The sequence below is a fragment of the Falsiruegeria mediterranea M17 genome, assembly GCF_900302455.1.
Taxonomy (GTDB): domain Bacteria; phylum Pseudomonadota; class Alphaproteobacteria; order Rhodobacterales; family Rhodobacteraceae; genus Falsiruegeria; species Falsiruegeria mediterranea.
The window spans coordinates 1-115,343 of record NZ_ONZG01000012.1 but is presented as its reverse complement, the minus strand read 5'-3'; the positions used below and the strand labels follow the sequence as shown (position 1 = coordinate 115,343).

Annotated in this window: 103 protein-coding genes and 1 pseudogene; 54 read left to right on the top strand and 50 right to left on the bottom strand. The window is 57.7% G+C overall.

From position 1 onward, the window contains the following. Positions 1–7 precede the first annotated feature (7 nt). The 3 genes from TRM7615_RS20630 to TRM7615_RS20620 all read right to left on the bottom strand — a co-directional run bounded on the left by TRM7615_RS20630 (position 8) and on the right by TRM7615_RS20620 (position 3,321). Positions 8–2,071 (bottom strand): oxidoreductase, encoded by a 2,064-nt coding sequence (locus tag TRM7615_RS20630; RefSeq protein WP_108791258.1) that lies wholly within the window; start codon positions 2,069–2,071, stop codon positions 8–10. 75 nt (positions 2,072–2,146) lie between these two features. Beyond that, positions 2,147–2,938, bottom strand: coding sequence for a TetR family transcriptional regulator C-terminal domain-containing protein (locus tag TRM7615_RS20625; protein WP_235824159.1), 792 nt, complete (start codon positions 2,936–2,938; stop codon positions 2,147–2,149). A 53-nt stretch (positions 2,939–2,991) separates the two neighbouring features. Beyond that, complete coding sequence (locus tag TRM7615_RS20620) at positions 2,992–3,321, bottom strand: hypothetical protein (protein ID WP_108791254.1); 330 nt, start codon at positions 3,319–3,321, stop codon at positions 2,992–2,994. An 80-nt stretch (positions 3,322–3,401) separates the two neighbouring features. On the opposite strand from TRM7615_RS20620, the gene TRM7615_RS20615 reads away from it, so the two are divergent. Further along, entirely contained in the window at positions 3,402–4,694 is a 1,293-nt protein-coding gene (locus tag TRM7615_RS20615) for an NAD(P)/FAD-dependent oxidoreductase (protein ID WP_108791252.1), read from the top strand. Positions 4,695–4,711: 17 nt separating this feature from the next. Here TRM7615_RS20615 and TRM7615_RS20610 read toward each other — a convergent pair whose 3' ends face one another. Continuing rightward, a complete protein-coding gene (locus TRM7615_RS20610) occupies positions 4,712–6,061 on the bottom strand; it encodes an MATE family efflux transporter (RefSeq protein ID WP_235824158.1) in 1,350 nt (449 codons plus the stop codon). A gap of 27 nt (positions 6,062–6,088) precedes the next feature. After that, entirely contained in the window at positions 6,089–6,727 is a 639-nt protein-coding gene (locus TRM7615_RS20605) for a TetR family transcriptional regulator C-terminal domain-containing protein (RefSeq protein WP_108791248.1), read from the bottom strand. Between the two features lie 137 nt (positions 6,728–6,864). Between TRM7615_RS20605 and TRM7615_RS20600 the strand changes: the two genes are divergently transcribed. Genes TRM7615_RS20600 through TRM7615_RS20585 form a run of 4 tightly spaced genes read left to right on the top strand, consistent with a single transcriptional unit; the run spans position 6,865 to position 12,599 of the window. Beyond that, on the top strand, positions 6,865–8,502 hold the full coding sequence (locus TRM7615_RS20600) for a phytoene desaturase family protein (RefSeq protein WP_108791245.1): 1,638 nt from the start codon (positions 6,865–6,867) through the stop codon (positions 8,500–8,502). Then, positions 8,499–10,031, top strand: coding sequence for a phytoene desaturase family protein (locus TRM7615_RS20595; RefSeq protein ID WP_108791244.1), 1,533 nt, complete (start codon positions 8,499–8,501; stop codon positions 10,029–10,031). Before TRM7615_RS20600 ends, TRM7615_RS20595 begins: the two co-directional genes overlap by 4 nt. Next, on the top strand, positions 10,028–11,203 hold the full coding sequence (locus TRM7615_RS20590; protein WP_108791241.1) for an aminomethyl transferase family protein: 1,176 nt from the start codon (positions 10,028–10,030) through the stop codon (positions 11,201–11,203). Before TRM7615_RS20595 ends, TRM7615_RS20590 begins: the two co-directional genes overlap by 4 nt. Positions 11,204–11,216: 13 nt before the next feature. Beyond that, positions 11,217–12,599 carry an aminotransferase gene (locus tag TRM7615_RS20585; protein WP_108791239.1) on the top strand — a complete coding sequence of 461 codons (1,383 nt, stop codon included), beginning with the start codon at positions 11,217–11,219 and terminating at the stop codon, positions 12,597–12,599. Between the two features lie 14 nt (positions 12,600–12,613). Here the strand turns inward: TRM7615_RS20585 and TRM7615_RS20580 are convergent, their stop codons facing one another. Then, positions 12,614–13,393, bottom strand: a complete 780-nt coding sequence (locus TRM7615_RS20580; protein ID WP_108791237.1) for a class I SAM-dependent methyltransferase — start codon at positions 13,391–13,393, stop codon at positions 12,614–12,616. 187 nt (positions 13,394–13,580) lie between these two features. On the opposite strand from TRM7615_RS20580, the gene TRM7615_RS20575 reads away from it, so the two are divergent. Continuing rightward, positions 13,581–16,040, top strand: coding sequence for a GcvT family protein (locus tag TRM7615_RS20575; RefSeq protein ID WP_108791235.1), 2,460 nt, complete (start codon positions 13,581–13,583; stop codon positions 16,038–16,040). A gap of 13 nt (positions 16,041–16,053) precedes the next feature. On the opposite strand, the gene TRM7615_RS20570 is transcribed toward TRM7615_RS20575, so the two are convergent. The 5 genes from TRM7615_RS20570 to TRM7615_RS20550 form a co-directional block, all read right to left on the bottom strand. Beyond that, positions 16,054–16,686 (bottom strand): TetR/AcrR family transcriptional regulator, encoded by a 633-nt coding sequence (locus tag TRM7615_RS20570; RefSeq protein ID WP_108791233.1) that lies wholly within the window; start codon positions 16,684–16,686, stop codon positions 16,054–16,056. Position 16,687: 1 nt separating this feature from the next. After that, positions 16,688–17,530, bottom strand: a complete 843-nt coding sequence (locus TRM7615_RS20565; protein WP_108791231.1) for an ABC transporter permease subunit — start codon at positions 17,528–17,530, stop codon at positions 16,688–16,690. After that, positions 17,531–18,424 (bottom strand): ABC transporter permease subunit, encoded by an 894-nt coding sequence (locus TRM7615_RS20560; RefSeq protein WP_235824167.1) that lies wholly within the window; start codon positions 18,422–18,424, stop codon positions 17,531–17,533. It lies immediately after the preceding gene. Positions 18,425–18,480: 56 nt separating this feature from the next. Beyond that, on the bottom strand, positions 18,481–19,623 hold the full coding sequence (locus tag TRM7615_RS20555) for an ABC transporter ATP-binding protein (protein ID WP_108791227.1): 1,143 nt from the start codon (positions 19,621–19,623) through the stop codon (positions 18,481–18,483). Between the two features lie 87 nt (positions 19,624–19,710). After that, complete coding sequence (locus TRM7615_RS20550; protein ID WP_108791225.1) at positions 19,711–20,820, bottom strand: extracellular solute-binding protein; 1,110 nt, start codon at positions 20,818–20,820, stop codon at positions 19,711–19,713. Between the two features lie 459 nt (positions 20,821–21,279). Between TRM7615_RS20550 and TRM7615_RS20545 the strand changes: the two genes are divergently transcribed. The 3 genes from TRM7615_RS20545 to TRM7615_RS20535 all read left to right on the top strand — a co-directional run bounded on the left by TRM7615_RS20545 (position 21,280) and on the right by TRM7615_RS20535 (position 24,096). Further along, positions 21,280–22,485, top strand: a complete 1,206-nt coding sequence (locus tag TRM7615_RS20545) for an aromatic ring-hydroxylating oxygenase subunit alpha (RefSeq protein WP_108791223.1) — start codon at positions 21,280–21,282, stop codon at positions 22,483–22,485. After that, positions 22,482–22,730, top strand: coding sequence for a hypothetical protein (locus TRM7615_RS20540; RefSeq protein ID WP_235824157.1), 249 nt, complete (start codon positions 22,482–22,484; stop codon positions 22,728–22,730). The genes TRM7615_RS20545 and TRM7615_RS20540 overlap by 4 nt, the downstream gene beginning before the upstream one ends. Positions 22,731–22,803: 73 nt before the next feature. Beyond that, positions 22,804–24,096: a flavin monoamine oxidase family protein gene (locus TRM7615_RS20535; RefSeq protein WP_165821490.1), complete on the top strand. Its 1,293-nt coding sequence runs from the start codon at positions 22,804–22,806 to the stop codon at positions 24,094–24,096. Positions 24,097–24,248: 152 nt separating this feature from the next. On the opposite strand, the gene nadC is transcribed toward TRM7615_RS20535, so the two are convergent. The 4 genes from nadC to TRM7615_RS20515 all read right to left on the bottom strand — a co-directional run bounded on the left by nadC (position 24,249) and on the right by TRM7615_RS20515 (position 28,617). Further along, a complete protein-coding gene (gene nadC / locus TRM7615_RS20530) occupies positions 24,249–25,118 on the bottom strand; it encodes a carboxylating nicotinate-nucleotide diphosphorylase (RefSeq protein WP_306417736.1) in 870 nt (289 codons plus the stop codon). 3 nt (positions 25,119–25,121) lie between these two features. Further along, positions 25,122–26,663 carry an L-aspartate oxidase gene (locus TRM7615_RS20525; RefSeq protein ID WP_108791217.1) on the bottom strand — a complete coding sequence of 514 codons (1,542 nt, stop codon included), beginning with the start codon at positions 26,661–26,663 and terminating at the stop codon, positions 25,122–25,124. After that, positions 26,660–27,631 carry a quinolinate synthase NadA gene (gene nadA / locus TRM7615_RS20520; protein ID WP_108791215.1) on the bottom strand — a complete coding sequence of 324 codons (972 nt, stop codon included), beginning with the start codon at positions 27,629–27,631 and terminating at the stop codon, positions 26,660–26,662. Before nadA ends, TRM7615_RS20525 begins: the two co-directional genes overlap by 4 nt. Positions 27,632–27,732: 101 nt before the next feature. Beyond that, positions 27,733–28,617 carry an NUDIX hydrolase gene (locus TRM7615_RS20515; RefSeq protein WP_108791213.1) on the bottom strand — a complete coding sequence of 295 codons (885 nt, stop codon included), beginning with the start codon at positions 28,615–28,617 and terminating at the stop codon, positions 27,733–27,735. 444 nt (positions 28,618–29,061) lie between these two features. Between TRM7615_RS20515 and TRM7615_RS20510 the strand changes: the two genes are divergently transcribed. Beyond that, positions 29,062–29,910 (top strand): Rossmann-like and DUF2520 domain-containing protein, encoded by an 849-nt coding sequence (locus TRM7615_RS20510; protein ID WP_108791211.1) that lies wholly within the window; start codon positions 29,062–29,064, stop codon positions 29,908–29,910. Positions 29,911–30,075: 165 nt separating this feature from the next. Here TRM7615_RS20510 and TRM7615_RS20505 read toward each other — a convergent pair whose 3' ends face one another. Both TRM7615_RS20505 and TRM7615_RS20500 read right to left on the bottom strand, forming a co-directional pair. Further along, positions 30,076–31,140 carry a ParB/RepB/Spo0J family partition protein gene (locus TRM7615_RS20505; protein ID WP_108791209.1) on the bottom strand — a complete coding sequence of 355 codons (1,065 nt, stop codon included), beginning with the start codon at positions 31,138–31,140 and terminating at the stop codon, positions 30,076–30,078. Further along, a complete protein-coding gene (locus TRM7615_RS20500; protein ID WP_165821489.1) occupies positions 31,140–32,525 on the bottom strand; it encodes an AAA family ATPase in 1,386 nt (461 codons plus the stop codon). The genes TRM7615_RS20505 and TRM7615_RS20500 overlap by 1 nt, the downstream gene beginning before the upstream one ends. 547 nt (positions 32,526–33,072) lie before the next feature. On the opposite strand from TRM7615_RS20500, the gene TRM7615_RS20495 reads away from it, so the two are divergent. Both TRM7615_RS20495 and TRM7615_RS20490 read left to right on the top strand, forming a co-directional pair. Next, a complete protein-coding gene (locus tag TRM7615_RS20495) occupies positions 33,073–34,344 on the top strand; it encodes a replication initiation protein (RefSeq protein ID WP_108791207.1) in 1,272 nt (423 codons plus the stop codon). Positions 34,345–34,589: 245 nt separating this feature from the next. Further along, a complete protein-coding gene (locus TRM7615_RS20490; RefSeq protein WP_108791205.1) occupies positions 34,590–36,629 on the top strand; it encodes a hypothetical protein in 2,040 nt (679 codons plus the stop codon). A gap of 429 nt (positions 36,630–37,058) precedes the next feature. Here the strand turns inward: TRM7615_RS20490 and TRM7615_RS20485 are convergent, their stop codons facing one another. The 3 genes from TRM7615_RS20485 to TRM7615_RS20475 form a co-directional block, all read right to left on the bottom strand. Then, positions 37,059–39,392, bottom strand: coding sequence for a Tex family protein (locus tag TRM7615_RS20485; RefSeq protein WP_108791203.1), 2,334 nt, complete (start codon positions 39,390–39,392; stop codon positions 37,059–37,061). Between the two features lie 74 nt (positions 39,393–39,466). Then, a complete protein-coding gene (glpD, locus tag TRM7615_RS20480) occupies positions 39,467–41,077 on the bottom strand; it encodes a glycerol-3-phosphate dehydrogenase (protein ID WP_108791201.1) in 1,611 nt (536 codons plus the stop codon). Next, entirely contained in the window at positions 41,067–41,843 is a 777-nt protein-coding gene (locus TRM7615_RS20475) for a DeoR/GlpR family DNA-binding transcription regulator (protein WP_108791199.1), read from the bottom strand. The genes glpD and TRM7615_RS20475 overlap by 11 nt, the downstream gene beginning before the upstream one ends. Positions 41,844–42,084: 241 nt before the next feature. Between TRM7615_RS20475 and TRM7615_RS20470 the strand changes: the two genes are divergently transcribed. Beyond that, positions 42,085–45,300 carry a reductive dehalogenase gene (locus tag TRM7615_RS20470; RefSeq protein ID WP_108791197.1) on the top strand — a complete coding sequence of 1,072 codons (3,216 nt, stop codon included), beginning with the start codon at positions 42,085–42,087 and terminating at the stop codon, positions 45,298–45,300. 48 nt (positions 45,301–45,348) lie between these two features. Here the strand turns inward: TRM7615_RS20470 and TRM7615_RS20465 are convergent, their stop codons facing one another. Then, complete coding sequence (locus TRM7615_RS20465) at positions 45,349–45,765, bottom strand: group III truncated hemoglobin (RefSeq protein ID WP_108791195.1); 417 nt, start codon at positions 45,763–45,765, stop codon at positions 45,349–45,351. A gap of 231 nt (positions 45,766–45,996) precedes the next feature. Between TRM7615_RS20465 and TRM7615_RS20460 the strand changes: the two genes are divergently transcribed. Then, positions 45,997–47,304 carry an NAD(P)/FAD-dependent oxidoreductase gene (locus tag TRM7615_RS20460; protein WP_108791193.1) on the top strand — a complete coding sequence of 436 codons (1,308 nt, stop codon included), beginning with the start codon at positions 45,997–45,999 and terminating at the stop codon, positions 47,302–47,304. Between the two features lie 8 nt (positions 47,305–47,312). Then, the gene (locus TRM7615_RS20455; protein ID WP_108791191.1) at positions 47,313–48,653 is read left to right on the top strand and encodes an NAD(P)/FAD-dependent oxidoreductase; all 1,341 of its coding nucleotides are present in this window, start codon (positions 47,313–47,315) and stop codon (positions 48,651–48,653) included. A gap of 4 nt (positions 48,654–48,657) precedes the next feature. Here TRM7615_RS20455 and TRM7615_RS20450 read toward each other — a convergent pair whose 3' ends face one another. Further along, positions 48,658–48,909, bottom strand: a complete 252-nt coding sequence (locus TRM7615_RS20450) for a WGR domain-containing protein (protein WP_108791189.1) — start codon at positions 48,907–48,909, stop codon at positions 48,658–48,660. Positions 48,910–49,055: 146 nt separating this feature from the next. Between TRM7615_RS20450 and TRM7615_RS20445 the strand changes: the two genes are divergently transcribed. Continuing rightward, positions 49,056–49,487, top strand: a complete 432-nt coding sequence (locus TRM7615_RS20445) for a MerR family transcriptional regulator (protein WP_108791187.1) — start codon at positions 49,056–49,058, stop codon at positions 49,485–49,487. Positions 49,488–49,523: 36 nt separating this feature from the next. Here TRM7615_RS20445 and TRM7615_RS20440 read toward each other — a convergent pair whose 3' ends face one another. The 4 genes from TRM7615_RS20440 to TRM7615_RS20425 are packed head-to-tail and all read right to left on the bottom strand — an operon-like array spanning position 49,524 to position 53,835. Next, positions 49,524–50,495, bottom strand: coding sequence for a 2-hydroxyacid dehydrogenase (locus TRM7615_RS20440; RefSeq protein WP_108791185.1), 972 nt, complete (start codon positions 50,493–50,495; stop codon positions 49,524–49,526). Beyond that, a complete protein-coding gene (gene sucD / locus TRM7615_RS20435) occupies positions 50,495–51,385 on the bottom strand; it encodes a succinate--CoA ligase subunit alpha (protein WP_108791183.1) in 891 nt (296 codons plus the stop codon). Before sucD ends, TRM7615_RS20440 begins: the two co-directional genes overlap by 1 nt. Next, positions 51,382–52,581 (bottom strand): malate--CoA ligase subunit beta, encoded by a 1,200-nt coding sequence (locus tag TRM7615_RS20430; protein ID WP_108791181.1) that lies wholly within the window; start codon positions 52,579–52,581, stop codon positions 51,382–51,384. Before TRM7615_RS20430 ends, sucD begins: the two co-directional genes overlap by 4 nt. A 9-nt stretch (positions 52,582–52,590) precedes the next feature. Beyond that, a complete protein-coding gene (locus TRM7615_RS20425; protein ID WP_108791179.1) occupies positions 52,591–53,835 on the bottom strand; it encodes a pyridoxal-phosphate-dependent aminotransferase family protein in 1,245 nt (414 codons plus the stop codon). A 220-nt stretch (positions 53,836–54,055) separates the two neighbouring features. Here TRM7615_RS20425 and TRM7615_RS20420 point away from each other — a divergent pair, with 220 nt between their 5' ends. The 3 genes from TRM7615_RS20420 to TRM7615_RS20410 all read left to right on the top strand — a co-directional run bounded on the left by TRM7615_RS20420 (position 54,056) and on the right by TRM7615_RS20410 (position 56,891). Next, positions 54,056–54,706 (top strand): response regulator transcription factor, encoded by a 651-nt coding sequence (locus tag TRM7615_RS20420; protein ID WP_235824156.1) that lies wholly within the window; start codon positions 54,056–54,058, stop codon positions 54,704–54,706. A 122-nt stretch (positions 54,707–54,828) separates the two neighbouring features. Next, on the top strand, positions 54,829–55,806 hold the full coding sequence (locus TRM7615_RS20415) for an HpcH/HpaI aldolase/citrate lyase family protein (protein WP_108791177.1): 978 nt from the start codon (positions 54,829–54,831) through the stop codon (positions 55,804–55,806). Between the two features lie 107 nt (positions 55,807–55,913). Next, the gene (locus TRM7615_RS20410) at positions 55,914–56,891 is read left to right on the top strand and encodes an agmatinase (protein ID WP_108791175.1); all 978 of its coding nucleotides are present in this window, start codon (positions 55,914–55,916) and stop codon (positions 56,889–56,891) included. Here the strand turns inward: TRM7615_RS20410 and TRM7615_RS20405 are convergent. The 5 genes from TRM7615_RS20405 to ugpB form a co-directional block, all read right to left on the bottom strand. Next, complete coding sequence (locus tag TRM7615_RS20405; protein ID WP_108791173.1) at positions 56,867–57,838, bottom strand: glycerophosphodiester phosphodiesterase family protein; 972 nt, start codon at positions 57,836–57,838, stop codon at positions 56,867–56,869. The two genes, TRM7615_RS20410 and TRM7615_RS20405, sit on opposite strands and share 25 nt — an antisense overlap. Next, positions 57,835–58,890 carry a sn-glycerol-3-phosphate import ATP-binding protein UgpC gene (locus TRM7615_RS20400; RefSeq protein ID WP_108791171.1) on the bottom strand — a complete coding sequence of 352 codons (1,056 nt, stop codon included), beginning with the start codon at positions 58,888–58,890 and terminating at the stop codon, positions 57,835–57,837. Before TRM7615_RS20400 ends, TRM7615_RS20405 begins: the two co-directional genes overlap by 4 nt. 12 nt (positions 58,891–58,902) lie before the next feature. Beyond that, on the bottom strand, positions 58,903–59,754 hold the full coding sequence (gene ugpE / locus TRM7615_RS20395) for a sn-glycerol-3-phosphate ABC transporter permease UgpE (protein ID WP_108791169.1): 852 nt from the start codon (positions 59,752–59,754) through the stop codon (positions 58,903–58,905). After that, positions 59,754–60,635, bottom strand: coding sequence for a sn-glycerol-3-phosphate ABC transporter permease UgpA (ugpA, locus tag TRM7615_RS20390; protein WP_108791167.1), 882 nt, complete (start codon positions 60,633–60,635; stop codon positions 59,754–59,756). Before ugpA ends, ugpE begins: the two co-directional genes overlap by 1 nt. Positions 60,636–60,701: 66 nt before the next feature. Then, positions 60,702–62,003, bottom strand: coding sequence for a sn-glycerol-3-phosphate ABC transporter substrate-binding protein UgpB (gene ugpB / locus TRM7615_RS20385; RefSeq protein ID WP_108791165.1), 1,302 nt, complete (start codon positions 62,001–62,003; stop codon positions 60,702–60,704). A gap of 135 nt (positions 62,004–62,138) precedes the next feature. Here ugpB and TRM7615_RS20380 point away from each other — a divergent pair, with 135 nt between their 5' ends. From TRM7615_RS20380 to TRM7615_RS20370, 3 genes are all read left to right on the top strand, one after another. Further along, positions 62,139–63,050 (top strand): LysR substrate-binding domain-containing protein, encoded by a 912-nt coding sequence (locus TRM7615_RS20380; protein WP_108791163.1) that lies wholly within the window; start codon positions 62,139–62,141, stop codon positions 63,048–63,050. 102 nt (positions 63,051–63,152) lie between these two features. After that, a complete protein-coding gene (locus TRM7615_RS20375; protein ID WP_165821488.1) occupies positions 63,153–64,127 on the top strand; it encodes an alpha/beta fold hydrolase in 975 nt (324 codons plus the stop codon). A gap of 87 nt (positions 64,128–64,214) precedes the next feature. Then, positions 64,215–65,588, top strand: a complete 1,374-nt coding sequence (locus TRM7615_RS20370) for an FAD-dependent oxidoreductase (protein WP_108791158.1) — start codon at positions 64,215–64,217, stop codon at positions 65,586–65,588. A gap of 137 nt (positions 65,589–65,725) precedes the next feature. Here TRM7615_RS20370 and TRM7615_RS20365 read toward each other — a convergent pair whose 3' ends face one another. After that, positions 65,726–66,016 carry a DUF1330 domain-containing protein gene (locus TRM7615_RS20365; protein ID WP_108791157.1) on the bottom strand — a complete coding sequence of 97 codons (291 nt, stop codon included), beginning with the start codon at positions 66,014–66,016 and terminating at the stop codon, positions 65,726–65,728. Between the two features lie 4 nt (positions 66,017–66,020). Beyond that, positions 66,021–66,707, bottom strand: coding sequence for a GntR family transcriptional regulator (locus tag TRM7615_RS20360; protein ID WP_108791155.1), 687 nt, complete (start codon positions 66,705–66,707; stop codon positions 66,021–66,023). 108 nt (positions 66,708–66,815) lie between these two features. On the opposite strand from TRM7615_RS20360, the gene TRM7615_RS20355 reads away from it, so the two are divergent. The 6 genes from TRM7615_RS20355 (at position 66,816) to TRM7615_RS20330 (ending at position 74,100) form a co-directional block, all read left to right on the top strand. Next, positions 66,816–67,418, top strand: coding sequence for an amino acid synthesis family protein (locus TRM7615_RS20355; protein WP_108791375.1), 603 nt, complete (start codon positions 66,816–66,818; stop codon positions 67,416–67,418). Next, a complete protein-coding gene (locus tag TRM7615_RS20350) occupies positions 67,390–68,196 on the top strand; it encodes an alpha/beta fold hydrolase (RefSeq protein WP_108791153.1) in 807 nt (268 codons plus the stop codon). The genes TRM7615_RS20355 and TRM7615_RS20350 overlap by 29 nt, the downstream gene beginning before the upstream one ends. Next, positions 68,193–69,110 (top strand): flavin reductase, encoded by a 918-nt coding sequence (locus TRM7615_RS26175; RefSeq protein ID WP_108791151.1) that lies wholly within the window; start codon positions 68,193–68,195, stop codon positions 69,108–69,110. Before TRM7615_RS20350 ends, TRM7615_RS26175 begins: the two co-directional genes overlap by 4 nt. A gap of 3 nt (positions 69,111–69,113) precedes the next feature. After that, a complete protein-coding gene (locus TRM7615_RS20340; RefSeq protein ID WP_108791149.1) occupies positions 69,114–70,151 on the top strand; it encodes an LLM class flavin-dependent oxidoreductase in 1,038 nt (345 codons plus the stop codon). Between the two features lie 9 nt (positions 70,152–70,160). Beyond that, on the top strand, positions 70,161–71,624 hold the full coding sequence (locus TRM7615_RS20335) for an aldehyde dehydrogenase (protein WP_108791147.1): 1,464 nt from the start codon (positions 70,161–70,163) through the stop codon (positions 71,622–71,624). 262 nt (positions 71,625–71,886) lie between these two features. Next, positions 71,887–74,100 carry an NADP-dependent isocitrate dehydrogenase gene (locus TRM7615_RS20330; RefSeq protein ID WP_108791145.1) on the top strand — a complete coding sequence of 738 codons (2,214 nt, stop codon included), beginning with the start codon at positions 71,887–71,889 and terminating at the stop codon, positions 74,098–74,100. A gap of 73 nt (positions 74,101–74,173) precedes the next feature. Here the strand turns inward: TRM7615_RS20330 and TRM7615_RS20325 are convergent, their stop codons facing one another. Next, positions 74,174–75,025: a D-amino-acid transaminase gene (locus tag TRM7615_RS20325; RefSeq protein WP_108791143.1), complete on the bottom strand. Its 852-nt coding sequence runs from the start codon at positions 75,023–75,025 to the stop codon at positions 74,174–74,176. Positions 75,026–75,218: 193 nt separating this feature from the next. Between TRM7615_RS20325 and TRM7615_RS20320 the strand changes: the two genes are divergently transcribed. The 8 genes from TRM7615_RS20320 (at position 75,219) to TRM7615_RS20285 (ending at position 83,481) form a co-directional block, all read left to right on the top strand. Then, positions 75,219–76,013, top strand: coding sequence for a glycoside hydrolase family 25 protein (locus TRM7615_RS20320; protein WP_108791373.1), 795 nt, complete (start codon positions 75,219–75,221; stop codon positions 76,011–76,013). 112 nt (positions 76,014–76,125) lie between these two features. After that, positions 76,126–77,568 (top strand): phosphonoacetaldehyde dehydrogenase, encoded by a 1,443-nt coding sequence (gene phnY, locus TRM7615_RS20315; protein ID WP_108791141.1) that lies wholly within the window; start codon positions 76,126–76,128, stop codon positions 77,566–77,568. Between the two features lie 186 nt (positions 77,569–77,754). Next, entirely contained in the window at positions 77,755–79,023 is a 1,269-nt protein-coding gene (locus TRM7615_RS20310) for a flavin-containing monooxygenase (RefSeq protein WP_108791139.1), read from the top strand. Between the two features lie 23 nt (positions 79,024–79,046). Beyond that, positions 79,047–80,228 carry an aromatic ring-hydroxylating oxygenase subunit alpha gene (locus tag TRM7615_RS20305; RefSeq protein ID WP_108791137.1) on the top strand — a complete coding sequence of 394 codons (1,182 nt, stop codon included), beginning with the start codon at positions 79,047–79,049 and terminating at the stop codon, positions 80,226–80,228. Between the two features lie 2 nt (positions 80,229–80,230). Continuing rightward, complete coding sequence (locus TRM7615_RS20300) at positions 80,231–81,343, top strand: aromatic ring-hydroxylating oxygenase subunit alpha (protein WP_207775251.1); 1,113 nt, start codon at positions 80,231–80,233, stop codon at positions 81,341–81,343. A gap of 12 nt (positions 81,344–81,355) precedes the next feature. Next, entirely contained in the window at positions 81,356–81,772 is a 417-nt protein-coding gene (locus TRM7615_RS20295) for a RidA family protein (RefSeq protein ID WP_108791135.1), read from the top strand. Between the two features lie 60 nt (positions 81,773–81,832). Further along, positions 81,833–82,507, top strand: coding sequence for a DUF1028 domain-containing protein (locus tag TRM7615_RS20290; protein ID WP_108791133.1), 675 nt, complete (start codon positions 81,833–81,835; stop codon positions 82,505–82,507). Between the two features lie 44 nt (positions 82,508–82,551). Next, a complete protein-coding gene (locus tag TRM7615_RS20285) occupies positions 82,552–83,481 on the top strand; it encodes a LysR family transcriptional regulator (protein ID WP_235824155.1) in 930 nt (309 codons plus the stop codon). A 12-nt stretch (positions 83,482–83,493) separates the two neighbouring features. Here TRM7615_RS20285 and TRM7615_RS20280 read toward each other — a convergent pair whose 3' ends face one another. From TRM7615_RS20280 to TRM7615_RS20265, 4 genes are all read right to left on the bottom strand, one after another. Beyond that, complete coding sequence (locus TRM7615_RS20280; protein ID WP_108791131.1) at positions 83,494–84,513, bottom strand: DUF2955 domain-containing protein; 1,020 nt, start codon at positions 84,511–84,513, stop codon at positions 83,494–83,496. Beyond that, positions 84,503–85,567 carry an HlyD family secretion protein gene (locus TRM7615_RS20275; protein ID WP_108791129.1) on the bottom strand — a complete coding sequence of 355 codons (1,065 nt, stop codon included), beginning with the start codon at positions 85,565–85,567 and terminating at the stop codon, positions 84,503–84,505. The genes TRM7615_RS20280 and TRM7615_RS20275 overlap by 11 nt, the downstream gene beginning before the upstream one ends. Next, positions 85,564–86,640 carry an AI-2E family transporter gene (locus TRM7615_RS20270; RefSeq protein WP_108791127.1) on the bottom strand — a complete coding sequence of 359 codons (1,077 nt, stop codon included), beginning with the start codon at positions 86,638–86,640 and terminating at the stop codon, positions 85,564–85,566. Before TRM7615_RS20270 ends, TRM7615_RS20275 begins: the two co-directional genes overlap by 4 nt. 89 nt (positions 86,641–86,729) lie before the next feature. Next, positions 86,730–87,008, bottom strand: a complete 279-nt coding sequence (locus TRM7615_RS20265) for a potassium channel family protein (RefSeq protein WP_235824154.1) — start codon at positions 87,006–87,008, stop codon at positions 86,730–86,732. Between the two features lie 327 nt (positions 87,009–87,335). Here TRM7615_RS20265 and galE point away from each other — a divergent pair, with 327 nt between their 5' ends. The 9 genes from galE to TRM7615_RS20220 all read left to right on the top strand — a co-directional run bounded on the left by galE (position 87,336) and on the right by TRM7615_RS20220 (position 98,716). Continuing rightward, positions 87,336–88,319, top strand: a complete 984-nt coding sequence (gene galE, locus TRM7615_RS20260) for a UDP-glucose 4-epimerase GalE (RefSeq protein WP_108791123.1) — start codon at positions 87,336–87,338, stop codon at positions 88,317–88,319. A gap of 76 nt (positions 88,320–88,395) precedes the next feature. Then, positions 88,396–89,841 (top strand): mannose-1-phosphate guanylyltransferase/mannose-6-phosphate isomerase, encoded by a 1,446-nt coding sequence (locus TRM7615_RS20255; RefSeq protein WP_108791121.1) that lies wholly within the window; start codon positions 88,396–88,398, stop codon positions 89,839–89,841. Between the two features lie 96 nt (positions 89,842–89,937). Beyond that, the gene (locus TRM7615_RS20250; RefSeq protein WP_108791119.1) at positions 89,938–91,593 is read left to right on the top strand and encodes a sulfatase-like hydrolase/transferase; all 1,656 of its coding nucleotides are present in this window, start codon (positions 89,938–89,940) and stop codon (positions 91,591–91,593) included. Positions 91,594–91,731: 138 nt separating this feature from the next. Then, positions 91,732–92,574, top strand: coding sequence for a DeoR/GlpR family DNA-binding transcription regulator (locus tag TRM7615_RS20245; protein ID WP_235824153.1), 843 nt, complete (start codon positions 91,732–91,734; stop codon positions 92,572–92,574). A gap of 69 nt (positions 92,575–92,643) precedes the next feature. Beyond that, the gene (locus tag TRM7615_RS20240) at positions 92,644–94,686 is read left to right on the top strand and encodes an ABC transporter substrate-binding protein (protein WP_108791117.1); all 2,043 of its coding nucleotides are present in this window, start codon (positions 92,644–92,646) and stop codon (positions 94,684–94,686) included. Positions 94,687–94,754: 68 nt separating this feature from the next. Continuing rightward, positions 94,755–95,759 carry an ABC transporter permease gene (locus TRM7615_RS20235; protein WP_108791115.1) on the top strand — a complete coding sequence of 335 codons (1,005 nt, stop codon included), beginning with the start codon at positions 94,755–94,757 and terminating at the stop codon, positions 95,757–95,759. Positions 95,760–95,763: 4 nt separating this feature from the next. After that, entirely contained in the window at positions 95,764–96,891 is a 1,128-nt protein-coding gene (locus tag TRM7615_RS20230; RefSeq protein WP_108791113.1) for an ABC transporter permease, read from the top strand. Next, a complete protein-coding gene (locus TRM7615_RS20225) occupies positions 96,888–97,886 on the top strand; it encodes an ABC transporter ATP-binding protein (RefSeq protein ID WP_181893280.1) in 999 nt (332 codons plus the stop codon). The genes TRM7615_RS20230 and TRM7615_RS20225 overlap by 4 nt, the downstream gene beginning before the upstream one ends. Next, positions 97,883–98,716 (top strand): ATP-binding cassette domain-containing protein, encoded by an 834-nt coding sequence (locus TRM7615_RS20220; RefSeq protein WP_108791111.1) that lies wholly within the window; start codon positions 97,883–97,885, stop codon positions 98,714–98,716. Before TRM7615_RS20225 ends, TRM7615_RS20220 begins: the two co-directional genes overlap by 4 nt. A 66-nt stretch (positions 98,717–98,782) precedes the next feature. On the opposite strand, the gene TRM7615_RS20215 is transcribed toward TRM7615_RS20220, so the two are convergent. The 6 genes from TRM7615_RS20215 to TRM7615_RS20190 are packed head-to-tail and all read right to left on the bottom strand — an operon-like array spanning position 98,783 to position 103,466. Then, complete coding sequence (locus tag TRM7615_RS20215) at positions 98,783–99,073, bottom strand: CcdB family protein (RefSeq protein WP_108791109.1); 291 nt, start codon at positions 99,071–99,073, stop codon at positions 98,783–98,785. Beyond that, on the bottom strand, positions 99,061–99,315 hold the full coding sequence (locus tag TRM7615_RS20210; protein WP_108791107.1) for a type II toxin-antitoxin system CcdA family antitoxin: 255 nt from the start codon (positions 99,313–99,315) through the stop codon (positions 99,061–99,063). The genes TRM7615_RS20215 and TRM7615_RS20210 overlap by 13 nt, the downstream gene beginning before the upstream one ends. Positions 99,316–99,372: 57 nt before the next feature. Further along, a complete protein-coding gene (locus TRM7615_RS20205) occupies positions 99,373–100,212 on the bottom strand; it encodes an EamA family transporter (protein ID WP_108791105.1) in 840 nt (279 codons plus the stop codon). Between the two features lie 6 nt (positions 100,213–100,218). Next, on the bottom strand, positions 100,219–101,901 hold the full coding sequence (locus tag TRM7615_RS20200) for a Na/Pi cotransporter family protein (protein WP_108791103.1): 1,683 nt from the start codon (positions 101,899–101,901) through the stop codon (positions 100,219–100,221). A 4-nt stretch (positions 101,902–101,905) separates the two neighbouring features. Further along, positions 101,906–102,676 (bottom strand): inositol monophosphatase family protein, encoded by a 771-nt coding sequence (locus TRM7615_RS20195; protein ID WP_108791101.1) that lies wholly within the window; start codon positions 102,674–102,676, stop codon positions 101,906–101,908. Then, positions 102,663–103,466, bottom strand: a complete 804-nt coding sequence (locus TRM7615_RS20190; protein ID WP_108791099.1) for a DeoR/GlpR family DNA-binding transcription regulator — start codon at positions 103,464–103,466, stop codon at positions 102,663–102,665. The genes TRM7615_RS20195 and TRM7615_RS20190 overlap by 14 nt, the downstream gene beginning before the upstream one ends. Before the next feature lie 163 nt (positions 103,467–103,629). Here TRM7615_RS20190 and TRM7615_RS20185 point away from each other — a divergent pair, with 163 nt between their 5' ends. Continuing rightward, on the top strand, positions 103,630–105,159 hold the full coding sequence (locus tag TRM7615_RS20185) for an alkaline phosphatase family protein (protein WP_108791363.1): 1,530 nt from the start codon (positions 103,630–103,632) through the stop codon (positions 105,157–105,159). Here the strand turns inward: TRM7615_RS20185 and TRM7615_RS20180 are convergent. Further along, positions 105,156–105,542 (bottom strand): cupin domain-containing protein, encoded by a 387-nt coding sequence (locus TRM7615_RS20180; RefSeq protein WP_108791097.1) that lies wholly within the window; start codon positions 105,540–105,542, stop codon positions 105,156–105,158. The two genes, TRM7615_RS20185 and TRM7615_RS20180, sit on opposite strands and share 4 nt — an antisense overlap. Before the next feature lie 15 nt (positions 105,543–105,557). Further along, positions 105,558–106,328: an alpha/beta fold hydrolase gene (locus TRM7615_RS20175; RefSeq protein ID WP_108791095.1), complete on the bottom strand. Its 771-nt coding sequence runs from the start codon at positions 106,326–106,328 to the stop codon at positions 105,558–105,560. A gap of 130 nt (positions 106,329–106,458) precedes the next feature. On the opposite strand from TRM7615_RS20175, the gene TRM7615_RS20170 reads away from it, so the two are divergent. After that, positions 106,459–106,854: a metallopeptidase family protein gene (locus TRM7615_RS20170; protein WP_108791093.1), complete on the top strand. Its 396-nt coding sequence runs from the start codon at positions 106,459–106,461 to the stop codon at positions 106,852–106,854. A 34-nt stretch (positions 106,855–106,888) separates the two neighbouring features. Here the strand turns inward: TRM7615_RS20170 and TRM7615_RS20165 are convergent, their stop codons facing one another. Continuing rightward, positions 106,889–107,410, bottom strand: a complete 522-nt coding sequence (locus TRM7615_RS20165; RefSeq protein ID WP_108791091.1) for a CBS domain-containing protein — start codon at positions 107,408–107,410, stop codon at positions 106,889–106,891. 82 nt (positions 107,411–107,492) lie between these two features. Between TRM7615_RS20165 and TRM7615_RS20160 the strand changes: the two genes are divergently transcribed. Continuing rightward, entirely contained in the window at positions 107,493–107,672 is a 180-nt protein-coding gene (locus TRM7615_RS20160) for a hypothetical protein (RefSeq protein WP_108791361.1), read from the top strand. Positions 107,673–107,675: 3 nt separating this feature from the next. Here the strand turns inward: TRM7615_RS20160 and nqrM are convergent, their stop codons facing one another. Further along, on the bottom strand, positions 107,676–107,921 hold the full coding sequence (gene nqrM, locus TRM7615_RS20155; RefSeq protein ID WP_108791089.1) for a (Na+)-NQR maturation NqrM: 246 nt from the start codon (positions 107,919–107,921) through the stop codon (positions 107,676–107,678). Between the two features lie 26 nt (positions 107,922–107,947). Beyond that, entirely contained in the window at positions 107,948–108,979 is a 1,032-nt protein-coding gene (locus TRM7615_RS20150; RefSeq protein ID WP_306417735.1) for an FAD:protein FMN transferase, read from the bottom strand. A 197-nt stretch (positions 108,980–109,176) separates the two neighbouring features. On the opposite strand from TRM7615_RS20150, the gene TRM7615_RS20145 reads away from it, so the two are divergent. From TRM7615_RS20145 to nqrF, 6 genes are read left to right on the top strand one after another with little or no spacing between them, the layout of a single operon-like run. After that, the gene (locus TRM7615_RS20145) at positions 109,177–110,517 is read left to right on the top strand and encodes a Na(+)-translocating NADH-quinone reductase subunit A (protein ID WP_108791087.1); all 1,341 of its coding nucleotides are present in this window, start codon (positions 109,177–109,179) and stop codon (positions 110,515–110,517) included. 3 nt (positions 110,518–110,520) lie between these two features. Beyond that, entirely contained in the window at positions 110,521–111,720 is a 1,200-nt protein-coding gene (locus tag TRM7615_RS20140; protein ID WP_108791085.1) for an NADH:ubiquinone reductase (Na(+)-transporting) subunit B, read from the top strand. Then, a complete protein-coding gene (locus TRM7615_RS20135; RefSeq protein WP_108791083.1) occupies positions 111,713–112,531 on the top strand; it encodes a Na(+)-translocating NADH-quinone reductase subunit C in 819 nt (272 codons plus the stop codon). The genes TRM7615_RS20140 and TRM7615_RS20135 overlap by 8 nt, the downstream gene beginning before the upstream one ends. Continuing rightward, positions 112,531–113,184, top strand: coding sequence for an NADH:ubiquinone reductase (Na(+)-transporting) subunit D (locus TRM7615_RS20130; RefSeq protein ID WP_108791081.1), 654 nt, complete (start codon positions 112,531–112,533; stop codon positions 113,182–113,184). The genes TRM7615_RS20135 and TRM7615_RS20130 overlap by 1 nt, the downstream gene beginning before the upstream one ends. Then, entirely contained in the window at positions 113,184–113,792 is a 609-nt protein-coding gene (gene nqrE / locus TRM7615_RS20125; protein WP_108791079.1) for an NADH:ubiquinone reductase (Na(+)-transporting) subunit E, read from the top strand. Before TRM7615_RS20130 ends, nqrE begins: the two co-directional genes overlap by 1 nt. Positions 113,793–113,806: 14 nt before the next feature. Further along, positions 113,807–115,030, top strand: a complete 1,224-nt coding sequence (gene nqrF / locus TRM7615_RS20120; protein WP_108791077.1) for an NADH:ubiquinone reductase (Na(+)-transporting) subunit F — start codon at positions 113,807–113,809, stop codon at positions 115,028–115,030. A gap of 186 nt (positions 115,031–115,216) precedes the next feature. On the opposite strand, the pseudogene TRM7615_RS20115 reads toward nqrF, so the two are convergent. Beyond that, positions 115,217–115,343: pseudogene (locus TRM7615_RS20115) on the bottom strand (amino acid ABC transporter ATP-binding protein); the annotation flags it as partial.

The following is a 115,343-nucleotide window of genomic DNA, read 5'->3' as shown; positions in this document are numbered from 1 at the left end:
AAACCGGCTATCCCTTGGAACCGACATCGATACGATCGTGCACAAGTGGAATGTCCAGATCCACTTCGCATTCCAACTCTTGGGCGTATCGGTGGCCAGCATAGACAGCCGCTGCGATGATCCCAGGCGCCTCACAATCCCCAATCCGTGTCAGGCTGAAGGGTCGTTTCTCGTTTTCTAAGCGAAGACAGAGCGCCTTGTACAAACCCTCATTTGGCTTTCGGGCTGTGACCATCACAATGTTCTGGACTGGCAGCTTTGTTTCGCGACCACTGTAGATGCAGTTCAAAGAGGCCTCATCGCCCAAAAAATGTGTCAAACTGTGTGAGGGAAGAATGTCGATGCCGAGTCGGTGCAATTGCGTTCGAATACGCCACCTTTCGGATGTCTTTCCGGCCCAATCCGACACGCTATCGGATGGTGTAACCAAGGTGACGGCATGCCCATCAGCACGTATCCGTTCTGCGATGACACTTGCCATGTAGTAGCCATCACCATCGAAAATCAAGGTGGGCCCGTTTGGCAGGTTTCCATCCATGATGTCGTCAGGCGTGAACACGCGGGTCAGAGCCTCGCCACGCGCGATCGGGCGAAAGCATTCGTCATCGTAGTATTCTTTTCGCCACCTCGCGCCCGTTGCAATTGCAACATGGTCTGCCTCGACCGAGATCACGTCATCAACGGTTAGGCGACTTTCGCGGAAGATTTCAACGTTGGGCATTTCGAGCAGTTGCTGCTCGCGGTAATCCTTGACCCGGATGTATTCGCTCATCCCAGGCAAAGATGCTTCGCGTGCAATACGTCCACCGATCTCACGAGAGGCTTCGGCCAACATAACTTCATACCCGCGTTCACCAAGGGCGCGGGCAGCTTCCAAACCGGCTGCACCTGCGCCAACAATCAAAACACGGGCTTCCGAAGTTTTTTTCTTGATGATCTCGGGGTGCCAATCCTTGCGCCACTCCTCTCCCATCGTTGGGTTCTGCGTACAGCGCAGTGGCACACCGATGGAGTCACTGGCGTAGCACAAATTGCAACCAATGCACTCACGTATGGCGGACAGTCGACCCTGTTCGATTTTCTTTGGCAAGTAAGGATCAGCAATCGAGGGCCGCGCCGCGCCGATGAAGTCGGTGATGCCTCGGCGAACCTGGCTGACCATCGTATCGGGCGAGGTAAAGCGACCCACAGTGACCACCGGCTTGTCCGTCACCGATTTGACCCACTGCATATAGGGCTCCAGCGCGCCTTCTTTGACGAAGCGCGACACACCCATTTCAAGCGAATAATCAGCAATGTTGACGTCCCAGAGGTCCGGGAGGTCCGCGAGCCTTTCAAACATCTCGCGGCGTTCACCGAAAATCGGCTGGCCGTCCTCGCCAATCTCTTCATCCGCCGAAAACCGCACTGCAACCGCGCAGCGATCGCCCACTGCTTCCTTGGTCTCTTCGATCAATTCGCGCGTCAGACGCACCCGGTTTTCCAGGCTGCCGCCGTATTCGTCGCTACGTGTGTTCACGCGCGGGTTCAGAAAATTCGAAATCAGGTAGCCGTGTGTTGCGTAGACATAAACCACATCAAAACCCGCCTCTCGCGCCCTGAGCGCCGCTTTGCGATGCCACCGGCGCAGGTCCTTGATGTCCTGCTTGTCCATCGCGCGGGTTTGATAAGGGTGCCCCTTAGCGTTTGGAAAGCTGTCGACGTCCATACCCGGCAATCGCGAAAACAAGTTGTTCGCGTTCGCACCGCCATACCAAAGCTCAGCCCCTGCCAGGCTTCCGTATTCGTGCACGGCGTCCGTCATGAGAGTATGGGCGCGGACATCGCTGTCATCCCAAAGGGACGCATAAGGGTGTGGCAGGTCATCCGAAGACGGATGGATCGAGTTGTATTCCGTGCAGACCACTCCCCAGCCGCCTTGCGCCTTGACCTTGCGCATCGCCGCAAGCGTTCGTGGATATTGCCACCCCATACCGGTGCAATGAGGTACTTGGAAAAAACGGTTCGGTGCTGTGACCGGACCAATCTGGATCGGTTCAAAGAGAATGTCGTAACGGGGATCTCGACCCATTGTGTCTGGTCCTTGCTTGTCTTCGTTCAGGGCAATGAACGGCCCAGAAGGCTGGAAACACAGTGCCTGCCTGGGTTACACGTCTTGCTTGAACTCCGGCATTTTAAAGTGATTGGGATAGACTTTGGACAAGAAGGCCGTGATGTGATCGCGGGCTTCTAAGCGTCCGTAGTTTTCTGGATACGCCAACAACTCAAGCCAAATCCCGTCGTAAAGCGCCTCGAGAATGTTGGCGACCTGTCGTGGTGGGAGACCGCGATATGCGCCTTCCTCCTCAATCTCCTGACATAGGTCCAGGGCGATGGTGTAGCGTTCGCGATCGATATCTTCGATCAGCTTGCGATAGACTTTGCGCCGTCCTGCTTCCCCGAAGAACGCATACCAGACCGCCAGTTTTTTGGGCGTGCAAATCCGCGGGTGAAAATGCGCATCCACGATGGCCAACAGTTTGTCGGATGCGGACAAGCCTGCGCTTTCAAACGCGGCCATCCACTGTTCGTGATGCTCTTTGGCCAGATACAAAAGCGTTTCTTCCAGCAGGTTTTGCTTGGACTTGAAGTGGAAATTGACGATCCCCATCGAAAGGCCCGCGCTTTCGGTCACCGTAGACATGGTGGTGCCACCAATTCCGTTCCTGGAAATTGAATCGATGGTTGCATTGATCAACTGCTGCCGCCGCACCTCTTTCGACGCGGTGCGGCGACGCGTGTTGGTCTTTGGATTGGCTTCAACAGATTGGCTCATACTGGCCCCTCTCAACTTTCCTGCACGCAGCTCATTCACCGCTTGGAACAATTCTCTCAGCGATCTGACGCCGCCGAAACGAACTCGCTTCAAGTATATTGCATTGATTGAATACTCATTCAATAATGAGAGGAAAAACTTTTCATCACAAGACCAAAGCCACCATGACTTGAGTTTTAAAGCTCTGCCCAGAAGGTGAAAACGGGATCATGCACCAACGAGATGACTTTCCGATGAGACCGACCCAGAGGTTCAACTCGGTCCTCGATGGCCGCCCAAGCAAGATTCGCCTGGGCCTGATCCCGAAACTCGATCACTGCCATCAGAGTATGCTGGCGTTCTTCGTCCGTATCATATCCGCTGTTCGATATGCGTTGACACAACGGCGCACCCTTTTCGGCCAATCCGCTGTTGATCAAGACATCGACAAAGCTGTTCCAGGCTTGCTCAAACACTTCCAGTTCGACGGACGGCTTCAAATCAAACTGGTTCAAAAGCCTGGGCATGGTGTGGTGTCCGCCTTGGTGATTTCACGAAACCCAAGCTATGCCTATCCTGTGTCAAAGCAAGCGCCAGAGGTTCATAAATGATCCGAAACGAGAACCCCGTCATTGCCAACAGCCTGTGGTCGGCCACAGCCAAGTATACTGACACCTACCCCGCACTATCTGGGGAACAACAGGCTGACGTCGCCATCATAGGCGCCGGATTTACCGGGTTGTCCGCGGCCTTGCACCTGGCCGAAGCAGGTGCCAGCGTCACCCTGATTGACAGCCAACATCCCGGTTGGGGCGCTTCTGGTCGCAACGGCGGTCAGATCAATGTCGGACTCAAGGATGGGCCAACGGGGATAAGGGCAAAGTTCGGGGACCATTGGGGTGAACGGATGATCCGAATGGCAGGCGACGCGGGCGATCTGGTGTTTGATCTGATCGAGCGCCACCAGATCAATTGCGACGCCAAACGTCCTGGCTGGCTGCGGGCCGCGCATACGCCCAAGACGCTGCAACAGCTACATGAGCTGGCCGAAGATTGGGACCGACATGGCGGCGGCATGAAGAAGCTCGACCAAGCCGAAATGCAACGCCTGACAGGAACAGAAGCTTACAACGGGGGCGTATTGGACCGCCGTGGCGGCGTGTTGCATCCGCTGAACTATGCCCTTGGCCTGGCAGATGCTGCGCATCGCAATGGTGTCGCGATTTATGGTGGCACTCCGGCCAATCACATCCAGACAGAAGGCGGTCGATATCGGGTAAAAACGCCAAACGGTGCCATCATGACGGACAAGGTCTTGATGTGCACCAACGCCTATTCAGGCGATCTGGATCCCAAGGTCGCCAAATCTGTCTTGCCCGTGAGATCGGTGCAGGTGGCGACGCCTCCGCTTTCGGACAACATTCGCCGATCAATCCTGCCCGAAGGAAACGCGCTATCTGACGCCCGTCGTCTGTTGCTGTATTTCCGACAAGACGCTGAAGGTAGATTTCTGATGGGAGGGCGCGGAACCTACAACGACGGATCAACACGCCGACAGATTGAACGCCTCAAGCGCGTCTCGGTCGAGCTGTATCCGCAACTATCCGACGTTAAATGGGACTACGCGTGGGGCGGTTTCGTCGCGCTGACTAGGGACCATTATCCGCACCTGCATGAGCTGGCCCCAGGCATCTACGCGGGGCTTGGGTACAACGGGCGCGGCGTTGCCATTGCCACGGCGATGGGGCGCGTGCTGGCGCGTTGGGCTGCCGGAGAACCTACCGAAGATCTCGACTTTCCCGTCACGCCACTCAAACCTCTGCTGCTTTCATTTGCTCGTGAAACGCTGGTCGAGGCCGAGATCCTGCGCCTTAAGCTGTTGGACAAACTGGGCCTGTAGCGAGGTAAGCGCACCGCTTACACCCGAGAGAAAAAGCGATAGCTCAGAGCAACAGCCGCCAATCCCAAGCCAGAGCCATATCCGATCCACACGCCATTCGGCCCCCAGTCCAAAACAAACCCCAGGACATAGCCAACTGGCAAGGCGATGATCCAATAGGAAACCAAGGTGATGACAACCGGGACATGATTGTCTGTCATCCCCCGGAACACGCCCAACATCGTTCCCTGCACCCCATCTGCGATCTGCATTGCCGCAATCACCAGGAACATCGAAATCGCAAGCGCCACAACCTCGGGGTCATCCGACAAGCCCTGCGCCAAGGGTGCGCGCCCCAAAAGAATGCCGATGATGACCAGGCTCATCCAACTGACGACCACAAACAACGACGCCAGCACAATTGGCCTAAGTCGTTCTCTCTCATTCGCGCCAATCGCCTGCGCCACCCGGATCGAGATCGCAATCGAAATGCCCAATGGCACCATGTAGATGACGTCACTCACGGCAGACACGATCTGATGCGCTGCCAGCGCTGCGGCACCGAACCATCCGAGCATCAGCCCCGCGACCGCATATGCTGCGCCCTCCCCCAGGTAACCAAGCGAGAACACGGACCCCTCTTTGAGCTGGAGCTGCAATTCGCGCCAGTCAAAGCCAGAGTATGGAGGCGCGTTCCACCGTGTTTTCCATCTGCTCAGGATCACAAACGCCAAGACAAGTGACGCGCTCTGAGAGACCAAGCTCGCGATACCTGCCCCGACCAGCCCCAGGCCAGGCCACCCCCATATCCCATGTATCAGTACATAGTTTGCCGGGACGTTGCAGGCGACGGCAAAGAACGCCAGGCCGACCCCGATCCAGGGACGGTCAATCGCGTCGAACAGGGCCTTCAGAGCATAGAAGATCGTGAAGGGAACCAGCAAAAGGCTCATCGAAACCCAGTAGCCGCCGAGCAATTCAAGAACCTCGATCGGTTGTCCGAGCCAAGCCAGAGCAGGCCGTACAGCGAGCATCATCAAAGTGCCCAGAGTTCCAACGCCCAATGCCACGACAAGCGCGATCCATGTGGTTGTGATGAGCTCTTGGTCATTAGACTTGCCAAATGCCTCGGCCATGCGAACGCCTATGGCGGATACGAACCCAAACAATGCGGAATAGAAGATGATCAGCGCAGATGTGGTGATCGACACAGCCGCCAATGGAAGCGTTCCCAAAGGGGCCACCATCACGGTGTCCACAACCCCGATCAACGCCGCCGCCGCAAGGGAGACGACGATCGGAAAGGCGAGGCGCGCGATATGCTGCGCTTCGCGCATAAGACGGCCAGTGGGCGACCGCGTTGGCCGGGGTGTCTGCTCTGCGGTCATGATATTCTACTTTCCAGTCAGGCGGCCTTAGGCATCGTGATCAAGTAGATCCGGCGCCAACCGCACAAGACAGGCCCAGGCCGCCCGCTCTGCTTCCTCAGGGCTCAGACTGTCCGGGGCCAAATGCAGGCGCTGCCAGTAGCCGTCGGTAAGTGTTTCCATCCATTCAGCCATTTGAACAGCGGACAAGGTGCCCTGCCCTGCCAGCAAGTCCTGCCAGATCGCGCACAGCGTCTCACGACGCCGCGCCTCGAAATGACCGGCTACCTCGTCGTATTCCTGCTGGGACCGGAGCTCTCCCCAGAACGCGTACCAAAGTGGAAGCACCATCGCACCACAGGCGTCAGGATGAAAATCAGCCCGTATCAGGGCACGCAAACGTTCTGCAGGTTCTACGCCGGCTTGGTCCAGCGCCTTGGTCCAGTGATCTTCGTAGCGCTGATACAAATCGCGCAGTGCTTCTGTCAGCAGCCCCGCCTTTGATTTGAAGTAAAACGCGGCGACCCCCTGCGAAAGATCCGCCTCGGACGCAACCGTCGCCAGTGTGGTTTTCGCCAATCCATGCACCAGGATCGAGCGGCACGCGGCATCCAACAGCTGCCGACGCCGACGGTCTGCGTTTTCCTTCCGCTCTTTGCGGGGGCGCTTTTGTTCTGCTTGGGCCAACTGCCAATCCTCCTGCACGTGCGGACATCTACAGCGCCTGAAAAACAGGCGTCAATGATCTAAAGTTTATTTGATCGCTCAAATAAACTTTACGGAATCGAACTGCCTCTGTAAACAAAGTGCAAGGGGAGAGAATTTTGGCACTTGAGAGCAGATATGACGCGATCGTGGCCGGTGCAGGTCACAACGGCCTGACAGCCGCGGCCTATATGGCACGCGCGGGGATGAATGTTCTGGTGGTTGAAAAGAACGGCTGGATCGGCGGGGCAGCTGTCAGCAGATCGCTGCACGAAGGCTGGACCTATTCGAACTGCTCGTATGTCTGCTCGCTGCTACGGCGCGAGATCGCGCGGGACCTGGACCTGCCGAAATATGGCCTTCAGGTCATCCCCTACGAAGGTGGTGCAAGCTTTACCCGCGATGGCGACCACTTTGCTTACTATTCGGACCACAATGCGTTAAGGCGTGAAATGGCGCGCCACTCTGCACGCGATGCAGATGCGTATCGCGCCTATTCCCAAGCGATCATGCGGCAGTGCCGGTTCATTCGCCCATTTCTGCTGCGCGATGCGCCAGATCCGGCCTCTCTGCGTCCGCGCGATCTGGGAGAACTGGCGTATCTAGTCAAGAAGGCGCATGGTTTGGGCAGCCGTGAACTCGGCGAAACGCTCAAGTTCTGGACCATGTCGATTGGCGACTTTCTGGACGAGCATTTTGAAAACGGCCTGATCAAGGCCCATTTGGCGGGGTCCGGGATTATCGGTACTGGCCTTGGAGTTTATTCGCCCGGCACCGCCTATGTTCTGTTGCATCATTATATGGGCGACATCGACGGCGGCATCGGCGCCTGGGGGTTTGCGCGCGGGGGAATGGGGGCCATTTCCAATGCGATTGCGGCCAGCTTCAAAGATCATGGCGGGACGATCCACACCGGTGCCGGGGTCGAGAAAATCCTGAGCAAAGACGGCCGGGTGCAAGGCGTGGCATTGGAAGACGGCAAGGTTTTCTACGCCCCTGTGGTTGCGTCCAATATGGACATCAAACGTACCATCCAGCACCACGTGGATACGACCGACCTTCCCCACGACTTCACCAAAGCGGTGAACAACTTCAAAATTCGCGGATCGTCAGCCAAGCTGAACATCTCGCTTGATCAGTTCCCCGATTTTCCCGCCGCGCCGGAACACACCAGCTTTTTGCGCGGCGACATGCATGTTTCTGAAAGCCTGTTCGAACTGGAAAGGGCTTATGACGATTGGAAAGACGGTCGCTGGTCCGAAAAACCATATATCGACATGCTGATCCCCAGCCAGATCGACCCGACCATGGCCCCGACAGGCGCTCACATGATGACGGTCTTTGTGCAATATGCCCCTTATGACCTGAACGTTGACGGCACCAGGTCAGCTGACAATTGGACCGACGCGCAGCGCAACGCGATGGCCGACACCGTGCTGAACCAGATTTCAGTTGCCTGCCCGGATATTCGCGATCGCGTGGTTCATATGGAGGTCCGCTCGCCGCTGGAAATCGAGCGCGAAGTTGGCCTGACCGAAGGCAACATCTTTCAGGGCGAGCTGACGTTTGATCAGCTGTTCTTTAATCGGCCTGTTCCCGGCTGGTCGCAATACAGCCTGCCGATCAAAGGCCTCTATCTGTGTGGATCGTCCGCCCACCCCGGTGGCGGTGTCATGGGTGCGCCCGGCGCAAACGCAGCCCGCGCCATCCTGCGACACGAAACCCGGCACGGACGCATGAAGGGGTACGCGGCATGAGCAATTTCGATGCGATTGTCGTGGGCGGCGGCATAAACGGCCTGGTTGCTGGTGCTGTGCTTGGACGCAAAGGCAAGAAGGTTTGCATTATTGAAAGAGCCGACCGTTTCGGAGGTATGGCCTCCTACGCCGTTGACGGGGGGCCGTCGCTGGCGCATGCGCTCTACAATCTCAGCCCACGCGCCCTGAAGGACGCGGGCATCGATGTCGATCGCGCGACGTTTACTGGACAGCAGATCGACACCGTTTCGCTTGCCGATGACGGAAACCACATCGTCTTCAAGGCAAACGGTGTTTATTGGAATGATGGTTCACAGCACCCTCAGTCAAAGGCTTGGTGTGAACTGATCCAAAGATTCAAGACCTATGGCGGGCTGTTGCGGCAATTGGCGGAAGCCCCGCCTCCGGGTGGTCACAGCGCGTCCCTGTCACGGGCCAGATTGGCCGAGATGCTGCGTCTGGCAAAGGTGGGGATCGGGCTGAAAATGCTCGGCAAATCAGAAATGCGGCGTTTCTTGCAGGTTGTCCTGTCCAATGTCTACGACATCGTACTGGATGACCTGCCAGACGGACCGGTGGCCGGCATGCTTGCGGCAGATGCAATCAGGGGGGCGGCCACCGGTCCAAGGTCACCGGGTACAGTGTTCAATCTGATCTATCGGTTGGGGCACGGTGGCACCATCACCCAGCCCACAGGCGGCATGACAGCTGTGGTGGACACATTGGTTGACGGGGCGAAAGCGGCCGACTGCACGCTGCTACCCGGAACCGAAGTATCTCGCATTCTTGTCGATCTGGATGCGGTAACCGGCGTGCAAACCGCTGATGGCCAAACCCTGCGCGCGCCCTTGGTTCTGAGCAACCTGGCGTCGCCGCTGACATCCCAACTGACTGGTCCAAGCCTGTTCGACATCGAGGCCACACGCCGAATAAGAAACATCCGTGCACGCGGCACCGCAGCCAAAGTGAACCTGCGACTAAAGGATGCCTCTCCACTCCCTGGATTGAAGAGCGAACAAAAAGACGCGCGCCTGATTTATGCGCCTTCTGCAGACTATGTCGAAGCCGCCTTCAATCCCGCCAAGTATCGCGAGATGTCCAAGGCGCCTGTCATCGAGGCACTCAGGACTGAGCAGCCGGACGGATCACATTGGGTGTCTGCCATTGTCCAATACGCCCCGTCCGACCTTGACGGCGGATGGACCCAAGAGGCGCAAGATCGGCTGGCCCAGATTACCGTCGACACGTTGGACTGCGCCCTTCCCGGACTGCGCGAGCAGATCACAGACACTCAGGTCATCACGCCGGATCAGATTGCAACCGCAACCGGAGCGCCTGGCGGGCATTGGCACCACGCGGAAATGTCGCTCGATCAACTGCTGACCCTACGCCCTGCGAATGGGATAAGCCGCTATGCCTTTGGCCCCAAAGGACTGTTCCTGTGTGGAGCCGCCACGCACCCTGGCGGTGATGTCATGGGCCTTGCCGGACGCAACGCAGCGCTTATGGCATTGGAGGTGCAAAAATGAGCATCTTTGTTGATCCCAAACTGGGTCTGATCCCGAGCCCGTTCCACGCCAGTCTTGCAGAACAGAACCGCGCACACAGTTGGTACGACTGGGCCGGATACGCAGCCCCGAGCGTTTTGGACAGCATGGAGTTCGAGTATTTCGCCCTGCGCAACCAGTCGTCGCTGTTCGACATCTCACCGATGCACAAGTATCGGATCGCTGGCCCTGACGCCGCGCAAATGCTCAATCGGCTGGTCACCCGTGACATCCGCAAGATCAAAACAGGCCGCGTTGGATATGCGGTCTGGTGTGATGAAGAAGGGATGGTCATCGACGACGGCACCTTGTTTCATCTGGGCGACGACGATTGGCGGCTGTGCTGCCAAGAACCCATGCTGACCTGGCTTCTGGATGCGGCGTGGGGTTTTGACGTCGTCGTCAAAGACGAGACGCACGATGTCGCCGGGCTGTCCCTGCAAGGCCCGACCTCATTTGCTGTGCTAGAGGCCGCCGGGCTGGACGTTGCGCACCTAAAGCCGTTCGACCTGGTCAAAATTGAGCCTGACCTCATGATCTCTCGTACCGGGTTCACGGGCGATCTGGGCTATGAGCTCTGGTGTGCTTGGGATAAGGCCGAGGCACTGTGGGACCGAATCTGGCAAGCGGGCACACACCAAGGGTTGCGCGCCATCGGCTACGACGCCTTGAACATCGCCCGGATCGAGGCTGGGTTTCTGACTGCCGGTGTCGACTTTCAACCGGTTCATGCCACCGAACGCCTGCATCGCGGCCAAACGCCGTTCGAGCTTGGCCTCGGGTGGTTGGTCGACTTTGAAAAGGGTCACTTCAATGGCCGACGAGCGTTGTTGAGCAAGCAACACGCCCAAAGGAGCCTTCTGCTGCGCTGTGATGTCGAAGGGTTCAAACCCGCTCAAGGCGCGCTGATCTACAATGGGCGCAAACGCGAGGTTGGCCACATCACCTCGGGCATCTGGTCGCCGACGGCCAAAAAGAACGTAGCCCTTGCACATGTTCGCATGCCCGATGCGCAGCGCGCGTCCAGGCTGATGGCAGAGATCTACACATTGGAAGAAGGCAAGTGGGACACCAGAATGGCACGTCTTACACCCGTTCAGGGCGCCTTCTTTGCACCACCGCGCGCCCGCGCAACCCCCCCGGCCCGCACCTGACGGAGGAGCAGACGTGAATACACTAGGAAATACACCAACCGATGGCGATCTTGTTGATTGGGATCGCGATCACAACCTGCACCCCTGGGCGGACACCGCTGGTTTCGGGGCCACGGAATACATGCGTGTGAACACCGCAGACGGCATCTATTTGTGGGATGCGTCCGGAAAGCGGTACATCGATGGACCCGGTGGAATGTGGTGCACCCAAATCGGTTATGGCCGTCAGGATATGGCCGACGCGATTTCCGCTCAGGTCATGCAGATGCCTTATGCGTCCCCATGGTCATTCACCACTGAACCTGCGGCCGTTTTGGCCCGCATGATTGCCGAACGCACACCCGGCGACCTGAATACGGTGCATTTCACCACTGGGGGATCGACAGCCGTTGATACAGCGCTGCGCACCGCCTTGTTTATGAACAAGCGGCTTGGGCGCCCGAACAAGAAAATCATCATTGGGCGCGAAAAAGGGTACCACGGTTCGACCTTTCTGGCCGCCACGGTCACAGGCAAAGAACGGTTTGAAACCAGCTTTGACAAGGCACAGGATCTTGTACGCTTTCTGCCGGACGTGAACCCCTATCACCGGCCGAACGACATGAGCCTGGAGGACTGGTGCAACGCCAAAATCGCTGATCTGGAAAACCTGATTGCCGAGGTTGGCGCCGACAAGATCGCGGCTTTTATCGCCGAGCCGATCTTGTGCTCGGGTGGCGTCATCGTTCCCCCGCCCGGCTACCACAAACGCACGCTCGAGATCTGCCGCGCACATGACATCCTGTACATCTCGGACGAGGTGGTCACCGGCTTTGGGCGGTTGGGGCACTGGTTTGCGTCAGAAGACGTCTTTGGCATCGTTCCCGACATCATCACATGTGCAAAGGGTCTGACCTCGGGCTACCTGCCGCTAGGGGCGTGCATCATATCGGATGCCGTGATCAAACGTATTTCTGACGCGCCGGGCGATGACGTTTTCTACAACGGCTACACCTACACAGGGCACCCCGTCAGTTGCGCGGCGGCGATCAAGAACATCGAGATCATGGAAAGCGAAGACATTCTTGGACATGTGCAGCGCGTCACGCCGCATTTCCGGGCCAGACTGCAGCAGATCAAGGATCGGTTTCCGATCGTCGGAGACGTACGCGGCGATGGCTTGCTGGGCTGTATCGAGTGCCGCCCAGACCTGAACGACCAAAGCTATGAGGCCGATGTGAAGTTTGGACAAAAGCTGGATGATGCCTGCGAAGAACTGGGGCTATTGCTCCGCCCCTTCGGGAACATGGCCGTTTTTTCGCCACCGTTGATCATCACGCCTGATCAGATCGACGACATGTTCGACATCATGGAGGCCGGAATGACGCGGGTCAGCGAAGGCTACGAGAAGTCGTAGCCCTCGCAGCTTGATCACTCGGGCTTTCGTCCGCGGATATGGTGAGGGCAGTGTTCCCCCGACTTCAGCACCGGCTGCATCGCATCCCAGATTTCGATCTGATGTTTGATGAAGTCCGCACCGTGCCGCGCTTCCCATTTGGCACGGTTCGGGCCGGTCAACTCGGCAAGCTCTGCTGCCGACACCTGGGCGTACCAAGGGTTGCGGTTGACCAGCTCGACAGCCTCAAACCCGGCCTCTTCCATCGCGACGCGGTACTTTGCGGGTGAGGCCATCTGGAACTCCAGGTCCTCCATCTTCACATAGTGGGCCATCTCAGGCGACATATCGCCATCGTGATTGGTCAACCAGTCAGACGCAGCAAACACCCCACCTGGTTTCAGCACCCGAAGCACCTCTGCGGCCAGGGTTGCCTTATCCGGGATATGGATAATGGAATCCTTTGAGAACACGACATCAAACATTTCAGCATCAAATGGCATTGGCCCAGGAGAGACTTCGATGATCTCAACCCTTCCCTCCAGGCCAGCGTCCCTGACCCTTTGCCGCGCCGCTTCGCAAACTGGTGCCTCGACGTCTATACCTGTGACCTTTCCGGCCTCCATCTCACCTGCCAAAAGCACAGCGATGGCGCCCGAGCCGCACCCGATATCAAGGATATGCTTGCCTTTCAGGTCCACCCCTTCGACCACTCGAGCCACTTCTTCCACACCACCGGGGGACAAGAACCCCTCACCCCAAAGCTCTTCCAAAAAGTCGATGACCTGACGGTCATAAAGGATTTCGTCCGACATGCTTCTCCCCTATCGAGCCAACGCTTTGCAAACTTCACTCACCACACCAAAGATAGAACCCCAGCAGGCAACAAAGCATCCATTGTACACTTACTGAGTACCTCATTCTGAATGGCCATTCAATCAGTAGACTTTCACATGCTTGATTGGTATCGAGAAACAACCGTTACAGCGGAGCCCGATCAAAATGGCCGACATGCTTCCAACACATGCGCAAACCGTCATCATCGGAGGTGGCTCAATTGGGACAAACACGACCTACCACCTGACGAAGCTTGGCCATACGGATGTGGTCGTTCTGGAACAGGGGCAATTGACCTCTGGAACGACATGGCACGCAGCCGGGCTTATTGTGGCGGGCCTTCTGAAATCAGAGGCGGAATGCGCAATCTACACGCATGGCCGGGACCTTTACGCCAACCTTGAGCAAGAAACTGGTATTCCAACCGGATTTCGCGATGTCGGCTATTTGCAGATCGCAACCAATCAAGAACGCCTTCACGAAATGCGCCGTGTCGCAGCCTTTATGCGCAGGTTCGGAATCAACAATCACGAAATCTCAGTCACCGAAGCGCAGCAGATGTTCCCCATCGGTGACTTGTCAGATGTTGTCGGTGCCTTTCTGATCCCCGAAGACGGGCGCGCCAACCCAGTGGACGTCACCATGTCGCTAGCCAAAGGCGCCCGAAACCGGGGCGCGCGGATTTTCGAAGGAGTACGTGTCGACGAAATCCTGGAAAAGAATGGAACCGCGACGGGAGTGCGCACTGCAAGCGGGCAGACCATCACCGCCGAAAATGTCGTGATCTGTGGTGGAATGTGGTCGCGCCAGTTGGGTGCGAAACACGGCGTGAACCTGCCCCTTCAAGCGGCTGAACACTACTACCTCATAACCGAGAGCATTCCGGGCCTGCCCCGCGATCTGCCCGTGCTGGAAGACCCCTCAACCTATACCTATTACCGCGAGGAAGTTGGCGGGTTGATGCTGGGCCTGTTCGAACCCGGCGCCGCAGCCTGGAAACTGGATGGCGTTCCGGACGAATGGCAATTTGGCGAGATCGAACCGGATTGGGAACGCGTCGGTCCTGATCTTGAAAAGGCATATTCTCGGGTGCCCGACACCCTGAAATACGGAGTAAAGAAACTGTTCTGCGGCCCCGAAAGCTTTACGCCTGATCTGGCCCCTCTGGTCGGTCCTACATCGGAACTACGCAACTTGTGGGTGGCCTGCGGCATGAATTCACTGGGCATCCTGAATGGCGCGGGCACAGGTATGGTGCTGGCGCATTGGATGGTCGACGGCGTACCCCCGATCGATGTCACTGAAATCAACGTGAACCGCTTCTCACGCGAAATGGCGACACCTGCCTTCAGGCGCGACCGAACGCCCGAGCTGTTGGGGAAACTCTTTGGCCAGCATTTCCACAACGAAGGCTTCAATACCGCCCGCAACGTAAAGCGGTCCGTTCTATTTGACCGGCTCAAGGACGCGGGCGCCTACTTCACCGAAGGCAACGCCTGGGAACAGCCGGATTGGTTTGCACCAACGCCCGAACAGGCCAAGATCGAAACATATAGCTGGTATCGCCAGAACTGGTTTGATTGGCACGCAGAAGAGCATCGCGCCGCCCGCGAGGATGTGGTCGTTATGGACATGACCTCCATGGCCTGTTTCAGCGTCGAAGGGCCGGACGCCTGCGCCCTCCTCTCTCGTCTGTCCTGTAACGAGGTCGACGTCGATCCCGGTCGCGTAGTCTATACGCCGTGGGTCAATGAACACGGCGGGTTCGAGGCCGATTTGACCGTGACCCGATTGTCAGATCACAAGTTTTGGGTGGTCGTTGGAGAGAACTCTGCCGGCCACACGGAAATGCGTATGCGACGCCACATCCAAGTCGGCGAAAACGTGGTCATCACGGATGTCACTGCAGGGCGCTGCCAGATCAATGTGCATGGCCCAAAATCCCGAGAGCTGCTGAGCAGGATCTCGGGCGCGGATCTATCGGATGATGGGTTCCCATTCATGATCGCACGCGAGGTCGATGTCGGCTATGCCGTTGTTATGGCCTATCGCGTGACTTTCATTGGTGAATTGGGGTGGGAGCTTCATGTCCCGGCCACCCAAGCGGTTCAAACCTATGATCTGATCATGGAGGCTGGCCGCGACCTGGGCGTCCGCAATGCCGGGATGCAAACTCTGAACTCGCTGCGCCTTGAAAAGGCTTATCGTGATTTTGGGATCGACGTGGACAACACCGACAACCCTATCGAAGCCGGGCTAGGGTTTGCCGTCAAGCTGGACAAGCCGGGCGGTTTCATTGGTCGGGAGTCCTTGGCACAGATCAAGGCCAAGGGTGTACCGCACACCCGGATGCTGCAATTCCTGCTGAAAGACCCCGAGCCACTGCTGTACGGCAACGAGATGATTTATCTCAACGGTCAGGAAGTCGGCTATGTTCAGGTCGGCGGATACGGGCATTCATTGGGCGGCGCTGTCGGCATCGGGTTTGCGGAAACCAATGCGCCACTGACGGCGGACGTCGTCGCATCTGGACATTGGCAGATCGAGATTGCGGATGAGAAGTTCGAGGCCATTGCCTCTCTCAAGCCGCTCTATGATCCCGAAATGAAAAAGATCAAATGCTGATCTGGTGCAGCTCTTACAGCGGGAAGTGCTTGGGAAAGAACCGCGACAGTGATAGCTGGCAGACATCTCTGAATTCCCGCCGATCTGCCACTTTGGGGTACAGCACCAAACTCAGCCAGGCACCGTCCGACATCGCCTCGACTGCGCGGGCCGTCTTGTCTGCATCAAGGTCGTCATAACCGCCCTCGGCAATCAGCTCGCCGCACAATTGCAGGATACGATCATACCGTTCGTTGTCGTACTTGTTGTGAATCTTCAGGTAGTTCGGGCGATACTTGGCCTGTCCCCAGAATGCGAACCACACGGCCAGCCGCTTGTGCGTGCAGATGCTTTTGTCAAAGTCCGCGTTGACGATCGCCACCAGACGATGCGCTGGTGTTGGCTCAGCCTCGTCGTAGTACTTTAACCAGTTTTCATAGTGCTCCTGTGCGAGAAACCCCAAGGCCGCATCATAAAGCGCCTCTTTGCTGGCAAAGTGATAGTTGACCACACCGTGCGAAAGGTTGGCAGCCTCTGTCACATGTTTAAGCGTCGTGTCCGAAAACCCGCGTTTCGCGATTGAATCAATCGCAGCCATGATCAGTTGCAACCGGCGGACTTCGGGGGGCTCGGTTCGACGTTTCTTCTGAAGCTCTTTGGCCTCCACTTTACCCCTCCTCTCGCTCGGCCATCTGCCGATCCAACATATCTGCTCTTTGCTGCCGGAACATCACGATAGCAGCGATTGCGACACAGATGGCGATCACCAGGATCATGATGGTCGCAAGCGCATTGATGTCCGGCCTGAGGCCTAGTCGAATGCGTGAAAAGATCAGAATTGGCAAGGTGTTTGCGCCGGGGCCGGTCACGAAACTGGCAATCACCAGGTCATCCAACGACAATGTGAAAGCAAGAAGCCAGCCCGAGATCAACGCGGGCGTCAATTGCGGGATGGTGATCGCGGTCAGAACCTTGAATGGCTTCGCCCCCAGATCGGCGGCCGCCTCTTCCAAGGTTTGCCCCATACCGGTCAAACGCGCCTGTATGGTGACAGCCACATAAGCCATGGAAAAGGTGATGTGCGCGATGGTGATCGTGGCAAACCCGCGTTCCGCAGGCCAGCCGATCAGTTGATTGAGTGAGATGAAGAAGACGAGCAGTGAAAGCCCAGTGATCACCTCAGGCATCACCAAGGGCGCAACCAACATCCCGCCAAACAATGTCCGCCCCCTGAACCTGCCAAACCGAACCATCGCCAATCCAGCCAGTGTCCCAAGGGCCGTTGCAAAGGTCGCGTTAACCACAGCAATCTGAAGGCTCAGGGACACGGCCTGCCAAACCTCAGGCGACTGAAACAGCTCGGAATACCACCGCAGAGACCAACCACCCCACACCGGCACAAGCTTGGAGTGGTTGAACGAATAGATCACCAGCAGGATCATAGGGATATAGAAGAACGCCAATCCCAGGGTCAGCATGATCGTCAAAAAGCGTGAGCGATTACCGTACATCTAACGCTCCTCCGACGCTTTGCCCTGGAAGTACTGAAACACCATGATGGGCAAGACCAGAATGAACAGCAGGACGATGGCGACGGCCGCAGCCACAGGCCAATCGCTGTTTCTCGAGAACTCGTTGAACAGCACGCGCCCGATCATCTGCACGTTTCCACCGCCCAACAAATCGGGAATGACGTACTCCCCCGTCGCCGGAATGAAGACCAGCAGAGAGCCAGCAATGATCCCTGGCATCGTCAAGGGCAGCGTAATCCTGAAGAACGTGTTTGTGGGACGCGACCCAAGGTCTGCCGCGGCTTCGTTCAAGCTGTTGTCCAGCTTTTCCATGGTCGCGTAAAGCGGCAGGATCATGAACGGCATATAGGTATAGACAATCCCGATGTAGACCGCGAATTCGGTATATAGCATCCGGATCGGTTCATCTATTATTCCAAGCGCGATCAACAGGTTGTTGATCGTCCCCTGGTCGGCCAGCAGACCCATCCACGAATAGACACGCAGCAGGAATGAGGTCCAGAACGGCAAGATGATCGCAAACAGCAAAAGCGGTTTCGCCACCGGCCCCGAGCGTACAATCGCATAAGCAATCGGGTAGCCAAACAAGAGGCACAGAATGGTCGACGTCACCGAGATCTTGAGCGAGTTGACGTAGGTGTCAAAGTAAAGGCTGTCCTCCCAGATGTAGACGAAGTTATCAAAAACCAGCCGGATCGTGACGATCCCGCTGTCGGTCCATTCGACCAGTTTTGTGAACGGAGGGCTGGCAATGGCAAGTTCCGCCAAACTGATCTTGGCCACGATAAAGAACGGAGCCAGAAAGAAGAACAGCAACCAGAAGAACGGGATTACAGTGATGATCTGGCGCCAGTGGCTCTGGATGCGTCGCATCATCTGGGACCCAAATGATCCCTGACTGACCGACGGGGGTTTGTTGGAAACATCCGTCATTTGTTCAGCAACATGGCGCTGGACGAATCCCAGCTGATGCTCACCTTGTCCTCCCAGGTGATCTGCTGCATGGCATGCGTGGGACGCGTCTGATTAGGCCGTGTCACATCGAAGATGTCCCCGTTGGGTAGCGCGACCTTGTAAATCGACGTTTCTCCGAGATACCCGATATCATCAATTACGGCCGAGACCTGATTGGGACCTGTGACCGCCTCTTCGGATTTGGTGATGCGGATCTTCTCGGGCCGCAATGCGACCCAGATCTTACTTCCGACCTTCACCGAATGGCCGTGATCTATGTAGACCTCGCAAAACTCGGTTTGCACCCGCACGTGATCGGCGCCGTCTTCGGTCACGCGCCCCTCGAATATATTGGCGGACCCAATGAAATCCGCAACAAAGCGGGACTCGGGAAATTCATAAATCTCGGTCGGAGTTCCGATCTGCTGAAACCGCCCTGCATCCATGACCGCCATGCGTGACGACAGGGTCATCGCCTCTTCCTGATCATGGGTCACAACGATGAAGGTGACGCCCACTTTCTCTTGAATATTGGCCAGCTCGAACTGCGTTTGTTTGCGCAGCTTCTTGTCCAAGGCGGCCAAAGGCTCGTCCAGCAGCAACAGCTTTGGGCGTTTGACCAGGGCCCGCGCCAAGGCGACTCGCTGCCGCTGCCCCCCCGACAATTGCTTGGGCTTTCGTTTTTTGAAGTCTTCCAGCTCCACAAGCTTGAGAATGTCATGTACCCGGTCTGCAATGTCGAACTTGGGAACCTCGTCTTGTTCCAGACCAAAGGCCACGTTCTTTTCCACGGTCATATGTGGGAACAACGCATAGCTTTGAAACATCATGTTTGTCGGTCGCTCATAGGCGGGAACATTCGCCATATCGACACCGTCGATAGTGATCGAACCTGAGTTCAAATCCTCGAACCCAGCAAGCATTCGCAACAAGGTGGATTTGCCGCAGCCCGATCCCCCCAATAGGCAAAACAGTTCGCCCTGATAGATGTCCAGATCGACATTATCCACGGCTGTAACCTCGCCGTACTTCTTGGTGACGCCTTTGATTTGAACCAGAGGCTGTTGTTCATTCTGGTCAAGCCAGGGCGCTGCACCGGAAGGTGAAGAAACGGTCAATGTGGGCCTCGCAGTCTGCCTGAAAATGGTCGGGCCGGCAGCGGCACCCCGAATTTGAGCGCTGCTGCCAGCTTTACTGTGAGTGAGTTAGTTTCCGGCTTTGAAGTCCGTCCAGGTCCGGGTCTGCAAACGCTCGACCTTTGGGGGCAGAACTGCGGTGGTGTACATCTTGGCCACCTGATCCGACGTAGGGAACGCCGCAGGGCTGGATGTCACCGCCTCGTCAACCATTGGCTTGGCCGTCAGATTGGCCGTTGCATACCAGGTAAAGTTGCTGTCGTTGGCCGCCACTTCGGGGCGCATCATGTAGTTCAGGAACAAATGCGCATCTTCCTTGTTGGCCGCATCCGCCGGGATCAGCCAGCCATCGATCCAAAGCTGCGCGCGTCGCTCACCTTCTGGCAGGAAGAAGTCCAGAACCACGCCTGTATCAGCTTCCTCTGCGCCGGACATGGCCAGCAAGCCGTCGGGGCCCCAAGTGGTGGATACGCAAAACTCTTTCTGTGGCATCCGCTGGTACGCGTAGTTGTCAAAGGTTTTGATGTACGGACGCACCTCGGCCAGCATCGCGCCGACCTTCTCGTAATCTTCCTTGTTGGTGGAGTTCGGATCCAGCCCCATATGCGCCAAGGCCATTGGAATGATGTCACCGGGCGAATCCAAGAAGGACACGCCGCATTTCGCCAGCTCTTTCATGTGCGCAGGATCGAACACCATATCCATCGTTCCGATCGGCGCATCCGGGTAAGTCGCCTTCACCAGTTCTTCATTATAGGTGACACCGTGCGTCCCCCACATATACGGGATGAAATGCTTGTTGCCGGGGTCCCACTCGCTCGCCAACTGCCCCATGATCGCGGGATCAATATTCGCCAGGTTGTCCAGTTTGGACACGTCCAGCGGCGCAACGATACCCGCCTTGATCAGCCGTGCGGTGTCGCTGCCGGCGTGGCTTACAACGTCATAGCCGCTGTTGCCTGCAAGCAGCTTTGCATCAATCGCTTCGGCCGAGTCATATGGGTCATAGATGACCTTGATCCCGTACTCCTTTTCAAAATTCGCGATTGTATCTTCTGCGATGTATTCCCCCCAATTCGTAACCTTCAACACGCGTTCTTGTGCAATTGCTGCACCCGAAATTGCCGTGGACGTTACGGCCAACATGGAAATCCCAATGGCTTTTTTGACTGAGTTCATGGCTTCGCTTCCTCTCCCTGAGCGATGACTACGGTAAGTGCATTTGTTCTGATCGTTGAACGACCTGAGAGCTCCCCTTCGAGTGGTCTTGCGTCGAGCGCTCCGTCTTTCATTTTTATCTGACTGACCATTCAGAACGGTAGTCGCATGAATTTGCACGTGTCAATGAAAGGTGTGATCAAATCAACCATTCTGGTAAATACAGTTAGTTTTGACGGTGGGTTTGGGGAATATCGCCTGATTCCTAGCGCTTCAGTCGCCGACCGATTGGCCGCTAGAATCACCTGTTCTGAATAGGCGTTCAGTCAGAATAGGTTGACTGAGCCGAAAAATTGAGAGACATCTAGACCCAACTGAAGGGCAGCGAGTCTCGTCAAAAAGCTCTTGGCACACCAGGCCAATTTCACTCGCTCCTTCAAGCCAGACCGATCGAAAACCAAACCAAAACGGACTCTGTAAATGCGTGATCATACACGAAACATCGAAATCCCCGCGGATTGGGATCGACGCGGATTGCCGGGCTGGTGCTATCACAGCCCGGCCCTTTTGGATCTAGAGCAGAGCGAGTTGTTCAAGACACATTGGCAAATCGCATGCCATGTCTCGGACGTACCCGAGGTTGGCAGCTTTTTGTGCTTCGACATGTGTGGTGAGCGTGCAATCATTCTTCGAGACAACACATCCGAAGTGCGCGCATACCTCAACATTTGTCGCCATCGCGGCTCGCGCCTTGTCGCAAAGGAACAGGGAAAATGCACTAACGCTCTGGTCTGTCCGTTTCATGGCTGGGTCTACAACCTTGATGGCACTCTTCGAGGTGCAGCACGCCCAGAGTCTTTCCCGCAACTGGACAAGCACGAGTTCGGCCTGAAATCCCTTGAAATGGAGGTCTGGCACGGGTTCGTCTTTGTTCGTTTCAAGCCAGGCCTTCAACCGTCAGTCGCAGAGCTGTTGGCCCCAATGGAGCAAGAGCTATCCGCCTACAGGATGGCCGAACACGTACCAACGGACGGCATTTGGACCGAAGAAACGCCCGTGAACTGGAAATCTATCAGAGATGTGGACAACGAAGGATACCATGTTCCACTGGCGCACCCCGCACTTCAGGACCTTTATGGCTCTACCTACGCCGATGAACCCTATGTTGACGGCGTTTCGCGCTCAGACGGGCGCTTTACCCCCACCAAGGGCCGAAGATGGGCTGTTCGCAACTACAAAAAATTCACCAAACCCCAACCGCATTTACCCGAGCACCTGCACAAAACCTGGCTGTACTATGGGATTTTCCCGAACGCTGTGATTGCCGTAACGCCAGAGACGTCGTTGTTTTATCAGGAATTTCCAGTTTCTACCGGCAAGTCTATCCTACGCAGCGCGACGTATCGCAATCCCGTAGAAGATCGCCAACAAAGAGCAGCGCGATACCTCGCTTCACGCATTGACCGGGAAACCGTGGAAGAGGATATCCAACTGACAATCTGGTCAAATGAATCCATGCAATCAGAGGCGTTCGAGGGGTTCTACCTTTCCGATCTGGAATATGGCGTGCGCTCTCATCACGATCACCTGCGGCGGATCCTACCGATATACAATGTTGAAACCGCACCGGATGAGGATGGGCTGGCCGCACTGAACGCTTCCATGACGGATGCGCCTGATACGTGACCAAAGCCTCGATGCAAAACTCGGAACAGGAACACCAAAGAAAACTCCTATTGGCGAAAGACGGCGAACCCGGGTCCGGGTCAACGCGCTATGCTGCTGCAATGTTCTTCTATCAGGCCAACATGATGTCGGCCGAACTGCTGGAGATCTATCGCAGATGCAGCAAGTTCGACGCCGAAGATCCAATTGACGTTGCCAAATATGAAGGCATCGATGTTTCAGAGTTTGCACTTGGCTTTATCTGACGCGCAAACAATCGACCCGGATCAAACCGCCGCAACAAAGCCAACACAATCAAGAACACCGGAGAGCCATCGGATGACCACGGACTATGACGTTATCGTCGTCGGCGCAGGCGCAGCAGGTCTGGCAGCCACGCAAACGCTTGTATCCGCCGGGCTTTCGGTCATCTGCATCGAAGCATCGGACCGCATTGGTGGTCGTACTCATACAGACACCAACATCTTTGGCGTCCCCTTTGACATGGGCGCGCACTGGCTGCACGCAGAACACGCCAATGCCCTCAAAGCGCCCGGAATTGCCCTTGGTCTTGATCTGTACCCTGCCCCCGACAACGGCATGACATACGGGCTGGATGATGACGCCGTTCTCTGGGACGAGGTGGATGAAATCCAAGCTTCAGTCACAAAACAGGCTCAAGTCGATCGTGAAACCGAGAAGAACTCCGGCACTCCTACGGACCGATCTCTGGCAGACATCTTTGTAAACAAGGGCCCATGGTCCTTCACCGCCGCAATGACCTTTGCGCTGTCGCTTGCGCGAGATCTGCCTGATACGTCTTTGCGTGACATGGCTGCGTGGGAAGGCGGGGATGACTGGTTTTGCCGCGAGGGGTTCGGCCATCTGGTCGCCCGAACCGCCACAGGATTGCCCATAAAGCTCTCCACCCCCGTAACAGACATCGAAGCCAAGGCAGACGGCATTCAGGTCACGACCACCGCAGGAAAAACCTATGCTCAGGCGGTGATCGTAACCGCCTCAGTTGGCGTCCTGGCCGAAGATGTGATCCGCTTTGATCCCCCGCTCGACGCCGAGCGGCGCTCTGCGTTCGAACTGATCACTATGGGGGACTACAACCACGCGGGCCTGCTTTTCCAGCCTGGAACACTGCCGGTGCCCTCGGACACCTGGCTGACCTATCACCTTGAACCCGACGGACATGGCGTGGCGCGCGGAGGTGGCTTTCTGTGCAACGTCTCGGGAACTGGTTTGACCAGCTTTGAAAGCTCGGGCAGTTTTTCCCGAGATCTGCAGGAGTTGGGCGCAGACAGTGCAATAGAACACGCGCTCGAAACACTGACCGGCTTCTTCGGCACTTCCGTCAAACGGAACTTCATCAAAGGACACGCGACGGCTTGGCGTAAAGAACCATACGTGCGCGGCTCATATGCGGGCGCCAATCCGGGGGGCTACTCGGCGCGTACGGCGCTGCGCCGCCCACATACCGAGCGGGTGTTTTTTGCAGGCGAAGCATCCCACGAAAGCCAACAATGCTCCGTAAGCGGAGCTCATCTTGAAGGCATCCGCGCTGCAAGCGATGTGCTTGCAGCACACTTCCAATTCCCGGGGATCAGGATTCATAACAAGTAGAAGACGGGTGCCGCGAAAACGGTTTCTGGGAGAAAGGCCAATGGGCAAAGATCATAGCGGGATGTTACGCGCGAACATGATCTCGATCCGGTCGTTTCGCTGACTGCTGCGTCCGTCGCACTTGAACGGTGTCGTTCAGGTTGACGGATAACTCAGCTTCCAAACGGCACAAAATCCAGGCCTATGTCCAGGCACGACGCGCTGTGTGTGATCCAGCCAGACGAGATTAGATCGACACCAGCTTCGGCGACCGCTCGAACACTGCTTGGTGTAATGCCACCCGAAGCCTCGGCGATGGCGCGCCCGTCAATCATTGCAACGGCCTCACGCAGAGTTGCCGGGCTCATATTGTCCAGCAGAACCGCATCCGCGCCAATCTCGAGCACCTCGGCCAGCTGCTCCAACGTATCGACCTCAATCTCGATCTTGACCATGTGACCGACGTTTGCCCTGGCGCTTGTCAAAGCCGGGGTCACGCCACCCGCAATGGCGATATGATTGTCCTTGATCAGCACTGCATCCGCCAACGAGTAGCGATGGTTGACACCGCCCCCCGCGCGAACCGCATATTTTTCTAGCGCGCGCAGGCCCGGGGTTGTTTTGCGAGTACAGGCAATCGCCGCCCTTGTGCCATCAATGGCCCGCACCAGTCCAGCGGTGGCCGTTGCGATACCGGACAAGTGACCGAGAAAGTTCAGGGCCGTCCGTTCGGCCACCATCAGACTGCGCGACGGTCCGTGAAACGTGGCAACACGCGCGCCGGGGGTGACGGCATTCCCATCCTCAACATGGCGGGTCATGGTAATGGCGGGGTCCACCAAAGCGCAGGCCAACTCGGCGCAATCCAGCCCGGCAATGATTCCGGGCTGACGTGCACTGGCCACAACCTGGGCGGTGTGACCGGGCGGGATGACAGCGTTCGAGGTGATGTCGCCAACCTCGCCCAGGTCTTCGGCAAGGGTGCGGCGAACTGCGGGTTCGATGATCGTTTTTGGCAGTGGGGTAAGGGGCATAAGGTGCATTGGTCAGGCTTGTCTCTTCAACTGGGGGTGCGCGTTTGCGCTTTGGGCATGGGCCAGAATTTCGGTCAGAGTCATCGTGTTCGACCGGGGATTAGGCGCGGGATCCGGGTGGTCGCTTCGATAGTGACCGCCACGGGATTCGCGGCGCAGGTCGGCAAAGACCGCGACAGACAGGGCCACCAGAGCGGGGTCGGCGGCGGCATCACCCGTTTGGACATAAGGTTCAAGCCAAGACATGGCCCGGCCCAAACCCGCGCCGTCACGGGTCACGCCCAGTTCTTGTGAAATAACGGGATGGAGTGTTGAGGGGTTCGCCTTTTGCAACACAGGTGGGTCTGTTTCCACAAGAGGAGTGAAACCCTCTTGCCTGGCGACATCACGAGCTGCGCGGCGTCCCATCACCACGGCCTCGAGCAGTGAATTACTGGCCAGCCGATTGCCACCATGCAGGCCGGTGGCCGCACATTCCCCAATGGCCCAAAGGCCGGGCACAGTGCTGCGCCCCTGTCTGTCCACAGCGACCCCGCCCATGTGATAATGCGCGACTGGACGCACCGGGATCGGGTCCACCGCCGGGTCGATGCCATCTGATTGGCACAAGGCATGGATGCCTGGAAACCGCGTCTTGAACCGCGCACCCAAGGGTTTACGGGCGTCCAGGTATGCACGCCCGCCGTCAGTAATCACCTCATGCACCGCCCGCGCGACCACATCTCGCGGGGCCAGTTCGGCACCTGGCGTCTGCAACATGAAGCGGCGGCCACTCTGGTCGATCAATATCGCGCCCTCGCCCCTGACCGCTTCGCTGATCAACGCCAGAGGCGCGCGCGTGGTGGCAAGAGCGGTGGGATGGAACTGCATGAATTCCATGTCCCGCACAGCTGCACCGGCAACAAGCGCCATGGCCAGCCCGGCGCCAAAATTGCCCGATGGGTTGGTGCTGGCATCAAACAAACCGGCACAGCCCCCGGTTGCCAAAATGACCAGCCCCGTGCGCAGAATCGCGGCACCATCATCGTCTTGCAGATGCACCCCAACGATACGGCCGTTGCGCACCATCAGGCGGCGTGCATCAGCTCCAGTCAGACAGGTGACAGACGAACAGTTCTGCACCGCCCGAACCAGGGTCGAGGTTATCCCGGCCCCTGTGCCGTCACCATCGATGTGCAAAATGCGGCGGCGCGAATGAGCCGCCTCACGTCCGAAATCAAATGCACCGCTTGGGGTTCGATCAAAGGCAACGCCATGGTGCTCAAGGGTCGCGATCGCCTCGCTCGTTTCCGACAAGATCTCGGCAGCTATGGCGTCGTCGCACAGCCCATCACCCGCCGCCAGCGTATCCGCCAGATGCAGGGCCACATCATCATCCGCACCCAATGCCGCCGCTATGCCCCCCTGCGCCCAGGCGCTCGAGCTTTCCTGCCCCAACCCTGAGCGGGTGATCAGCACAACCGGACGCGGCGCCAACTCCAGCGCTGCCATCAACCCGGCGATGCCGCTGCCGATGATGGCAACCTGGCCGTGAAGCCCGTCGAGTCTGGTCATTTTACGGCCAACATCCGTTCCACAGACCGGCGCGCGTCATCAGCAATGGCCGGGTCTACGGTGACTTCATGATGACCCAGCTCCAACGCCTCGCGGATGTTGCGCAGGCTGATGCGTTTCATATGCGGGCAAAGGTTGCAGGGGCGGACGAATTCCACTTCGGGGTGGTTCAGAGCCACATTGTCGCTCATCGAGCATTCGGTCAGCAGACACACCCGCGCTGGTTTCCGATCGCCCACAAAGTCCGACATCACGGCCGTCGAGCCCGAAAAATCGGCCTCGGCCACAACTTCGGGTGGGCATTCGGGGTGCGCCAACACGGTTACCCCCGGCCAGGCCTCGCGCATGGCGCGCACGTCTTCTGGCGTGAACAGCTCGTGCACTTCGCAATGCCCATGCCATGCGATCAGTTCCACATCCGTTTCCTTGGCAACATTGCGGGCCAGGTATTCGTCCGGGATCATCAGAACCTTGGGCACGCCCAAAGACTCGACCACTTTGACAGCATTCCCCGAAGTACAGCAGATGTCGGACGCTGCCTTCACCGCAGCTGATGTGTTGACGTAGGTGATCACTGGCACGTCGGGATGGGCCTCACGCAGCAGAGCTATGTCATCGGGTGTGATAGAATCCGCAAGCGAGCACCCTGCCCCCAAATCCGGGATCAACACCGTTTTTCCCGGGTTCAACAGCTTTGCCGTTTCAGCCATGAAATGCACACCAGCCAACACGATGACATCGGCGTCGACCTCGACTGCCTCACGGGCCAACGCCAGACTGTCGCCCACGATGTCCGCGACACCATGAAAAATCTCTGGCGTCTGGTAATTGTGCGCAAGTATGACCGCGTTCTTCTCACGCTTGAGCTTCAAGATGGCCTCTACATCCTCTTCGTACTGCATCCATTCGGGCGCAGGAATGATTTGGCTGACCCGGTCATACAGGTCGGGAAGACGAAGATCTTTCATGGCTTCTCCAGTTTATACTCGGAATGAGTACATCGGAGATGTTAGTTATTCTCGATTCGAGATTATGTCAAGCGCAGGCGATCCGAAATCGAAGTTTTGAACTAAGAGCGGGAAAGCGGCAGCCGAGCACCCGACAGCATTCGAGCTTCGAGAATTGCGGTGCGGAACCGAAACAAGCGAGCCGGGCGACCGCCTGTTCCACTCGACATTTCGCCCGTATCCTCAATCAGGTTTTGCTGGTCGATCTGACGGCGGAAGTTGGGCTTGTGCAAACGTAATCCTGACAACGCCTCAACCGTGCGCTGCAATTGCAGCAACGTAAAGCTCTCGGGCATGAGTTCGAACACAACCGGCGAGTACTTTATCTTGGCGCGCAGGCGGGAAATGCCGGTGGCCAGAATACGGCGGTTGTCGCCCTGCATCGGGCGACCGAACTGTGGCGCGTCAACCAAGCCCGCCTCATACATCAGCTCATACCGTTGCAGAACCAGTTCTTCGTTCCAAGCCTTGTCCCCTACCCCGAACAAGTAATCAACCCGCTGGTGCCGCACCGGATCATCTTGGGCCCAAACCCCCAGTCGATCCGTGATTTCGACCAATTCATCGGGCACGCGATCGCGGTGGTCTTCCCAAGGGAAAAAACTGTACCAACTGTACCACGCAGGGCGTCCGATCCCGGCTGCATCCTGTTCCCGCACAAGACCAAGATAGCTGATCGAGATCCGACCGGCCTCTTCGGTCAATTCCCCTGACCTTGGATCTCGATCCTTGTCGGCAAAGGTATAAAGCTGCTCAAGGTACCCCACAGGATGACCTGTCTGACGTTCGATCCAAGCCCGCAGGCTCTGTTGCAAACTGCGGTGCGATGTTTCAAAGGGGCCGGATGGCAAAGCTTCGCCGCCACGCAAAGTCATGACGCGAGGCTGATCGTCAGTCACAGCAGCAAGAACGGCGATCAATTCCGCAGGGGCTAATCCAGTAGGCACGTAAACTCCTGTATCGTGAACGGTCCGTGCTCTGTGATCTGGATGTCTGCGATACAGCCCGCCGTACTCCGGCGCGCAACGACCGGCAAAACAACTCTACTACATTGCCACAGAAGGAACAATCTGCGCTGACTGTGGAGACTTTTGGCACTTGGCTACATCAATTCATCAGAATTTTCGCGCGGATAGCTCAGCCCGGCACCCGACGTTGAACACGTCGGCATCCCAAGCAGAAGCTAACGCAAGAGTATGCGTGACATGCTTGCGGGGCTAAAGGCGCGTGACGACATTCTTTGACCACTGTCCAGGCTACTGCTTTCAGTCATCACGCTCGCAGCAACTGTCATCTAATGGTACTGAAACCTGCCCCATATGTTTCACGGCCTTGGACCAACAAGATATAACCTGTGCAGTTACAACGGATGAAAATCGGAGGTCACGAACATGCCCAAAGCAAGAGTGAATGTCATTGGCGCTGGCCAAGTTGGCAGGACTTTGATGCACCTTTTGAAAGAGACCTCTGAGTATTCAATCCAAGACGTCTTGAGCTCACAATTTCGAACGGCGCAAGAGGCAACACAATTAGTCGGAGCTGGTCGCGCGGTTCAAGATTACGCGCAACTGAAACCTGCAGATCTGTGGCTGCTGACCGTCCCGGACACGCAGATTTCTTCTGTGGCTCAAAAACTGTCCGAAACCTTCGACGTTGATGCCCTCAGTGAGAATTCACCCGTTGCCGTGCACTGCAGTGGTTTTTTTCCCGCAGACGAAATGGCCCCCCTCAAAAAGCTGCATTGGCACCTGGCAAGTATGCACCCTGTTTTGTCATTTGCAGATCCCGTCGCCGCCCAGCAACAATTCAAAGGGGCTCTATGTGGGCTGGAGGGGGATGAGGATGCAGTCATAACTGTCCGTCCATTGATCGAACGATTGGGGGCCGATTGTTTCCCAATCAACTCGGACACAAAGAGCCTCTATCACGCAGCAGCTGTCTTTTCGAATAATTTCACGGTCGTGCTGCAGGCAATAGCCAACGAGGCCTGGGCCCAAGCTGGTGTACCCGCCGAGATCGCACGCCATCTGAACAAGACGCTGCTGCAAGGAACAGTCGAGAACGTGATCGCCGAAGGCCCGCGCAATTCGCTGACTGGCCCGGCAGCACGGGGTGATACATTTGTCGTAACCAAACAGGGTGAGGATGTTTCAAAATGGCATCCAGCTGCAGGGCAAATTTATTTGGCTATGAGCGAACTGGCGAAGGAACTCAAAGCAAGCGGAACGACGGGTTCATAACCCTGCACTATTTGTCAGCTTGGTCGTCCTCAACAGAACTGTTGACGAAGCCCAGCAAGGGTTCAGCGAGGTCTTGAGCATTTTCTTTTTAGCTTATGATCTTTTGATTTTAGCGATCAAAATTTTATTATTTTGATCGCTACTTCGTGTTTGCCGATACGGCTCTTAATCCTTGTCTTCAAGAATACGCCGAATTTCTCGCAAAATGATCTCTCCTGTTGTTGGATCTACCTTGCGGCCAAACAATTCGATCCGGAAACCATTCGCTGAAAGCTCGCCACGCAGCTCGGCGCCATCTTCCACCTGAACCAGGGGCAACCGCACATTGCTGCTTGGACGACCACCTTTGCTGGGGTCCTTTTCCGCCCTGCCCCGGTTCGCCAGAACCTTGCTCAAAACGGTCCATTCTTCTGCGGACGATGTACAATCAGAACTGTCCAATGCCACTCTTAGATCCGCTTGTGCGCCCTCTCGCAAAGCAGCGGCCAGTTGTAACCCCGCCTTTTCGGTGAGCGTTGAGGGATAGCGCAGCAGATCACCCAAGCATTCATGCACCAGTGCAAAACTGCGAACCTTTGAACGTTTGGCTTTTGAAACAGACGCAAACAATACATCCACCGCATCCGACACCGTCGAAAATACACCCTGCCCTGTCGACAGAACCGCGATCCGTCCCCGTTCGTACGGCGTCAGGTTCGCGCGCACCTCGTTCTCTTCAACCATGGACACATAGGCGTCCTGCCCCGCATCTGCGTCGCGTACATAAGCCGGAATCATCCCGAATTTGGGATCTTCGGTCGCAAGTACCTGAAACGCCTTGAGGCGACGATACCCCGAGATCAAACCAAACCCGTCAGGAAGTGCGGCAACCTCGATTGGGCTCCGCAGTCCCGACGATCGGATCGAGGTCAAAAGCTCTTCCATTGCTTCCGGGTCTTCGTTCAGACGATCCCGGCGGATAAAGTCTGCTTCGATCAGATCCAGTGCAATAGGTTGCGCCACAAGCCCTGCAGATTTGGCTTGCCGGAACTGCTGTGCATCTGCTGCGTCTCGCGCCTGCTCCGCTCGATCCGTGACCGAAGTCATGCCGGCAAGCGCCGCAGCCTCTCCTGCGACCTGGGCAATTGGCGGCGTCAACGAAAGTGCGTCCACCGGTTTCGCCGCGAAACCTTCGTCCAACTCTCGCAGGGTGTCAGCGTCTGGGGCCGTCAAACGTCTACGTTTTGCCATCAGTCATTGCCCTCCAGGTTCACGTCTCTCCACCAACACCCAATCAACAGTTCTTTGAATTCGGCGTAAGTCCGATCAAATGTCTCGCGTCCTCGGACATAGGTTTCGCGATTGAACTCACGATAGTCCGCTTCATAAATCCCGTTGACCTGCTCACCTGCCTGACCAACCAATGCGGTATAGTCTTGGCGGTAAGCATTCATGAAATCTCCGAAATAGGCTTGGATCACGTTTGCCATGTCCGTCTGTTGTGAGGCGTCAAACCTGGTGACAATGGCACGCACCACATCCCACTCAAATTTCATCTCTGGCAAACTGGCTGCACGTCTGGACGCGTTTTCACCATCTTCGATGGATGCAAATGTCGAATAGAGCATGTCAAAAAAACGCCCCGTTGAATCGAACTCCAGGAACGAAGCGCCAAGTGGAACCAACAAGATATCAGCAGCGGCCAACGCGTTGATCGTCAGATAGCCAAGGGCAGGGGGCGTATCCAGAAAGATGATGTCATAGTCATCCAACACTCCCTCATCCTCAAGAAAGTTGGTCAGTCCATCCCACAAAGGCCAGGACCGCAACCCCATTCGCCAGACCGGTATCTGAAACTCGGCCCAGTACAAATTCAACTGAGCCCCGATCAGATCAATGTTTGGCCAATGGGTTTTCTGAATAACGTTTCGCGACGAAACCTGCAGGGCTTCCTGCAAAGTTTCGTCCAACGGAATCTCGGCCTGACCTCCAGCGCGTCGGACTTCGTTCTCTGCTGTCACCGATTTGGCAAAATCCTTGGCAATCAACGGAAATACAGTGGACCACTCGTCAGGGACGGAACCGCCAAGAATTGACGTCATCGACCCCTGACTATCCAGGTCAATGACCAACACTTTGTAGCCATCCAAGGCGGCTGACATTGCCAAATGAGCTGCAGTACTGGTCTTACCGACACCGCCCTTGAAGTTCGCAACTGAAACAACCTTGGCCTGGGCCTCCTTCGGGCGATAGGGCAGGTATTCCTTGGTGCTCACACCCTCACTTGCAAAGTGTTGGCGTAGGGTTAAGACCTCTTCAAGAGTGAACCATTTTGACCCTCCATCACCTTCGCCCTGAGGCAACTCGGGGTTAGCCTTTAGAACCCGACGAAGATGAGCTGGGGCGACTGGAATAAGGTATTTTGTAATTTCCCAGGTCGAGAACTTGCGCAGTCGCTTTTGACCATCTGGTGCATACCCTCGGCGAGCCAAATCTTCGCGGCCTTTGGCACAGAAAGCTGCGGCTTTGGCGAATCTTGTTGTATCTATAGGATCAGGAAGACGGGCTGCAGCAGCTTCGGGGTTGAGGTTCAAATATGGGGGCACTGTTTGTGTTGGTTGTTTGCTCAATTTCATTGCCTCACGGTATGTTCGCCTTTTCGGCGTATGTAGAGGACAATAGCGAACATCATGTAGTTAGACTACCCAGAATTGGTTCTGCATGAGCTGAATTAATGATCTTAGCTGGGTTTCGTGACGAAACCCCCAAAATTATCAAGTTATCCACACAACAAACTGTTTAATTTCTTTTAGTACTTTAGAATCTTTCGAACGGGAAAATTTCGTTATTTCAACATAGTACAACGACCCAGGTACCAATAAACAGGCTGACGGGTACCTTTCTTCGGTTCAATAGGTACCCATCTACAGGCGGAAGGGTACCGGAATGCGTGAGCTGAGGTACCGATTCTCGGTATCATCAAAAACCGCTAAATAGAGCCTGTTTTGGTCCAATTCTTTGTTTTTTAGCGAGTTGCGAGAGGGTTCATTGGCGGAAATTCACCACGTCTTCACGGCATCCAACCCGGATGGTACCCGGATACGGGACGACTGTTAAGAACCCATGGATACTTGATCTAAGGTACCTTTTGTGCGACGACTCATCCAGAGCAGAAAGAAAAAAATGACCAGCGCACAGATAGATATGGATCAGTTAACCGGCGCATTGCGCCGCGAAACTGTCAAAAAGAATGTGGCAGCCATACACATCAGCGGCAAGCTCAGCTTGTTACAGAGAAAGCTGTCCAACGTTCTATTGCTAAATGCTTATGACGCGTTGACCACGGCCCAAACCCACACCATTGATGCGCGCACCTTGGCGACCATGGTCGGTTACAATTCCAACGACATGGACACGCTGAGGGCAAGCCTTCGAGCTTTGGCCGAGACAGTCGCGGAATGGGACATGTTGGACGAGGAAGGTCGACAGGAATGGGGTGTCTCTTCGCTGCTATCTTTTGCCAAACTCAAGAGTGGTGTTTGTGAATACGCTTACTCTCCCGCCTTGGCACAAAAGCTGCACGACCCCAAAATCTATGCGTTGATCAATGTCCACATTCAAAGGAATTTTACCTCAGGCCACGGTCTAGCCTTGTATGAAAACTGCTATCGGTTCGTGCGCACCGGATCGACGGGGTGGTGGTCGCTTGAGATCTTTCGCAAGTTGATGGGGGTGGATGGATCGAACTACTACGAGAGCTTCAAACATCTTAACGCCAAGATCATCAAACCGGCGGTGGCGGAAGTGAACCGGAACTCAGACATAGAAATCACGCCCGAGTTCAAGAAGAAGGGCAGGGCAGTTGCGGACATTCGGTTCCTGATCAAGGAGAACCCTCAGCTAGCCATGTTTCAAATCGGTGATGATGAGGGGATACGTAACCTTGATGTTTACAAAAAGCTGATCGACCAAGGTGTGTCAGATCGTTTGGCGCGTCAGTGGATTTCCGAACATGGCGAAGACTACGTTGCGCAGAAACTGGACTATGTTCGGCGCCAGCCGGACGTCAAGTCAGCTGCGGGATACCTCAATGCTGCATTAAAGGACGACTTTTCGATGAAAGAGGTCAAAGTCAAACCTCCGAGTCCAGAAGCAATGCAACGCGCCCAAGAACGTCTTGATCAAGAACGCAAGGCAGATGCGGAGTTGGACATGCGGCTGGCCGAACGCGCAAGAAGAGCCCGCAAGTTTGAAATCGTTTCCAACTTGGTTTCGCGACGAAACCCCACGCAGCGAGATGCGGACAAACGGTTGTTCTTGGCTGGTCTGGAAGATGATCTTGAGCGGATGGAGTTCCGCACCCATGGATGGCAATCAGCGTTGAACGCCAATGCCATCTTTGCGTTCTGGGCGGAAATGAACCCTGGCGCTTTTGACGAACTCGAAGACAGCTAGCAGCCTATGTTCGACGTAAGAACATCTACGACCTGCCTAGGCTCTAATAGATTAGATGATAGGGGCACGCCCTTTGAAATCTTCCGTTTTCTCGCAGCTCTTTAAGGAAAGAGAGAGCAAAAGCCCAAGCTCGGAGAAAATGAGAATAATCTCGGTAAATCGCAAAAAAACCGTGAATCCCACTCGCTGAACTGTACTTGACCAACAGTTATGTCACCTTGCCACGGCAAGTGGGAGGTCAGTAGATGAACATCACCTGGGATGAGCCGAAGACGGTGGTATCCGGTCACAAACCGGCACATTTCGTCGAGCCCTATGAAGACTGGGAACAGGCAACGCGATCACCGAAACTTGCTGATGATGCACAGATCTGGAAGCCGGTATTTGTTGATCTGTGCAGGGGTGAGCAGGGCGATTTCACGTCTTCGATCAAATCGCTGGTAAAGTTCATGATCAAGACAGATCAGGGGAGATCAATCCAGCATGATGCCGATTTCCTACCTGTCGTTGTGAACATCATTGTTGGTGAAATGGTTGGCGAGAACGTTGAACGTTTCACGCGGTTCTTCCTCTACCGCCCCGAGGCAAAAGCCTATGACGCGGTGCCTGAATGTGAAACCCTGCAGATCGGCGTCGGGTTTCCGCTTTCCAAATCCATTGCTGCTACAAAACTGTGCGCATTGGACAGGGTTTTTCGGGCCGCAAAGAGCTACGCACGCAATTCGATGACCGGAACAATGCCTCCGGAGGTTTGGCATCACTTTGTATTCGACCGCCCTTTGGGTGAAAAGATCGTGTCGGGTTTCATCGGCAAACAGGACACAGTCGGGAACAACCATGTCTTTCGTCAGGGTGACGATCACACGGCACACCTTTCGTCCAGGTTTGCACGTTGTTGGACGCAAGCAAAAGTGGCCTCCCGCAATGGATCTGAATTGGAATTTGGTCGCAGCCTGAACAGTACAGACGTCAGCGCAGACTATAATGACGTCGTTTACGATGGCACCGTGGATGAGATCCAGTTGTACCGTTGTTTGAGGTCGAACGGGCGCCGGATTTTTCAGGCAGACAGCAAACCGAATGCCGTTACGACCGCGCGTGCTGTGCAGGTCAACGACTACAATGTAACTCAGTTGGATGGTCTCATTGACCATCTACCCAGCGAACGGGCTGATGTCGCAGAGCCAGCCATGCTTGTGCAGTTGCCGCCATTGACCAAAGCCGAAACTTGGGGTGGGCGGGTGGAGTTCTTCATTCTCAGCGGCTTGATCCGGGCGTTTCAATGGTCTGACAACTGGAGGGGTTTAGATGGGAAAGTAACTCGTGTCCCGGTTGTTGTTTGCATCAATCACGAGGTTTTTGCCGACGCGCCAAACGGTGTCGGTTTTCTGCGGTCTGAGATTGAACGCCTGGCCCGTCAACGAAGCGCTGAAGGCGTGGCGACTGCCGTTGTCCTGCCTGACAGCAACAAGTCGCGACAGCACAGCCAGGTCTTGATGAGGTTACCCCGGGGCGAACAAGATCACATCGACTGGAAGATAGCATCAGATGATCAGTCCATTTCTTTTGTCGAAGTTTGGCTGGACCAGTTGAACCGAGCCACATTGACCCTGAAGGGGCCTGTCGGGGATGCGGTTGAATTGAAACTGAGCCGCAGTGAATTCCTTGATGAAAAAGGTGACGTTGTCCTTCCGTCCTACACCAGGGATGCAAAGCGTCGGATCACCGGGCGATGGGACTTTCTGGTTGCGCGCGCCTATGTGCGTCGGTTTGAAAACACGTCCAGGACTCGCATAGTTCTGGCATTCGCTCCGGGTCTGAACAAGAAGAACCGTGGGCAGTCAGTGCAAAACGGAGACTACAGTTTACACCTGACGAACGCGGCTGGCGCGACCCTGTGTGCATCGATCAACGTCCAAAGAGATGACGAGCCGCTTGCATTCCCGCGGGATGTTCAAGGGGCTCGCCAGAGCACACATCAGGATGAAGCGACTTACGTGGAAACCGACGTTCGAGCACGGCCATTGTGGACAGTTGGCCCGGTGACCCGCCTGGGTACGTTGTCCCTTCGAGCGGGCGGCAATTCGACAGACGTCCATTTGGCGGATTGCTCTGATGTTCTCGACACGAGTTCGACGTCCTTGTCGAATGCCACGTTGCAGGCGCCTGAAGAGGGTCAGACAGCTGATGTGTCAACGGTGGCCGAAGAGAAAAGTGCGACGGATGCGCAGTCAGGAATATACGCTCTACCGCTAAAGGCCGGGGGTGGTCACAAAACGCGATGATGCTTTTGTGGTTCAATTCCTGTCGCACAAAGTGACGATTTCCAGATTGGAGACCAAAGAAATGAGCGAGGACCTGACGGGAATCTGGTCAGGCCCTCGCTTTTGCCCGAGTTGGGGACCCGGGACTTGAACAGGCACAACGGCCACTCAACGCGTACCTGTTTTCACAAACGCCTAAAGGCGCTGATTTCTGCTGATGTGACGATTTCGCAGGTTGGCCAACCGTTCGTATTTGGGCCAACAACGTCAACTTGATGTTAGACCCGAAAGAGATTTTGACGTTTTTTTCACGAAACAACGGACTGCACCGCGTAAGCGGTGCAGTACATATATCCGGCGGTGCTATGGCAAAGCCGGGTATGTCAGTAAAGCTTGACGGCTTTCAGATAGGATTCAGTAACACGACGCCATTTGGATGTCCCGCAAACGTCAACGTTTCTTGAATGCATCCATCAAGGCGGCACCCAATGCGCCGGTGTCAGTTCCTTTCGATTTGGGCTTCGACGAATGGTTGACGTTCTGCGTCCGTGGCCCCTTGGCCTGAGGTTTGCCGCGCGGTGCGGATCCATGCTTGCCTCGGTCGTCACGGGATGACGCGCCGCCATCCTTGCGCATGCTTAAGCCGATGCGTTTGCGGGCAACATCCACTTCGGTGACACGCACTTTGACGACCTGACCGGTTTTGACCACCTCATGCGGGTCCTTGACGAAACGGTCGGCCAGTTGGCTGACATGCACCAAACCATCCTGATGCACCCCGATGTCGACAAAGGCGCCAAAGGCGGCAACATTGGTCACCGTTCCTTCCAATGACATGCCGGGTTTGAGGTCCTTGATGTCCTCAATCCCATCCACAAAAGAAGCTGTAACAAAGCTGGGGCGGGGGTCACGGCCTGGTTTTTCAAGCTCTTCAAAGATGTCGCGCACGGTTGGAAGGCCAAAACTATCATCGACAAACTGTTCGGCGCGCAGGGATTTCAACGCCCCGTCACTGCCCATGATCTGGCGAATGTCACGCTCGCAGGCCTGCACGATTTTCCGAGCGATTCCATAGGCTTCTGGGTGAACTGAAGAGGCATCAAGCGGTTCTGCCCCGTCCCGAATACGCAAGAAGCCAGCACATTGCTCAAATGCGCGCGGACCCAGGCGGGCCACCTTCAACAGATCCTTGCGGGACCCGAAGGCGCCATTCAAATCCCGATGCGCCACAATCGCTTCGGCCAGTCCCGGACCCAAGCCGGACACATGCGCCAGCAGCGGGGCAGAGGCCATGTTCAGGTCCACACCAACGGCGTTCACCACATCCTCGATCACCGCTTCCAACGATTTGCTCAGACGGTACTGGTCCACATCGTGCTGGTACTGGCCAACGCCGATGGACTTGGGTTCGATTTTGACCAACTCCGCCAACGGGTCCTGCAGGCGGCGTGCAATCGAAACAGCACCACGCAGCGACACATCCAGATCCGGAAACTCACGTGCAGCCAGTTCCGATGCGGAATAAACCGAAGCGCCTGCCTCGGAAACCACAACCTTGGTTGGGGCTTTGATCCCCTTGGGCAACAGGTTCAGCGTGTCTGCCACCAACCGTTCCGTTTCCCGGCTTGCGGTGCCATTTCCGATTGCGATCAACTCGATGCCATGTGTTGAAATCAGTTTCAGGATCGCGGCCTCGGCCCCGCGCAGATCGTTCTTCGGCTGGAAGGGATAGAGCGTATCCGTCGCCACCAGTTTGCCAGTCGCATCCACAACGGCGGCTTTCACTCCCGTCCGAATGCCCGGATCCAACCCCAACGTGGGTCGCGCGCCGGCCGGCGCGGCGAAAAGCAGGTCCTTGAGGTTGCGTGCAAAGACAGTGATCGCATCCTCTTGTGCGCGGCTGCGCAGATCGGCCATCAACTCGACCATCATCGACAGCGACAGTTTCACCCGCCAGGTCCAACCGGCCACCTTTCGCAGCCATTTGTCACCAGGTGCGTCGCTGCGGGTCTGCAACTGCGCGGCGACGATCCCCTCGGCGCGCTCAGCTCCGGTTTCGGGGTCGGGGGCGACGTCCAGTGTCACGACCCCTTCTTTTGAGGCGCGCAACATCGCCAGAGCCCGGTGGGATGGCACATCGGCCCATCGTTCACGGTGATCGAAATAATCTGAAAACTTGGCCCCGTTGGCCTCTTGCCCGTCGATGAGCCTGGAGGTCAGGAATGCGTCGGCCTGCATGAACTTGCGCAACTCTCGCAGAAGGCCCGCGTTTTCGGTCAACTCTTCGGCGATGATGTCGCGCGCACCGTTCAGGGCGTCCCGCACCGTTGGAACAGCCTCGGACACATAACCTTCTGCAACAGTCTCGGGCACTTGGCTGCGATCCGCAAGGATTGCCTCGGCCAGCGGTTCCAACCCGTTTTCGCGCGCGATCATCGCTTTGGTGCGGCGCTTGGGTTTGTAGGGCAGATAGATGTCTTCCAGCTCGGCTTTGGTACCGGCCAGGGTGATCGATTTTGTCAGATCGTCGGTCAGTTTGCCCTGATCCTTGATCGAGGCCAAGATGGTGTCCCGTCGCGCATCCAGCTCGCGCAGATAGGTCAGCCGATCGGACAGCTGTCGCAGTTGCGTGTCGTCCAGACCCCCGGTCGCCTCTTTGCGGTAGCGTGCGATGAACGGCACGGTTGAGCCTTCGTCCAGCAGGGCAACAGCGGAGCGCACCTGTTCGGGGCGGGCACTGATTTCGGTTGCGATAGTCTGGGCGATGCGGTGTCCGGTGTCCAATGCGGCCTCCCTCGGGTTTGGTCGGACATCCTTCTTACTCAGACGACTTGGGCGCGCCAAGGGGGAATGAAACCTCAGCTGGCTTTCGCTGATCCCGATTGCAGGGCGGCTGTGATGTAAGCATCAACTGCGCTGGCCTGATCCGCGGTCAAACGCAGCCCCAGCTTGGACCGGCGCCACAGAAAGTCATCCCCGCTGCGCACCCATTCTTTGCGGATACACCAGTCCAGTTCGGGTTCTGTGATGGTCGCGCCGAAATCGGTTCCCAAGGCGTCGATCGTGGCCGCATTGCCCAAAACGTCGGCCACTTCGGTTCCATAGGCGCGTACCAATCGCGTCGCCCAATCCTGATCCAGAAACGGATATTGCGCGCGGGTCGAGGCGATCAGGCTCTCTAACCCATCAACCGGGAAATCCCCGCCGGGCAAGGGGACGCCTGCGGTCCAATCGGGTTTGGTGCCGGGAAAGACCTCAGCCACCTTTTCCAACGCCGCTTCGGCCAGCTTGCGATAGGTGGTGATCTTGCCACCAAACACGTTCAGCAGCGCCGCGCCTTCCGAATGCTCCAGCTTCAGCACATATTCACGGGTCGCGGCGGTGGCGGATTTGGCCCCGTCGTCGAACAATGGCCGAACACCGGAGTACGTCCAAACCACATCGTCGGTGGTCAAAGGCGTGGCGAAGTACTGCGACGCAAAGTTGAGCAGATAATCACGCTCGGCCTCTGTGCATTCGGGTTTGGTGTCGGCGTCGGTGTGATCTGCGTCCGTTGTGCCGATTAGTGTAAAGTCACCTTCGTAGGGGATGGCAAAGATGATCCGCCCATCGGTGCCTTGAAAGAAGTACGCCTTGTCGTGGTCAAACAGTTTGCGGGTTACGATATGGCTGCCGCGCACCAGGCGCACACCGTCGGATGAATTGCTGCGCAGTGTGTTCTGGATGATGTCGCCGACCCAGGGCCCACCTGCGTTGATCAGCATCTTGGCCTGCACCGATTGGCGTTGACCGGATGCGGTGTCCTCGGTCGTTATGGTCCACAGACCCCCGCCGCGTTCAGCACTCACAACCTTGGTACGGGTCATGATCTGCGCGCCTCGGGCCTGCGCATCACGCGCGTTCAGAATCACCAGTCGCGCGTCCTGAATCCAACAATCAGAGTATTCAAAGGCTTTGCGAAACTTGTCCTGCAAGGGTCGTCCCGCAGGGTCCGTTTCCAGATCCAGCGTACGCGTTGCAGGCAGGATCTCGCGCCCGCCCATTGTGTCATACATAAACAGTCCAAGCCGCACCAACCAACTGGGACGGCGACCTTTCATCCAGGGCATCACGGTACCCAACATGCGCGACACCGGCGTATCACTTTCGAACCGCATGTCCGGGTGATAGGGCAGGACAAAACGCATGGGCCAGCTGATGTGCGGCATCGCCTTGAGCAGAACCTCACGCTCAATCAGGGCTTCGCGTACAAGTCGGAATTCCAGAAATTCCAAATACCGCAGACCACCATGAAACAGCTTGGTCGAGGCGGATGAGGTCGCCGAGGCCAGATCGTTCATCTCGGCCAGGGCAACCGAAAACCCGCGACCAGCAGCGTCACGTGCAATACCACAGCCGTTGATGCCGCCACCGATGATAAAGATGTCCAGCGGGTCGTTGCCCGTTTGGGTCAAGGCGTCAGCTTGCATTTAATTCGTCCAATACCAAAATTTCGGTTTGCCCGGCGCGGGCGGCTTCAATGAATTCGATCGGGGGGACCTGATCGGTCACGACATAGTCCAGGTCCTGCAGTGCGCAGATGCGGATCGGGGCAGAGCGTTCGAATTTCGAACTGTCACATACCAGGATCTTGATGCGCGAATTGCGCAGGATGGCGCGGGCGACCGACACCTCACGCGCATCATAATCCAAAACCGAGCCATCCGCGTCCAAAGCAGAGGCCCCTATGACCGCGTAATCAACCTTGTAGCGCTCGATGAACTCGACAGCGTCTTCGCCGACAATTGCTCCGTCACTTTGGCGCACTGCGCCGCCCACCAGGATCAACTCTTTGGACTGCGTTCCGATCAGGATGTTGATGATGTTTATGTTGTTGGACAGAACCGTCAGGTCCTTGTGGTGGCTGAGCGCCTTGGCCACTTGTTCGGTCGACGTACCGATGTTCAGGCTGACCGAGCAGCTGTCAGGGATCAGGGACGCGGTCAGCCCTCCCATTGCCTCTTTTTCTTGGCCCTTCAGCTTGCGTCGTTCCGCATATTCCCGGTTCGACACCTGATCGACCCGCACCGCGCCACCATGGGTGCGCGTGGCCAGGCCGCGATTGCTCAGGTCTCGCAGGTCGGTGCGGATGGTTTGGTTCGATACTCCAAATCGCGTCGACAGATCGTCGACTGTGACGCGTTCGTGCTCGCGCAGAAGGTTCAGGATTTCGCTTTGGCGCTCTTCGGCATCCATGGTCGGCAGCCTTTGATGTGTCACTGACCGCTATTTATGCGTCCGTTGACTGAATGTCATTACCGGGTTTTCGAATTACTTTCGAAATTTTTCGAATACGGTGATTTGGCTTGCGATTTTGAACCGTATTCCTGGTGTGTTGTGGCCTATTCAAGTCACTGGAGTTGACATGGCAACAAAACTGCGGCTTGTTCGGCCCGAAGCCAGAGGCTTTTGTCATCAAGCGAGGAGGGTATGACGCATGGGGATTCGATTCTTTTCGGACCGGAACAGACCGGTTCATATGGGATCATATCCGCTTGAGCGTCTGTCTCGGTTGACGCCCGCGCCAAACCTGTCAGGCGTCCCGGCGATGCCGACGCTCAGTTTTCATCGCCCCGAGCATCCCGAAAGCATCGTCAATGCGATGGGAGAGTTCCAAGCGATGATGGACGCGATCCGGGATGGGTTCGTCAACTCTGCGCAGTCCGACATTCCTGATGACCCGCAAGAGAGGTCGAACCACCTCAAAGCGTTTGGCTATTACAATGACGCCTCCATGGTTGGGGTAGGGCGGTTGACCTCCGATGCGATCCTTGAGGTTCCGCGCCGAAACCCTGACGTGGACCGATTGGCTCATGCGCTCAAGACGCGCCAGACCAAAACTTTCGCCTCGGGCATCGACATGATCATGGCCGATCTCAAGGAAAGCATCGAGGCGCCGGTGACGCCCGTGGATGGGCACAAAAACGCGATCGTTTTCCTGTATGAGCACACCCGCGACCCGCGTCCGGACGAGCCCGGCAGCGATTGGATTTTGGATGCGCAGGATCATCGCGCCTGTCTGCGTGGAACCGAAACAGCGGTTGTGATTGCAAACTACATCCGACTGCTGGGGTATGATGCCCGGGCCCACACCCTGACGACAAGCGAGGTCGATCTGGGTCGGCTTGCGGTTGCCGCCGGTTTGGTGAGCGCCGAGCAGGGGGCCTTGGTGGCGCCCTGGCTGGGCACTCGATTTGGTTTGGCCGCGATCACGACCGAGATGGAACTGGCCCCGGACCAGCCCTTGGCGCCGATGTCGCAGCAACCCTGGTTCAAGACCCAAGGCCCAGCCTGGTGGCTGGGTAAAGGGTTTGCAAAATCCGCGTTCAACCGAGACCCATTTGCGCGGCGAAACTATGTTGATGGAGGGCATCCGTTCGAACGGCTCAAGCGGGTGGACAAGCCCACGACCTATATTGATGAGGCCAACGTCGCGCGTGTTCCCAAACGCGCCGACATGTTCGCGCGATCGCTGTTCGGCGACATGGGCAAAGGCAATCAGGAAGCTGCGCGCGGGGGTCACTACGTTCGTAAATCCGCGCCCAGCTTTGCCCAACGCCGCGCCCTAGGTGCCTTTGTCCTGTTGCAGGATGGCGATGCCAACCCGCACGGCACACGCCCCACGCAGGAACAGCGCAATGCAGACAACCTCAAGGCGGCGAGCTATTTTCTAGGTGTCGATGCGGTCGGCACCAGCCGATGCCCGACATGGAGCTGGTACAGCCACGACGCTGCAGGCCAGCCGATCGAGCCTACGCATGACAATGCGGTGAGCATGATCATCGACCAGGGGTTTGAGACGATGGAAGGCGCAAGCGGCGACGACTGGATCGCCGTGAGCCAATCAATGCGCGCCTACTTGCGGTTCTCTCTGTTGGGCGGAGTGATCGCTCAACAAATCCGCAACCTGGGCTACAAGGCCAAGGCGCATACTGTGATGGATGGCGAGGTGTTGCAGCCACCACTCTTGTTGCTGGCTGGTTTGGGAGAGGTCAGCCGGATCGGTGAGGTCATTTTGAACCCCTATTTGGGTCCGCGCCTGAAATCCGGGGCGGTGACCACCGATATGCCGATGGCGCATGACAAACCGATCGACTTTGGCCTGCAGAACTTTTGCAATTCGTGCAACAAATGCGCTCGGGAATGCCCGTCTGGGGCGATCACCGCAGGTCCCAAGCTGATGTTCAACGGCTATGAGATCTGGAAATCCGACAGCCAGAAATGCACCACTTATCGCATCACCCAGCAAGGCGGTGCGATGTGCGGGCGCTGCATGAAGACCTGCCCGTGGAACCTGGAAGGGCTGTTTTCACAGGCGCCGTTCCGGTGGGCGGCAACAAACATTCCAACCTCGGCACCGATTCTGGCCAAGCTGGACGATGCGGTCGGCAATGGCGGTCTCAATGAGGTCAAGAAATGGTGGTGGGACGTAGAGCTTGACGAAAGCGGTGGATACCGCCAGGCCAAGCATCCGGTGAACCGCCGCGACCTGCAACTTGATCTGGACCTGAAGTATGAGGATCAGACACTTGCGGTATATCCCGCGCCGCTGGCTCCGCCGCCGTATCCGTATCCCTTCCCAATGGACCGAGAGGCGGGGATCGCGGCCTATGAGGCGATGATCTCAGCCAAGGAGTATCAGGATCGGCTGTCGCGCGGGGACGGGTCGATGGTGCATCGCTATACCAATGACGGTGATGCACCGGTGATACAGGTGTCGATCAGCAAGGTTGATCAGATGACCGCCGATGTGACCAAGTATGAGTTTTCGACGCTGGACGGATCGCCGCTGCCCGATTGGAAAGCCGGTGCGCATTTGGACATCGTCGTGGCACCTGAGTTCCTGCGCCAGTATTCTATGTCCGGCAACCCGGCCGAGACGGGGACCTATCAAATCGGCGTCCTGCGCGAAGATGAAGGGCGGGGTGGTTCGTCGTTGTTGCATCGGATCTTTACCGAAGGGCGCAAGGTTTTCATCTCGAAGCCGATCAACCATTTCGAATTGGATGAGGCCGCCAGCAAGACCTTTCTGATGGGCGGTGGCATTGGCATCACGCCCATGATTGCCTTTGCCCACAGGCTGCATGCCTTGGGCGCAGATTTTGAGTTGCATTATTCAGCCAGCCGCAAGGACGGGGCAGGGTATCTGGATGATTTGGCCACCATGCCCTGGGCGGATCGGGTGTCTTTGCACTTCTCCGATCAGGGAACGCGCGCGGATCTGGATCAGGTGCTGTCTGGGTATCAGCCCGGCTGGCATGTCTACACCTGTGGCCCCGATCGCTATATGGATGGCGTGATGCAGGCCGCGGAACGGCAGGGTTTTCCGGAAGAGGCGCGACATCTGGAGTATTTCAGTGTTCCAGAACAGCCCGACTATGAAAACCATCCCTTCAAACTGAAACTTGCGCGATCTGGTCGGGTGCTGGATGTGCCCGCAGAAAAGACGGCGGCGGATGTCATGGTCGAACATGGGTTGTCGGTGGACATCAAATGCTCGGACGGGATTTGCGGCGTGTGCAAATGCGGGCTGATCTCGGGCGAGGTGGAGCACCGCGATTTTGTCTTGTCGAACAAACAGCGCGAAACCGCGATCATCACCTGTCAGTCACGCGCGGCGGAACCCGATGGGATCATCGAAATCGACGCGTGAAATGAAAGATCACGTTTTGCCGGCGGCTGGCCGCAATTTTCGACGCATCTAACCCAGGTTGGGAACCTGATTGGAATGCGCCCGTTGCATTCCCATCATCAGGCTTTGGCCAATACGCCGCGCCATCAAGTCAAAAAGGTCGGCTTTGTCGGGCGACAAAACTTCGTGGGCTGTCGTTTTGAACAGGTTCAGCCAGATGTCGAAATGGCTCGGCGTGATCTCGGGCATGGCCAGATGAGTTTGCATCGGGTTGCCCTTATAGGCCCGGTCGCGCAGCATGACATTGGCCCAGAAATCTTCGATCTTGGCGAGGTGAATGGCCCAAACGGCATCATCCTCTCCGATGTGATGATGAAAGATCGGGCCAATAGCTTCGTTAGCACGGACACGCGTGTAAAACTCGACCAATAAAGCCTGAATATCTGCCCGAGTGATGTCAGCCTTGGGGGATCTGTCTATGTTCATATGGCGTGCCCTTGTTCTTATTGAGCTCTGACTTGCATTCTTTCACGGCGCAATGCGGGATTTTGACCCGTGCTTCGTGTGATTGATTGGTTAAAAGTGATCAAAAATATCGAAACGTAAGAAAAACAGTATACGACAGGAAAAATTATTTTGATCATATCTGGATTCAGGGGGTGTAGAGGCGTAGGCTGACCAGGAAACACACCCGCCCAGATATGGAACAGAGTGCAAATGGATCTGTTGACGATCAATGACCAACCCGGGCGTTATCCCGGTTCTTACTATGCGGCCAATGCGCAAGCAAACGAGGCGGAGGCACGCCCGGCGGCCAAGGGAGATCTGCGGTGTGATGTTTGCGTTGTGGGCGGCGGTTTCACCGGGTTGAGCAGCGCGCTGCATCTGGCGCAACGCGGGTACGACGTGATCTTGCTCGAAGCACAGCGAGTGGGCTTTGGCGCCTCGGGGCGCAATGGCGGCCAGGTGGGGCAGGGGCAGCGGGTCGAACAGGACGAGCTTGAGGATATGGTTGGGCACGACCGCGCTCAGGCTTTGTGGCAGATCGCGCGGCAATCGGTGGATCTGGTGCGTGATCTGTCCAAATCCGATCTGGTGCACGCCGATTTCCACCCCGGCATCATCCATGCGGATCACCGGGCGCGATATGTCAAACACAGCCACGACTATGTCAAACACCTGCAGGACAAGTACGGATACACCAACATCCGAGCGCTCGACCGCGAAGAGTTGCGGTCGCTGGTGAACTCACCTGCGTATCACGGGGGCCTCATCTATGAGGACGCAGGTCACATCGATCCGCTGCAATATGTTCTGGGCCTCGGGCGGATGGCCGAGGCGGCAGGTGTGCGTATATTTGAACAGTCGCGCGTGACATCGCTGCAAGAGACCTCTCCTGCCGTGGTCAGCACCGATGCGGCGCGCGTCACGGCTGATCATGTTGTGTTGGGCTGCAACGGCTATCTTGGCAAGCTGAACGGGCACGTTGCCGCGCGTGTCATGCCGATCAACAATTACGTGGTGGCAACGGAACCTTTGGGGCCGGACCGGCAGGAAGAGCTCATTCGCAACAACCACGCTGTGGCGGACAGCAAGTTCGTGGTGAATTATTTCCGCTTCTCGGACGATCACCGTTTGCTGTTTGGGGGCACCGAGAGCTATCGCTACAAGTTCCCCGATGACATTGCGGGCGCGGTCCGGATTCCGATGCTCGAAATCTTTCCGCAGCTGAGCGATGTACGCATTGACCACGCCTGGGGCGGAACGCTGGGGATCACCATGAACCGTATGCCGCATTTCGAGCGTCTGCGCGGCAATATCCTGAGCCTTTCGGGGTTCTCAGGCCACGGTGTGGCCATGGCTTCGCTTGCCGGGCAAATCGCGGCCGAGGCGATTGCGGGTCAGGCCGAGCGGTTCGATCTGATGGCCTCGGTTCCCACGCCCCGTTTCCCGGGTGGGGCGGCATTGCGATCTCCGCTGCTGGTTCTTGCGATGCTCTGGTACAGTTTCCGCGACAAGCTGTAAGGGGTGTGATGAAACGCATCTACGAAGACATGGCCTATGGTGACCGTCCTATTCAGGAACGGTACTGGCCGTCGACCATCGATACGCCGCCGCCTGAATATCCCGAACTCGACGGCGAGCGGCGATGTGATTTTGCCATTATCGGTGGCGGTTACACTGGCTTGTCGGCGGCGCTGACTTTGGCCGCTGAAGGGGCGGATGTTGTCCTTTTGGATGCTAATGTTCCGGGCTGGGGCGCATCGGGTCGCAATGGTGGCCTTGTGTCCGTCGGTAGCGCCAAGAAGGATGACGAGGACGTCGTTCGCAAATATGGCCCGTCGGATGCTCAGGTGTTCTTTGACGCCGAACGCGCCTCGGTCGATTTGGTTGAAGAGTATCTGACCGAGTTTGGCCTGAACGTGGATCGCCACTCCAAAGGCTACACTTTTGTGGCACACAAACCCGGTGCGGTGCCTGCCGTCAAAGAGTATGGCGAGGAATACACCAAGCGCTATGGACTGCCGTTTGAGTTCGTCCCGAAAGAGGAGATGGCGGCGCATGGACTAAACAGCCCGGACTTTCACGGCGCGGTGCATTTGCCCATTGGTTTTGCGCTCAATCCGATGAAATTTGTCTTTGGCTTGTACGGGGCTGCTCATCAACGCGGGGTGCGGATTTTCAGCAAAACGCCAGTGACAAAGATCGAGCAATCGGGCGGGTATGTTTTGCATACGCCCAAGGGCCGCGTCCGGGCCAAGAAACTGCTGGTTGGGACAAACGGATATTCCAGCGATGATTTGCCAGGCGCCTTGTCGGCGCGGTATCTGCCGGTGCAGTCCAACATCTTGGTGTCGCGTCCGCTGAACGAGGATGAGATACAGGCGCAGGGGTGGTGGAGCCGCCAGATGCTGGTCGATTCCCGCACTTTGCTGCATTATTTCCGCCTGTTACCGGACAACCGGATGTTGCTGGGGTTACGTGGTTCGGTACGTGTGACCGAGCAGAACATGGCCGCAACCCGCGCCATCGCACGCGCTGATTTCGATCGCATGTTCCCTGAATGGCGCCATGTAGAAACACCCTATTTCTGGTCGGGCCTCATTTGCATGACCCGGAACCTGGTGCCCTTTGCTGGCGAACTGCCGGGGATGGAAGGCGCCTTTGCCGCCTTTGGCTACCACGGCGGCGGGGTAACGATGGCGAATTATGCCGGGGCACTGATCGCTGATATGGCCTTGGGTAAATCTAAATCCCGCAGACCGCATCCAGATCTGATGAAACGCGCGCCTCGCCGGTTTGAATTGGGACCGTTTCGTCGCGCGTCCCTGCCGCCCGCCTTTGCGTGGTACAGGTTCCGCGACGCGATGTAACGCCTTACAACAGCGGCAACTGCACCGGAATAGGTGCGTAACCGGATCGCGTTTTGGCGTCTTTCATCGTCAATAGAGCTTGAACAGCATCCGCGCGGGATGGCATGTAGTCTGTCCGCTTGATGCCCGCATTTGCCCCGATGGAGCCGGATTCCTGGGTCAGGCACCACTCACCAAACAGCGTCTCGGATACGCTCAAGACGTAATACCGGCTCTGCCGTTTGACATGATTGATTCTTTCCAGCCGAATCTGCACACGCGTTCCCCGTAGTTGGACAGTCTGTTTACGAAGGTAAACGCGAGTCGCAAATAAATTGCTTATCGAAAATCAACAGGTGTGGCTTGCAGGCCAATGGGTTAAGGCTTAGCTCTGAGAAAAGCTACATAAACTATAGGTATGTCATGCTGTCGATCGGTGCATTGTCTCGCCAGACCGGGACCAAGGTTCAAACTATTCGGTATTATGAGCAGATCGGACTGATGAATGAACCCGGCCGGACAGAAGGGGGGCAGCGGCGGTATCATGTGTCGGATCTGGATCGTTTGGCCTTTATCCGGCATGGGCGACAGCTGGGGTTTTCGCTCGATGCGATCTGCGAGTTTCTGGATCTGTCCGACAATCCGGATCAATCCTGCAGCCATGTGGATTCCATAGCACAGCGGCAGTTGGTGCAGGTGCGTCAACGCATGCTGCGCCTCCGGGCGTTAGAGGCCGAATTGGAGCGGATGATCGCCAATTGCGACGGCGGCTCCGGGCAGGATTGCAACGTGTTGAAGGTGCTCAGCGATCATTCCGAATGCCTGACGGATCACGACAGCATCGGCGAAGGGTAGGGGCCTGCCGATCGGGAAACTGGCAGGCCCAAAGGCTTAAATGACCCGATCGCGGGGCGTGCGCCCGGCAAAGAAGTCATCCAGATTGTCCAGCACCCGGAACCCCATGGCCTCACGTGCTTCGCGGGTGGCGCTGCCCAGATGGGGCAACATCACCAGATTGTCACAACCCGCCAGGTCCGGGTTGATCCGGGGTTCGCCGTCATAAACATCCAAACCTGCGCCAGCGATGACATCGAACCACAGCGCTTGGCCCAGTGCATGCTCGTCCACAACCTCACCACGGGCGGTGTTGATCAGAAACGCGTCTTGTTTCATCAGGTCCAACCGCCGCCCGTTGATCAGATGCCGGTTGGCTGGTCCGCCGGGGCAATGCAGCGAGACGAAGTCGCACTGCGGCAGCAACGCGTCGACGCTTTCGACCTGGGTGGCGTTGAACTGTGCCAACACTTTCGGATCAACGGCTGAGCGGTTCTGAACCAGGATCTTCATACCGAACCCGTGATGCGCGCGTTTCGCCATTTCCTGACCGATACGACCAAAGCCGATGATTCCCAACGTCTTGCCACTGACCTTGGTGCCGATCAGATGGGTTGGGCGCCAACCGCTCCATTGACCATTGCGCAGCTCGCGTTCCCCTTCGGAGGCACGGCGCGCTGCCATCAGCATCAGCGTCATGGCAATATCGGCGGTGCATTCGCTCAGCACGTCCGGAGTGTTGGTCACGGTCAGACCCAGATCGCGCGCGCAACCCTCGTCGATATGGCTATAGCCGACACCATAGTTCGCCAAGATGCGTGCCCGCGCCTGTGGCACATCCAGCGCCTCAGCCCCCAGTTTGTCGGTCACCGTGGGCAGCACTGCATCATAAGTTTTGAGCGCGTCGCGCAGTTCGGGGGCCGCCAGCGGCTTGTCCCCGGTGTTGAGCACAACGTCATAATCTTCGGCCAAGCGCGCTTCGACAGCGGCAGGCCAGCGGCGGGTTACAAAAACGCTGGGCTTCACCATCACGCGGCCTTTCTTATGACGTTTGCGATTGTTTCACCGATGACGGCAGGGTTCTCGGCGACTGTCACACCGGCGGCGGACAGGATTTCCACCTTCTCGCTGGCACTTTCGCCAAAGGCCGAGATGATCGCACCCGCATGACCCATGGTTCGACCCTTGGGCGCAGTCATGCCCGCAACATAAGCAATGACCGGTTTGGTGATGTGGTCACGGATGTACTCCGCTGCCTCCGCCTCTTGCGGGCCGCCGATCTCGCCGATGAGGGCGATTACGTGGGTTTCATCGTCCTTCTCGAAGCGTTCCAGAATATCTTTGAACGACGAGCCGTTGATCGGATCACCACCGATGCCAACAGAGGTTGAAACACCAATGCCAAGCTCTTTGAGCTGCGCGGCAGCTTCGTACCCCAAGGTACCCGAGCGGCCCACGATGCCGACGTTGCCCGGCAGATAGATGTGACCCGGCATGATCCCCAGCAACGCCTTGCCCGGGCTGATGGTGCCAGCACAGTTGGGGCCGGTCAGGACCATACGCTTGTTCTTGGGATAGCGGTACATGTAGCGCTTGACCCGGATCATGTCCTGCGCCGGGATGCCGTCAGTGATGCAAACGCAATAGCGGATGCCCGCATCCGCAGCCTCCATGATCGAATCCGCAGCAAATGGGGGCGGCACGAACACCAGGCTTGCTTCGGCCCCGGTGGCGGCGATCGCCTCTTTCACAGTGTTGAAAACCGGCACGCCTTCGACCGTTTCGCCACCTTTGCCGGGGACCACGCCGCCGACAACATTGGTGCCGTAGTTCATCATGTCCCGCGTGTGGAACTGCGCCATGCGTCCGGTAATGCCCTGAACGATGACCTTGGTATCGCGATCAAGAAGAATGCTCATTTGACAGCCCTTACTCTGGTGGCCTGAGACAGGTCGTTTTTCCATGCGCCAACAGAACGTTCGGCAGCTTCCATCAGTGTTGTGGCGCGGATGATGGGCAGGCCGGACTTGGCCAGGATCTTTTGCCCTTCTTCCACATTGGTTCCGGCAAGGCGGACGATAACGGGCACGTCGACCTGCACCTCTTTCAGTGCTTGAACCACCCCTTCGGCGACCCAGTCGCAGCGGTTGATCCCAGCAAAGATGTTAACCAGAACGGCCTGCACATTGTCGTCCGACATCACCAGCCGGAAAGCCTTGGCCACACGTTCAGGCGTGGCGCCGCCACCAATGTCGAGGAAGTTCGCAGGCTCGCCCCCGGCCAGCTTGATGGTGTCCATCGTCGCCATCGCCAGGCCGGCACCGTTGACGATGCAGCCGATGTTGCCGTCCAGACCCACATAAGACAGGCCCCGATCCGCCGCGCGGCTTTCCCGGGGATCTTCCTGGCTTTTGTCCCGAAACTCTGAGATTTGCGGATGACGGAACAGGGCGTTGTCGTCGAACGTCATCTTGGCATCCAGCGCCAGAATGCGGTTGTCGCCTGTGATCACCAGCGGATTGATTTCCACCATCGTCGCATCCAGCTCTGTGAACGCGCGATAGCAGCCCTGAAGCGTGCGCACCATTTGCGCGGTCAGCGCAGGGTCGATGCCAAGGGCGAACGCAATCTCTCGTGCCTGAAACTCTTGCAGACCCACGGCGGGTTCAACGGTCGAGCGCACGATGCTGTCGGGTTTCTCAGCCGAGATGTCCTCGATCTCCATCCCGCCTTCGCCGGATGCTACGATCATCACCCGCTGGCTGGAGCGGTCCAGCACAAAACCCAGATAAATCTCGCGATCTATCGGCACGCCGGCCTCGACATAGACACGGTAGATGCCTTTGCCTTCGGGGCCCGTCTGATGCGTCACCAGCTTGCGGCCAAACATCTCTTCGCAGGCAGCTTGGATCTCGGTGTCGGACGAGCACAGCTTGACGCCGCCCGCCTTGCCGCGACCACCGGCATGAACCTGCGCCTTGACGACCCATTTCTCGCCACCCAATTCGCGGGCACGGTATGCGGCCTGTTCGGGGCTATAGGCGATGGCACCGGGCGGTACCTCGACGCCGAAACCGGACAAGATGTCCTTGGCTTGATATTCGTGAATGTCCATTGTCTCACCTCACGCTGCGAGTGCTTCGGAGTAGCGATTGCGAAGAAGGGTTTCGATTTCGGTTAAATCAACATGCGCACCCAAATCGTTCAGGGCCTGACCAAACCGCAGAGCAATATCTGTGATCGCCTTTTCGGACAGCAGGTTCAGAATGCCGATACGAACCTGAACCGGTTCCGACAGGGTGGGCCAGATACCGAACCTTTGCGCGCGGCAGGCTTGCACCAGCTCCATTTCACGCCCCTTGAAGGCAGGTGGCAGGTCCAGAACCAAAAGGCTCGTCATGTCCGATGTCACGTCACAACCCATCACGGTGACGGCTTCGCGCAGGATCGCCTCGTGCCGGGTGTATTCAGCGGCGCGATTGGCAACACCGTCCTCTAGCGCGATCCGCAAGGCTTCGTGGAATGCTGCGACGGCATAGCCCGAGTGTGTACGGTGGTAGGTGCCTTTTTCCGCATCCCGACCGTCAATGATCGCCCAATGACGTGCTTCCAGGATCGGATGGTGCGCATAGGTACGCGCGCCGGTTGCTTTTAACACGTCGATGTAGCGATCTGAAAAGCTCACCGGAGCATAAGTCAGCGGCAGACAGGCCACGCCTTTTTGCGGGCATGACGCCCAGCCGACGATGCCGGGGAAGTCGTCGATGGCAAAGTCCGAGACACCCAACGACGACACCGCGTCGACCAACCCCATGGCACCAGTTGCTTCGCAAACATCCGACAGCGCACGGATGTCATTGATCCGGCCTGATCCTGTTTCCCAATGCGCCATAAAGGCCCATTTCGGTTTGTGTTGGGTCAGCGCAGCCTCGATCACGTCGCGGGTCACGGATGTCCCGTGTGGCACGTCGATGGTCACGACCGATGCAGCCTGCGGGTTCAGCGGATCGGCGGCCAGTTCTTCGGCGGATGCAGCTTTCATCCGCAGGGTTTGGCCATCGATGCCCGAGAAGGTGCCGTTGACGAAGACCACAACCGTATCACCTGGCTGAACAGCGCTGAACATCGCGTCCAGCCCGCTCCATCCGGTGCCGGCAACGCCGAAGGTGTAGGTGTTTGTAGTGCCCCAAAGGGAGCGCAGCATATGCTTGCATTCGATCATACCCCGCAGCACGTCGGCCTGCATGTGGTCGGCCAGACCGACACCGGCAAACCGGGCAAGGACACGGGTGTCTGTCTGGCCGGGGCCGGGACCTGCGGCAATCGTCTCGGGGATGTCGAGAGGGGGAAAGGCGGTTAGCGCGTTCATCAACTGACCTCAGGTTGCGATTTGAGTTTGGGCCCCAGATCAGGGCTGTTTGATCGTTCAACAGAGAAAAAACCCGATTGAGATTTCTCACAACGCCCGTTACTCCTGCTTTTGGGTAGCTAAATGGATAGGGAATTACCTATACTTTAGTGTAAGGATACGAAGGTATACTAAATCACAGCCTACCCGAGTGGGTAGTTTTTGGGAAAATGAGCTGAAAATGCAAGATCTTGCTGCACCTGCAAAGCCAATCGACGTCATGCTCGCCAACAGCAATCCTCTGGTTCTGTCGGCCATGTCCGAGATTTTTGACCGTGATCCGCGATTCTCGCTGGTGGCGACATCTGCGACGGCCGAAGGGTTCCTGGGCACGGTGATGCGGGTGCCGGTTCAGGTTGGCATCATCGACTGGGATCTACCGGTTTTGGGGGCCGCCAAGCTGATCGAAGTGCTGCGCGATCAGGTCAACGCGCCCCGGCTGGTGGTTTACGGCGATGGCAACGGCGATCTACCCCGTTTGGCAATGACAGCGGGGGCGGCGGGGTTTGCCGACAAGGCCGGCGATGTCGAGAGGCTTTTGGCCACTTGCGCCGACGTTGCCGCAGGCAAGATGGTGTTCCCCTACATCGACGTCCGCGAGCTGCAAAAAGACCCGATTCACAGCCTGTCACGACGCGAGCGCGCAATGCTCGAGGCGCTGTCCAAAGGCCTGACAAATCGCGAGCTGTCCAAGGAGCTGGGGATCACCATCAACACGGTCAAATTTCACCTCTCCAACCTCTTCGAAAAGCTCTCGGTCAAGAACCGGGCACAAGCCATCGCATTCTACTATTCCTCGCGCCTTCCGGGGGAGAGTTCCGACCCCGAATGACAGGGTGAATCATGTTTCAAATGTATGCAATTGTGCGCAATAAAATTTCTTGACAGCGCGCGATTCTCGCTCCTTTTGTGGCCGTCACGTCCACTGACCAGATTGAAAAGGAGCGGTCACAGATGAGTTTTCTCCCCATCGAACAAGCCCCGGCACGGCTTAATCGCAGCGAATTGGCCATTCCTGGCTCGCAGCCGCAAATGTTTGAAAAAGCAGCAAAAACCGACGTCGATGTGATCTTCCTCGACCTCGAAGATGCGGTTGCACCGGATGAAAAGGAACAGGCGCGCAAGAACATCATTGCGGCCCTCAACGACATTGATTGGGGCACCAAGACGATGTCGGTGCGCATCAACGGATTGGACACGCATTACATGTACCGCGATGTGGTGGACTTGGTTGAACAGGCCGGCGAACGGCTCGATCTGATCATGATCCCCAAGGTCGGAACCGCGGCAGATGTCTATGCCGTGGACATGCTGGTGACCCAGATCGAGGACGCCAAGGGCCTCAAGAAACGGATCGGTTTCGAGCACATCATAGAGACGGCTTTGGGCATGCAAAATGTCAGCGAAATTGCGGCCGCATCCAAGCGGAATGAGAGCCTGCATTTCGGGGTTGCTGACTATGCCGCCAGCACCCGCGCGCGGACCACGATCATCGGCGGTGTGAACCCTGATTATTCGGTCCTGACGGACCCGATGGATGACGGCGCGCGCATGACCCACTGGGGTGACATGTGGCACTATGCGTTGGCGCGTATGGTGGTTGCGGCACGGGCAAACGGGCTGCGCCCGATCGACGGTCCGTTCGGTGATTTCCAGGATCCCGAAGGGTACAAGGCGGCTGCCAAACGCGCCGCCGTTCTGGGATGCGAAGGTAAATGGGCCATCCACCCCAGCCAGATCGAGCTAGCCAACCAGGTCATGTCACCGAGCGACGCCGAAGTCACCAAAGCGCAGCGCATTCTCGAGGCGATGGCCGATGCCGAGGCTGCGGGCAAAGGTGCGGTATCTCTGGACGGTCGTTTGATCGATTACGCCTCAATCCGGCAGGCCGAAGTTCTGGTCGAAAAAGCACGCCAGATTTCAGGCGCTTAACCGACACATGCCGGTGCCCGAAACTCAATCGGGCACCGGTGTTTTACGCTTTGAAACGCGCCAGCCACTCTGCATAGTGACCCAAAGCGAAGCCTAGGAGGTGCTACATGGTCGGCAGCGGTGATCCTTTCTTTCAACCTGTGTCCGCTATGGATTTGCCAAGGTTTGCGGGGGTGCCCACGTTCATGCGCTTGCCGCATCTGATGCCGGGTCACGAAAGATACGCGGATGTTCAGATGGGATTGGTGGGCGTCCCTTGGGATGGGGGCACGACCAATAGGGCCGGTGCGCGGCATGGTCCGCGACAGCTGCGCGACTATTCCTCGATGATCCGGGCGATGAATGCAGCGACTGGGGTAAACCCCTTTGCGTCGGTGAATTGTGCCGATCTGGGCGATGTGCCGCCGAACCCGATCGACATTCACGACAGTCTGAACAGGATTACAGAATTCTATACCGGCCTGAAAAACAACGGCATTGTCCCGATGACGGCGGGTGGAGATCACTTGTCGACTCTGCCGATCTTGCGGGCCTTGGCGTCTGACGGCCCCCTTGGATTGATCCAATTCGACAGCCACACGGATCTGTTCGACAGCTACTTCGGTGGCAACAAATTCACACACGGCACCCCGTTCCGCCGCGCGATCGAAGAGGGGCTGGTAGACCCGAAACGCTTTGTCCAGATCGGCATCAGGGGCACGGCCTATAACACCGAAGACGTGGAATGGGGCATGGATCAGGGGGTACGGATCATTCGGATCGAGGAACTGTTTGACCGCGGCATCCCGGATGTGATGCACGAGGCACGCCAGATCCTGGGCGATCAGCCCGCTTATTGCACTTATGACATCGATTTTGTCGACCCGACCTATGCGCCGGGGACCGGCACGCCCGAGATTGGCGGTCCGAACAGTTTTCAGGCGCAGCAGGTTATTCGCGAGCTTGCAGGCGTAAATCTGATCGGCGCGGATCTGGTCGAGGTGTCGCCCCCTTTTGATCAGGGCGGGGGCACGGCCTGGCTTGGCATTTCGTTGATGTTCGAGCTGATGTGTGTCCTGTCTCAGGCGATCTTGGCGCGAGGCTGATCCCGGTCCAGCCAATCCAGCCCGCGATCCAACAGCTTGCGCTGCACCCGGCCCGGATAGTCGGTGACGATTGCATCCACGCCCAGGTCGATCATCTGGTCGATCTCGTCCGCTTCGTTCACTGTCCAAACGGCCACGATCAGCCCCAGTTCTTGGGCACGGGCAACTGTTTCGGTGGTGACATCCAGATAATAGGGGCACCACAGGCGCCCGCCAGCCTCGGATACAAGTCCCGGTAGGGTGTGATAGGTGTCACGGCTGATGTCCGGTCCGGCTTGCGTCGCCTCGTCCTCGCCAACATCTGCGTCATTCTCGGGCAGTTGCGTCAGGTATGAGGTGGGCATTTCTGGCGCTTGACGCGCACATTCGCCCAGCAAGTTCCAGTCAAAGCTGTGCATCAACGTCCGCTGGGTCAGACCGGCGCTGCGCACGTCCGCAACGACGGCGGTGACGATCTCGGCGCGGGCTAGGGCATCTTGCAGGCGCTCGGGATCTGATTTGATTTCCAGCATCAGTTGCACGTCTTTGTGTTGCGGCTGCGCCACCAGATCACACAGGTCACGCAGACGCGGGATGCGCACGCCGTTCAGGTAGGCCTGATCGGGAAACCGCTGGCCATAGGCGCTCTGCCCGTCCAGCCCGCCGACATCGTATTGGGCCAATTCGTCCCAAGTCAGAGCTGATAGTTTCGGCTCGTCTCCCCGCAACCAGGCGCCTGACGCATCCCGCGCGACTGAGCGTGTCAGGTGGTGGTTGTGGGTGATGACCGGCACGCCATCGCGTGTGATGGCGACGTCGAATTCCAACAACGTGACATCGCAGGCCAGCGTAAACTTGAACCCCTCCATGGTGTTCTCGGGCATGACCCCGCGTGCGCCGCGATGCCCCACCAATCGGATCAGGCCCGGGCTGCGCCGAAAGGCGTCAAGCTGGGGAAAGGTGGTCATGGGTTCAGCCGTTTCTCGGTCTGCGGATCAAACAGGTGGACCAGGTCAGGCGAGATCGAGAAACGACGCTGAGTCCCGCTGGCCGCTGCGTCATGACCGGCGACCGAGGCCACCATTTCATGGTTGGTCCCACTGAGGGTACCGTGAAGCAACGTGTTGGCACCCAATTGCTCAACCATCTCGACGTCGATGGACACCGGTCCGTTTTCGTCCGGTGTCAAATGCTCGGGGCGCAGGCCCAACAGAACATCGCCATTCGCATCCGTTGCGCTGTTCACCTGCGCACCACCGGGCAGGGAGATGGCGCCACCCGATGCTTGCGACGGGATAAGATTCATCGCAGGGCTGCCAATGAAACCGGCCACAAAGACCGACGCAGGACGGTCGTAAAGCTCAATTGGCGTACCAAATTGTTCGACATAACCGCCGTTCAACACCATCAGCCGGTCGCCGAGTGTCATCGCCTCGACCTGGTCGTGGGTCACATAGATCGACGTCACGCCAAGGCGTTGCTGCAACTTGCGGATCTCTAGCCGCATCTGCACCCGCAGCTTGGCATCGAGGTTGGACAGGGGTTCATCAAACAGGAACACCTGGGGGTCACGCACGATGGCACGGCCCATGGCAACACGCTGACGCTGCCCGCCTGACAGTTGCCGGGGTTTGCGGTCCAGATACTGGCGGATTTCCAGAATGTCCGCGGCCTCTTCAACACGCCGGTTGATCTCGTCTTTGGATAGTTTGCGGATCTTCAGGCCGTAGGCCATGTTTTCTCGAACGCTCATATGCGGGTACAGAGCGTAGTTCTGGAACACCATCGCGATGTCGCGGGCCGAAGGTTCCAGCTCGTTCACCCGCTTTCCGCCGATCTGGATTTCGCCAGAAGTCACGGTTTCCAGCCCTGCCACCATGCGCAGCAGGGTCGACTTGCCACAGCCCGAGGGGCCGACGATGACGATGAACTCGCCATCATTTATGTCGCCCTCGATGTGGTGCAGGACTTCGGTCGGGCCATAAGATTTGGTCAGATCGGTCAGTGTGATGTCAGCCATGTCTTGGGCGTCCTATTTGTCGGTTTCGGTCAAGCCCTGCACAAAGAGCTTTTGCATCGAGATCACGACGAAGATCGGGGGGATCATCGCCAGTAGAGCGGTCATCATGATGATGTTCCACTGCGGGCTTTGTTCTGCCGCCTCCAGCATCTGCTTGATCGACATCACGATGGTGGTCATCGACGTGTCGGTGGTGATCAAGAGCGGCCAGAGGTATTGGTTCCAGCCAAAGATGAAGAGGATCACAAAGAGCGCTGCAATATTTGTCCGGCTCAGCGGCAGCAGGATATCCCAGAAGAAGCGCATCGGGCCTGCACCGTCGATCCGCGCGCTTTCCAGCATCTCATCGGGCACGGTCAGGAACACCTGACGGAACATGAAGGTTGCGGTGGCAGATGCGATCAGCGGGATGGAAAGGCCCCAGTAACTGTTGAGCATGCCAAGGTTCGCGACCACTTCAAACGTGGGCAGAATGCGCACCTCGACCGGCAGCATCAGGGTGATGAAGATCATCCAGAAACACGCCATGCGGAACGGGAACTTGAAATAGACGATGGCAAAGGCCGACAGCAGCGAAATGCCGATTTTGCCAAGCGAGATCATCAGCGCCATGAACAGGCTGTTGAACAGCATCAGCCATACGGGCGCCGTTTCGGTGCCGCTCAGCCCCTCTCCAAACAAGGTCTGTTTCAGGTTGACCCACAGCTGATCGCCGGGCCAGAGCGGCAGCGGGGCCTGGGCCATGCGGATCTCGTCATGAGATGCCGCAACAAAAGTGATCCAGATCGGCAGCGCGATGGCGACAACGCCAAGCACCAGCACGAGGTGGGTGATGAAGTCGGCAAGGGGGCGGTTCTCAACCATCAGTATTCCACCTTTCGTTCGACATAGCGGAATTGAACAACGGTCATCGCGATGACCAGCACCATCAGGATTACGGATTGGGCGGCTGACCCACCTAGATCGAGGCCGACAAAACCGTCATTGAACACCTTGTAGACCAGGATCGTGGTCGAGGAGCCGGGCCCACCCTGGGTCACCGCATGGATGATCCCGAAGGTTTCAAAAAAGGCATAGACCATGTTGATCACCAGCAAGAAGAACGTGGTGGGCGAGATCAGCGGAAAGATGATCGTCCAGAACCGGCGACCCGGTCCGGCCCCGTCGATGGCGGCGGCCTCGATCACTGAATTCGGGATCGACTGCATCGCGGCCAGATAGAACAGGAAATTATAAGCCACCTGCTTCCACGCGGCGGCCAGAATGACCAATGCCATCGCCTGACCACCATTCAAATAGTGGTTCCAGGTGACGCCCACGAATTCAAGGAAATAGGGCAAGATGCCAAGCGTTGGGTTGAACATGAAAACCCAGAGCGCGCCGGCCAGAACCGGGGCAATCGCATAAGGCCAGATCAGCAGCGTGCGATAGAACATCGCCCCGCGCACAACTCGCTGTGCAAATCCGGCAAGGATCAGTGCAAACCCCATCGACAGGGCCGCGACGAGCACGGAAAACACAGCCGTGCGCCAGAACGCGGCGTGATAGTGGCTGTCCTCCCAAAGGATCTGGAAGTTCTCGAACCAGACAAATTCGGACCCCAGGCCAAAGGCGTCTTCGATCAGGAAAGACTGATACATCGCTTGGCTTGCGGGCCAGATAAAAAAGATCAGCGTGATGGCCAACTGGGGCGCCACCAGCAGATAAGGCAGGGGGGACGAAGGAAAGTGAACGCGTTTCAGCATGCTTTTGCCTGTTCAAATGCAAAAACCGTGCCGCCCAGGTCAGGGCGGCACGGTCGTGTCTTAGTCTTAATTGGCCGAGCGCTCGAACTTGCGCAGCAAGGTGTTGCCACGCTCGACGGCTGCGTTCAGGGCGTCGGTTGCGTTCTTTTCACCGCTCCAGACCGCTTCCATCTCTTCGTTGATCACGTCGCGGACCTGAACAAAGTTGCCGAACCGCAGACCGCGAGAGTTGGCGGTTGGGGTGTTCAGGCTCAGCTGTTTGATCGCGGTGTCGGTGCCCGGGTTGCTGTCATAGAAACCTTGCTCTTTCGACAGCTCATAAGCGGCGGTGGTGATCGGAACATAGCCGGTCTCCTGGTGCCACCACGCCTGAACTTCGGGCGAGGACAGGTAGGTCATGAACTTGGCCGTGCCTTTGTATTCCTCGGCATCGTGACCGCCCAGAACCCACAAGGTCGCGCCCCCGATGATCGAGTTCTGCGGCGCGTCAGCGACCGAGGTGTCCAGTGGCAGCATGGTTTGGCCAAAGTTGAACTTCGCCTGGCTTACCATCGAACCGTAGTAGGCCGAAGAGTTCAGCCACATGCCGCATTCGCCGTTGGTGAACATTGGCAGGCTGTCACCACGACGACCACCGTATTTGAACAGGTTGCCTTCGGACATGGACGCGATGTCATCCAGACGGGCCGCGACCTGTTCGTTGTTGAACGTGAACTCGGTGTCAAAGCCAGAGAAACCGTTTTCCTTGGTGCCCAGTTCCAGATTGTGCCACGCCGAGAAGTTTTCGATCATGACCCAGGACTGCCAGCCAAACGAAACGCCGCATTCCATGCCGTTGTCGACCAGTTTCTGGGCTGTTTCTTTTACATCAGCCCAAGTTTCCGGAACCTTGGCACCAGCCGCGTCCAGCGCGTCTTTGTTGTACCACAGAACCGGGGTCGAGCTGTTGAAGGGCATCGACAGCAGTTCACCTTCGGGCGTCTGATAGTACGACACAACCGCTGGCAGGAACGCATCTCCATCAAACGGCTCGCCTGCGTCCTTCATCATCTGCTCAACCGGAACGATTGCGCCCTTGGCGGCCATCATGGTCGCGGTGCCGACCTCGAACACCTGAACGATCTGCGGGTGCTCTTTGGCACGGAATGCAGCAATCGCGGCGGTCATGGTTTCGGTATAGTTGCCTTTGTAGACTGGAACGACCTTGTACTCGTCCTGCGTGGCATTGAAATCTTCGGCGATCTTGTTGACGCGCTCGCCGTTGGTGCCGCCCATGGCGTGCCACCACTGAACTTCGGTTTCGGCGAATGTTGTTGTTGCAAACGAGGCCAGAACAGCCGTCGAGCAGAGAATGGATTTAACAGACATTTTTTGTCTCCCCGTACGTTGGATGCGCAAAGAGTGTGCAAGCCTGCCCATAATGCAAGCAAAAGTTTTTTGACAAGAACCATAACACAATATTATATCGTTGAAAGTTGAAACGGTGCTACAGGCGGTAAGTCATTGAAATTCAAGCTCAGACAACTCGAGGCTTTTCAAGCCGTAGCCAAGACAGGGTCGGTGACACGGGCTGCAAAATCGTTGGGGATATCTCAACCGGCAACGAGTCGACTGTTGTCGGATTTCTCTAAAACCGTTGCGATTGATCTGTTCCGGCGCGAAGGGGGCGTTCTGATTCCAACCAGCGAGGCGCGCTATCTGCTGTCCGAGGTCGGGCGTGTGTTCGACAGCCTGCAACACCTTGAAGAGCTGAACCGCGACCTGACAGACCGTACCGCCGGGCATCTGCGCATCGCCTGTTTGCCGGGGTTTGCGACAACCCTGTTGCCCGAACTGCTGGCCGAATTTCTCAAAGAGCGACCCGGCGTCAGCCTGACATTGGAACCGGATCGACCCGAGCGTATTCTGGAATGGATGATCGGCGAGCAATACGATTGTGGGATCACGGATGAATTCACTGGTCATCCTGCGGTTGAGCACACAAATGTCCCGATCAAGACCGCCTGCGTTTTGCCCAAAGGGCACCCACTGACTGAATTGGGCTGCCTTTCGCCGCTGGATCTGAAGAACGAACGTTTAATCCACGCCCGCCGCGACAGCCCGTTTTACACCCGCCTGTCCAACACATTTGCGGATTACGGCGTGCTGATGAACACTTGGGTCGAAGTGCGACAGTTCTCAACCGCTTGTATTATGGTGGGGCAGGGGCAAGGCGTTACCATCGTCAGCGCGCTGGATGCCGAACAATACCGCAACAGCAACATCGAAATCCGCCGGTTTGAGCCGGAAATCCATCACTGGCTCTCGATCCTGAAGCCCGCATCGGGCAGCCGGTCACTGTTGTCCTTGGATTTTGTTGACACCTTCATGGACAGCCTTGGCCCCTACATCAGCGACACCAAAGACCGTCTGTGAATGTGACGATACGGCAGGCAGCTTTGATTGCGCTTGTCTTGGTCGGGTTTCAAAACCAAATGTTATGCCAACCGTTCTGGCGCTCGCCCATATGAGGTTGAATTGACCGAGACCACTGACATCCAAGGATTCGTTCCACCCGTCTGGCTGCGTTCACCCGTCGTCCAGTCCGCGCTCGCCAGCGCAAAGTTCCGCAAACGCGGGGCAACAGATCTGGAAGGTGCCGCCCAGTACCACCTGCTGACCGGCGGATCAGGAGCGCGAACATCCTGCCTGTTGTCCTGTCACCCGCAGTCACGCGGGCTGGTTGTGATCCTGCATGGATGGCTGGGGTCAGTGCAATCGGCCTATGTTGTCTCGACCGCCAAGTTTCTGTTTCGACAAGGATTCAGTGTCTGCCGCGTGAACTTGTTGGAACATGGGGATTCCGTCACGCTGAACCCGGGTTTTCATCACGCAGCCGAAGACGCAGATCTGTTCGACGCCATTGCAGCGGCCACAGGCCTGACCGACGATGAAACGGTGTCACTGATCGGTTATTCGCTTGGGGGCAACTTTGCCCTGCGCGTTGCGCGTCGTTTGCGAACACAACCTATTCCCAAGTTGCGTCATGTCTTTGCGATCAGTCCAGTGATCGATCCCGTCACGTCGAGCCCGATGATCGACGCGCACCCACTTATGCGGGCATATTTCACGCGCAAACTGCGGCGGTGGCTGCGCGAAAAGACCGAAGCCTTTCCAGATCTTTATCAGGCCGGGGCCATCGCGAAGAAGAACAGTGTTCTTGGCATGTCACACGATATCATTTGTGGGTGGACCGAGTTTGAGACGTTGGACGATTACTTTCGTGCTTATCGTCTGATGCCAGAGGAATTTGAAGGTTGCCCTGCGAAACTGACTTTGTTTGGCGCTTTCGATGATCCGGTGGTGAGCGGCTCAGATATCGCGGCAATGGCAGGCCGGGACATGGAGGTCATCATGTCCCCTTTCGGCGGCCACAACGGGTTTTTTGATGCTGTCCGTGGGCCTACATTCTATGAACGGGCGATCTTGAACAGCCTGTCCTCTGCGATCTGACGCTTTCGGACAATTTCGGTTCGCTGATGACTTGCTGAATCCGAAAGGTTCGGGAAAGGTGCCCGCAAATTCTGGCGCGAGGGTCACATGAAACACACCATCACAGAACCGGCCCGCGAGGTCGAAGTCATTCACGAAACCGACGTTCTGGTCGTGGGGTCCGGCCCCGGCGGGCTTCCTGCTGCTCTGGCTGCCGCGCGCGCCGGGGTCGAGGTCTGCCTGGTCGAGCGTTTTGGGTGTTTCGGCGGCAACTTGACCGTTGTGGGTGTCGAGGGGATGCATTGGTACCGTCATGAAGATACCGTGGAATCCAACGGCATCGCGCGCGAGTTTGAAGAGCGCGCCAAAGAGATGGGTGCCGCCGTCCCCGAAAGCCAATCGCTTAGCTATGAAATCGACAGCGAAGGGTTCAAGCTGGTGGCCGACAAGATGGTGCAGGACGAACCCAACATTCGCCCCATGCTGCACCGCCAATTCGTGGCTCCGATCATGGATGGCAATGCGATTGTTGGCATCATCACCGAATCCAAAGCCGGGCGTGAGGCGATCCTGGCCAAACGCGTGATCGACGCCACGGGCGATGCGGATGTTATCGAACGGGCAGGGGCGCCGACCTACAAAACGCCCCCGGAACAGATGATGGCGGCTTCGGTCATGTTCCACGTCGCAGGCGTCGACAAGCAAAAGTTCATGGATGGTATCAAATCCGATCCACAGACCTATGCCGATTGGGGCGGCGGCGGCGAATGGAACATCGAGACGTCGGGCAAAGAGGACGAGATGTTCTCTCCGTTTCTGAAAAAGCCGTTTGAGCAGGCGATCAAGGACGGCCTCATCCCACCGCACCTGAACACGATCGCCGGCACTTGGGGCGCGGTGCATGACACAGGCGAGCTGACTTATATGAACCTCATCCACATGGATGATTGCGACGGTACCGATCCCGACAGCTTGACCAAATTTGAGATCGAAGGCCGCCGTCAGGCCATGCTCGCGATTGAGGCTCTGCGCCGCTACACACCCGGTTGCGAAGGCATCCGCCTACGCAATTTCGGCATGTCCCTGGGCGTTCGCGATACACGCAAGGTCGACTGCGCCTACAACATGACCAGTTTGGACGTACGTGAACAGGGCCGGTTCGAAGATTCGGTAGGGATTTTCCCCGAATTCATTGACGGTTACGGCATACTGATCCTGCCCACCACGGGGCGTTATTTCCAGATCCCATATCGCAATCTCTTACCCAAAAAAGTCGAAAACCTGCTCGTGGCGGGTCGTGCCACTGGCGGCGATCGCGACAGCCATGCCGCAACGCGCAACATGGCATGTTGCGCTGTGACCGGTCAGGCGGCGGGGATTGCGGCCGCAATCTCGATCAAACAACAGAACCAGCCCCTGGCACAGGTGGACCCGTTGCTGATCCAGAAGGAGCTGGAACGTCAGGGCGGACGTCACCACTGATTTCGGTATCAGGCCTGTCAGAACGTTTTCGGCCCGCGTCTGGTGAGTGTCGGGCCGCAGATCTTTGGAACGGTGATCCTGGTGCTTTTGCCGGCGACGTAGCCAAGGGTGCCGTAGGCTGGGGTGTCGGATGGGGATTAATCCGTCCCCTCGGTGATGAAAATCTGAGCCTCGCAGGCACCGTCGCGCCGTTCCCGCGCGGCGGTGTAGTCGTCTGAGTGGTAGCAGGCCAGCGCTTGTTCCATGCTGTCAAACTCGATCACCACATGCCGCGCCCATTGCAGGCCTTCGACTGTTTCAGTTCGGCCGCCTCGAGCCAGAAATCGCGCCCCGTGCTTTTGAAATGCGGCTGGCGCCACCGCCTGATACCCGGCGTAACGGTCCGGGTCGGTTACAGTCACTTGGGCGATCCAATAGGCTTTGGGCATCAGATTATTCCTCTTCCTGGTCCAACAGGCGTTTGGCGACTGCAGACGCATCGTCAATATGGGCATGAACCGCGTCGCGAGCAGTTTTTGGGTTACCATCGGCTATGGCAGAGTAGATCGCCGTCATGTGCCCCAAACCGGGCTTCTTACGGTCTGCGGTTGACAATGTCATGACCCGCAACCGGCTGATGCGCCCGTTCAAGCGGTTGACCACCTCCCATGCAATGGCATGTCCGGCGCCGACAAAGATGACCTCGTAGAACTGCGCCGTGGCCTTGAACAATGCCCGGGGGGAGCCGTCATCAAAGGCCTTCTCCAGGTCAGCCAATGCCGCTTTCAATGCCTTGCGGGTTTTCTTGTCTCCCAGTTCTGCGCAGGCCATGGCCGCCGCAGATTCCAGCATCCGGCGAATGTCATAGATCTGGCGCGCGTCGTCCCAATCAAGATTGGCCACGATGGGGCCCTTGTTGGGCAGGATCTCAACCAACCCTTCGGCTTCGAGATAGCGAATGGTTTCCCGAACCACCGTCCGGCTGACACCCAACTGATCGCACAACGGTCGCTCGACCAAGCGTTGGCCTGGCTCGAAGTGCCCTTCGATGATTGCTTCGCGCATCTTCTCCTGCACGATTTCGCGCAAGGTGACTGGGGTGTGTTCGATCTTGAGGTCGGGAAAGCCGGTCTGGGTCATGGCGAATGTCTAACAATCTGCAGGACGTGGAACAAGGTCATCTTGACGTATGGTATAATGGTATACCATATTCTTGCCAACGACTCACTCTTTGATTCAGGTGACCCAATGCCCGCAGAAATCCGCAAGACACAGCTGTTCGTCGAAAACACCCTGATCGAGGGCGGCAAGGCGGCCGCAACGCCGCTCAAGATGATCGCGGCCATTGCGGTTTTGCGGAACCCTTGGGGAGGGCAGGGCTTTGTCGAGGATTTGAAGCCCGGCATCCTGGATTGCGCGCCAGGACTGGGCGAATTGCTCACCGAAATGGTGATTGATGCGGCTGGCGGTGGCGACAAAATCGAAGGCTACGGAAAATCCGGCATTGTCGGTGTGAACGGCGAGGTCGAGCATGTCTCGGGCTTGATCCACACGCTGCGGTTCGGCAATCACTTCCGTGAGGCTGTGGGGGCGAAAAGCTATCTGTCCTTCTGTAACACGCGCGGCCCAGCCAACGCACCGCTGCTCATCCCGCTGATGGACAAGAACGATGCGGGTCGCCGCTCGCACTACCTGACCATCCAAACCTCGGTCGCGGATGCGCCAGGGCCGGATGAGATCGTTATCGCGCTTGGGGCCAGCATCGGGGGCCGCCCGCATCACCGTATCGGCGACCGCTATCAGGATCTCAAGGATTTGGGCCATGACGTTGACAATCCTGCAGCTGTCTGAGCCATACGGCCAGGTCGCCTTTCGCGAGGCGGGGCAGGGCGAGCCGGTGGTGCTGATCCATGGGGTCGGCATGCAATCAGCAGCTTGGGGACCGCAGATCGACGCGCTGTCGGCGACCCATCACGTGATTGCCGTGGATATGCCTGGGCATGGGGGCAGCGACCCTTTGCCCGAGGCGGCGGAACTGCCGGACTTTGTGGCCTGGGCGAGTGAGGTTCTGACGGCTATGGGTGTCGGACCGGTCAATCTGGCGGGTCATTCGATGGGGGCTTTGATCGCTGGCGGTATGGCCATCGAGCATCCAGAGCAGATCAGAAGGGTGGCCGTGGTGAATGGAGTCCACCGTCGATCTGCAGGGGCCCGACAAGCGGTCGAAGCGCGCGCGCAGGAAATCCGCAAAGGCGCGATCGACCTTGAAACGCCTTTGAACCGTTGGTTCACACCGAACGACTGTGCAGCGCGTGATCAAGTTGCGCGGTGGCTGGGGGCGGTGGACCCAAGCGGTTACGCCACAGCGTACGGCGCTTTTGCACGTGGTGATGACACCTATGCTGATGGGTGGCAAAAAGTGGCTTGTCCGATGCTGGCGCTGACCGGCGACGGCGATCCGAATTCCACGCCTGAGATGTCGCAGGCGATGGCGGATGCCGCACAGGACGGCGAGGCGGTGATCATTGAAGATCACCGGCACATGGTAAATCTAACCGCGCCTGATGTTGTTACTGATATCCTGCAAGCATGGCTGGCCCGTCCAGCCACGGAAAGGAGCCCGGAATGACCACGATTGACCCGCGCGCCTTGCGCAACGCCTTTGGCACCTTCATGACCGGTGTGACGGTGGTGACCTCGCATGACGCCGACGGAAACCCGCTGGGTTTCACGGCCAATTCATTCACCTCGGTCTCGCTTGACCCGCCGCTGGTGCTGGTGTGTCTGGCCAACTCCTCGACCAACTATGACGCGCTGACGCAGGCCAACGGGTTTGCGGTCAACGTGCTGTCCGAGGGGCAGAAGGACGTGTCCAACACATTCGCCCGCCCGGTTGAGGACCGCTTTGAGGCCGTGGCTTGGGCCAATGGCCCGCACGGCTCACCCGTGTTTGACGATGTGTCGGCCTGGTTCGATTGCTCGATGCATCAGACAGTGCCTGCAGGCGACCATGTCATCCTGATCGGCAAGGTCGAAGCGTTCGAGACCAGTACCGCGCCGGGTTTGGGTTACTCTCGTGGCGCCTATGTCACCCCGGCGGCCGAGGCCGAAGCGCTGCGCCGTGGGGCCAAGTTGATTGTGAGTGCCCTGATTTCTCGCGGTGAAGAGGTCTTGATGATGGACGACGGGTTGGGCGGCGTCACGCTGCCCCAGATGCAAGTCGGATCCGAAGGAGCTACGGCTGCCCTGAATCGGTTGATTGCGGAAACGGGCGTTCCCGCCGATCCCGGCTTTATCTATTCTGTTTTCGAAGATGGTGGGCGCGAACACCAGCATATCTCGTTTCTATGTCAGGCGGGGGAAGGCAAGCCCAAGACGGGCAGCTTTACCAACTTGAGTAAATCGACCCTGATGGATGTGGCAGACCCTGCTCTGAACACCATGCTTGAGCGGTTTGTCGATGAAAACCGCATTGGCGTCTACGGGATCTATTTTGGCGATCAAAAGAGCGGCAAGGTCCGCCCGATCATGTCAGGGAGTTGAGGCATGAAGTTTTCACTGTTTGCGCATATGGAGCGGATCTCTCCGGAGGAGGACCAAAAGCAGCTCTATGACGAGTTCATCGAACTGTGCAAAATCGCCGATCAGGGCGGGATGCATGCGGTTTGGACGGGTGAACATCATGGGATGAATTTCACCATCTCACCCAATCCGTTCCTGAACCTGATCGACGTAGCGCGGCATACCGAAAACGTGCGTCTTGGCACCGGCACCGTGATTGCCCCGTTCTGGCATCCGATCCGGTTGGCGGGTGAGGCGGCGATGACAGATATCATCACCAACGGTCGCCTGGATCTGGGCATCGCACGCGGCGCTTATTCCTATGAATACGAACGCATGATGCCGGGTATGGACGCCTGGGAAGCGGGTCAACGCATGCGCGAGCTGATCCCGGCCGTGCAAAAGCTGTGGGAGGGCGACTATACCCAAGAGGGCGAGTTTCATTCCTTCCCCTCCACCACGTCCTCGCCGCTGCCGGTGCAGGAAAACGGACCGCCGATCTGGGTTGCCGCGCGCGATCCGAACAGCCACGAGTTTGCGGTGTCCAACGGTTGCAATGTGCAAGTGACGCCGCTGTGGCAGGGCGATGGCGAGATCGAAAGCCTAATGGTCAAATTCAACGACGCCTGTGCCAAATTTCCCGAACGCCCGCGCCCCAAGATCATGCTGCTCTTGCACACCTATGTCGCTGACAGCCCCGAAGATGTGAAGCTGGGCGCTGAAGAACTGAACCGTTTCTACAACTACTTTGGCGCGTGGTTCAAAAACGAACGCCCTGTGGATCAGGGCTTGATCAAGACGTTGAGCGACGAGGAAATGGCGGATCATCCGTTTTATTCGCCCGAAGCCATGGAACGTGATCTGGTGATCGGCGAGCCTGCGGCGGTGATTGAGCGGCTGAAAAAGTATGAAGCCTTGGGTTACGATGAATATTCGTTCTGGATCGACTCAAGCATGAGTTTCGAGCGCAAGAAAGCCTCGCTCGAGCGGTTCATCTCGGACGTGATGCCTGCGTTTCAATAAGGACAGATGATGCAACAGTTTCAGCAGTATATTGACGGCAGGTTTGACGATGGGGCCACGCAGTTTGACAGCCTTGATCCGGCGACCGGCGCACCCTGGGCGCGGATGCCCGAGGCGAGTGTTGCCGATGTGAACCGCGCGGTTGAGGCGGCGGAGCGGGCATTCTTGTCGTCTGGCTGGGCGCTGATGACCGCGACGCAGCGGGGCAAGCTACTGCTGAAACTGGCGGATCTGGTGGCTGAGAATGCGCCGCGATTGGCCGAGCTGGAGACCCGGGACACCGGCAAGATCATCCGCGAGACCAGCGCGCAGATCGCTTATGTCGCGGAATACTATCGCTATTATGCCGGGTTGGCGGATAAGATCGAGGGCGCACATCTGCCCATCGACAAACCGGACATGGAGGTCTGGTTGCGCCGCGAACCGGTCGGTGTTGTGGCAGCTGTTGTGCCGTGGAACTCGCAGCTGTTTTTGTCGGCGGTCAAGATCGGGCCTGCTTTGGCGGCCGGCTGCACTGTGGTGCTGAAAGCCAGCGAAGATGGCCCCGCGCCGATGCTGGAATTTGCCCGCATCTTTGATCAGGCGGGTTTTCCCAAAGGTGTGCTGAACGTCATCACCGGCGGGGCCGAGGCGGGTGCTGCGCTTACCAGCCACGCAAAGGTCGATCATGTCGCCTTTACCGGCGGACCGGAAACGGCCCGCCATATCGTGCGCAACTCGGCCGAGAACCTGGCCTCGACCTCTCTGGAACTTGGCGGCAAGTCGCCGTTCATCGTCTTTGAGGACGCTGACATCGAAAGCGCAGTGAATGCGCAGGTGTCGGGGATTTTTGCGGCTACAGGGCAAAGCTGTGTAGCGGGATCGCGTCTGGTGATTTCAAACAAGATCAAAGACGTGTTCCTTGAGCGCCTCAAGGTCAAAGCCCAAGAGGTGGTGATCGGTGCGCCGGATGACATGGCGACCGAGGTCGGCCCGCTCTGCACCCTGCGCCAACGTGAGCGGGCGATTGCCTTGATCAAAGCCTCGGAACAGCAAGGGGCCAAAGTGATCACAGGTGGCGCGGCGTTGGAAGGTGATGGCTACTTCTTCCCACCCACGATCATCGACTGTTCGAACGCACCCGAAGCCGACTGCATCACCAACGAGTTCTTTGGCCCGGTCCTGTCGGTTCTGTCCTTTGACACCGAAGAAGAGGCGCTGAAGATCGCAAACAACACCGCCTTTGGTCTAGCTTCGGGCGTGTTCACTAACAGCCTGACCCGCGCGCATCGGATGATCCGGGGCATTCGGGCCGGGATCGTTTGGGTCAACACCTATCGCGCGGTGTCCCCCATCGCGCCCTTTGGGGGGCACGGCCTGAGCGGACATGGGCGTGAAGGCGGAATTCAGGCCGCGTTGGACTACACCAAGGTCAAAGCGGTTTGGCTCAGAACCTCGGATGACCCGATTCCCGATCCCTTTGTGATGCGCTGAAACCTGTTCGAAAATAGGGCGATCCATGCTGCAAGACAGAAAAACTTGCAAACTGGGTCAAATTGCGCGCCTTTGTCCCCCCTTTGGTCGATTGATTGCCGCAAGGAAGTCCTCTAAATGGGTGGCATTCGCACGCCCTTGAGAGGGTCGTGCGCGCCCCGGGTTTCGGGGCCGGGGCGACCGCCCCACACCAGCCGCAGCAGCCCGCTGCATGAGTTTCATCTTAGTCGCGCGCCCCAGGAAGGGCGAGAAGGTAAGAAAAATGGTCGAAAACTCAACCCAAGATCTATTGTATACCATTGTAGACGAAGCGCCCGAACTGGCCAGCGCCTCGTTCCTGCCGATCATCCGCAAGTTCGTTTCCTCGGCTGGAATCACCGTTGGCACGCCGGATATTTCGCTCGCTGCGCGCATCATTTCGGCCTTTCCCGAAAGCTTGACCGACGAGCAGCGCCAGTCGAACGATCTGGCCGCCCTGGGTGAGCTGGTGAAGATACCCGCCGCCAACGTCATCAAGCTGCCCAACGTCTCAGCCTCGGTGCCGCAGCTGGTTGCTGCCGTCGAAGAGCTGCAACGCCAAGGCTATGCGCTGCCCGACTACCCCGAAGAGCCGCAGACCGATGCGGAGAAAGATGTCCGCACGCGGTATGACGCCATCAAGGGCTCGGCCGTGAACCCGGTTCTGCGCGAAGGCAACTCGGACCGCCGCTCTGCCCGCGCCGTCAAGAACTACGCTCAGAAGAACCCGCATTCGATGGGTGCCTGGGACGCGTCGAGCCAAACCAAAGTGTCGTCGATGCCCGGCAACGATTTCTACGCCAACGAAGTTTCGGCCACCATCACCGCCGCGCAGGCCGGTGTTGCCAAGATCGAATTCGTTGGCAAAGACGGCGCCTTGACCGTTCTGAAAGACGCCTGGCCGCTTGACGAGGGCACCGTCGCCGACGCGACCTTCATGTCTGCGAAAGCCCTGAGCGCCTTCCTGGCTGAAGCCATCGAAGACACCAAAAAAGACGGCACCATGTTTTCGCTTCACATGAAAGCGACCATGATGAAAGTGTCCGACCCGATCATCTTTGGCCACGCGGTCAAGGCATGGCTGGCCCCGGTGTTCGAACAGTTTGGCGACAAGCTGGACGCTTTGGGTGTGAACCCGAACTCTGGCATGGGTGATCTGCTGGACCGCGTCAAAGACGACGCCGAGATCATGGCTGCCATCGAAGCCGTAACCGCAGACCGTCCGGCGATGTACATGGTCGACAGCGACAAAGGCATCACCAACCTGCACGTTCCGTCGGATGTGATCATCGACGCCTCGATGCCGGCCGTGATCCGCGCTGGCGGCAAGGGCTGGGATGGCGAAGGCAAGAAAGGTGACACCAACTGTGTCATTCCCGACCGCTGCTATTCGACCGTCTATGACGAGACCATCAACTTCTTCAAAGCCAACGGTGCGCTGGATGTGACCACCGCCGGTGCTGTGGCCAACGTTGGCCTGATGGCGCAGAAAGCCGAAGAATACGGCTCGCACCCGACCACGTTTGAGGCCCCCGCTGACGGCACCATCCGCATCGTTCTGGCCAACGGTGAGACGCTGCACAGCCACGAGGTTGAAGGTGGCGACATTTGGCGCTCGTGCACCGTCAAGAAGGCGCCGATCGAGAACTGGATCCAACTGGCGATGGACCGTCAGCGCCTGACCGGATCCGAGGCGATTTTCTGGCTGGACGAAAACCGTGCCCACGACGCGCAGCTGATCGAATACGTGAAACCTGCGCTTGAGACTGCTGGCGTTGCCGACAAGTTCCAGATCATGGCGCCGCGTGAAGCAACCGCTCAGTCGCTGAAAACCATCACGGCTGGCAACGACAGCATCGCGATTACCGGCAACGTGCTGCGTGACTATCTGACGGACCTGTTCCCGATCCTTGAACTGGGCACCTCGGCCAAGATGCTGTCGATCGTCAAGCTGATGCAGGGCGGCGGTCTTTTTGAGACCGGTGCTGGTGGTTCGGCCCCCAAGCACGTGCAACAGCTGGTCGAAGAAAACCACCTACGGTGGGATTCGATGGGAGAGTTCTGTGCTCTGGGTGAATCGCTGAACTTCCTGGCCGATGCACAGGGTAACGCCAAAGCAGGTGTTCTGGGCAACGCGGCCGAGGTTGCGACCCAAGGCATCCTGGACCACAACCGCAGCCCCAGCCGCAAGGTGGGTGAGCCTGACAACCGCGACAGCCACTACTGGTTTGCGCGTTACTGGGCCGAAGCTCTGGCGGCACAATCGGACGACGCCGATCTGGCAGCGGAGTTCGCTGGTGTTGCCAAGGCTTTGGCCGATGGCGAAGCGACGATCCTGGCCGAGCTGGCCGCCGTTCAAGGCCAGCCTGTAGATCTAGGTGGTTACTACCACACCGACCCGGCGAAAACGGCCAAGGTTATGCGCCCAAGCGCGACCTTGAACGCGATCATCGACTGATCCGGTTTCGGTTCTGAAATTTGAAACGCCCGGGGATGTCCCCGGGCGTTTTCTTTGGCAAACAGAAAGCGGCTCAGAGTCCGTCTTTTAGGCTTTCCCGAATGTGAGCTTCGCGCAATTGCATCGTCATTGGGCCGGGTTTGCCAGATCCGATTGTAACCCCGTCCAGCTCGACCACCCCGGTTGCAAAGAGGGGGGAGGCGGTGACAAAGGCCTCGTCGGCCTGCTGCGCCTCCTCGACAGAGAAACCGCGTACCTCGACTTCCAGTCCTTGCTCTTTGGCGAACTTCAGGATGACCGCGCGGGTGACGCCGTGCAGGATGTCGTGGGACAGGGCGCGGGTGATGATCCGGTTGTTCTTGATGATGAAGGCGTTGCAGGATGACCCTTCGGTCACCAGCCCATCCTCGACAAACCAGACGTCATCGGCGCCCTTGCGCTGTGCGTCGACCTTGCTCATGCAGGTCCACAGGATCTGTACCGTCTTGATGTCGCGGCGACCCCAGCGTTTGTCGGGGCAGGATACGACCTTGAACCCGGTCTCGATGAAGGGCATCGACAGCCACGGGATCGACTGGGTGAACGCGATCCGCGTGGGTTTCGGATCCGCAGGATAGACAAAATCGCGATCTGCCGGGCCGCGGCTGACCTGCATGTAGATCATGCCCTGGTCCAGATCATTGCGCGCGATCAACTCGTGGTGCATCGCCAGCAGCGCGTCTTCGTCGACCTCAAACGGCATTTCGATTTCGGCCAGCGATCGGGCGAGCCGGGCCATATGAGCCGGAAACTCGATCAGCTTGCCGTCGATGACGGTCGTAACCTCATAAATCGCATCCCCCATCAGGAAGCCGCGATCAAAGATCGAAACGGTGGCCTGATCCTCGGGCACAAAGCTGCCATTGACGAAAACGGTGCGGGTCATGGGACTGTCCTGAAGCTGAGTTCGAAAGTTCCAAAGGGTTATGCGGGCATGTGGCCCCGAAGGCAAACACATGACAGCACCGGCAGGAACCAACCAAAAGTTAGCGGTGCGCGAAAAAGAGGTGGTCAATCCCGCGACACACGTCATCTTATGTGGTCAGGCGGGCCGATTTGCCCAAGGGCCGGAGGGATTGATGTTCAAGTATCTTGGTTTGTGTCTGTTGGCGATTTCACTGATGTCCTGCGGGTCTCGACAGCGTGCGCCGGAACCTCAAACCGCCCGGGTGACCCCAGTTGGCGGGCCTGTGGTGACATATCCCAAGTTCGGCGACAGCGACCCGCATGAATGGGAGGGCCGGTCGCCGCGCGCCTATCCTGTCCATGGCATCGACATTTCCCGTTGGCAGGGCGCGATCGACTGGCGCACCGCGCGCAATTCCGGCGTGAGCTTTGCCTTTATCAAGGCGACCGAAGGCGGCGACGTTGCTGATCCCAAGTTCGAACTGCACAGAGATGGGGCCAAACGGGCCGGCGTGCGGTATGGCGCCTATCATTATTACTATTTCTGCCGCACTGCCGAGGAGCAGGCGCGCTGGTTCATTCGCAATGTGCCCAAAGACCCAAATGCCCTGCCACATGTGCTGGATATGGAGTGGACCCCACATTCACGCACCTGCACCAAGCGCCCTGATGGGGCGACCGTCCGGTCCGAGGCGTTGAAGTTTCTGAGCATCCTTGAGCGTCACTATGGGAAGCGTCCCATCGTGTACACGACCGTCGATTTCTACCGCGACACTGGCATTGGCAAGTTGCGTGCAACGCAGTTCTGGCTGCGTTCGGTGGCGGGGCACCCGCGCGAGGTCTATCCCCGTCAGAACTGGACGTTCTGGCAATACACCGGCACAGGCGTTGTTCCGGGGATCGAAGGCAATGTGGACATCAACGTCTTTCGCAGCTCGCCCGAGCACTGGTTGGAGTGGGCGGGTTAAACAAAACCGTTACAAGTTTGGCGCTATAGGCGGCTCTGCCTTGGCTCTTATGTGTGCGTGACGTCACAGCTAGTGTCATGATGGGCCAACAAGAAAAGACGGAGCGGACAGCATGGCGGACCTGCGACACGAGGGGATGCGGATCGGTGGCGAGGTGGTGTTTACCCAAGACACGATACCGGTGCATTTCCCCTACACGGATGAAGTCGTGGGCACCGTTCCGGCAGGGCAGGCGGATCATGCTGCACGGGCCTTTGAAATTGCGGCAAATTACAAGCCCGGGCTGACCCGCCACGAGCGCAGCCAGATCCTGCGTCGTACGGCCGAGTTGATCGGGGAAAAGCGGGACGATCTGGCGAAATGGCTGACACTGGAACTGGGCATTTGCCACCAGCATTCGATCTATGAAACCAAGCGCGCGCAGGATGTGTTTCAATTCGCGGCTGCCCAGGCGCTGAACGACGATGGCGAGGTGTTCTCTTGCGATCTGACCCACAACGGCAAGGCGCGCAAGATTTACACGATGCGTGAACCGGTTCGGGCGATCTCGGCGATCACGCCATTCAACCATCCGCTCAATATGGTCAGTCATAAGATCGCGCCGTCCATTGCCACCAACAATTGCATGGTGTGCAAACCGACCGAGTTGACGCCGCTGACGGCAATTGCACTTGCCGACATCCTGTATGAGGCCGGGCTGCCGCCCGAGATGTTTCAGGTGGTCACTGGGTGGCCCGGTGATATCGGGGACGAGATGGTGACGAACGACCACATCGACGTAATTACCTTTACCGGCGGTGTGCCAGTTGGAAAGCTGATCGCGCAGAAGGCGGGTTATAAACGTCAGGCGCTGGAGCTGGGCGGTAATGATCCCCTGATCGTCTGCAATGACCTGGACGAGGATGATCTGCGCAAGGCGGCCATACTGGCCGTCGCGGGGGCGACCGGCAACTCGGGTCAACGCTGCACCGCGATCAAACGTATTCTGGTGCAGGAAAGCGTCGCGGATCGATTTGTGTCCCTTGTTGTGGAACAGGCCAAAGCCATTCGCTTTGGTGACCCGCGAGACCCCGAAACGCAGCTGGGCTGTGTGATCCATGCGGACGCCGCAAAACTGTTCGAAGATCGGGTGTTGGCCGCAGCCGAGATGGGCGCGAACATCCTTTACCACCCCAAGCGTGCAGGGGCGCTGCTGCCGCCCATCGTGGTCGACCATGTGCCACACAAGAGCGAGCTGGTGATGGAAGAGACCTTTGGTCCCGTCATCCCCATCGTACGCGTGCCGGATGACGATGCAGAGGTGATGCACATTTCGAATGGCACGGCTTTTGGCCTGTCATCCGGCGTTTGCACCAACGATCTGAACCGCGCAATTGCCTACATCAACGGTTTGGACGTGGGCACCTGCAACATCTGGGAGCAACCCGGCTATCGCATCGAAATGTCCCCCTTTGGGGGCATCAAGGACAGTGGAAATGGCGTCAAAGAGGGCGTTATCGAAGCAATGAAGTTCTTCACCAACGTCAAGACTTACTCTCTGCCTTGGCCGGGTTGAACGCCTGCGCCATTGGTCAATTGCTGTGTCACGCTCTGGTGAAATGGACGCACAAATTTCCAGCCATTAGCAATAGGCGATGTTCAAATTAGGCAACGCCTAATTCCCACCAAGAGAGACTATTCTTTTGAGCTTCTTCATGACGTGGCAGGGTCGCCTCTGTCATAGCTAGAGGAGCCAAGCGAGATGGTGGAATTTGTCGATACCCTGGTCGTAGGTGCCGGTCAGGCCGGGATCGCAATGAGCGAACACCTGAGCCGCAACTCGATCTCTCATCTGGTGCTAGAGAAACATCGTGTGGCCGAAGCCTGGCGGTCGCGCCGTTGGGACTCGCTGGTGGCCAATGGTCCCGCATGGCATGACCGTTTTCCGAACCTGTATTTCACCACCTCGGGCGCAGACGCCTTTCCACCCAAAGAAGAGGTGGCGGATTACCTGAATTCCTATGCCGAAATGATCAAGGCACCGATCCGCACCGGGGTCGAGGTCACGTCACTGAAACGGAACGAGGGGCGGGCGGGTTTCACTGTCGAAACGTCGGACGGTGTGATCGAGGCGAACTCGGTCATCGCGGCCACTGGCGCCTTCCAGCACGCAGTCATCCCCCCTCTGGTGCCGGAAAGCGCGGACCTGACCCAGATGCATTCCTCGACCTATCGCAACCCGAATGACCTGCCTGATGGCGCGGTGCTGGTTGTGGGGGCGGGGTCCTCTGGCGGTCAGATCGCGGACGAGCTGCAGCGCGCCGGGCGCAAGACATACCTGTGCGTTGGTCCGCATGACCGCCCGCCGCGCGCCTACCGCGATCGCGATTATTGCTGGTGGCTGGGCGTTTTGGGCCTGTGGGACATTCCGGCCAAAGAGCCGGGAACCGAGCACGTGACCATTTCTGTCAGCGGCGCGCAGGGAGGCAAGACTGTGGACTTCCGTCGCTTGGCGCATGACGGCATGACGCTGCTGGGACGAGCAAGCGGCTATGCGGACGGCAAGCTGACGATCGACAGCGATCTTTGCGAGAATATTGCGGCAGGCGATGCCAATTACATCGACATGCTGGATCAGGCGGACGCCTATGCCGAAAAGATGGGTCTGGATCTGCCTCTGGAGCCCGAGGCGCGTACCATGCTGTCGGACCCGGACAGCATGACAAACCCGATCCGCGAGCTGGATCTCGAGGCTGAGGGAATCACCACGATCATCTGGGCCACGGGGTTCCGTCAGGACTTCGGCTGGATGCAGGTCGATGCGTTTGACGGCTCCGGCGCGCCGCTGCATCAGCGCGGCGTCTCGCCCGAGCCGGGTATCTATTTTCTTGGGCTTCCGTGGCAATCGCGTCGCGGTTCAACCTTTATCTGGGGGGTCTGGCACGACGCCGCCTATGTCGCAGATCAGATAGCCATCCAGAAAAACTATCGCGATTATTCCCCTGACACCATCCCAGCAGCCGCCGAATAACGCGCCAAGAGAGGAGAATTGAGATGACCGTCTTTGACCCCATCGAAAACCCCGTTGATGCGCTGCGCAAGAATGTGTCGGCGCCCTTTGATCAAGCCCGCGCCATGCCGCCGTCGGTTTACTATACTGACGAATTCCTGGCCGAAGAGATCGAGCACATCTTCAAGAAAGACTGGTTTTGCGTTGGTCGCGCCAGTTCTCTGGCCGAAGTTGGCGATTATGTGACCTGTGAACTGGCGGATCAGCCCATCATCGTCCTGCGGGACAAAGATGGCGAATTGCGGGCCTATTCCAACGTCTGCCGCCACCGGATGTCGACGCTGCTGCATGGGCGCGGCAAGACCAAGTCAATCGTCTGCCCCTATCACGCCTGGACCTACAACCTCGACGGCTCTTTGCGCGGTGCGCCTGCAATGAACGGGAACAAAGGGTTCTGCAAGGATGACTATGCCCTGCCTTCGATCGCATGTCAGGAGTGGCTGGGTTGGGTGTTCATCACCTTGAACCCGGATGCTGAGCCCGTGGCAGAGCAACTGAGCGAGGTTGAGGAGCTGGTCAAAGGCTACGACATGACCAACTACACCGAGACCTTTTTCGAAGAGCATCTTTGGGACACCAACTGGAAGGTGCTGGCCGAGAACTTCATGGAAAGCTATCACCTGCCGGTCTGTCACGCTGGTACCATCGGCGGGCTGTCGCGGCTGGACGAGATGATCTGCCCACCGGGTCGCAAAGCGTTCAACTATCACACCATCCTAAAGGATGAGACGCTGCGGATTGCCATGGCGCACCCCAGCAATGACCGCTTGCAGGGGGATGAGCGGCGCACGACATTCCTGCTGGCGATCTATCCCAGCCTGCTGATCACGCTGACGCCGGGCTATTTCTGGTACCTCAGCCTGCACCCCAAAGGCCCGTCGCAGGTTCAGATCCGCTTTGGCGGCGGCATGTCCGACGATTATGCCGACGATGCCGAGGCGCAGCAGAACCTGACCGAGCTGAAGACGCTGTTGGACGAAGTGAACGTCGAGGATCGCGGCTGCACCGAAAAGGTCTATCGCGGCTTGTGTGCAGATGGGGCCGAGCCCGGCCACCTGTCGCATCTGGAGCGGCCGAACTTCGACTTTGCGCAATACCTGATGAGCCGGGTCGATCCCAGCTTTGAACCCAAGATCGCAAATTCTGACGCCAAGGAGGGGGCCTGAAGATGTACAGCGAACTAAGCAAGCAGTTGCAGGAGCTAGCCGCCCTGCCAGCCGACCGCCCGATGTGCATGCCTGGCGCGTTCTACAGCGACTCGTCCCAGTTTCAGCATGAAGCCGCAACGGTCTTGCGTCGCGGGTGGCACTGCCTGGGCCGGGTGGATGAGGTGCCGGAACCTGGCGATTACTTTGCCACACAGCTTTTGAACGAGCCGCTGATTGTTGTGCGTGAATCCAATGGCGAGGTCGCGGTGCTGGCCAACGTCTGCCGCCATCGTGGCATGCCCCTGGCTGAGGGGCGCGGTCAGACAAAACGCTTTGTCTGTTCTTATCACGCCTGGGCCTATGATCTGGATGGGGCTCTGATGCGTGCGGCGCGGATGAAAAACGCAGGCTTTGACGCCAAGAAATGCGGCCTGCACCGGCACAATGTTCATATCTGGAACGGCTTCATCTACGTCAATCTGGACGCTGATGCGGCTCCCTTTGAATATCCGGAACTCGACGCCCTGTTGGCGAACTATGAAAGCGAGTCGTTCCGTTTGGTGCACGTCGCCGAAGAGATATGGAACACCAATTGGAAGTGTCTCGTTGAGAACTTCATGGAAGGGTACCACCTGTCAGTCGTGCATCCTGAAACCCTGCATGGCTATACGCCAACCGGTCTGGCACGCAAGCTGCTGGGGGGCGATGGGTTCACCTCTTACGCGGCAAACTATCCCAAAAATATTCCGTCCCGAGGCTATGGTGCGCCGGGCCTTACCGACGACGAACGTCTGCGCTCGACCCTGTTTTCGGTGTTCCCGACCCAGGTGGCCAGCCAGGCTGCCAGCCTGCTGGTGTCGATCAGTATCTTCCCCCTCAATGCGGGTCAGATACGGGTGAAATGGACGATGTCGGCTTATGGGGATGATCTGGATGATGAAACCATCGCCAGCCGCATCGCGCTTTGGGAAAACGTGAACCGCGAGGACCGGGAGAAGCTGGAGCGGATGCAGGTCGCCCTGAATTCTGCGCACGCTTTGTCCGGGCCACTGGCCGAAGACAACTACGAAGGCACGATCCGCGACTTTCAGTTGTGGCTGGCCAAACAAGATCGCGCGCAATGCGTCGCCTAACAAGGAAAAAAGATGGCCCATACACGCATCCGCAAGTTCAATACCTCGGACACCTACCCCGAGCAGAACCTGGACAACGACCTGTGTCAGGCCGTTGTCACCCAGGGTGGCAAGACCGTCTATCTGCGTGGCCAGTGCCCGCAAAACCTGGATGATGCCGTCAATATCGACAGCCACGACCCGGTCGAGCAGACACACAAGGTGATGCAGAACATCAAGCAATTGATCGAAGAGTGCGGCGGCGACATGAGCCATCTGGTCAAGGTCGTCGTCTACATCACAGATGTGCGACACCGCGAGGCGGTGTACCGCACCATGGGCGAATACATCAAAGGCGTGCACCCGGTATCGACCGGCCTGGTGGTGCAGGCGCTTGCGCGGCCTGACTGGCTGGTCGAGATTGACGGGACCGCCGTGATCCCGGACTGATCGGAACATGGGGCAATTTGTTCCCGGTCGTAAAGACAATTGAAGAAGGATGAGGCGAGTATGACGTTTTCTCTGGTGGCGCGATGTGCCGAAACAGGCATGTTTGGCATGGCGATCTCGTCTTCGTCTCCGGCGGTTGCCGCACGCTGTGCCTTTGCGCGCGCCGGGGTTGGGGCGGTTGCGTCACAGAATGTCACCGACCCGGCGCTTGGCCCATTGGCCTTGGACCTGATGGAGGCGGGTGCGACCGCGGAAGAGGCCATCGCAAGCGTTCAAGAGCAGGGGCGCTTCATCGAATACCGGCAAGTGTTGGCCGTCGACAAACAGGGAAACACCGCGATCCATTCGGGCCCGAATTCTTTGGGTATCTGGACGCAAGCCCAGGGGCGCGATGTGGCGTCGGGCGGCAACCTCTTGGCCAATGACGGCATCTGTCAAGCCATCGTTGACGGATTCGAAGGCGCCGCAGGTCATCTGGGTGACCGTTTGATTGCCGCCATGCGGGCCGGACTTGCGGCAGGCGGCGAGGCTGGGCCGGTGCATTCGGCAGGGATGAAAATTGTGGATCGCGTGGATTGGCCGATCGTTGATTTGCGTTGCGACTGGTCCGAAGACTGTCCAATCGAGAATATTGCAACAGCCTGGGAGGTCTACAAACCCCAGATCGACGCCTATGTGCAACGTGCCCTGGACCCGCGCGAAGCCCCGTCTTACGGCGTGCCTGGAGACGATTGATTCCATGCGATGTGGTCTGGACGGCGCAGGATGCTTGCGCCACCATGACCGGGCCTTTTGAAAGCTCGATCATGCCAATCCGATTCACCTTGCGCCAGCTGGAGTATTTTGTCGCTGCCGGAGAATGCGGCAGCATTGCCGCGGCAAGCCAGAAGATGAACGTCTCGCCGCCGTCGATTTCAACCGCGATATCTCAGCTCGAGTCTGAGCTTGGCTTGCCGCTTTTTGTTCGAAATCGCGCGCAGGGGCTGAAGATGACAGAAGCAGGGCGCACGTTGGCCGCGCAGGCCCTCAAGGTGCTGACCGAAGCGACAGAAATGACACGTCTGGCGGGGTCTGTGTCCAGCACCGTGCAGGGGCCTTTGCGATTGGGCTGTCTGGTATCTTTTGCCCAGATCGTGTTGTCAGGGTTGCGCCGCAGTTTCGAAGAGCAGTTTCCGGCGGTTCAAACCTCGCAGATCGAGATGACCCAAACCGAAATCTTTGCGGCGTTGCGCCGGGGCGAGATCGACATGGCCGTCACCTATGATCTGAACCTGCCACCTGATCTGGAGTTTCACGCCATCAAGGAATTGCCTCCATATGTCCTTTTGGCGCCCGAGCACCCTTTGGCTGACAGTGAGAGCCTGACGATACATGATCTGGCGCCCCATCCGATGGTGCTGCTGGATCTGCCGATCAGTTCCGAATACTTCCAATCCTTTTTTTCGCGCGAGGGGTTGCGCCCGGTGATCAGTGAACGGACGCGGGACATGGCGGTGATGCGCAGCCTTGTTGCCAATGGGTACGGGTTTTCGATCGTCAATTCTCGTCCGCTGAACGACACGTCGCCGGATGGAAAACCGCTCAGATTCATCCCGCTGGTCGGCGAGTTGAGGTACATCGTCATGGGCGTGCTGGGGGTGCCCGGCGCCACCAGCAGCAGCACTCATGCCGCTTTTGTGGACCATTGTCGCAAGCGATTGGTGGACTAAGCTGGGGTTTTCTCAGGTCGCTTGGGCTTTTTTCTGCTTCTGCTCAGGCCAAAATTCGTCAACAACCACATAGGCTAGGATCACGAATATGGCTGCCGTGGCAACTTGGGCGACCCGGACAATGCTTTTGACATCGGCGTCATCGGAATAGGGGGCGATCGTTCCGCCATAGACGACAAGTGCCGTTGTGATGGCAGACCCGGCGGCCGCAGCCAGAGGAGTGCCGGTTTTTCCCAGTGTGCCCAAGGTAAGGCAGAAAAACAGGCATAGAAGGATGGGGGTCACAAGCACCGGGGCGATCACATTGATCTCGTAGCAGATGATGGCCACAGCAGCGCCCAACAGGTTGGCCGTCAACATCGCCTTGGCCACCGCTTTGCCCGCCGAGGGCATCGCGGCCAACTGCTGGCTGAGCAGGGCCACAAAGAACAGTACCAACAGCGCTGATGAGCCGGACAGGAAGAACACCATGGCAAAGGGCACGGTAACCATCGACATCCTGAAGATGCGCCGTGCCGAGTCAAAGTCCGCCGCGGCCTGAGCCTGTTTTCGGGCGGCCTCTGAAGGGGGCGTGGCGGGGATGAGCGTGAACATCAATGTGGCCACGCAGCCCGCAAAAAACAGGTTCAGGGGGATCCAGATCACCAGGACAAATGCCAGATCTTGAGACTGTAAAATCAGGTTCGGGATCATCAACGCACCCATCAAGGCGATGACGCCGGGCAATACCCCCGCCCCGGAAACGGACCAAACAAAGGACAATATGATTCCGATGGCGACCAGGATCAGAAAGACCACCGAATAGGGGGCAAAGATCGCAGACAGCACGAAGGAAATGAACATCAAGCCGATCGAGAAAACGAAGAGCTTGCCAAAGGCCGCAAGCGGCAACCCAACCGGGGCCTGCAGGAACAGGGCAGCAAACACCGCCCCGATGTAGGCCAGCGGCCAGTCCAGCAACAAGCCAAGCCCAAAGGCCAGCGTCACGCCATAGGACAGACGCAGGATCGAACTTCGGTCGTCAGTACGCATAGGTCATGATCGAAACCAAGCGGATATAGGCGCGTCCGACCATGTTCAGTAGGCCATTGTCGCCCAGGTACATGATCACGTCAGCTTGGCCATTCAGTTGAAATCTCAAATCATCCTCGGCATTTCCGGCTTCATAGCCGGGTAGAACGATGCGCACAGGGAAACGCTCGGGTTCGCGCAGGAAACCCTTGGTGCTTGGGGCAGATGCCAGATCGCCAGCGACGTCACCCCCGCTGACAGAGACTGCAGCGCTAAAGCTTTCGATGACGCCAGGAAGGACCCGACCTGGGTGCATATCCAGCACCACTTCGACCGTCGAACCGATTTTGGTTCGACCCAGATTGTTTTCGGTGAAGTAGGCCTCGATCCAGATGTCGGTGGCGTCCAAAAAGGTCAGCAGGTCCTGGCCGGATCGCGCATAGGTGCCCGGAGCGATCAGAAGGTTGGAAACCACCCCGGTTGCGGGTGCTCGCAGTTCAGTCCATTCCAAGTCCAGTTCAGCTTCGGCCAAGGCGGCAAGGGCGCGCTGGATCTTGGGGTTTTCGGATCCTTCACTGCCCAGACGTTGCTTGGCCTTTTCCAGATCGGCTTGGGCGTTTTCGAAATTAGCCACCGATTCAGCCAGTTGCCCGCGCGCATTGTCAGCCTGCGAAATCGGCACCAGGCCTTTCTTCTCAAGTGCAAACACCCGCTCGCTTTGAATGCGGATCGTGTCCAGATCGCTTTGCGCGCGTGCAAGTTTTGCTTGCGCGGCGCTGACTTCGGCGGACGAGGCACCAACGTCTTGCGTCGCGGATTCCAGATCGGCCTCGGCCTTTGATTTGGCGATTTCATAAGGTCTGCGGTCAATGCGGACCAAGACATCGCCAGCTTCGACGATTTGACCGTTCTCGACCAGAACCTCGGTCACGGTGCCGGTGACTTGCGGCACGATTTGGGTTGCGATTGCCTTGACCCGTGCGTTGCCGGTGAACGGTGTTTGGCGATCAGCGGCCAGGTACCAGATCAGAAAGATCAAAATGACCGCAAGGGTGCTCCAGATCGTCTTTCTCATTCTGTGACACCTTCTTCGGCATCCTCAGGTGCTGGTGCTTCAATCCAGACTTTGAACAACTCATAGAAAACTGCAAACAACACCGGCCCCATGAAGACGCCAACCAGGCCATATGCCATCATACCGCCGAGAACACCGATCAGGATGACCAGCATCGGGGTTTCCAAACCCTTTGAGATAAAGACAGGCCGCAGGAAGCTGTCCATGATCATTGCGGGAATGGCCAGGACGGTAAAGATCAGGGCGGACCCACCTGACATCGAGCTCCACGCGTAAATGATCAGTGGCAACAGGACGAGGCCGGGCCCGATCTGGATGATCGACAAGATCAAGCAGATAAAGGCCAGCGTTGCGGCGGAAGAGATCCCGAATACTGTCAAGAGAACCCAAATGACAAAGGCCTGAATGGCCGCAACCCCGATCACCCCTTTGGTCACATTGCGGATGGTCGCACCGGCCAGGGTCACAAACTCTCCGCCGCGGGGGGCAAAAACGCGATTGGCAAAACGCTGCAAACCTTGCACCACCTGCGGGCCGGGCCCAAACAGTGCACCCATTATGATCACGGACAGGGCCAAGGCCAAAAGCCCGATGCCGATACCCAGAACCTTGCTGAACAGGGTTTTGGTGACATCCAGGATTTGGGGTCCGTATTTCGCCATCGCCGCATCAAGGTTGCGTTCGAACAATGACCAGACGTCTGCCAGCTTGCTCCCAACCACAGGCAGATCCTTTAGCCCCTCAGGTGCGGGGGGGATCTTAAGTTGACCGCTGGCGGCTTGCTCGGAAAACTCGGAACCAAGTTCGGCCGCGCCGGACACGGCGGTTGCCACTGGCCCCAGCGTCAGCCCCAAGCCGACCAGAACCAGAACTGTCGATGCCAACCCCTTGCGACCGCCCAGTTTGGATTGCAACCAATCAAAGGCCGGATAGAGCGCCACACACAAAATGGCGGCCCAGATGACCACACTGGCCAATGGCGCGATCATGACAAGGGCGCTGTAGAGGAATAACCCAAGAAACAATAAGCGTATTGCGAGATCGATGATCTTTGCGTCCTGAGTCTTTTCCATTCCATCACTCCACGAAGTTTGTTTTTTAGATGTTACACTCAAAAATCATCATATGAACATTTGTTTGGGTATTTGGGCGTCAACTTTCGTCAAACGTCCCCGTTGCCATCGCTGTCACCAGATTGGGTAAGAATCGTGTTTGCGATGGTCGTTGCAGCGGCAACAAAGATCCCCAAGCCGATCAGGATGTAGAACATCGTGAAGATCTTTCCCGCTGCCGTTTCCGGCGAGAAATCTCCGAACCCGACGGTCGATATGGTCACGACAGAGAAATAGATGGAATCAAGCCAGCTCCAGCCTTCGACAAGGCGATAAAAAACAGAGGCCCATAGGATCATGCCGAAGGTCACCACCAGAATGGCTTTCACGCGCCCATCTCTGAACGCCAAATTGATCCCGCGAAAAATACTTTTGAGCGCACCCATGAATATTCCGTCCCCGTTTGACACAGTTGTTTTAGCCTCGGTGCGGCGTGTTCGACACGCGAAAGCCGAGGTAAGTCCTTGCATTGGGAAGAGTTTCGCCAGTTAAGCGTGGGTAAGGTGCGTTGTCAAACTCTAGGTTGATTGGGCGATCTTGACAGTGCCAAAGGCCAGGACTGACGAGGAACATTTGATCAGTTTGAATTTGGCATTGGCGACATTGCAATCGCAATGTTAACAGACCGGTGTTAGTCAATTTCGGAGATTGTTCGCGTGGCCCATATTTTGGTGACTGGAGGCGCAGGTTATATTGGTTCACATGCCTGCAAAGCGCTTGAACGTGCAGGCTACATTCCTGTTACGTATGACAATTTGGTCACCGGTTGGCAGGATGCGGTCAAGTTCGGTCCGTTCGAGCAAGGCGATTTGAACGATCGCTCGCGGCTGGATGAGGTGTTTGCCAAATACCAACCCGCCGCAGTGATGCATTTCGCGGCTCTCAGTCAGGTCGGCGAAGCGATGAGCCAGCCCGGCCGCTATTGGGCGAACAACGTTGGCGGGTCTCTGACGTTGATCGAGGCGGCCGTGGCAGCGGGATGTCTGGACTTTGTCTTCTCGTCAACATGCGCGACCTACGGCGAACACGACAACGTCGTGCTGGACGAAAACACGACCCAATTGCCGCTGAACGCCTATGGGGCTTCGAAGCGCGGCGTTGAAAACATCCTGCGCGATTTCGAGATGGCGTATGGGTTGCGCTCTGTCATTTTCCGCTACTTCAACGTTGCCGGCGCCGACCCCGAAGCAGAAGTGGGCGAGTTTCATCAACCCGAAACACATCTGGTGCCGCTGATGCTGGATGCAATCGATGGCAAGCGTGACGCGCTGACCGTTTTTGGAACGGACTACGATACGCCGGACGGGACATGCATCCGCGACTATGTTCACGTTTGTGATCTGGTGGATGCTCACGTTCTGGGTCTGAAGTGGCTGGAAGAGGGCAAAGGAAGCGAAGTGTTCAATCTGGGCACGGGCACCGGGTTTTCCGTGATGGAGGTGATTGAACAAAGCCGTACGGTCACCAATCGTGAGGTGCCTTATTCGATTGGCCCACGTCGGGCTGGCGACTGTACCAAGCTGGTCTCGGGGAGCAACCGCGCCACGACCGAGCTGGGCTGGACGCCGACACGTTCGACCATGCAGCAAATGATTGCAGATGCCTGGCGTTGGCACCAGACCGGACACTATGATCGGTAAGGGTAGGTCACGTGTTGTGAAGCCAAGGTCCGACCGATAAGAATATGTGTAGAACAATCAGAGGTCATAGATCCGCATGAGTGCCATTGATTTCAGTGACAAAATCACTCCGGTCATTCTGTGCGGGGGGTCTGGAACACGACTGTGGCCTTTGTCGCGCAAAAGCTATCCCAAGCAATTTGCCAACCTGATCGGCGACCGGTCGCTGTTTCAGGGCACGGCGGAGCGGATGAGCGGCCAGAATTTCAATGCCCCCATCGTTCTGACAAATTCGGATTTCCGGTTCATTGTCACCGAACAGTTGATGGAGATCGGGATCGATCCTGGTGCCATCCTGCTAGAGCCGGAAGGGCGCAACACCGCGCCTGCGATCCTGGCGGCAGCGCTTTGGATGCAGAAGCAGGATCAGGGTGGATTGATGCTTGTCGCGCCATCGGATCATGCCATCCCGGACAACGAGGCGTTTCGTGCCATGGTGGCGCGCGGGGCCGAGGCGGCGCGCAACGGACAGTTGATCACCTTTGGCGTGGTGCCGGACCGGGCCGAGACGGGCTATGGCTATCTGGAGCTCTCGCGCAAGCCGGATGAAGGCGAGGGTGGGTTCATCCCGCTCAGCAAGTTTGTGGAAAAGCCGGATGCAGACAACGCGGCGCGCATGTTGGCCTCGGGCCAGCATCTTTGGAACGCGGGCCTGTTCCTGTTTGCGCCTGAAACCATCATTGCGGCCTTTGAACAGCACATGCCCGACATGGTGGACCATGTCCGCCAGTCGCTTGTCGAGGGCAAGACCGACTTGGGCTTTTTCCGATTGGCGGGGGAGCCTTGGAAGAACCTCGAGGATATCTCGATCGATTATGCGGTGATGGAAAAGGCCGACAATATCGGGGCCGTACCATTCAACCATGGTTGGTCCGACTTGGGCGGCTGGGATGCGGTTTGGCGCGAGATGGAGCAAGCCGAAGGTGGCGTGGCCTTATCGGGGGCCGCAACAGCGATCGACTGCGAAAACACCATGCTCAGATCCGAAGACAGCAGCATCGAGGTTGTGGGCATCGGGCTCAAGGATATTGTGACCGTTGCCATGGCCGATGCGGTTCTGGTGGCGGATGCCAACCGCGCACAAGACGTGAAAAAGGCGGTAACCGCGCTCAAGAAAAAAGAGGCCAAACAGGCCGAGCTGTTCCGCAAGGATCATCGCCCCTGGGGCTGGTTTGAAAGTCTGGTGATTGGCGAGCGGTTTCAGGTCAAGCGCATCATGGTGCACCCCGGTGCCGCGCTCAGCCTGCAAAGCCATCACCACCGTTCGGAACACTGGATCGTGGTCGAAGGCACGGCCAAGGTGACTGTCGATGACACTGTGACGTTGGTTTCTGAAAATCAGTCGATCTATGTGCCCCTGGGGGCCGTGCACCGGATGGAAAACCCGGGCAAGGTGCCAATGGTGTTGATCGAGATCCAAACCGGGTCCTATCTGGGTGAGGATGACATTATCCGGTACGAGGACGTCTATGCCCGCGACTAGTTAGCAAGTTAAGCTTGACGGTTGCAAAATTGGTGACGACCTTGCCTTATCTGTGCGTGCCCTGTGGCGCGTGCTTGGCATCGTGGAGACACCATCATGAGCCGAAAGGCCAAGAACATCCTGTTCATCATGTTCGACCAGCTGCGGTATGATTACCTCGGTTGCGCCGGACACCCGACCCTTGAAACCCCGCATCTGGATGCACTGGCCGCCAAGGGCGTGCGGTTTTCGCATTGCTACGTGCAATCGCCCATCTGCGGCGCTTCGCGGATGAGCTTTTACACCGGGCGCTATGTGCACAGCCACGGCGCAGCCTGGAACAACTTTCCGCTCAAGGTTGGCGAGGTCACGTTGGGCGACCATCTGCGCGCGCGCGGCATGGACAGCTGGCTGATCGGAAAAACCCACATGAGTGTGGACCACGAGGGCATGGACCGCCTTGGTATCTCGCGTGATGGGATTATCGGTGCGCGGGTGGCTGAATGCGGGTTCGACGTGTTCCTGCGCGATGACGGGCTGTGGGGCGAGGGGCCCAAGGGATTCTATGACAAGAAGCGCTCGCCATATAACGAATACCTCAAGGGGCAGGGATACGAGGCCGAAAACCCGTGGCAACACAATGCCAATGCGGGCGTCGATGAGGATGGCAATGTCGCCTCGGGCTGGTTCATGCGCCATGCAGACAAGGCAGCCAACATCTGCGAGGAAGACAGTGAAACGCCTTGGCTGACTTCGCAGGCAATGGAGTTCATCAAAACACAGGATGCAAAGGGCGCAGGCCCTTGGATGTGCCACCTCTCCTACATCAAACCGCATTGGCCCTATATCGTGCCCGCGCCCTACCACGACATGTACGGCGCCAATCAGGTCTTGCCGGTCGTACGGTCTGAGGCCGAATTGCAAGACACGCACCCGGTTTACGAGCAGTTCATGCAGAACGAGATCGGGCAGACATTCAGCAAACCCGGTGTGAGGGAAAAGGTGATCCCAGCTTACATGGGGCTGATCAAGCAAGCCGACGATCAGATGGGACGCCTGTTCCAATGGCTGGAAGAGACCGGGCATATTAACGACACCATGATCGTCGTGACCTCGGACCATGGCGATTATCTGGGCGACCATTGGTTGGGAGAAAAGGACCTGTTCCACGATCCTTCTGTTCGGGTGCCGTTGATCGTCTATGACCCTTCCGAGCAGGCGGAAGCGACCCGTGGCACGGTTTGCGATGCGCTTGTTGAAAGCATCGATCTGGCGGCGACATTTGTTGATCTGGCGGGCGGGGACGTGCCTGACCATGTGCTCGAAGGACGTTCTCTGCTGCCATACTTGTATGGTCAGACCCCGGACAAATGGCGCGAATTTGCGGTAAGCGAATACGACTACTCGGCCACGCCCGAAGCAGCAGCCTTGGATCTTGATCCGAAAAAGGCTCGCTTGTTCATGCTGGCGAACAAGGATTGGAAGTTCGTCTTTGCCGACGGTGGCTTCCGACCGCTTCTATTCGATCTGAAAAACGACCCGGACGAGCTGAACGATCTGGGGGCTGACCCGGATTACGCTGAAATCGTTGGGATGTTCATGGACCGCCTGTCCGAATGGGCCCGCCGCCCGTCGCAGCGAACGACCGTCAGTTCGGAGTACCTGGAAGGCAAGCGTACGGGATCGTCATCATCGGTGGGGATCTTCATTGGCGTCTATGACGAGCGGGAATTGCCGCCCGAAGTCGTCGAGAAGACGATCACCTACAAATAGTCTGCACCCGTCCGTGTGCAAATGAAAGCCCGCCGTCTAACGGCGGGTTTTTTCGTGCTTTTGATTCGCCGAATGTGGGGGAAATCCACACGAAAGCGCCGGGATTTCCCTTGAAAACCGGCGTCATAAAAAATTCATATGGATTTTTATGGCTTTTCGAATGGTTTTGTGTGTTTCATTGCTGCCATGGAAAGTGATGCCGACAAAATCCCACATAGGGGGCACGAACTGTTGAATGTTCTGGCTCGTCTTGGCGGGTCCGCACGCAACGCCCAGATCGCCCAGGTGATGGGCGTGTCCGAGGAAACCGTGCGTCGTCTGGTCAAGGGATTGGCCCAGGCCGGGCGGGTCGAGCGGGTTCATGGTGGCACCTATCTGCGCGGTTCTCCGGACACGCCGATGTACTCTGGCGCGCTGGAACAGAACTCCTCTGAAAAGACCGAAATCGCACGTGCGGCGCTTGATCTGGTTGAGGATGGGATGACCGTTTTCATCAATGTCGGGTCGACCACGACCTATGTCGCCGAACAGCTACGCGAGCGTAAATCTCTGATTGTGGTGACAAATTCCATTGCCGCGGTCGCGGCGCTCGCAGATCACAATAACAACCGCGTGTTCATGGCCGGGGGTGAAATCCTGCCATCCGAGCGCGGCACCTTTGGCAGTGCGACGGAAGAGTTCGCGCGCCAGTTCAACTATGATTTGGTGATCTTCGGATCGGATGCGATCTCGGCCAAGCACGGGTTTCTGGCGTCCAATCCGGACGAGGCGTCGTTGACTCGCGTGTTGACCAACCAAAGCGAAAAGGCCGTGGTCACGGCCGACAGCCGGAAGTTCAGCACACGGGCCCCGATGGTGGCCTGTGATCCCAAAAACGTCACTCACCTAGTGACGGACCAATCCCCCGACGTCGGGCTGCTTGAGGCGCTTGATGGTTGGGGGATCGAGGTTCGGATCGCTCAGAGCCTGTCAAAAAAGTGAAACATAACGCCAATAACCGGGGCAAGTCGCGGGTCAACCGCTCCCCCTCAACTCTCAACAGGAGGTAACATGAAAAAGCTTCTTCTATCCGGCGTCGCCGCCTTTGCCCTGCCGGGCATGGCCGCGGCTGCAAGCTGCCCGGCCGTCACCGTGGCGGACATGCAGGGGGTCGCCTCAGGCGCGTTCCCGCAGCAATTCGAACTGGCCGAATTCCAGGGCGCTGCGTCGTGCGAGCTGGCCTTTGCGGCCAACCCGGCGATTGGTGATCTGAACACCCGCATCCGTGGCAACGGCGAATTGCCCGCGCTGGCGGACCGTCTGCCGTCCGAGCCGCTGGTTGTCGCACCTTACGACGCAATCGGCTCTTATGGCGGCCAGTTGGACGCGCTGTCGAACGCCACGGAATCCGGCACTTCGGACTTCCTGTCGGTGCGCCACGTGAACCTGTTTCGCTATTCCGACGACCTGCAGACTGTTGTGCCCAACGTCGCCAAATCCTGGGCGTGGAACGATGATTTCACCCAGCTTACCGTGACATTGCGCGCGGGTCACAAATGGTCGGACGGTGCTCCGTTCACCGCAGCAGATGTCGCGTTCTGGTATAACAACCTGATGATGGACACCAATGTCATTGCCGAGGCGAAGGATTATGCCCTGGCCGGCGGCAAGCCGATGAAGGTCGAAGCCGTCGATGACGTTACCGTCACCTTCACCCTCGAAGCGCCCAAGCCTGGTTTGATCGAGACCTTCTCGTTCACCTATGTGCAGCCGTTCCAGCCCAAGCACTTCTTTGAGCAGTTCCACCCGGCCCTGAATGATCAGGCGGATGCAAATGCCAAGGCGCTTGGGTATGAAGGCGGCTATGACCTGATCAAAGCCTACTACGGCAACTCGGACTGGATGGACACGCCGTCGCCGATGCTGACCGCCGGTGACAAGCTGGCCGGCCTGCCGCGTGACACCATGCCGACCCTGGAAAGCCACATCCTGGTGAAAGAGACGACCGAAGGCCGTCACTATGTCGCCAACCCCTACTTCTTCCAGGTCGACACCGCAGGCAACCAGCTGCCCTATATCTCGGAAATGGACGAGATCTATGTGGGCGACGAAGAGGTTCGCACGCTGAAACTGTTGAACGGCGAAGTCGATTATAAATCGCAGGCGATCAACCTGACCTCGGCTCCGGTGCTGCTGGAAGGCCAGGAAAAGGGCAACTACACCGTTGACGTCAAGCCGGGCATTGCAAGCCCGACAATTGCGTTCAACGTGACTGCCGAGGATGAAGCACGCCGCGCGATCTTCAACGACATCCGTTTCCGCACCGCCATGTCGGTTGCGATGAACCGCGACGAGTTGAACGAGGTCACGGCCTTTGGTCTGGGTACGCCGACGCAATACATCGGCTTCTCGCCGCGTCCCGGTTTCATCGACGCCAAGTGGTCGGATCACGAGGCCGGTTTTGATCCGGATCGCGCCAACGCCCTGCTGGATGAGATGGGTCTGGTCGACAAGGACGGCGATGGCGCACGTGATCTGCCCGATGGCTCGCCCTTTGTGGTGGATTGGCAGTTCTCGACCCAGGCCAGCTCGGCCCAGTTCGTCGAATTGATCGCGCAGAACTGGACCGATGTTGGTGTCAAAACCACTATCAAAGAAGTGACCTCGGACGAGTTCCGCTCGGCGCAGTCGTCGAACCAGCTGGACATCACCATGTGGGGCAAAGGCCAGCCGGCCGGTTCCATCCTGGGCGATGGTGAAATCTGGGTGCCGCCGTTTGATGGCTACTTTGACGTGCGCACAGCGATGTTGTGGGCTGAATACATCAGCTCGAACGGTGAAAACGGTGTCGAGCCGCCCGCATGGGTTGCCGACCTGAAGGGCGCCCTGGATACGTACCAGTCATCTCAACCGGGCACAGACGCCTCGGTCGCGGCTGCACAGCAGATGGTCGAGATCATGACCAGCCAGATCCTGTTCATCGGTACCGTCAACGCACCTGCGCCGATCTATCACTCGAACAACTTGCAGAACTTCGAAGAGTTCAAGACGCAGTCTTATGAATTCTACCGGACTTATCCGTACCGTCCGGCGCAGTGGTTCCTGACCGAGTAACCGGGTTCTGACAACAAGCTACGAAAGCGGGCGTTCGCGCCCGTTTTCCAATACCCCGAGGGATAAAGATGTTCCAATTCGCCCGATTTGCGGCAACCCGTGCGGTGATGGCATTGATCACGTTGATGATCGTGTCACTCGTGGTGTTTTCGCTGATGGAGCTGGTGCCCGGCGACTGTGCCGAACGGTATCTGGCCTACAAAAACACCCAAGGTTCGGCGATCACGCTTGCCGACATCGAAGCCGAGCGCGTCCGATTGGGATTGGATCGTCCATTCCTGACCCGGTGGGCCAGTTGGCTAAGCGGTGCTTTCCGCGGTGAGTTCGGTGACAGCTGTATCCTGCGGGTGAACATCGCGCAGCTGTTGGGTGACAAGTTCTGGATCTCGCTCTGGATTTGTCTGGGTTCGCTGATTTTGGCTTATGCGATTGCCATTCCCGTGGGCATCATCTCGGCTGCGTCGCGCAATGCGCTGCTGAACAACTCGCTGCGGATCGTCAGCTATCTGGGTCTGGCGATGCCGAACTTTCTGCTGGCTCTGATGATCATGCTGGTTTCAACCGTCTACTTTGGTGAGACGCTGACCGGGCTGTTTTCACCCGAATACAAGGACGCGCCGTGGTCGTGGGACAAGTTCGTTGACTTGCTCAGCCACGCCTGGTTGCCGATTTTCATTTTGGGTTGGTCTGCCACTGCCTTTGCCCTGCAAACCGTGCGCGCCCTGATGTCTGATGAGATTGGCAAGCTCTATGTCACCGCCGCCGAGGCGCGCGGCATTCACGGTGTCCGGTTGCTGTGGCGTTATCCGGCGCGCCATTCCCTGGGGCCGATTGTGAACTCGCTGGGGTTCGACCTGAACCGGATCTTCAACGAGCTGCCCATCGTCGCGCTGATCCTGACGCTGACCGAAGCTGGTTCGTTGCTGTTGGAATCCCTGGCGCGGTCAAACGATCAACAGCTTGCCGGCGCGATCATCTTCCTGCTCACGGCATCGATTGTGACGCTGAACTTTCTCACGGACATGCTGCTTGCGGTCATCGACCCGCGCGTCCGCAAAAGCATCCTGAGGTAGGCCGATGACCACAGCCACAAATCAAAAAGCAAAAGAAGCCTATTTCACCGCCTCGCAAGGGCAGCTGATCTGGGCCCGCTTCAAAAAGCAGAAGGCGGCGATGATTGCCGCATGTGTTTTGCTGGCGCTGATCCTGTCGGGCATGTTTGCGCCCTTCCTGTCGCCCTATGACCCGACCGTTGCGGGCCGCGATAAGGATTACCTGAATGGCGCCCCGCAGATCCCAAAGTTCTGCGATGAAAACGGCTGTTCCATGCGCCCGTTCCTATACACCGTCACGCGCGAACGGTCCTTGGCGACGAACTTTCGCTGGGTTGAAAAGATCAACAAAGACGAACGCCGATACATGCAGTTCTTTGTGAAGGGCGACGACTACAAGCTCTTTGGCTTCATTCCGGGCAACATCCATCTTTTTGGAATGGATGAGGGGTATGTCCATCTGTTCGGCACAGACAGCGCAGGCAAAGATATCTTCAGTCGCACCCTTCATGCGATCTGGACCTCGTTGCAGGTGGGGACGATGGGGGTTGTCATCTCATTCGTGCTGGCGCTCGTGATCGGCGGTATTTCTGGCTACTACGGTGGCTGGCTCGATAGCGTGATACAGATGGTGACCGATGCCATCCGAACAGTGCCTGCGATCCCGCTGTTCATGGCGATTGCGGCCTTTATCCCGCCGGAATGGTCGGCAGAAACGCGGTTCTTCTTCATCTCGATGATCCTTGGCCTCATCGGTTGGCCGACGCTGGCGCGCCGTGTGCGGACCCATCTGCTGACAGAGCGCAATCAGGAGTATGTGCTTGCGGCCCGGTTGTGCGGAGCCTCACCCAGCCACATTATCCGCCGTCATCTGCTGCCCAGTTTCACCAGTTACATCATTGTCGATCTGGTGATCTCTTTCCCTTACATGGTGCTGAGCGAGACGGCCTTGTCGTTCATCGGTTTGGGCCTCAAGGATCCCGTGAACTCCCTTGGCGTGATGCTGCAGAACGTGACCAAGGCGGACGTGCTGTTGAACTATCAATGGTACTTCATTCCGGTCATCTTCTTCATCGCGCTGGTCATGGCGTTTGTATTCGTGGGTGACGGCCTGCGCGACGCCGCCGATCCCTATTCGGAGACCCGCAAATGAGCCTGATCGACGTTAAAAACCTGACGGTTCAGTTCAAGACCGACGAGGGGCTGGTGACTGCGGTCGATGACGTCTCGTTCTCGCTGAAACCGGGTGAGGTGATGGGGCTGGTGGGCGAAAGCGGTTCGGGCAAGTCGGTGACGGCCAAGTCATTGATGAAGCTGAACGCGCGCAACACTGTCTATGGATCCGACAGTCGGATCACTCTGCATCTGGACGATGGACCCGTTGATGTGATGGGGCTGAAGCGGCCTCGTGATATGCAGGTCGTGCGCGGCGGAGCGGTCAGCATGATCTTTCAGGAACCCATGGCCAGCTTTGCGCCGGCCATGACCATCGGCAGCCAGATGGTCGAGCAGCTGTTGATCCATACCAACATGAACAAGAAGCAGGCCAAGGACCTGTCGATCGAGATGCTGGATCGGGTCGGCATTCTCGACCCTGCGATCCGGTTCGGCCAATACGCGTTTGAACTGTCGGGTGGTATGCGCCAACGGGCGATGATCGCCATGGCGCTGTCGACAAAACCCAAGCTGCTGATCGCGGACGAGCCAACTACGGCGCTTGATGTTACCATCCAGGCGCAGGTGCTGGACCTGATGCGCGATCTGGTGTCCGAATTTGGTATGGGCATCATTTTCATCACTCATGATCTGAGCGTGGTGGCCCAGACCGCCGACAAGGTGGCGGTGATGTATCTTGGCCGTATCCTGGAAAGTGGCCCTGTGCGCGATGTGATCCGCACTCCGGCTCATGCTTATACGCGCGGGTTGCTAAACGCGTTGCCCAGGCTTGATGATCTGGACGCGCCATTGACGCCCATCCCTGGTGACATCCCCTCGCCGTTGGAACGTCCCAACGGCTGCGTGTTCCACCCCCGCAACCCGGAACTACAACCGGGATCCCGCTATGAAACCGAACGCCCGCCCTTGACCGAGGTCAGCCCCGGTCATTTCGCGGCTCTGTTCCCCGAAGACGTACCGAGCCTGCCATGACCAAACCCCTGATCAGAACCAAGGATCTGTCGGTCGAGTTCTCCATCGGCGGCAAGATCTTCAACAAAAAAACGCTCAAGGCGGTCAACGATGTGTCGTTCGAAATCCCGCGCGGGGCCTTTGTGGGCGTTGTGGGGGAAAGTGGATCGGGCAAGACGACCCTCGGTCGCGCGCTGCTCAACGCGGTCGATATCACCGGGGGTGAGGCCGAATATGACGATGGCGAGGTGCAGTTTGATCTGACCAACATGTCGCCCGGCGATCTGAAAGAATACCGCCGCCGGGCGCAGCTGATCTTTCAAGACCCTTACGCCGCGCTTAGCCCGCGCATGACGGTACGTGACATCATCGCCGAACCGCTCGAGGTGATGGGCCTGACCAAATCGCGCGAGGAAACCGATGCGCGGGTGCGCGAGATTGCCGGAAAGTGCCGTCTGAACCTGGAGCATCTGCGGCGCTATCCGCATGCGTTTTCGGGTGGTCAGCGGCAGCGGATATCCATTGCGCGGGCACTGGCCAGCAACCCTCGGTTCGTGATCGCGGATGAATGTGTGGCGGCCTTGGACGTTTCGATTCAGGCGGACATTCTGAACCTGCTCAAGTCGCTGCAAAAGGACCTAGGGCTGACCTTCATGTTCATCAGCCACGACCTGTCGGTGGTGGCTCATACCTGCGACCACGTGGTGGTCATGTACCACGGCAAGATCGTTGAAAGCGCCCCCACGCGCGAGCTTTTTGCCAATCCGCAACAGGAATACACACGAAACTTGCTGGCGGCGATCCCATCGCTGGACCCGGATCAAAAGTCGCGCGCACCCGCGGTGGGGTGACGCGCGCAAAGGTCCAATGCCGTCAGTTGGCGCCCGTTTCCCCATGGACGGGCGCCCATTTTTTGCTCAAACCCCAGCCATCAGCACATCGACCGCACGCGTGATGCGGTCGGCTTGATCCGACACGTTTCCGACATGGCGCAGGCTGGATCGCCGGACAGCGGTGATCAGACGTGTTGCCAGGATCAGAGACGTCTCAGCATGCTGTATTTCTGGGTTCAGGTATCGGACGGCCGGGTAGTTCGACAAAAGCGGGATCACAACTACCGAAGGGTCAGGCGGCAAGAGGTCGCTTTCGACCACAACCATGAATACGCCACCATATTCGGCCACGTCATGGCGTGTCAGCGTTTCCACGTGGCGCCTGCCGGAGAGGTCATGATGTCAGCCAACGGGTGGCCGTTTGCTTCATGCCATTCGGATTGGGCCTGAAAAGCATCCGCGTTATCCTCCAGCCATTGTTTCTGCCGGGCTTCGGAAACCGCCTGTTGAAGCGCCGTCTCAGCAACGGCGGAAACGTTGATTCCCAGTTCCTTGGCGTGATCCAAGGCCTCTGCGTCCAGAGTCAGAGAGGTTTTACGCTTTGCGATGGCTCCCATCTGGGCGTCTCCTATGATATACCGTAAAGATATACCGCAAGGCCGTACGGATCAAGATTACCCACTCATCCCGATCAAAGCCACACCAACCGCCATCAGCACGGCCGCGCCCAGACGGCGTTTCCAATTGCCTTCGCCGAGCAGGAGAAACCCGATGAGAGCGGCGAAGATGACAGAGGTTTCACGCAAGGCGGATACTGCGCCCAAATGGGCAAAGTTCTTGGCGTAGAGCACAAGTCCATAAGCGGTCATCGACACCAATCCCCCGGCAAGGCCAAGCGCCCACACCCGTGGGGGCAGGGCAGCCAGAGTGGATCGTTTGCGGAAGCCGACAAAGCCCGCGATGAAGATGTGCAAAAACGCGCCCCAGGCCCAATAGGACAGTGTATTTCCGGACAGCCGGACGCCGATCCCGTCTACCACGGAATAGATCGAGATGCAGAACCCGGTGCCAACTGCAAACCCAAGGGCCGCGCGGCCGACGCCCGATCGCAATGCCCGCCAACTGCTGAGCTGAATGCCAAGGGCGATCACCGCGATGCCGACCCAAGCTTGCAAAGGCAGGACCTCGCCCACCAGGATCATAGCCCACAGAGAGACCAGGGCAGGGACGATACCGCGCGCGATGGGATAGACGACGCTGAGATCCCCATGCTGATAGGCGCGTGCCAGCATGTAGTAATAGCCGAAATGCACCACGGTCGAGAGCAAGATGTAAACAAAGCTTTCAGTGGTTGGGAGGGGCAGGAAAATGACCATCACCCCACCCACCAGCACATGACCAAAAGCCACTAGACCCAGCGTGGTCGTGCGGTCTGCAGCCGTTTTCACGATCGCATTCCAGATGGCATGCAGCAACGCGGCAGACAGGATGATAACAACGACAGAGGCGGACATCGGCGATCAGCTCTCGGTGACAGAATTGGGCATGTCTTCGATCAGGCGCGTTTCCAGCAATTGCCCGCTTTGATACAGGATTGGGGTCGCAACGGCGGCGATATGGCTGTTGAAATCGCGAAATGCGCGCAGGGTCTCCAGGTGGATATCGCTTGTCTCGAAGCTCTGCACCTTGCCGATCTGCAACCGTCGAAAGTGCCGCTTGCGGCTGTTTCGCTCAGCACGTTTTACCTCGGTCTTTTCAGCATTCAACAAACGCGCGCTTTCCAGATCGTCCGATATCAGGACGTTCGACGCCAATTGCATGTTCACCAGAATGGTCTCGTGCATCTGCTGCAGCTCGCTCCACCCCTCTTTCGAGAACTGTTTGCCTGTCTTGCGCAGATCACCAGCCAATACGGTCAGGCGCTTGGCAACCACATCGCCCGCGGTCTCGAGGCGAACGGCGTATTCCAGCATATCGCGTGCGATGCCTGCATCTTGGTTGCTCATGGTGTCTGCGGGCAAAGCGGCAACAAAGGCGCGGATGCCGGATAGGCACTCGTTGACCTCGGCGTCGACCGCTTGAACCGCGCGGATTTGGTCCTTTTCACCGGATTTATACAGGCGCAGGGTGGGACGAAACATCGCCTCGACCAGATCGGCCATGCGCAGCAGTTCGCGCTTGAGGCTCGAGATCGCCTGTGCAGATGAACCCACGTTGCCAGGGTCCAGTGCGCTTGATGGTTTTGCGACTGGTTCGCTATCGCGCTCAGCTGAAGTGTCCGGCATCAACTGCTCCATCGGTCCTTGCAGCATCCGGCAGAAAGGCAGCGCCAACACCAGAAGCGATGCGTTAAAGGCCAGATGCGCGTTGACCAGCATTTGTCCGCCATGACCCGCCCCAAGCAGGTCGGCAGGAAGTGCGAGGTTGATGGCAAATAGGCTGATCACGGCCCAAGCCCCGCGCAAGCCGAGATTTGCAAAGGGGATGCGCCTGGCCGCGGTGTCCATGCCACGCGTCAACCACACCGGAATGAACGCGCTGCCCAGGTTCGCCCCCAGCACCAGCGACAAGCCTGCGGTAAAGGGGATGGCGCCAATTTGCACCAACGTCACACACATCAGGATCGCCGCAACCGAGCTGTGCATGACAAAGGCAAGTGCTGCGCCCACAAGGAAGGCGGTGATATAGTCGCGGGCCAGATAGTCAGCGATGGCGGGCAAAAAGGCGCTGTCGCGGATCGGGTCCATCGCCTCGCGCAGGAACCTGAGCGAAATGAGAATGAAGGCGATCCCCATCAGGATGCGGCCCATCTGGCGCAGTTTCTTCTGCTCGGTTTTGACGAACAGCCAGCCACCGATGGCAAGCAGCAGGGGCACCAGCCAATCCAGTTTGAACGACAGGATCTGAATGATGAGTGCCGATCCCAGATCGCCGCCCAAAACAATCGCAAGGCCCGATCCGAAGCTCAACAACCCGCTGGCCGCAAAGCCTGACGTGAGCAGCGCAACTGCGGCCGAGCTTTGTAGCACCAAGGCCATCGTGAGGCCCACAATACTGGCTTGGATCATTGAGTTTTGTCGGGTCATCACCCGCTGAAACGACGCGCCATAGCTGCGTTCGATGCCGGTACGGACCATGCGCACAGCAAAAAGCAGCAACATGGTTGCTCCGGCAAGGCTTATGAGAAAACTGACGATCGCCATGTGCCTATCCGTTCACCAGATCAAGCAACTCGGCATGCAGCTGAGGCGTGGCGGCGGAAATCACGCGGCCGTCCGAGCCCAGAGACAATGCGTTGCCTTGCCAATCTGTCATGAGGCCACCCGCCGCCTCGACCAGGGCCGATACGGGCAGGTAGTCGTAAGGTTGCAGATCATAATCCACGACCGCGTCCACATGCCCCGCGGCCAACAGCGCGTGGGGGTAGCAGTCATAGGACATGCGTCGCGTTTGCCCCGATTGCATCAATCGCGCAAAGACATTCGGGTGGTCGCGGTAAATCTTGTCACCTTCGTTTACATAGAGGATCGCGCGATTCAGGTCTTGCACGTCCGAGGCTTGGATGGCTTCACCGTTCATCTTGGCGCCTTTGTCTTTGACGCCGACAAAGATCTCTCCCAACACGGGCATGCCGACGACACCGATCTGCGGCGTTCCGTGCTGAAGATGGGCCAGCAGAAAGCCAAAGAGTGGATTGCCTGACAGAAACGAGCGGGTGCCGTCGATGGGATCGACGATCCACAGGTTGTCCTTGTCGACGCCGTTGGCCCCATGTTCTTCGCCAAAAATCCCATGATCGGGAAAATGTTCGCTCAGATAAGCGCGCACCTCGGCCTCGATCCCCTTATCGGCTTGGGTTACGGGGCTGCTGTCGGCCTTGAATTCAACCCCTAGCTTGCCGCGGAAGAATCCGCGCGCGGATTCGCAGGCCAATTCGGCCACTGTCTGGGCGTGCTCTACGCACTCATTCATCGTCATTTGTGTCTTCCGTTTGTCCCGCGACATGTACCGCCACGCCCCATTCCTTGAACGCCGCTCGTAGCCGCTTGTTGGGTGCGGCGTCGGTGAACACCATGTCGACCTGGCGCATGTCAGGTCCGCAATGGGGGGCGGTTCCGTCAAATTTGTGATGATCGATCGCAAAGGCCACCTGATCGGCGCTCTCAGAGGCGACTATTGCCAGGTTTGCTTCGATCGCATTGGTGAACAGCACGCCCTGCTTGGGCGACAGGGCGTCCGCGCTAAGGACAGCCATGTCGAAAACAAAGCGCCGGATCTGGTTTTCGGTGACAAAGCCAAAGGTTCCGCGCTCGTTGCCCTGCATCTCGCCGCCCAGGAAATGCACCCGATTGTTGTTGTGATTGACGAGCGTCTGCGCCACCCCGATAGAGTTCGTCACCACGGTCAGATTGTGGCGCGCCCGCAGTTCTTCGCTGACAAAGGCGGTGGTTGATCCCACATCCAGAAACAGGGTCATCCCGTCGTCGATGTGCCTCGCTGCGCATCTGGCAATTGCTCGCTTTTCGTCGGGATATTGCGTCATCCGACTAAAAAAGCTGAGCCCGGCCTGTGTGTCCGGCAAATAAGCTCCGCCATGCACACGTTCCAATGCGTCTGCCTTGGCCAGAGCCTTGATCGTGCGGCGAACGGTCTCTTCGGATACATCCAGCACGCGGGCCAGTTCGGCGCTACGGGCCGAACCGCCAAGTTGGCGCAAGGCCTCTAACAGCTCAAGCTCGCGGTGGGAATGGGTTTGTGTTTTTGTCATGGCGCCCACAATAATCCACAAAAACCCACGCTTTTTCAAGTGATATGGTCAAATGGCATCATGAAATTGCTGTGAATCTTGCATTCTCGCGAATTCCCCCTCTTTCCATGGGCCGGATTAGGCGGTTATGTGAGGCAACTCTGGTATGACGCACGAGATCGAGATGCAGAACCGAAAGAATGTCCTATTCATTGTCATTGACCAGCTACGCGCAGACTGTGTGTTTGGTCCTTTGGCTCAGTATGTCGATCTGCCGAATCTGCGCGGTTTGATGAACGAGGCCGTTACCTTTCGGAAGCACTACTCGGTTGTGAACCCCTGCGGGCCGTCACGGGCGTCGCTGCTGACCGGACAGTATGCGATGAACCATCGCTCGATCCGCAATGGCACACCGCTGCGTCACGATACGCCCACCATCGCCTCTGAGATGCGCAAGGCCGGGTATGTGCCAATGCTGTTTGGCTATACCGACACCTCGCAAGACCCGCGCGCCTACCATCCCAACGACCCGGCAGTGCACACATATGAATACCAGATGGCCGGGTTCCAAGAGATGGTCGAGATGCGTCTGGAAATGTCTTACCCTTGGCGGTCTCATCTAAAAAACAAGGGTTATCAGTTCGATCGGTACGAGGATGTGTACAAGCCGGTGTCACCCACCGATGAGGCCTCCCGAATTGACGATCCGGCGCTTTATCAGGCCGAGGACAGCGACACCGCTTTTCTGACGGATCGCTTTTTGGCCACGATGCCGGGCTATGACGATCACAGCTGGTTCGCGCATCTGACTTATATCCGCCCGCATCCGCCGTTGGTTGCGCCTGCGCCCTATAACCGGATGTATGATCCCGCGTCTTTGCCGTTGCCATCGCGACTTGAGACACCGGACGACGAGGCGGGAGTGCATCCGTTCTGTACCCCATCCATGGCCAATGCGTCACCAGCCACATTTGTGCAGGGTTTCCCCGAGCTTGAGGCGACGGACGAGACCATTCAAACGCTGCGCGCGATCTATTTGGGGCTGGCCACCGAAGTGGATGCGCACATCGGGCGTGTCATCGAATTTCTCAAGCAAAGCGGACAGTATGACGACACGCTGCTGATCGTGACCGCTGATCACGGCGAGATGTTGGGTGACCGGCATTGCTGGGGCAAGTCGAGCTTCTACGATGCTTCGTACCATGTGCCGCTGATCATCCGTCAGCCGGGAAATGCATCCCGCGCCGGGGCCGAGGTGACGGAGCCCACCGAATCCATCGACATCACGCCCACCATTCTGGACTGGGTTGGCCAAGAGGTTCCGAACGCGATGGACGGTCGCTCATTGCTGCCGATGCTTGCGGGCGACGTGCCGGGCGGCTGGCGAAGCTACACCTATTCCGAGTTGGACGTCGCCGACCCCGTCGCCCCGACGCATTGGGAAAAGGCGCTTGGTGTTGGTCCCAGTAACGCCAGCCTTGCTGTCTTGCGGGGCACGCGGTTCACGCTGGTGGAATTTGCTGCCGACCTGCCCCCGGTGCTGTTTGATCATCAAGGAAAGGGCGAGTTTGAAAATGTCGCAGAGCATCCAGACTATCAGGCGGACCTTGCCCGTTTGACCCGCACCATGCTGCGGCACCGGATGCGCAATGCCGATCACACGTTGTCGATGACAATGATCACGCCCGATGGTCCAAAGTCAGGACGCCGCTAACCCGCAGGTGACCAGCGGCGCGATTGTTCGCGGTCGTCGGCATAAGAAGCCTCGAACACCGGGCTGGCCAAGGTGGCCCGGACGTGCAGCGTATCCTGCCCAGTGTTGCGGAATCCATGCATGTTTCCGGCCGGAATCAGAACCGACATGTTGGCGCTGGCCTGGATAATCTCGTCGTTGAGCCAGATTTCTGCCGTGCCTGAAATGACCTCAAGCACCTCTTCGACGGCATGTTGATGTAGTGGGGCTCCCAGGCCGGGGTCGCAATACTGCTCGAAAATGCACAAGGTGTGCGAGCCGGTCAGGGCAGAAACCCGCATGCGCGTTTCGACGCCGGGGCGCCAAGTTTCCAATGATTGGGCGTCATGTGACAGATGGGGCATGGACAGGCTCCGGTCTCAGGATTTCAAAAAGGGCTCTAAGGCGGCCAGATAACCCAGTGGGTCCAGCATCGCCTTGAAATGTCCACCACCCGACAGTTCTTTCAGCTCCGAGTTGGGGAGCAGTTCGGCCAAGCGGCGGGACATGTGCGGGGGGACAACCTGATCGCCTTCGACGGAGATCACCAGACAAGGGTGGTTGATGTCGGGGATTTGGTTCTTGGCGTCGTGGGTCAGTATGGCGCGCATACGATGCGCCAGCACGGCAGGATCGGAGGAGGAGATGGTGCGCTCCTCCCATTCTCTGGCGCGTTCGGGGTTGTCGGCGATGTCTTCGGCCGAGAACGTCGACAGGATTTGTGCCTTGGCATAGCCCTCAATCCCGAGGTTACTCAAAATCTCGAGTCGCAGGCCAAAGGCGCGACGGAAATAGTCGTCTGGTCCGGCCCAGGTTGACCCAAAGACGATACGATCGATCCGGTTGGGGTGCGACAACGCCAACTGCTGAACAACCGGTCCACCCATGGATTGCCCCACAATGCTGCAACTTGGGATGTTCACGTGATCCAGCAGCATCAAGACCAGATCAGCCATGCTCTGAATGGCGTTGCGTCCCGTGGCGGTCATGGGATGATCCAGCGACAACACGCGAAAAGAGGCCGACAGTTTCGGCGCAATTCCCCGCCAAAATGCAAGCTGACCGCCAAGCCCAGGAATCAACACCAAAGCTGGACCTTGACCCTGGTCCAGATATTCAATGTCTTCGCCATGGAAATTGATTGTCGGCATACTGCAAGGCACTTTGGTTTGTTTGTTGAGTTACAGCAGGTGATATCGCGAAAGACAAGGGAAGGCTTGGTTAATTGCTTGAGGTCATTACGATATATCTGAACTCAGACAGACGGGAGAGCACACAACCATGATCCACAATCCCCCGGATTTGGCCCATTTTGAACGGGTCGCACAGGAAACGGTGTCCGGCTTTCCGCCCGCCTTTCGTGAGGGTGCCAGTAACGTTGTTCTGCGTGTCGTCGAATGGCCCCCAGCGGACATGGTTGAGGAACTGGATTTGCACTCTCCCGTCGAATTGACAGGATTGTATGAGGGCATTCCGATGACCCAAAAATCAGTGCTCGATATGGCGCCACCACCGGATTTTGTCTGGATTTTCCGCGAGCCGATTCTTGACGAATGGCGCGTGCGGGACGGGGTCGAATTGGACGATCTGATCGCGCATGTCGTGGTGCACGAATTTGCGCATCATTTTGGATGGAGCGACGACGACATTGCAGCCATCGACCAGTGGTGGTTGTGACGGGTCGGGGCCCTAACAGACCCCGATCAAGGGTTCAACCGACGATCAGCTGTTTCATCTGAAGTGCTTCGTATTCCAGCTCGTTCAGGCGGAAATTCACCACATCGCCGATGGTGATCATGCCGACCAGCTTGTCCGTGTCCACAACCGGCATGTGGCGAAAGCGCCCTTCGGTCATGCGTTTGAGCACCGACACCAGCGCATCATCCGGCGCACAGGTTTCAACGGTGCTGGTCATCACCTCGGACACCAGTTTGGGCAGGGTCTGGCCAGGCGTGTCCGCCAACTTTCGCACGATATCGCGTTCCGACAGGATGCCGCACAGCGCGCCCGATTCGTCGGCCACCATCAAGGCGCCGATCCGCCGATCGCGCAGAATCTCGACCGCGTGACCCAGTGTTTCCCCCGGTGCAATGGTGAACACCTCGCCGCCCTTCTGGCCTAGAACCGTGCCAACCGTGGCCGATTCGGGCTGAAGGTTGGTGCTTTGATCCTGGCTGTGCGTGCGTGATTTTGCCTGATCTTTGCGCATAGGGGCCTGGTACGATGTTGGCATGGAATAGCTGTCCTCCCTCGGGTGTTGCTGTTCTCCTCATGAATCAGCATAACCCAAGAAATTCTTGATGCGGGAAAAAAACGTGACCGATTTCACCCTAACTCCAGCGATCGCAACGGTGATTTTTGTCCTGGCATGTCTGTCAGGATACCAATACCGGCGGGTGTGGAAGAATGAAGGGCCAAAATGGCAGCTGTGGGTTTACGGCCTGTTGGCCGCAGCCGGGTTGCTGCTTTTGGGGTTCAAGCCGCTGACGGTTTGAAGCTCAGACCACTTCGCTGTCGATCTGAGCGCGTTCCAGCATCTTCTTGGCGCGGGGGCATTGAAGACGTTCACGCAGGGGGCTGTTGGGGTCGATTTCTTTCGAACATACAAGACATTGGTCGGAATCGCCGATGGCGTTCAAGCCGCCGCAGCTGCCCTTGATCGTGCGCCCCATCAGGATCACACCAAGGGCCATCCCCAGCATGATCACCATCAAAATACCAAAGGTCAGGGCAAACGTGGCCATGTGCTACGTTCCTTTGTCTTCGGCTATTACGCGGTCAGTGCTTGGAACCGCGAGCTTGCCTTGGTGTTGAACCGCAGTTCGGACGCCTCGGCGTCGCGTTCGATGAACAGGACGGCCAGGTTTTGAGCTTCGGCGATTTCCAGGCCGCGTTCACGACCCAGGATCAACATAGCTGTGGCCCATGCGTCCGCAAGCATCGAGTTCTCGGCCAGCACGGTCGCCGAGGCGGTCTTGTGCGTGATCGGACGGCCCGTTGCGGGGTCGATGATGTGCGAATAACGCTGACCATCTTTCTCGAAATAGTTGCGGTAGTCACCCGAGGAGGCCATGCCCAGACCCGAGATGCCAACAACGTCCATCACGCCGCCCGACAGGGCTGCGGGCTTTTCGATACCGATCTGCCAGGGCAGGTCGCTTGCGTTCTTGCCCGAGGCGTAGAGGTCGCCGCCAATCTCGACCATATAATCTTTGATACCAAGGGCTTCGATGGCACGGCCCACGTGGTCAGCGCCGTAACCCTTGCCGATCGCGGCCAGGTAAACTTGTGCGTCGCCTTGGGTTTTTTGCAGGGTCGAACCGCCAACTTTCAGCGTGTTGCCGTGGCCGGAACGCGCTTGAGTGGCGCGAATGTCTGCATCACCCGGAACCGGTGCGGAGCCTTTGGCGCCAAAACCCCAAAGCTCGATCAGCGGGCCCATGGTGGTGTCGAAACGGCCTTCGCTGGCGATGTTCACGGCCTCGGCGGCCTGCATCACGTTTGCGAGATTGTCGGACACGGGGACAGTGTCGGTGCCGGTTTGTGCGTTGAAGCGCGAGATTTCCGAGCGCGGGTCCCAGTTCGACATCTGCTGGTTCACTTCGGCCAGCGCGCCGTCGATGGCAGCACGCAGATCGGCGTCCTTGACCTGACCGGATGCGTCCAGGGCGACGACGTTATAGGTGGTGCCCATTGTCTTGCCGGTGATTTCCAGCGCGGCAGTGCCAGGCTTACACGCAGCCGCCAGGGCCAGCGATGACAGAATGAACGTACGGCGCGAAAACTTGGTCAAATCGGGCACGAGAGACACCTCTTTTGGGAATCGACGGGTCGACACTGTATATCCGACACATCGAAGTGCGTTTCAACTCCGGGCTTTTGTGCGACATTGGCCGATACTTCAACCAAAAAAGTACACACAAAGTAGCAAATGAACACTTTCACCCGTCGCTGACTCCATGCATAAGCTAGCCAAACTTTGACAAAGAGGTAAGTACCGTGCAGCGCTTCTCGCTACGCAAGGGCTTAAACATCCCGATCACGGGTGCCCCAAGTCAAAACATCGAAGACGGGCCAGAGGTTCGGACAGTCGGTGTTCTTGGCGACGACTACATTGGATGGAAACCTCGGATCGCGGTGGCAGAGGGTGACTTGGTTGGACCCGGCACTCCGGTTCTTATCAGCAAGGACATGCCGAGCGTTCAGGTGGTGTCCCCCGTGGCCGGTCGGGTCAAGGCGATCAACCGGGGTGCGCGCCGCAAGCTGGTCAGCGTCGAAATCGAAGTGGGCGATGGGGCAGACGCGGTCGATTTTTCGAACGTAGGCGATCTGTCGACAACCGAAGGTCTGGTCGAGCGCCTGTCAGCGGCTGGTCTGTGGACCGCCTTCCGCACGCGTCCCTACTCCAAGGTGCCTGCGCCCGAGACACGGCCCGCTGCAATTTATGTGACTGCGCTGGATACCGAGCCGCTTTCGGCCGACCCCGCACAGATCATCAATGCCGAGGCTGAGGCATTTGCCACAGGTCTGGCTGCGGTTGCCAAGCTGTCTGAGGGCAAGACGTACCTCTGTCAGGCTGACGGCGCGTCCTTGCCGGGTGGCGAGGCCCAAGGGGTTGAGGCTGTGGCTTTTGCAGGTCCGCACCCCGCTGGCCTGGCCGGGACGCATATGCATTTCCTTGAACCTCCGGTGGGTGACAAGGTTGTCTGGACCGTTGGCTATCAGGACGTGATCGTCATTGGTCGCCTGTTGATGACCGGCACTTATGACGCCTCATGCGTCATCGCTCTGGCCGGACCGGTTTGTTCCAACCCGCGCCTTGTGCGCACGGTTGCTGGCGCCTCGATGGCCGATGTTGCTCAAGGAGATCTGCCGCAGGATCTGCCGGTGCGCATGATCTCGGGCTCGGTTCTCAGCGGTCGAGCAGGGGAGGGGGCAGACGGCTATCTGGGCCGTTATGCCCGCCAGATCACCCTGATGGAAGAGGATCACAAGCAGATCCCCATGGGTTGGATCCGGCCAATGTTTGCCAAATATGCAATTCAGCCCGTACTGGGTTCGGCTTTGTCGCGGGCCAAGTTCCCGCTGACGACCAACCTGAACGGTGGTCGCCGCGCTATGGTGCCACTGGGCACCTTTGAAGAGTTGATGCCACAGGATTACCTGCCGACGCAGCTGCTGCGTGCGATGCTGGTGATGGACACCGATCAGGCACAGCTGCTTGGTGCGATGGAACTGGATGAAGAAGATCTGGGTCTTGTGGGCTTTGCCTGCCCGGCCAAGTACGAATACGGCATGGCGCTGCGCGACTGCCTGACGAAGATCGAGAAAGAGGGGTGAACCGTGGGCTTGCGTAGCTTTTTCGATCGGATCGAGCCGCACTTTGTAAAGGGTGGCAGGTATGAGAAGTATTTCCCCATCTACGAGATGGTGGAAAGTTTCATCTATACTCCGAAAACCGTAACAACCGCGGCACCTCATGCGCGGTCTTACGTGGATATGAAGCGGATCATGACCTACGTCGTGATCGCGACAATCCCCTGTATCCTGATGGCGCTCTATAACACCGGCTATCAGACCAATCTGGCTATTGCCGAGTTTGGTGCATCGGGCTGGCGTGCTTGGATCATCGAGACTTTGGGCATCGGGTTCAACCCGGCCAATCCCTTTGCCAACATGATGCACGGGCTGCTCTACTTCCTGCCGATCTACATCGTGACACTGGTTGCGGGTGGTATCTTTGAAGTGGTCTTTGCCACGGTACGCGGGCACGAAGTGAACGAAGGTTTCCTGGTTTCGTCGATGCTCTATGCGTTGATCGTTCCGGCGACCACGCCACTGTGGCAGGTGGCCCTGGGCATCATCTTTGGAGTGGTGATCGGTAAAGAAGTCTTTGGCGGCACCGGCAAGAACTTTCTCAACCCGGCCCTCACCGGACGCGCGTTCCTGTACTTTGCCTATCCCGCGCAGCTGTCAGGTGACAGTGTCTGGGTTCCGGTTGACGGGTTCACGGGGGCGACCGCACTGGCCGTATCGGCCTCGGACGGGTTCCAGGAATTGGCTGCACGCGGCATGAGCTGGTGGGACAGTTTCTATGGCTTCATCCCGGGCTCGATGGGGGAAACCTCGACCCTGGCGTGTCTGATCGGCCTTGCCTTCCTGCTCTTTACGAAAATCGCGAACTACCGAATGGTGGTGGGCTGTATGGCAGGCATGATCGGCTTCTCATTGTTGTTGAACTGGATCGGTTCCGACACAAACCCGATGTTTGCAATGCCGTGGTACTGGCACCTGGTGCTGGGTGGCTACGCCTTTGGCCTGGTGTTCATGGTGACCGAGCCCGTGTCGGGCGCGCACACCAACATGGGTCGCTACATCTATGGCGCGCTGATTGGTTTCATGGTTGTGATGATCCGTGTGATCAACCCGGCCTTCCCCGAGGGCATGATGCTTGCCATCCTGTTCGGAAATGTTTTTGCACCGCTGATCGACTACTTCGTCGTGCAGGCCAACATCAAACGTAGGGCAAAGCGAAATGCCTGAGGAAAACCAGAACCAAACCCCCGCTAAGGGACCCATTGGCCGCTTTCTGGCTTTGCCGCCGGATTCCGTGCCAAAGACCGTCTTTGTTGCTGTAACCTTGTGTCTTGTGGCGTCGATGATCGTGTCGGCCGCCGCCGTGGCGCTGCGTCCGCTGCAAGAGGTCAACGCGCTGAAGGACAAGCAGATCAACATTCTGCAGGTCGCAGGTATCTATGACCCAAGCGAAGACGTGGTCGAAGCTTTTGCCGCGTTTGAGCCGCAGGTGCTTGAACTGGCGACGGGTACATTCACAGACAAATTCGACGCGGCGACCTTCGATGATCGTGCCGCCGCCAGTGATCCTGAGCTGTCGGTTGCCCTGACTGACGATCCGGCCGGTATTGCCCGTCAGGGCAAATACGCCACCGTCTATCTGCTGCGCGATGATGCGGGCGATATCGACAAGGTGATCCTGCCGATCCACGGTTATGGCCTGTGGTCGACGCTCTATGGCTTTATTGCTCTGGAAGAGAACGGCAACGACATCTTTGGCCTGCAGTTCTATGAACATGGCGAAACGCCGGGTCTGGGCGCCGAGGTGGACAACCCACGTTGGAAGGCTCTGTGGAGTGGAAAACGACTGGCCGACGAAAACGGGGACCTGCAGATCAGCGTGAGCAAGGCGGCTCCGGCGGCCGGTGCTGACTACCACATCGACGCTCTGTCGGGTGCGACGCTGACCACGGTGGGTGTCCACAACCTTGTGAACTTCTGGATGGGGGAAGCCGGGTATAAACCGTTCCTGGACAACCTTAAAGCGGGGAACCTGTAATGGCGCAAAAACGCAGAGAAATGCTGATCGACCCGCTGGTCGACAACAACCCGATCACGTTGCAGGTTCTGGGCCTTTGTTCGGCACTGGCGGTGACCTCGTCGCTGCAGGTGGCGTTTGTGATGACCGTCGCTGTGACCCTGGTGACCGGGTTCTCGTCGATGTTCATCTCGATGATCCGCAACCAGATCCCAGGTTCGATCCGGATCATCGTGCAGATGGTCATCATCGCTTCGCTCGTGATCCTGGTGGACCAGATGCTCAAGGCCTATGCGTTTGAGATTTCGAAAACGCTCTCGGTCTTTGTGGGCCTGATCATCACCAACTGTATCGTGATGGGCCGCGCCGAAGCGTTTGCGATGAAGAACCCGCCGATTGACAGTTTCATCGACGGTATCGGCAACGGCCTGGGTTATGGTTTGATCCTGATGCTGGTCGGCTTTGTTCGCGAACTCTTTGGCTCGGGCAGTCTGTTTGGCGTCACCATCCTGGAAACTGTCAACAACGGTGGCTGGTATGTGCCCAACGGCCTGCTGCTGCTGCCCCCGTCGGCGTTCTTTATCATCGGTTTGATCATCTGGGCCTTCCGTGCTTGGAAGCCCGAACAGGTCGAAGAGCGTGAATACAAAATCCAAGTGGTCGAGGCGCACTGATGGAAGGTCTTCTCTCACTCGCGGTCAAGGCGATCTTTGTTGAAAACCTGGCCCTCTCGTTCTTCCTGGGTATGTGTACCTTTATCGCCGTGTCGAAAAAGATCTCGACCGCGATTGGTCTGGGCATCTCGGTCATGATCGTGCAGGCGATCACCGTGCCGGCCAACAACCTGATCTTGAACTACCTGCTGGCGCCTGGCGCGCTGGCATGGGCGGGTTTTCCGGATGTGGATCTGACCTTCCTTGGTCTGATCTCCTACATCGGGGTAATCGCGGCCCTGGTCCAGATCCTGGAAATGGTGCTCGATAAGTACTTCCCGCCGCTCTACAACGCGCTTGGCGTCTTTCTGCCGCTGATCACGGTGAACTGCGCCATCCTGGGTGGTTCGCTGTTCATGGTGGAACGCGGCTATGACTTCTCGGAATCGGTGACTTACGGCCTGTCTTCGGGCTTTGGTTGGGCGCTAGCTATCACCGCGATGGCGGGCGTGCGCGAGAAGCTCAAGTACTCGGACATTCCCGATGGTCTGCAGGGTCTGGGGATCACATTCATCACCGCAGGTCTGATGGCGATGGCCTTCATGTCCTTCTCTGGCGTGAAACTGTAAGGGAGGCTGAATAGATGGAAACTTTTGGCCTAGGCATCGTCCTCTTTACCCTGATCGTTCTGGCGTTGGTCACGATCATTCTGGCTGCGCGTTCGCGGCTGGTGTCGACCGGCAACGTCAACATCACCATTAACGGCGAAAAAACGATCTCGGTTCCGGCGGGTGGCAAATTGCTGCAAACGCTGGCCGAGCAGAAACTGTTCGTGCCGTCCGCCTGTGGCGGTGGTGGCACTTGTGCGCAATGCCGTGTGAAAATCCATTCGGGCGGCGGGTCGATCCTGCCGACCGAAGAAAGCCACATCACCAAGCGTGAAGCCGCCTGTGGCGACCGCCTGTCCTGTCAGGTCGCGGTCAAGCAGGACATGGAAGTGGAAGTTCCTGAAGAGGTGTTCGGCGTCAAGAAGTGGGAGTGCACCGTGCGCTCCAACGAGAACGTCGCAACCTTCATCAAGGCACTGACGCTGGACCTGCCCGAAGGCGAAGACGTGAACTTCCGCGCCGGTGGCTACATCCAGATCGAAGCACCCCAGCACCAGCTCAAGTACACCGAATTCGACGTCGAAGAGGAGTACCGCGAGGATTGGGACAAATTCAATCTGTGGCAGTATGAATCCGTTGTGTCTGAGCCGATCGAGCGCGCCTATTCGATGGCAAACTACCCGAACGAAAAGGGCATGATCATGCTCAACGTCCGTGTTGCCTCGCCGCCTCCGGGCTCGCAAGGCATCCCGCCGGGTCAGATGTCGTCGTACATTTTCAACCTGAAACCGGGCGACAAGGTTACGATCTCGGGTCCGTTTGGCGAGTTCTTTGCCCGCGAGACAGAAAAAGAGATGGTGTTCATCGGTGGTGGTGCCGGCATGGCTCCCATGCGTAGCCACATCTTTGACCAGCTCAAGCGCCTGAAGAACAAGGATCGCAAGATCACCTTCTGGTACGGTGCCCGCTCGAAGCGTGAGATGTTCTTTGTCGAGGACTTTGACGAGCTGGCCAAGGAGTTCCCGAACTTCACCTGGCACGTGGCCCTGTCTGACGCGCTGCCCGAGGATGATTGGGGCGGTTACACTGGGTTCATCCACAATGTTCTGTTTGACGAATACCTCAAGAACCACCCGGCGCCTGAGGATTGCGAATACTACATGTGTGGCCCGCCAATCATGAACCAATCGGTGATCAATATGCTGCTTGACCTGGGTGTTGATCGCGAAGACATCATGCTGGACGACTTTGGGGGCTAAGGCTCAACCTTCACTCCGAAACAAGAAATTGGGAGCGCTCCGGAAAGCCGGAGCGCTCCTTTTTTTTGCGCACGTACGCTTGAAGCGAAGGGTTTGCCGCGGAAGAATGTCACCGACAAAACCCTGAGAATAGAAGCCAAACTCTCCTACATTGAGAAGACACAGCAACGGCAAGTGAGCTCTACCTCAGTGGCCCAAGATCTGGCTGAGGAACAGCTTGGTCCGGTCCGATTGCGGGTTGTTGAAGAACTCTTCGGGTTCGTTCTGTTCCACGATCTGACCGGCATCCATAAAGATCACGCGGTTCGCAACC

Bases quoted from the DNA above. Each gene is read 5' to 3' on its own strand.
- TRM7615_RS20205 (WP_108791105.1), bottom strand. From the start codon at position 100,212: ATGTCCGCCTCTGTCGTTGTTATCATCCTGTCTGCCGCGTTGCTGCAT.
- glpD (WP_108791201.1), bottom strand. From the start codon at position 41,077: ATGCAAGCTGACGCCTTGACCCAAACGGGCAACGACCCGCTGGACATC.
- TRM7615_RS20535 (WP_165821490.1), top strand. From the start codon at position 22,804: ATGACCACGGACTATGACGTTATCGTCGTCGGCGCAGGCGCAGCAGGT.
- TRM7615_RS20220 (WP_108791111.1), top strand. From the start codon at position 97,883: ATGACCAAACCCCTGATCAGAACCAAGGATCTGTCGGTCGAGTTCTCC.
- TRM7615_RS20425 (WP_108791179.1), bottom strand. From the start codon at position 53,835: ATGAACGCGCTAACCGCCTTTCCCCCTCTCGACATCCCCGAGACGATT.
- TRM7615_RS20320 (WP_108791373.1), top strand. From the start codon at position 75,219: ATGTTCAAGTATCTTGGTTTGTGTCTGTTGGCGATTTCACTGATGTCC.
- TRM7615_RS20415 (WP_108791177.1), top strand. From the start codon at position 54,829: ATGAGTTTTCTCCCCATCGAACAAGCCCCGGCACGGCTTAATCGCAGC.
- TRM7615_RS20420 (WP_235824156.1), top strand. From the start codon at position 54,056: ATGCAAGATCTTGCTGCACCTGCAAAGCCAATCGACGTCATGCTCGCC.
- nadC (WP_306417736.1), bottom strand. From the start codon at position 25,118: ATGCACCTTATGCCCCTTACCCCACTGCCAAAAACGATCATCGAACCC.
- TRM7615_RS20275 (WP_108791129.1), bottom strand. From the start codon at position 85,567: ATGAGAAAGACGATCTGGAGCACCCTTGCGGTCATTTTGATCTTTCTG.
- TRM7615_RS20300 (WP_207775251.1), top strand. From the start codon at position 80,231: ATGTACAGCGAACTAAGCAAGCAGTTGCAGGAGCTAGCCGCCCTGCCA.
- TRM7615_RS20335 (WP_108791147.1), top strand. From the start codon at position 70,161: ATGCAACAGTTTCAGCAGTATATTGACGGCAGGTTTGACGATGGGGCC.
- TRM7615_RS20405 (WP_108791173.1), bottom strand. From the start codon at position 57,838: ATGACCACCTTTCCCCAGCTTGACGCCTTTCGGCGCAGCCCGGGCCTG.
- TRM7615_RS20350 (WP_108791153.1), top strand. From the start codon at position 67,390: ATGACGTTGACAATCCTGCAGCTGTCTGAGCCATACGGCCAGGTCGCC.
- TRM7615_RS20200 (WP_108791103.1), bottom strand. From the start codon at position 101,901: ATGGCGATCGTCAGTTTTCTCATAAGCCTTGCCGGAGCAACCATGTTG.
- TRM7615_RS20340 (WP_108791149.1), top strand. From the start codon at position 69,114: ATGAAGTTTTCACTGTTTGCGCATATGGAGCGGATCTCTCCGGAGGAG.
- ugpB (WP_108791165.1), bottom strand. From the start codon at position 62,003: ATGTCTGTTAAATCCATTCTCTGCTCGACGGCTGTTCTGGCCTCGTTT.
- TRM7615_RS20245 (WP_235824153.1), top strand. From the start codon at position 91,732: ATGGATTTTTATGGCTTTTCGAATGGTTTTGTGTGTTTCATTGCTGCC.
- TRM7615_RS20630 (WP_108791258.1), bottom strand. From the start codon at position 2,071: ATGGGTCGAGATCCCCGTTACGACATTCTCTTTGAACCGATCCAGATT.
- TRM7615_RS20295 (WP_108791135.1), top strand. From the start codon at position 81,356: ATGGCCCATACACGCATCCGCAAGTTCAATACCTCGGACACCTACCCC.
- TRM7615_RS20580 (WP_108791237.1), bottom strand. From the start codon at position 13,393: ATGTCGGACGAAATCCTTTATGACCGTCAGGTCATCGACTTTTTGGAA.
- TRM7615_RS20225 (WP_181893280.1), top strand. From the start codon at position 96,888: ATGAGCCTGATCGACGTTAAAAACCTGACGGTTCAGTTCAAGACCGAC.
- nqrE (WP_108791079.1), top strand. From the start codon at position 113,184: ATGGAAGGTCTTCTCTCACTCGCGGTCAAGGCGATCTTTGTTGAAAAC.
- TRM7615_RS20525 (WP_108791217.1), bottom strand. From the start codon at position 26,663: ATGACCAGACTCGACGGGCTTCACGGCCAGGTTGCCATCATCGGCAGC.
- TRM7615_RS20130 (WP_108791081.1), top strand. From the start codon at position 112,531: ATGGCGCAAAAACGCAGAGAAATGCTGATCGACCCGCTGGTCGACAAC.
- TRM7615_RS20475 (WP_108791199.1), bottom strand. From the start codon at position 41,843: ATGGATGCCGAAGAGCGCCAAAGCGAAATCCTGAACCTTCTGCGCGAG.
- TRM7615_RS20550 (WP_108791225.1), bottom strand. From the start codon at position 20,820: ATGAACTCAGTCAAAAAAGCCATTGGGATTTCCATGTTGGCCGTAACG.
- TRM7615_RS20310 (WP_108791139.1), top strand. From the start codon at position 77,755: ATGGTGGAATTTGTCGATACCCTGGTCGTAGGTGCCGGTCAGGCCGGG.
- TRM7615_RS20575 (WP_108791235.1), top strand. From the start codon at position 13,581: ATGGCCGACATGCTTCCAACACATGCGCAAACCGTCATCATCGGAGGT.
- nqrM (WP_108791089.1), bottom strand. From the start codon at position 107,921: ATGGCCACGTTTGCCCTGACCTTTGGTATTTTGATGGTGATCATGCTG.
- sucD (WP_108791183.1), bottom strand. From the start codon at position 51,385: ATGAGCATTCTTCTTGATCGCGATACCAAGGTCATCGTTCAGGGCATT.
- TRM7615_RS20270 (WP_108791127.1), bottom strand. From the start codon at position 86,640: ATGGAAAAGACTCAGGACGCAAAGATCATCGATCTCGCAATACGCTTA.
- TRM7615_RS20210 (WP_108791107.1), bottom strand. From the start codon at position 99,315: ATGGGAGCCATCGCAAAGCGTAAAACCTCTCTGACTCTGGACGCAGAG.
- TRM7615_RS20280 (WP_108791131.1), bottom strand. From the start codon at position 84,513: ATGCGTACTGACGACCGAAGTTCGATCCTGCGTCTGTCCTATGGCGTG.
- TRM7615_RS20360 (WP_108791155.1), bottom strand. From the start codon at position 66,707: ATGACCCAGACCGGCTTTCCCGACCTCAAGATCGAACACACCCCAGTC.
- TRM7615_RS20495 (WP_108791207.1), top strand. From the start codon at position 33,073: ATGACCAGCGCACAGATAGATATGGATCAGTTAACCGGCGCATTGCGC.
- TRM7615_RS20370 (WP_108791158.1), top strand. From the start codon at position 64,215: ATGAAACACACCATCACAGAACCGGCCCGCGAGGTCGAAGTCATTCAC.
- TRM7615_RS20255 (WP_108791121.1), top strand. From the start codon at position 88,396: ATGAGTGCCATTGATTTCAGTGACAAAATCACTCCGGTCATTCTGTGC.
- TRM7615_RS20440 (WP_108791185.1), bottom strand. From the start codon at position 50,495: ATGGTGAAGCCCAGCGTTTTTGTAACCCGCCGCTGGCCTGCCGCTGTC.
- TRM7615_RS20365 (WP_108791157.1), bottom strand. From the start codon at position 66,016: ATGCCCAAAGCCTATTGGATCGCCCAAGTGACTGTAACCGACCCGGAC.
- TRM7615_RS20230 (WP_108791113.1), top strand. From the start codon at position 95,764: ATGACCACAGCCACAAATCAAAAAGCAAAAGAAGCCTATTTCACCGCC.
- TRM7615_RS26175 (WP_108791151.1), top strand. From the start codon at position 68,193: ATGACCACGATTGACCCGCGCGCCTTGCGCAACGCCTTTGGCACCTTC.
- TRM7615_RS20615 (WP_108791252.1), top strand. From the start codon at position 3,402: ATGATCCGAAACGAGAACCCCGTCATTGCCAACAGCCTGTGGTCGGCC.
- ugpA (WP_108791167.1), bottom strand. From the start codon at position 60,635: ATGCTGAAACGCGTTCACTTTCCTTCGTCCCCCCTGCCTTATCTGCTG.
- TRM7615_RS20410 (WP_108791175.1), top strand. From the start codon at position 55,914: ATGGTCGGCAGCGGTGATCCTTTCTTTCAACCTGTGTCCGCTATGGAT.
- TRM7615_RS20620 (WP_108791254.1), bottom strand. From the start codon at position 3,321: ATGCCCAGGCTTTTGAACCAGTTTGATTTGAAGCCGTCCGTCGAACTG.
- TRM7615_RS20490 (WP_108791205.1), top strand. From the start codon at position 34,590: ATGAACATCACCTGGGATGAGCCGAAGACGGTGGTATCCGGTCACAAA.
- TRM7615_RS20285 (WP_235824155.1), top strand. From the start codon at position 82,552: ATGACCGGGCCTTTTGAAAGCTCGATCATGCCAATCCGATTCACCTTG.
- TRM7615_RS20180 (WP_108791097.1), bottom strand. From the start codon at position 105,542: ATGCCCCATCTGTCACATGACGCCCAATCATTGGAAACTTGGCGCCCC.
- TRM7615_RS20195 (WP_108791101.1), bottom strand. From the start codon at position 102,676: ATGACGATGAATGAGTGCGTAGAGCACGCCCAGACAGTGGCCGAATTG.
- TRM7615_RS20470 (WP_108791197.1), top strand. From the start codon at position 42,085: ATGGGGATTCGATTCTTTTCGGACCGGAACAGACCGGTTCATATGGGA.
- TRM7615_RS20290 (WP_108791133.1), top strand. From the start codon at position 81,833: ATGACGTTTTCTCTGGTGGCGCGATGTGCCGAAACAGGCATGTTTGGC.
- TRM7615_RS20240 (WP_108791117.1), top strand. From the start codon at position 92,644: ATGAAAAAGCTTCTTCTATCCGGCGTCGCCGCCTTTGCCCTGCCGGGC.
- TRM7615_RS20500 (WP_165821489.1), bottom strand. From the start codon at position 32,525: ATGAAATTGAGCAAACAACCAACACAAACAGTGCCCCCATATTTGAAC.
- TRM7615_RS20455 (WP_108791191.1), top strand. From the start codon at position 47,313: ATGAAACGCATCTACGAAGACATGGCCTATGGTGACCGTCCTATTCAG.
- TRM7615_RS20595 (WP_108791244.1), top strand. From the start codon at position 8,499: ATGAGCAATTTCGATGCGATTGTCGTGGGCGGCGGCATAAACGGCCTG.
- TRM7615_RS20465 (WP_108791195.1), bottom strand. From the start codon at position 45,765: ATGAACATAGACAGATCCCCCAAGGCTGACATCACTCGGGCAGATATT.
- TRM7615_RS20330 (WP_108791145.1), top strand. From the start codon at position 71,887: ATGGTCGAAAACTCAACCCAAGATCTATTGTATACCATTGTAGACGAA.
- TRM7615_RS20135 (WP_108791083.1), top strand. From the start codon at position 111,713: ATGCCTGAGGAAAACCAGAACCAAACCCCCGCTAAGGGACCCATTGGC.
- TRM7615_RS20460 (WP_108791193.1), top strand. From the start codon at position 45,997: ATGGATCTGTTGACGATCAATGACCAACCCGGGCGTTATCCCGGTTCT.
- TRM7615_RS20355 (WP_108791375.1), top strand. From the start codon at position 66,816: ATGCCCGCAGAAATCCGCAAGACACAGCTGTTCGTCGAAAACACCCTG.
- TRM7615_RS20445 (WP_108791187.1), top strand. From the start codon at position 49,056: ATGCTGTCGATCGGTGCATTGTCTCGCCAGACCGGGACCAAGGTTCAA.
- ugpE (WP_108791169.1), bottom strand. From the start codon at position 59,754: ATGGTTGAGAACCGCCCCCTTGCCGACTTCATCACCCACCTCGTGCTG.
- TRM7615_RS20305 (WP_108791137.1), top strand. From the start codon at position 79,047: ATGACCGTCTTTGACCCCATCGAAAACCCCGTTGATGCGCTGCGCAAG.
- TRM7615_RS20250 (WP_108791119.1), top strand. From the start codon at position 89,938: ATGAGCCGAAAGGCCAAGAACATCCTGTTCATCATGTTCGACCAGCTG.
- TRM7615_RS20565 (WP_108791231.1), bottom strand. From the start codon at position 17,530: ATGTACGGTAATCGCTCACGCTTTTTGACGATCATGCTGACCCTGGGA.
- TRM7615_RS20590 (WP_108791241.1), top strand. From the start codon at position 10,028: ATGAGCATCTTTGTTGATCCCAAACTGGGTCTGATCCCGAGCCCGTTC.
- TRM7615_RS20185 (WP_108791363.1), top strand. From the start codon at position 103,630: ATGCAGAACCGAAAGAATGTCCTATTCATTGTCATTGACCAGCTACGC.
- nadA (WP_108791215.1), bottom strand. From the start codon at position 27,631: ATGAAAGATCTTCGTCTTCCCGACCTGTATGACCGGGTCAGCCAAATC.
- TRM7615_RS20545 (WP_108791223.1), top strand. From the start codon at position 21,280: ATGCGTGATCATACACGAAACATCGAAATCCCCGCGGATTGGGATCGA.
- TRM7615_RS20400 (WP_108791171.1), bottom strand. From the start codon at position 58,890: ATGGCTGACATCACACTGACCGATCTGACCAAATCTTATGGCCCGACC.
- TRM7615_RS20175 (WP_108791095.1), bottom strand. From the start codon at position 106,328: ATGCCGACAATCAATTTCCATGGCGAAGACATTGAATATCTGGACCAG.
- TRM7615_RS20325 (WP_108791143.1), bottom strand. From the start codon at position 75,025: ATGACCCGCACCGTTTTCGTCAATGGCAGCTTTGTGCCCGAGGATCAG.
- nqrF (WP_108791077.1), top strand. From the start codon at position 113,807: ATGGAAACTTTTGGCCTAGGCATCGTCCTCTTTACCCTGATCGTTCTG.
- TRM7615_RS20165 (WP_108791091.1), bottom strand. From the start codon at position 107,410: ATGCCAACATCGTACCAGGCCCCTATGCGCAAAGATCAGGCAAAATCA.
- TRM7615_RS20610 (WP_235824158.1), bottom strand. From the start codon at position 6,061: ATGACCGCAGAGCAGACACCCCGGCCAACGCGGTCGCCCACTGGCCGT.
- TRM7615_RS20235 (WP_108791115.1), top strand. From the start codon at position 94,755: ATGTTCCAATTCGCCCGATTTGCGGCAACCCGTGCGGTGATGGCATTG.
- TRM7615_RS20505 (WP_108791209.1), bottom strand. From the start codon at position 31,140: ATGGCAAAACGTAGACGTTTGACGGCCCCAGACGCTGACACCCTGCGA.
- TRM7615_RS20510 (WP_108791211.1), top strand. From the start codon at position 29,062: ATGCCCAAAGCAAGAGTGAATGTCATTGGCGCTGGCCAAGTTGGCAGG.
- TRM7615_RS20560 (WP_235824167.1), bottom strand. From the start codon at position 18,424: ATGCGACGCATCCAGAGCCACTGGCGCCAGATCATCACTGTAATCCCG.
- TRM7615_RS20430 (WP_108791181.1), bottom strand. From the start codon at position 52,581: ATGGACATTCACGAATATCAAGCCAAGGACATCTTGTCCGGTTTCGGC.
- TRM7615_RS20170 (WP_108791093.1), top strand. From the start codon at position 106,459: ATGATCCACAATCCCCCGGATTTGGCCCATTTTGAACGGGTCGCACAG.
- TRM7615_RS20190 (WP_108791099.1), bottom strand. From the start codon at position 103,466: ATGACAAAAACACAAACCCATTCCCACCGCGAGCTTGAGCTGTTAGAG.
- phnY (WP_108791141.1), top strand. From the start codon at position 76,126: ATGGCGGACCTGCGACACGAGGGGATGCGGATCGGTGGCGAGGTGGTG.